This is a genomic window from Clostridium tetani (assembly GCF_900167265.1).
Lineage (GTDB): Bacteria > Bacillota > Clostridia > Clostridiales > Clostridiaceae > Clostridium_G > Clostridium_G tetani.
Map to the genome: position 1 here is coordinate 1 of NZ_FUWT01000002.1, position 115,343 is coordinate 115,343.

A 115,343-nucleotide genomic window follows, 5' to 3' on the forward strand; every position below is an offset into this window, starting at 1 on the left:
CGCCATCTTTTTCCACATGATTGAACACGCTTTAAACCTAAAATATCTATATTAAATCCACATTCTTCGAATATTTTTCGTGGAAATTTTCCATTTTTATTTTCCATAATAAATAATCTTTTAAATTCATCAGTATATGTAATTCCTTTACAACTAACCTTTTTTACAAATTTATTTTCAGATAGTATCGCTATTTCATTTTCAGTAAATATTTTTTTACTCATTACAGTTCTCCTAATATCAATTATTCTTTATTTAATTATACACAAAAGTACCCTACGGGATAGACTTTTTTTAGAGTGTCTATTCTATAGGGTACATTTTACATTTTAATTCATGTCTGGCTCTTTATATTATTTTCCCAATACTTCATACTTTTTAGATTTAAATATAAAATCCATAATTAGAAATCCGATGAATGCTATCAGTATGTTAGCAGTAACATTATTCCAATAAATAGTTGCTGCAATATCAGGTACATTTTCAGTTGCTGATACTAAAAGTGATAAAAGCCCTGCATATTGTTTAAAAGCCAATTGCGAAGTTGTACCTATAGAAAAAAATACTCTTCCTTGGTCAATTATATTTAGCTTCATTATTTGGTACAGCCCCATATGAACTATTATTAGTATAGCAATCATAATAATTTTACTTAATACTTTATTACTTATAAGCTTAGATAATGCTATAGCTAATCCTAATATAATAATTCCACTAATAGCAGATACTATTCTAGGTATTATGAAATAAATAGTACAAACTATTGGTTTACTGGATATTAAAATTCTATTATGATAAATTCCTTGAGGAGTAAATAGTTCGTATATTAATGAACATGACCATATTAATATTATTGAAATAGAAAATACTAATAACTTTAATAAAAATATATTAGATGTTTTAGTTGGTATCATATTATTTAAAATATTATTTCCTATATAGAATTCTTTGTATAGATCAATAAAAATATATATAGGAACTAAAGTCCATATAATAGTAGATATCTGAAAGCACATATGAATATATTTATCGTAATCAACTAATACAAAAAAACTTGTAATTAAGTTAATAATTATACAAATTCCAAGAAAAATATAATGTTTTCTAATTTCTATTTTAAATAAATTTAAATACATTTATATTATCTCCTTAAATAAATCTTGAATAGATTTTTTATATTTATTTTTTAAATTCAACACATCTCCATGTAATATGGTTTTACCATCATTTATAAAAACAACCTCATTAAATAAATATTCTATATCATTTATCAAATGTGTACTTATAAGTATTGAACTATTCTTATCAAAATTTTTGAGAATAATTTCTATTATTTTATCTCTTGTTACTACATCTACAGCAGCTAGTGGTTCATCTAATATAAAAAGTTTGGATTTTCTTGAAAAGGTTAAACTTATATTTAACTTTTCTTGCATACCTTTGGACAAAGATTTTATTTTCTGTTTAGAATCTAAGTTTAAAGTATTTATCATTGAATATGCTTTTACATCATCAAAATCTTCAAAAGATTTTTTAAAAAAATTAATAGCTTCAGCTATAGACATCCATTGATAAAGAAATTCCCTATCTGGTAAGTAGGCTACTATTTTTTTAGTATCAACACCGGGAGATTTTCCATCAATGGTAATTTGACCACTATTATAATTTAATAGTGAAGCTATAACCTTTATTAAGGTAGTTTTACCTACACCGTTTGGTCCAAGCAACCCAATAATTTTTCCTTTTGGGATTTTAAGATTTAAATTATTTAAGACAATTTTATTTCCATACTTTTTAACTAAATCATTACATTCTAATATATAATCCATATTGCCTCCTTATTAAATTACTTAGAATAATATTTAATACATTTGTCAGTAATAAAATATGAAGCTAAAAATCCAAGTGTTAAAGATACATACATAACTACTAAAGTATCTTCAGCATAGCTTTGACCAAATATAAGGGCCATTAAAAGACCTAAAAATATAGCTACAATAAATTTAAGAATATATTCAAAGGGTTTAAACATAATTAAGAATCCAGTTTTTTCAAGAGAATTTCGCTTAAAAAAGTATATGGAAAGAGCATAAGTTACAATACAAGTTAAAATTAAAATTATAATTTTAATTTGAAAATTTTTGTAATATGAAACCCGAGTTGTATATTCACCTAACTTTTGTATAGAATAATCTGGAAAACTCATAAAATAAATCATAACTTTTTCAAGTATATAGGGAATGTCTTTAGGGTAAATAGGATTTTTATAATGTGATAATATAAAGTCAATGCTCATAACAATACATGCACCAGGAATTCCTAGTACAAGAGCACCTATTATACTAGCAGTTATATTCTGTCCCATAATAGTCTGTATAAAAAATATAAAAGAAAATATAGCTGTGAAGGTTAGTATATTTATAATAAACCATTGAAAAACTATAATATATGGATCGTTAATCCAATTTGTATTTTTAAAGTAAAATATACTTATTAATATAAAAGTTATAAAAAAAGGTATGGATATGGAGAACATTCCTGCAATCCATTTTATTTTTACTATTTCTTCTCTTTTAAAAGGCATAGATGCAGTAAAAGAATAAGTAGAGTTATTTCTTTCGTTTTTAAAAAGTACAATCAATAATATTACAACAAAAATAGTTATTACAATCATATCTTGATCTGAGTATAATAAATTATTTTTAAACCAATATGCCATTTCAGCCTTAAAAGGGGTCATATTCCCTGGCGAAATATCAGTAAAATTAGTTATGTTAGACTTAATAGTGTTTAAAATTGGACTAAAAATTAGTAACTTAAATTTAATTAGGTATAGTAACAAAATAAGAGAAATCCACCTAGCACTTTTAAAGTCTTTATAAAATAGCGGATTATGCAAGAATTTTTTCATTGTGTTCATCCTCCTCTACAGAATAAATAAACATATCCTCAAGACTTAAATCTAGCTCTTCTATAAATAGGGCACTCATAGATTTAAGTTTTTCTTCCAATTCTTTAGAAAACTTCTTTGTAATCACATAGTTAACTCTTCCTATGGATTCAATGGTTAATACTTCATCCCATGATTGTATATCTTTAGGCACATTATCTTTAAATACAACTTGAAGTTTCTTTATATTATGTTTCATATCATCTATGTTGTTTACATAGGAAATAGTTCCTTTATTTATAAATGCTACATTGTCACATATACGCTCCAAATCTCCTAAGTGATGAGAAGATATAAATATTGTAGTGTTGTTTTTAGCAACATCGTCTAAAAGTATATTTATAACTTTTTTCTTTATAACAGGATCCAGACCAGAAGTAGGTTCATCTAAAACTAAAATTTCTGGCATAATACTTAAATTAAGCATTAAGGATAATCGCATTTTCATACCCTTTGAAAGTTCTTTTATTCTTTTATCTATAGGAATTTTAAATGTTTTATTTAATTCATTAAATCTATTCATAGAAAATTTCTTATAGGTTAGTTTAAAAAACTTGATCATTTCAGATACTTTAAAACTTGGAATATATTGATTTTCATCAGCTACATATCCTATTTTTTCTTTGATTTTTGTATTTTCAAATACTTCTTCGTTAAATATTTTTATATTTCCGCTATCAACTTTATAAATACCAGTTATACATTTAATTAAAGTAGTTTTACCAGCACCATTTTCGCCTATAAGTCCAAATATACTTCCTTTACTTACATTTAAGTTTACATTATTTAATATAAGTTTATTCCCCAATTTCTTATTAACATTGCTAATTTCAAGCATTTAATCACATCCTTTCAAAATCCTTATATAATTCATCTAAAATATTAATAAATTTTTCTTTATCAACGCCCATATAAAGAGCTTCTATAATGAGTTTTTTTAGTTCTTCCTTTATAAATTTTAATTTATCATCATCCATTTTAGGTTTATAATTACGGGATACATAAGTACCCCTCCCCCTTATAGTTTCTATAGTTTTTTGCCGTTCTAGTTCTTGGTATGCTTTGCTTACAGTGTTTGGATTTACTGTAAGTAAAGAAGACATTTCTCTTACTGAAGGAAGTTTATCTCCGGGTTTTAATATACCTTTTAATATATTTTCTTTAATTTGATCTACAATCTGTTGATATATGGATTTACTACTTCTACTATCTATGTTAATCAATATTTCACCTCTTTTCTAAAAGTGTATTGTGTGTGTTATTATTATTAGTACACTTGATACACTTATAATAATATTTTAATGAAGCATTGTCAAGGGAATTTCTATTTTTATATATACTGAAATATTTTTGTAGCATATAATTTTATAGATGGTGTATAATCTAAAGTATAGTTTATATATGGAGTGGTTAATTATGGAGAAAGAAGTAAAAGCTATACTAGATAATGTAAGTGTGTTTTCAAATATATACGATATGGTAAGAATAATTGATCCTATAGCTAAAAAAATAGTTTATTGTTATAAGAAAGAAGATAAGAAGTTAGAATCTAAATGTTACTCATTTTGGAAAAAAGGAGAGAGCTGTGATAACTGCATATCTATGAGAACTATAAATGAGAGCAAGACTTTTGTAAAAATAGAATATAGTAAAGATAATAAAATATATATGATAACTTCTTCTATGATTAAACATGGAAATAAAAAATTTGTTATAGAACTTGTTAAAGATATAATGGGAACAGGAATTATTGAGGACGTAGAAAATGCGACTGAATGTGAGATATATGATTACATAAAAGAAAAAAATAACCGTATAATAAAAGATCCTTTAACAGAAGTATATAATAAGCTTTTTATAAAAGAAAGATTACCAGTTGATTTATTTAATGCAAAGTTAAATAATATACCATTATCTATAATGTTAATTGATATTGACTATTTTAAAGAAATAAATGACACCTATGGTCATATTGCAGGAGATTTTGTTCTAAAACAATTTTCTAAACAATGTAGGGAGTTAATAAAAGAATATGATGGATGGATGAGTAGATATGGTGGAGATGAATTTTTAATAGCATTAAGAGATGTAGATAGAAAAAAGGTATTAAAAATATCAAAAGAAATTATAAGTAAAACTAGAGAGTGGACTTTATGTTATAAAAATTCTTGTATAAGAATGAGTATAAGCATTGGAATTTATATATATGAAGGAGAGAATATAGATTATGTTGAATTAATAGACAGAGCAGATAAAAATATGTATAATGCAAAAGAAATGGGAAGAGACAGGATAGTGAGTAACTAATAGGTAAAAAGCATATATTGTGTAATTATTTTTACACAATATATGCTTTCATTTATTTAAACACTTTATTTTTTAATTTAAGTCCAGCAGGTGTTGTTGCAAGACCGCCTAAAGCAGTTTCTCTAAGTTCCATAGGTAATTGTCTACCCACTTTATACATAGCTAAAACTGTATCATCAAAAGGTATAGCACTTTTAACACCAGCCATAACCATATCAGCAGAGGTAAGAGCACTTACAACACCAGCGGCATTTCTTTTAGCACAAGGTATTTCTACAAGACCTGCTACAGGGTCACAGACTAATCCTAATATGTTCTTTATAACTATAGCAGCTGCATCTAAAGATTGATCAACAGTTCCGCCCATAAGTTCTACAATGGAAGCTGCGGCCATAGCAGCAGCAGAGCCACATTCAGCTTGACATCCTCCTTCAGCACCTGCTAAGGTAGCATTCTTAGCTATTATAACTCCTACAACTGAAGCGGTAAATAATGCATTAACTAAATCTTCATCTGATTTATTTAATGCTTCACCAGCAGAGATTAATGCAGCAGGTAATATACCACAAGAACCAGCAGTGGGACAAGCCACAATTTTACCCATGGCAGCATTTACTTCAGAAGAAGACAATGCTCTAGCCATAGCTTTAACTATGAGAGAACCTGTTAATGTGTTTTTATCTTCTGAATATTTATTTAATTTATAGGCATCTCCACCAATGAGACCACTTACGGATTTAACTTCTTTTTCTAGACCTAAGTTGGCAGATTGTTTCATTACTTGAAGTGTTTTGTTCATTTTATCTATTAAGAAATCTTTGGTTTCCCCAGTTTCTTCAAGTTCTACATTTAATCCATATTCCCATATTTTTAGATTTTTTTCCTTACATATATCTATTAACTCTAAACCAGTATTAACAAACAATTAAAGCTCTCCTTCCCCCATTGGGTTTATTATTTTTATACTATGTATTTCTGGAATTTTTTTTAGTTTTTCAATAGTAGCTTGAGGAATTACATTATCTGTTTCCAAAGCCATGGTAGCCATAGAACCTTTGCTATTTCTATATAATTTCATGGTACCTATATTTAAATTATCCTTATACATAATTGTACTAATTTTAGAAATTACTCCAGGAGTATCTTTATGCTTTGTCATTAGAGTAGGATAATCTCCTTTAAATTCAACTTCTTGGCCATCTATATCAAAAATAATTATATTTCCGCCACCTATAGAAGAACCAATTACACTACAGGTAGAATCATCTTCTTTTGTAATAACAAATTTAACAGTATTGGGATGAACATTTTCTAATTCTATTTCAGAAAATGATATATCAAGTCCTTTTTCCTTAGCGATTTCAAAAGAGTTTTTTAGGCAATCATCCCAAGGATCCATTCCAAGTATTCCAGCAACTAATGCTTTGTCAGTTCCATGACCTTTGTATGTTTTGGCAAAGGAACCATGCAACTGAAATTCTACTTTTTTTATTTTTTCACCAGCAATAGATGCGGCTAGCTTTGCAAGTCTTGCTGCACCAGCGGTGTGAGAACTAGACGGACCTATCATTATAGGACCAACTATATCGAATACACTAAAATTTCTACTCATTAAAAAATCCCCCTTAATGATTTATAAATAGGCTTACAATATATTATATATTATAGACTATTTTATAAAATAAATAAATCCCATGATAATTTCTCACAGGATTTATTTGTTAAGTTATAGTTTATTTAGTTTCTTCTAATGGCATTAAAAGGTTATTAAGAAATTGAAAATAGTCTAATGAATTGTCTTTATTTGTATTTGGTAAAGATACTTTTATACTATCATCATTTATATTGGATATAGAATTTTTAAAGTCTATTTTCATTCCAACTTCTCCCTTAGCAGTAGGTATAAAGTTTTTGAAGTTAACATTTATATCTATACTTCCTTCAGAAGATATAGGAATATTTCTGTTATCTAGGTAGAACTTCATTTTTATACCATCATTACCTAACAGATTTAAAGATTTAAACCCATCTATTATTTGGTGCATAGTTAAAGAACTCTTAGGTCCATTATTTAATAAATTATCTATACTAGCTTCCATTTCTTTTTTTATTTCCAACATTTCATCTTTATTTAATCCTTCAAAGTTCATAGATTCCATATATATATTCATATAGGATTTAAGGAAAGTTACCACTTCTTTATCTTGAAGTAAATTTAATACGTTATTTCCACCATATCTTAAAAGAGTACTTAAACTTTCATTATTTAAAGCTATTGAGTAACAAGTTGCTTTTCTTCCATCTTTTAAAGTAACAGCACCTTCATTTTTAACTACATCCAAATTAGGATTAAATTCAGCAGCAAATCTAAGAGATATCTTTTCCATAAGCTTTTCATTATCTTTTAAGAAAGATACTAATTTACTTGAATCCATTTTAAATCCTGTTTTACCATCTTCACCAGGCAGAGACATATTGGATAGATCTAAAGTTATATAATCTTTATTTTTTAGTTGATCAAAGGATGCATCTTCTACATTTTTAAGTAAATCCTTTGGTATACCATAGGTTACTTTCATATCTGGTTTCACTTTATTTGAAGTATCGACTTCAGCCCACATAGGGAAAGATAAATCTTTATCCTTCATTGTTCCACCTAATTTTAGAGTAGCTGTAAATTCTTGTTTAGCTTTATCTTTTGAATCAGCTTCTAATTTACCAGTGGTTTTTAAAGTTATAGTATCTCCTATTTCTTTAGTGAAAGCATTAAAGCCTGTTTGAATATCACTAGGAAGATTTTTAGAAGTAAATTTTATAGTAACGTCAGACTGAGTTGCACAACTTTTTATTTCTTCAGCCTTTGATAATTTATCCATAAATTCACCAGCAGCTTTTGAAGGTTCTTTAACTGAATTTAATGTACTTTCTATAGATTTATTTACAGATCCTTCTAGTCCAAGTATGAAAAAGTTTTTATAGTCTGTAGATGCTAAATAGTCCTTTTCATTTTGGAAGTTCTTATTATTAGTAAGTACTATAGGAGCGTTATACTTACCTGCAAGGGCACTTCCAGATAGAGCGTCAGCAAAATCCATACCAGATGCTACAAATGCATTGTTAGATTTTACATTAAAGGCTTTATTTATAAGAATATTTGTTTCAAATCTATCCTTGCCATATATTCTAACAACATCATCCATTTTTAAATTTTTGTTTATTTTATATAATTCCTCTTGTACTTTTTGAGAAACTATATTCTCTGATCCTATGATGTATACTTTTGATGGTTGTAATTTAGTTAATTGAGCTTTTAGATTACTTGGTATAGTATCCTTAGTTGTCATTATAACAGGATAGTCTTTTATAGCAGATATACTAGAAACACTTAAAGAATCTGCAAAGCCATATCCATTAACTAAGAAAACAGGAGTGCCCTTTGAAACATTTATTTCATTTAAAACACTATTATTTGTTTCAAATCTGTCCTTGCCACTTAATCTTTTAAATTTAAAACCTGATTTTTTTACATGAGCTTCAACATCTTTGTTTACAGATGCCTCTCCGCCAAGAAAATAAACAGTACCAGATTTACTCAAATGCTTGTCCATATAATTGAAAGCATCTTTGTATTGGTCAGCACTACCTCCTACTAAAAGTATAGGTGCATTTAATTTTTTGGATAATAAACTTGACACCAAAGCATCAAAAGGACCTTTACCACTAGCTAAAATTACTTTATCCACGGAACCTTTTGAATATTTTTCAGCTATAAACCTAGCAGTTTCATAGCGGTTTTTTCCTCCCAATCTGTTATCTACTTTAGCTTGAACCATAGTTAAATTTGTAGTAGCAATTATAGTTGCTAAAGCAGTAGAAGAAAGGGCTTTATTAAGTTTTTTCATTGTAGAACCTCTCCTTTACCAAAAATTAATAAATAATACATTATAACTTAATTATTATATATTGACACCTATATGACAAGGGGTTTATGAAGAATTTAAGAAATTAAAAATAATTTGACAATAAGATTGATAAAAATTTAACTGTATGATAAAGTTTACTTAGGGGTGTTTTTATGATTGAAATAAGTATATGTGCTGAAAGTGAGTGTCATTTAAAGGGGTGCGCTTTATATAGGGGTGCACTTTATATAATAGAGAGTCTTAAAAAGTTGAAGATAAAAGTTATTCTATTAACAAGTAAAATTAGGAATCTTCAAGCTTGATAATTCCACAATTTCCTAGAGCAATTCTATATAAAATCTAAATCCGATATATTTAAAAATCTAATATGTCCTTTAAGTGTTTAACATTTCCTCTGCTAATTGGAATTTCTGTATTTTTATCATCCTTCATTACTAATTTGTAAGTGCCATTAAACCAAGAGAATAGTTCTTTTATGTTATTTAAATTTACTAAATAGCTTCTGTGGGCTCGGAAAAACTTAGTTTTTTTCTGTAATTTGTTTAAAGTATAATTACTTATATATTCTTTGTTATAGGTTTTAACATATACTTTATCTTTTTCTGTATAGCAAAAATAAATTTGGGAGAGAGGAACTAATATTATTTTTCCATAGTGCTCACATGGAATCTTTTCTATTAAATTTTCCTCTGAATGTAATTTGTCTAATAACTTATCTAAAATTTTTGGAATATCTTCATCAGACTTTTTTTGCTCTACTATTTCTAATAGTCTATTTACTGCCATATTTATTCTCTCTTCTTCAAAGGGTTTTAAAATATAATCTAGTGCATGTATCTCAAAGGCTTTTAAGGCATATTTATCATAGGCAGTAATAAATATTATTTCTATATTTTCATTCCAAGTTTTTATTTCTTTAGCTAATTCCATGCCATTTTTAGAAGGCATACTTATATCTAAAAATACTCCATGAGGATTTAAGTTTTTTATAAGTTCTAGTCCTTTTATTCCATCATGTGCTATGCCTACTATATTAATAAAGTTATAGTTTTTAAGCATATAATTTAATTCATCTGCAGAAGGAATTTCATCTTCTATTATTACACAATTTATTTTGTTCATAAATTCATCTCCTTAGGTATTGAAAAAGATATAGAAGTACCTTTATTAGGGTTGCTTTTTATATTTATTTTATAGTCTTCTCCGAAGAGAAGTTTTAGCCTTTCATTTACATTGTTTAGTCCTATACCAGTAGAAAAAGAATGTATCTTTTTAAGATCAGTTTCTTTCATACCAACTCCATTATCTTTTACAATAAAATTTAAATTTTCATTAGAGGAGTAAGCCTCTATAATAACTGTTCCACCAGAGGGTTTAGGTAAAATTCCATGATTTATAGAGTTCTCTACTAGAGGTTGTAATAAAAAAACAGGAATTTTATAGTTTAATAAATTTTTAGGGAAATTTATATTCACTTTTAATCTTTCTCCAAAACGTGCGTTTTCTATAGAAAGATAAGAATTTAAAAAATCATACTCTTCTTTAATTGTAATAAAATCTTCTTCTCTTTTCAAAGTCTGTCTAAAGTAGCTAGATAAATTTAGTATAAGTTCTCTTGCTTTATTAGGGTTTGTTCTGCAAAAAGAGGAAATAGTGTTTAGTGCATTAAATAAAAAATGAGGGTGTATTTGAGCTTTTAATGCTTTAAATTCAGCTACATAAACTTCATTGGCTATTTTATTTAATTTGTAAAGCTTTAATTGATTAGAGAGCAATGTGCTTAATTGCTTAACAAACAATGTAAAATATTTATCTACAAAACTTTCGGATACTATATTTAAGCCAATTACTAATTCTAAATTATTTTCATCATATATTGGAATACAAAAAAATATATTTTCAACTGTTTCAGATGAAGAGTCTCTATATTTAATTATTTTATAGTCAGCAGATTTATAGTAATTTTTTAAGGATTCATTTAAAAGATTAGAATTTATATCTTCTCCATAATATGAGATCATTTTTTTAGTATCTGCAATAAAAACACTTTCAAAGGAAGTATTTTGCCAAATGATTTTTGCTATTTTTTCAGAATTATCTTTGTGAAAACCCTTTTTAAAGTAATTTAGAGTTTTTTCAGCTATATTTAAAGCTTTTTGTGCCTCTGTGGCACCTATTCTGTTATATTGCTCTAAGGCATCTTTTGTAATATATACAAAAACGAAAACTCCTACAGAATTTATAATTATCATAGGTAGAGCAAAAATTTTTTCTAATTGTAGGGCATGATTAAAGGGTTTGGATAAAATAAGTATTATAATCATTTCCAATATTTCTGCAATTATTGTGGTTATAAAAGCAAGTTTTGGATTAAGGGTTTTAGATTTAGAGTGTTTTCTGGCTAAACCACCACAAATTCCTCCCATTATTGTGGCTACTGCACAGGCTAATGCTGTAAAGCCCCCTACATAATACCTTTGTAAACCTGCAATAAGTCCTACACATATACCAACCAGAGGGCCACCTAAATATCCAGCAGTTATAGCTCCTATGGGGCGAGTATTAGCTATGGCATGGGGATTTAAATTAATTAATGTAGATTTATTAAAACTAGCTGGGGCCATAGAATCTATATTAACTCCAGTGTAGGTACCCAATATGGATAGAAGACTGAAAAAAACTATTAAAGCAAGTTTATTAAATTCTTTATCTAAGCAAAAAAGTTTTTTAGATATGTAGTACTGATTGAAAATATAGGCGGATAAAGCTATTGTAGACATACTACCTAAAAGTTGTATATATATCATTAATATCATCCTTTCAAGAAAGTTACATAACTATTATACAATAAAGAATACAAAATTAAGTGTTATTGAACCTATATAAAATGCATTTGAACCTTAAGTTTTGTTATTTCAAGGATAATATATATTATTTTAGAGGTATAATTATTAAAATTAATATGAAAACTTTATTAAAAGGTTTTCATATTAATTTTAATCAAAGGGGGATAATGATTAATGGTAACATTTATTTTATCTATTATCGCATTAATAGTTGGTTATTTTATTTATGGTACTGTTGTTGAAAAGATTTTCGGAATCGATGAAAATCGAGAGACACCAGCAGTAAGACTTGAAGATGGTGTGGATTATGTTCCTATGCCAGAATGGAAGATATTTTTAATACAGTTTTTAAATATAGCAGGTTTGGGACCTATATTTGGAGCTATATTAGGAGCTATGTTTGGACCAGCTGCATTTTTGTGGATTGTATTTGGTTCTATATTTGCAGGAGGAGTTCATGACTACTTCTCAGGTATGCTTTCAGTAAGACATAATGGTGCAAGTGTACCAGAAATCGTGGGTAAGTATTTGGGACAAGGCTTTAGAAATTTTATGAGAGTATTTTCAGTAGTACTTTTAATATTAGTTGGAGTAGTATTTGTTATGGGACCTGCAGACCTTCTAGCAGGATTAACACCAGAAAAGTTTGGTAGAAACTTTTGGTTATATATTATTTTCTTTTACTATATATTAGCTACTTTATTACCTGTTGATAAAATAATAGGAAAGATTTACCCTATTTTCGGGATATGTTTACTTTTAATGGCTGTTGGTGTAGCGGCAATGCTTATTATAAAAGGTTATCCAATTCCAGAAGCGACTCCTGCAAATTTATATAATATGCATAGTAAAGCTAGTACAATGCCAATATTCCCGGTATTATTTGTAACTATTGCCTGTGGTGCTATTTCAGGATTCCACTCTACCCAATCACCACTAATGGCCAGATGTATAACAAATGAAAGGCAAGGAAGAAGAGTATTTTATGGATCGATGATTGCAGAAGGAATAGTTGCATTAATATGGGCAGCAGCAGCTATGAGCTTCTTTGCAGGTCCAGGTGGAACTAATGGTGTGGGAAAGTTTAACGAAATTATGGCATCTAATGGAAATAATGCAGCTTGGGTAGTAAACGAAGTGTGTAATTCGCTATTAGGTAAAGTAGGAGGAATTCTTGCAATATTAGGAGTAGTTGCATGTCCTATAACTTCAGGGGATACAGCTTTTAGAAGTGCTAGATTAACTATAGCAGATTCATTAAAATATAAACAAGAAGATATTAAAAATAGACTATCTATAAGTATTCCTTTATTTATAATAGGATTTGTATTAACAAGAATAGATTTTAATATAATTTGGAGATACTTTGCATGGTCAAACCAAGCATTGGCTACAGTATTACTTTGGGCATCTGCTGTATATCTTGTAACAATTAAAAAAATCCATTGGATCGCATCTTTACCAGCAACATTTATGACTGCTGTAAGTGTAACTTATATAATGGTTGCTCCAGAGGGTTTTAAATTATCAACATCAATAGGATATCCAATAGGTATAATATCAGCAATAGTAGTATTTGCAATATTTTTATCCAAAGCAAAAAAAGAAAAAATGAAAATCTCTAATTCAAAAACCGCTTAGAATATATAAGAATAGACTGCTAAAATAAATATTAGCAGTCTATTCTTATATATAAAATAACAAAAGTGTATTGATACATTTGAATATATTTTTAAATCCCTTTATAATTGGAAATATAGGTTAAATAAAGGGGGAAATGTTATGGAAAGAAGGACTAGTACAAAACTAAAGACATTGCAAATGGTATATGTAGCACTTATGATAGCGGCTACTTGTGCAGCTACAATGAGCATAAGAATACCTACATTAACAGGTGGTTATGTTCATCCAGGAGATAGTATGGTGTTTTTAGCAGCTATAATACTAGGCAAAAAAAGTGGAGTGATTGCAGCAGCATTTGGTATGGCATTAGCAGATGTTTTCTCAGGATATATGATATGGGCACCCTTTACATTAATAATAAAAGGCATAATGGCATATATAACTGTCTCAATAGCATACAGACATAATTATGAGGGAAATAATATTAAAAATAATATATTTGCATTTTTAATAGCAGGCACATGGATGGTTGTAGCTTATTATTTAACTAGTGTTATAATTACAAGATTTATCTATGTACAAACAGCGACCATAACTGAAAGCTTATTTATAGCGTTAAAAGGTGTGCCAGGTAATATAGCACAGTTTATAGTAGGAATTGTCATAGCATTACCTTTAATTAAAGGAATAAAGACCTATACAATGAATAACCTTTAGTCAATGAACAACTAATAATGAACAATGAATAATTAAGGATAACTTTTCTTCACTATATTACGAAAAATTTTTAATTTTATTTGGAAGGCTCGTTAAGCTAAAGCTTAACATCGCTTATTTAGTTTAAAATTAAAGATTTTCTGTAGCAAATCGGAAGAAAATCCTCCTAAATTGTTTATTATTCATTATTCTTTGTTAATTATAAAAATGGTGTTGCAATTTTAAAATTAAAGTGCTATAATGTGAAACATAAATTAAATAAAGGTTCGGATGAAGGTAATAGGAGAGAGGTCTTTTGACCCACCGAAGATGCAAAAATCTTTCAGGTACCATTGTTTATGGCGAGGACTGTTATTGGACGAAACTCTGGAGAGACTCTTTTTTATAAAAGAGCACCGAAGGAGCAAGTTGGGTAAAACCAATGAAACTCTCAGGTAAAAGGACAGAGCGTAGAAGTGAAGTTTAAATCCAGAGGTCTACTTTTTGAGGACCTCTTTATTTTTTTAGTTGACATTTCTATTACAACTCTGTCCCCATTAAAAAACAAATATTTAATAGGAGGATGGAAAATGGAAAAGGCATTACAAATTTTTAACAAAATCGATTCATTGGTGTGGGGACCACCGCTATTAATTCTTCTCGTTGGTACAGGAATATACCTAAGTATAAGATTAGGATTCTTGCAAATTGGTAAACTCCCATTAGCATTTAAGTATTTATTTAAAAAAGATGATGATAGTAATGGAGAAGGAGATGTAACAAGTTTCCAAGCTCTTTGTACAGCTCTTGCTGCAACTATAGGAACAGGAAATATAGTAGGGGTAGCAACAGCAATTAAAGCAGGGGGACCTGGTGCTATATTTTGGATGTGGGTAGCAGCTTTCTTTGGTATGGCAACAAAATATGCAGAAGGATTACTTGCGGTAAAATACAGAGTTACTGATAAAAATGGTCAAATGTCAGGTGGACCTATGTATTATATAGAAAGAGGTTTAGGTAAAAAATGGCTTGCGAAAATGTTCGCTGTATTTGGAATAGGAGTTGCTTTCTTTGGAATAGGAACTTTTGCTCAAATTAATGCTATATCTGAGTCTTTAAAAGATTCCTTTGGAGTACCAGTAATATTAACAGGTATTATTATAACTATATTAGTAGCAAGTGTAACTCTTGGTGGAATTAATAGTATTGCAAAAGTTGCAGAGAAAATAGTACCATTTATGGCCACATTATATGTTTTAGCTTCAATAACAATAATAATAACTAATATAAAATTAGTTCCAATAGCAGTAAGTTTAATAATAAAAAGTGCTTTTAATCCAACAGCTGCTATAGGAGGAGCTTTAGGAATTACAGTTAGACAAGCTATACAAAATGGTGTAGCTAGAGGAGTTTTTTCTAATGAATCTGGATTAGGAAGTGCACCAATTGCATCAGCAGCCGCCAAGACTAAATCTTGTGTACGTCAAGGGCTAATATCTATGACCGGTACTTTTATAGACACTATTGTAATATGCACAATGACAGGAATCACATTAGTTTTAACTGGAATGTGGGAATCAGATTTAGCGGGAGCCGCTATGACTAATGCGGCTTTTGTGGAAGGCATGCCATTACCGATATTAGGTAAGTTTATAATAAGTGTAGGTTTAGCTTTCTTTGCATTTACTACTATACTAGGATGGAATTATTATGGTGAAAGATGTACTGAATATTTATTTGGAATAAAGGGTATTAAACCCTATAGATATACTTTTATAGCAATAGTGGCTATAGGAGGAATGTCCATACTTAAATTAGATTTAATATGGGTTATAGCAGATATTGTAAATGGTCTTATGGCAATACCTAATTTAATAGGACTTATAGGATTAAGTGGTATTGTAGTTAGCGAAACTAAGAAATATTTTAATAATATGGATGAAAAAGAAGTTGAAGAAGAGCCAAGAAGGGCTATTGCAAGATAATTTAATAAGAAAAATTTATTACAACCTATTTCAGAGTAGTATATTCTCTGAAATAGGTTGTTTTATTAATATTAAATTCATAAATAACGAACAAATCAATATAAAAAACTGTAAAAGAGTTATTTTAAAAAGAAAATTACGAATGATATGATAGAATAATAAAAAAATGTTGACTTATATCTTTAGAAATGCTAATATTAATACGTAATAATACTACTAATGTTCGTATTTATAAAATAGAAGGGATGATAAACTCATGGAACAATTAAAAGAAGATAATTTCCAAGGGAATAAAGAACCAAAAGGAAATGGAAATAGTTTTTTAGAATCATTTTTTAATCTATCAAAAAACAATACAACAGTTAGAACAGAGGTTATAGCAGGAATAACTACCTTTATAACAATGGCATATGTAATTTTTGTTAATCCTTCAATATTAATGCAAGCAGGTATGAACATGCAAGGGCTTTTAGGGGAAGATGCTGTTAAAGCAGGTATTAATGCTTTAAATGATGGCATGGTAGCATCTGTATTTGCAGCTACATGTATATCTGCGGCATTGGGAACCTTTATAATGGGATTCTATGCAAACCTACCTTTTGCTCAAGCACCAGGTATGGGGTTGAATGCTTTCTTTGCATTTAGTGTGTGTTTAACATTGGGATATACTTGGCAACAAGGGTTAGCAGCAATACTTATATCTGGTATTTTATTTATAATAATTACTTTAACATCTATTAGAGAAAAGATAGTAGATTCAATTCCTAGGAACTTAAAATTTGCTATATCAGCAGGAATTGGATTATTCATAGCACTTTTGGGATTTAAAAGTGGTGGGATTATAGTTGCAAATTCAGCTACATTAGTAAGCTTTGGAGATTTTACAAAACCAAATGTTATATTAACTTTAATAGGAGTGACAATAACAGCTATTTTAATGGCAAGAGGAGTAAAGGCGGCGATATTAATAGGAATATTAGCCACTACAATTATAGGAATACCTATGGGAATAACTAATGTGATTCCATTATCAGCACTAGTAAGTATGCCACCATCACTTGCTCCAACATTCTTAAAATTAGATTTACCTGGACTTTTAAATGCAAGTGGTACAGGGATATTTAGTTCCATTCTAAATATATTTATGGTAATTATATCTTTTAGTTTGGTTGACATGTTTGATACCATAGGAACATTAGTTGGAACGGCTCAAAAAGCTAATATGGTAGATGAAAATGGAAGACCTCGTAATTTAAATAAAGCTCTTATGGCAGACGCAGTTGCTACAAGTGTAGGTGCTCTTTTAGGTACAAGTACCGTTACTACTTATGTAGAGTCTACAGCAGGAGTATCTCAAGGAGGAAGAACAGGACTTACTTCGGTAGTTACAGGAATTATGTTTTTACTAGCTATGTTCTTTAGTGGATTAGTTGGAATAGTTCCAGCAGAAGCTACAGCACCAGCTCTTATTATAGTAGGAGTTCTTATGATGGGAGCAGTAACTAATATTGATTTTTCAGATTTTACAGAAGCATTACCAGCATTCTTTACTATATCTATAATGCCATTTACTTCAAGTATTGCAAATGGCATAGCTGCAGGATTAATATTTTATCCAATAGTGAAATTAGCAACAGGAAGAAGAAAAGAAATTCATCCAATTGTTTATATTTTAGCAATTTTGTTCATAATAAGATTTACAATACTTCCTAAATAGAAAATAAGTACAAGGACAATTTTGTCCTTGTATTTATTTTTTATAGTATTCTACCATCTGTTGAAATTATTATTTCTCTATAAGGTACTATAGTTTCACTTTTCAACATAGCATTTTTTGTAGCACTTACAATGCCACCACAACAAGGCACTTCCATTCTAACTACAGTTATGCTTTTTATATCATTTAATTTAAGAATTTCAGAAAGTTTTTCCTCATAATATTTATTATCGTCTAATTTAGGACATCCTATTACTGTTACATGATCTTTTATAAAATCATTATGAAAATTTCCATAAGCATAAGCTGTACAGTCAGCAGCTATAAGTAAATTGCAATTGTTTAAATAAGGAGCTTTTGTATTTATTAAATTTAACTGAACAGGCCATTGCATTAATTGAGAATTTACTTCAGTTTCTATATTAACTTTATTTAAGTTTTCTTTTTTAGGTAGATTAATTCTATTTATTGATTTGGCTGCTGTACCAGGACAACCACAGGGTAACTTTTCATCTAAGTTTTCCTTTGATTTCTTTTCTTCTATAGTTTTTTGAACTAATTCTTCATTATATTCCTTAGCTTCTCTTTCTATCATAGTTATAGCACCTGTTGGACATTCAGGTAAACAGTCACCTAATCCATCACAGTATTCATCACTAATTAGTTTTGCTTTTCCGTTAACCATTTCTATAGCACCTTCATGACAAGCAGTAGCACATAGGCCACATCCATTACATTTATTTTCATCTATATGAATTATCTTTCTAATCATAAATCTATCCTCCTAATTATTCACTGCTATTTATTGATTTTATAAGTACATTATATTAAAATAGAAGGTATAGGTCTGTAACGAATGTTACGTACAAAATAAAAAACTGCTGAGAAAATTAATTCTCAACAGTTTTAATATTATTTACCAGGTTTTGGTGAAGCTGCTGGTTGATTTTGTTGTTGGTTTTGCTGTTGTTGGTTTTGTGCCATATTTTGTTGTTGAGCATTTGGACTCATATTAGTAACCATTTCTGGTATCTTATCAATTAATTGTCCCATATTTCCTTTGCCATTTACAGGTAACATTGATACAGAACCTTTGTCAATAACTACTACAGCGTTAGTTGTTACTCTAGCTCCTAAACCAACGTTAGGGTCATTATTTGATGAATTGGGGTTAGGTTGTGCATTTTTTGCATTACCTGTTGCACTACCATAACCTAGAGCTACTGAAACTACAGGAACTAAAGTTTTATCCTCAACAACAAGTGGAGTTCCCATAACACTTTCTGTTTTAACAAAGTCTTTTAACCCTGAAAATATTGTATCCATGTTTTGTGAAAAGTTTACATTTTGACTCATTTTTCAAAGTCCTCCTTTATTTACTTTCATAAGAAAATTTTTTGTTATAATTTTTTCTATTTATATTTAATAATTTAATGATAGCTGAAGTTTTAAACTTCATTATTGTAGTTATATTAAAGTAATCTTCTTCCATATTAAAGTCAGGATTATTATGGAATACATCAAAGTTTATATATTGGGATAGTAAATTTATAATGCCATAAGTAACTCCTGTATTAGATGGGTCAGTAAAACTATAGGAAGTTTTAAGTTCTGCATAATCAGGTTTTAATTGTCTTAGCATAGAAATTAGATTTTTAATGTTTCCATTATTTTTATTTTTGAGAGGTCTTTTATAAATTTTTTTGTTAAAAATATATATATCAAGGTATATATCACCATTATTTGATACAATAGTACCTTTAAGAAAGGGATATAACCATGAAAACAAAATATTAAAATTAGGGATTTCATAAGAATTAACATTTCCTATGATTTTAACGGGATAAATATTTAATAATAATAAAAGTATTAAAATAACTATTAATAAAAATAAAAGTAAATACATAAATACACATCTCCAATTTACTTAATAAAATAAGTTTTGCAGTAATATCTTATGTTTATTTACTATAAATATTTGTTGAAAAGATTATATAAAAAGTTAAAAATTATAGACTTTTGTATATGGAGGAATTATAAATGGATAAAAATAAAGAAATCAAAATAGAGGTGTTAAAAAATAGTATAATATTCAAAAATATAGAAGAAAAAGATATAATAAAAATATTAAACAGTATAAATTATACTATTAAATTTTTTCACAGAGAAGAGAATATAGCAATAGAAGAAGATCCCTGTCAAAGTTTAGGAATAATAATTAGTGGTAATGTAGAGATACAAAAAATATTTGCTTCAGGAAAAGTTATAACTATAGATAGATTAAAACAGGGAAATATTTTTGGAGAAGTTATAATATTTTCTAATATGAGAAAATATCCTGCCACAATTACAGCGGTACAAGAAGCATCTATAATGTTTATATCAAAAGAAGAAATACTTAAATTATGTAGTTTGAATAGTAAATTTTTAAATAATTTTATGGGGCTTTTATCTAATAAAATATTAATGCTTAATAAAAAAGTTAAAAATTTATCTTATAATAGTATAAGACAAAAGGTAAGTAGTTATCTTTTACAAGAGTATGAAAAAAGAGGTAATTTAATTTTAAAGCTTAATATTTCTAGAAAAGAAATGGCAGAACTTTTAGGTGTACCAAGACCTTCTCTATCCAGAGAAATGATTAAAATGAAAGAGGAAGGATTAATAGATTTTAATAAAAATATAATAAAAATATTAGATGAAGAATCTTTGGAAGATATTTTAATATAAAAACAAGGGAGAAGATATTATGAATAGGGTTAAAAAAGTTATAATATATTCAATATTATTTGGCATAATATTAACTTTGATATTGGGGATGAATATATACTTATTTGGTAGGAACTCCAAGGCAGAAAAATCTGATTGCATAATAATATTAGGTTGTAGTGTGTATGGAGAAACTCCAAGTCCATTTTTACAATGGAGAATAGAAGAAGGATATAGACTATATAAAGAGGGTTATGGAAGATATATATTAGCATCTGGAGGTAAGGGACCTGGTGAGAGTATTTCAGAGGCAGAAGCTATGAAGAGATATCTAATATCTAAAGGAATAAAGGAAGAGTATATTATAAAAGAAGATAAATCTACCAGTACAATGGAAAATTTAAAAAACTGTAATAAGATAATGGAAAAGAAAGGGCTAAAAAATGCAGTGATAGTTTCTAATAAATATCATTTAAAAAGGGCATCTCTTATGACTAAAAAAGTTGGGATAGATTCAAGTTTTTCAGGTGTTTATGTAACATCTTATAAAAAGCATGAAATATATGGATTTATAAGGGAAATTCCTGCATTATTAAAATTTTATATATTGAGAAATTAGGAAGGATCCAATTTGGATTTTTTCTAATTTAAATTTACTTATTATAGAAGGAAATAGTCAGAAAATATAGAATATAGAAACATGAAGTAAAACTTTATTGAACTGGGGGTTTATATTATGGAAAATTTATATTATTGTTCTGATTGTAAAAGGGTATTTTATAATGGAGAAAAATGTGAATATTGCGGTAGTCAAGGGAAAAAAGATCTAAAATACGGTACACCTGTAAATGTAATAGGAAGCAAATTAAAGGGGAAAATTATTAAAACAAAAGAAAACTATATTAGATTGCTTATTAGAGATGATGAGAATAATAAATATATAAGGGAATATCCAGCAGAGGAGCTAAGAAAAGTTTTATAAATAGTGGAGAGAGTACAAGTACAAAAAAGAAGATGTAGGTTAATTTCTACATCTTCTTTTTTAATTTAATCTACTTTTGCTTTAAAGGGTAATAAGTTTTCTAAAGTATCGAAGGAAGATAAATTAAAATTCATATTTTTAACTTCATTATTTTCATTATAAACCAATACTGCTCTAGCTATATCATTATCAGTATAAAATTCTACTATATTATCTAAAGGGATTGAATACTTACCTAAATAAACAAATAATTTATCTAAAAAATGTAACTTGTCATCTTCTATCCATGCCAAAAGATTTCTATATTCAGGCAATTTCTGTTTTTCTATACTCTTTTTATATTTGTTAGAGGACTTTTGGAAGTCTTTTAAATAGTTATCTACAAACATTTTTCCTTTAGACCTTAAAAAATCTAAAAGATCATTTAAATAATATAATTGTTTACTTTGTTTTATATTATTTAAAGCATAAAAAAAAGATTTTCTAACTTTAGGATGTTCATCCAAACAATTTTTTAGAGTAGTATTTTTATAATCATATAAAATTGACAAGTCGAAATTTTCTAATTCATTACCATACAAGTTATCTAAGAAGTTATTACCTTCTAAATACCATAAATTTAGAGCATTTAAAGGTACATAACATTTATTGAATTCATCTTCATATTTATTAACAATTTCTTCTATATCACTTATAGTTTTCTCATTAACTTTTTTGCTAAAGAAAAGCATTTAATCAACTCCTTGTAGAATATATCTATAATTTTAGCATAAATAAATATATAAAACTAGAGGATATACACGAACATTATCAATAAGTTATGCATAAATAATATAGATATATACGAATGTTTTACATAAAAAATCATTAAATGTTATTGAAAATAAAATAATACTATGATACTATAAAAATAAGATATATTATAAACTTATGGAGGGATAATAATGAAAGTTGCTATAATATTTGGAAGTAAATCTGATAAAGAAGTCATGAGCGGAGCTGCAAAAGCACTAAAAGAATTTGATATTGAATATAAGGCATATATACTTTCAGCCCATAGAGTACCAGAAAAGTTAGAAGAAACTTTAAAAAAATTAGAAGAGGATAATTATGAATGTATAATAGCAGGTGCAGGACTTGCTGCCCATCTTCCAGGAGTTATAGCTTCTAAAACTATAGTTCCAGTCATAGGAGTTCCTATTAATGCTTCATTAAGTGGTATGGATGCATTACTTTCTATAGTTCAGATGCCAAAATCTATACCAGTTGCTACTGTAGGTATAAATAATAGTTACAATGCAGGTATGTTAGCAGCTCAGATTTTATCACTAAAATATGAGGATTTAAAAATTAAAATGATTGATTATAGAATAAATATAAAAGAAAAATTTATTAATGAAAATGAACAAGGTGTAATATTATAGTGAATAGTAAAATACATCAGGATATAATTTTAATTAAGAAAAGAATCTAAAATTTTAATGGATAGATAGGTGAGATTATGGAATGGAACAATTTAAAAGAAGATAAATTTAAAGATGAATGTGGAGTTTTTGGAATATTTACTGGCGAAGAAAGAGAAATAGGAGTAATAAATTATTATGGACTCTTTGCATTACAACATAGGGGACAAGATAGTGCAGGAATGGTAGTATCAAATGGAGAAAAATTTATATTTCATAAAGATATAGGTCTTGTTGAAGATGTGTTTAGTTATGATAAATTAAATAAGTTTAAGGGGATATGTGGAATAGGTCATGTTAAATATTCCAGTTGTAAAAATGGAGATTTAGATAACGTACAGCCTGTACTTGGCAAGGCTAAGCTAGGATCAATTGCTATAGCTCATAATGGGAGTTTAGTAAATGCAAAAATAGTAAAAGAATTATTAGAAGAGGCAGGAATTGTTTTTCAAACTAATGTAGAATCAGAAGTAGTATTAAATTTAATAGCTAGGTCAAATAAAAAAGAATTAGAAGATGCTTTAATAGAAGCTTTACAAAGTATAAAAGGATCTTATGCAATGCTTTTAATGACACAGGATAAATTAATTGGATTAAGAGATCCTAAAGGTATAAGACCTCTTTGCATAGGAAAACTTGATGATAATTATGTTATTTCATCTGAAAGCTGTGCTATAAATGCTATAGGTGGAGAGTTTATAAGGGATGTAGAACCAGGAGAAATGGTAATTGTAGATAAAGGTGGATTAAAAAGCTTAAGATTTGCAGAGAAAACAAAGGGAAGCATATGTGCTTTTGAATATATATATTTTGCAAGACCAGATAGCTCTATTGATAATATAAGTGTTTATGAATATAGGGTTAAATCTGGAGAAGAACTTTACAAAGAATGCCCTGTTGATGCAGATATTGTAGTGGGAGTTCCAGACTCAGGAATACCTGCTGCCATAGGATATTCAAAAGCTTCAGGCATTCCCTATGGCATAGGGTTTGTAAAAAATAAATATATAGGAAGAAGTTTTATAGAACCTACTCAAGAAATGAGAGAAAGAGCGGTTTTAGTGAAATTAAACCCGTTAAAATATAATGTTGAGGGAAAAAGAGTTGTAATTATAGACGATTCTATAGTAAGGGGAACTACTAGTAAAAAACTTATAAGTTCTATAAGACGAGCTGGAGCAAAGGAAGTTCATTTTATGTCAGCATCACCAATGGTTAAGTTTCCTTGTTATTTAGGTATTGATACTCCTAATAAAGAAGATTTAATGGCATCTAATTATAACATAGATGAAATAAAGGAAATGATAGGAGCGGACAGTGTAGGCTATTTAAGTATTGAAGGACTCACAAGAGCTTTAGGATGTGAAAATTGTAAAAAAGAATTTTGCTTAGGATGTTTTAGTGGAGAATATCCAGTATCTATACCTAAAGAATGATTAAGGAGGAAGATATTTATGGCAACATATAAAGATGCAGGGGTAAATATAGAAGAAGGTTATAAGTCAGTAAATTTAATGAAAGAACATGTACAAAAAACCTTTAATAAGGGAGTTTTAAACGGCATAGGAAGTTTTGCAGCTATGTACGAACTTGGAAAATACAAAAATCCTGTATTGGTATCGGGAACTGATGGAGTGGGCACTAAATTAAAGATAGCTTTTGAATTAGAAAAGTACAATACCATAGGTATTGACTGTGTAGCAATGTGCGTAAATGATATATTATGCCATGGGGCAAAACCATTATTTTTTTTAGACTATATGGCTTGTGGAAAACTTAAAGGAGAAGTTGCAGCTGATATAGTAAAAGGTGTAAGTGATGGGTGTTTAAGGGCAGGATGTGCTTTAATAGGAGGAGAAACTGCGGAAATGCCTGGCTTTTATAAAGAGGGTGAATATGACATTGCGGGTTTTGCTGTGGGAATTGTAGAGAAGGAAAATATTGTAGATGGACAAGATATAAAAGAAGGAGATGTATTAATAGGTATTGCGTCTTCGGGAGTACATAGTAATGGGTATTCTTTAGTTAGAAGTGTTATAAAAGATTTTAGGGAAGAATTTCATGGAAAAATTATAGGAGAAGAACTTTTAACACCCACTAAAATATATGTAAAACCAGTATTACAATTATTAAAAAGCTATCCAATAAAAGGAATGGCACATATAACTGGCGGAGGATTTTATGAGAATATACCAAGAATGTTTAAAGATGATTTAAATGTAGTAATAAGTAAAAATTCCTTTCCAAGACCAGATATATTTGAGTATATAATCTCAAAGGGGATAGAAGAAAATCATATGTTTAATGTATTTAATATGGGTATAGGTTTTGTATTATGTGTAGATCCATGCTATGAAAAGAAAATTATAGAAAAATTAATTGAGCAGGGTGAAAAAGCTTATAAAATAGGACATATAGAAAAGGGAGAAAGAAAAGTTATTATAAAATAACTCAAGTAAAGAAGGGATGAAATACAGGTGGCAAAAGGATTTAAAATTGCGGTACTAGTATCAGGAGGCGGAACTAATTTACAAAGTATTATAGATAATATAAAAGAAGGCAATCTGAACTGCACTATAGATATGGTAATAAGTGATAGACAGGGAGCTTATGCTATAAAAAGAGCTAAAGAAAACAATATAAGAGCTTATGTGTTAGACAGAAAAGAATATGGTAAGGAATTATCCTATAAAATATTGAAACTTTTAGAAGGTAAGGTGGATTTAATAGTTCTTGCAGGATGGCTTTCTATACTAGAAGGAGATATTTTAAAAGTATTTAAAGATAGAATAATAAATATTCACCCTTCACTATTGCCATCCTTTGGAGGATGCGGAATGTTCGGCATAAAAGTTCATGAAGAAGTCATAAGATATGGTGTGAAATTTTCAGGGTGTACTGTACACATTGTGGATAGTGGTACAGATACTGGTCCCATAATATGCCAGAAGATAGTTTCAGTGTATGAAAAAGATAATGCTAAAACTCTTCAAGAAAGGGTGTTAAAAGAAGAACATAAAGCTTTATCAGAAGTTATAGAACTTTTTATAGATAGTAAAATATCAATAAAAGGAAGAGAAGTTAGAATTAATAAATAAGGGGGACTCAAACTTGATTAAGAGAGCCTTAATAAGCGTGTATAATAAAGAAGGTATATTAGAGTTTGCCAAGTTTTTAGAAAAAAATCATGTAGAAATAATATCCACAGGGGGCACTTATAAACATTTAAAAGATAATTGTGTAAGGGTAAAAGAAGTATCTCAAATAACTAATTTTGATGAAATATTAGATGGAAGGGTAAAAACACTTCATCCAGCTGTTCATGGCGGAATATTAGCTATAAGAGATAATAAAGAACATATGGATACAATTAAAGATAAAAATATAGAACCTATAGATATGGTTATAGTTAACTTATATCCTTTCTTTGAGAAAATAGGCAAAGGTTTATCCCTAGAAGAACAAATAGAGTTTATAGATATAGGTGGGCCTACTATGATAAGAGCAGCTGCAAAAAACTTTAAAGATGTAGTAGTAATTACAGATCCTAAAGATTATAAAAGGATAGAAGAAAAGCTTGAAAAAGAAGATGAAATAGATTTTAACAATAGAAAGACTCTAGCAGGAAAAGTATTTAATTTAATGTCAGCCTATGATGGAGCCATAAGTAAATTTTTATTAGAAGAGGAATATCCAGAATATCTTTCATTAAGTTATAAAAAAGGTAAGGATTTAAGATATGGAGAAAATCCTCATCAGACAGCAGCTTTCTATACATCTCTTACAGAAGATGGAGCTTTTAAGGATTTTGAAAAGTTAAATGGAAAAGAGCTTTCCTATAATAATATAAAAGATATGGACGTTGCTTGGAAGATTGTAGGGGAGTTTGAGGAAATAGCATGCTGTGCATTAAAGCATAATTCACCTTGTGGTGTGGCTATAGGAGATACCTTGTTAGAATCATATAAAAAAGCCTATGAATGTGATCCAATATCCATATTTGGAGGAATAGTTGCCTTTAATAGAAAAGTAAATAAAGAAACTGCAAAAGAACTTGTTAAAATATTTCTAGAGGTAATAATAGCTCCAGATTATGATGAAGATGCTTTAAGAATATTAAAAGGAAAGAAAAATTTAAGAGTTATAAAGTGTAATACTAAACCATTAGATAAAATGGAAATTTGTAAAGTAGATGTAGGTATATTAGTTCAAAGCACAGATAATGCTCTTATAAAAGATATGGATGTAGTAACGGCAAAAAAACCAACAGAAGAAGAAATGGAAAATATGATTTTTGCTATGAAAGTTGTTAAGTATGTAAAGTCCAATGCTATAGTAGTAGTTAAAGATAAAAAGGCAGTAGGAATTGCAGGAGGACAAGTAAATAGAATATGGGCAGCATGTCAGGCACTAGAAAGAGGTAATAACTCAGTAGTTTTAGCTTCAGATGCCTTTTTTCCCTTTGATGATGTAGTTAAAAAAGCTTCAGAGTATGGAATAAAAGCTATAATCCAACCAGGAGGATCTATTAGAGATAAAGATTCCATAGAGGAATGTGATGAAAAGGGAATATCTATGGTGTTTACAGGAATCAGGCACTTTAAGCATTAATTAAACAAAAGAGGTGTTAAGTTTGAAAGTATTAATAGTTGGAAGCGGCGGAAGAGAACATGCAATAGCTTGGAAAGTATCACAAAATCCTAAAGTAGAAAAAATATATTGTGCACCAGGAAACGGTGGTACAGCTTTAATGGATAAATGTGAAAATATAGATGTAGAAGAAATAGATAGTTTAGTGAATTTTGCAGAGGAAAATACAGTGGATTTAACCATTGTAGGACCAGAGGTACCTTTAGTAAATGGTATAGTAGATGTTTTTAAAGAAAGAGGTTTAAAAATTTTTGGACCAAGTAAAAAGGCAGCATCCTTAGAAGGAAGTAAGTCTTTTTCAAAAAATTTTATGAAAAAGTATAGAGTAAAAACTGCTGCGTATGAAGTGTTTTATGAAAAAGATAAGGCTTTGGATTATTTAAAATTATGTAGTTATCCAATAGTAATAAAAGCAGATGGTTTGGCAGCTGGGAAGGGGGTAGTTATATGTGAAGACTATTCCCAAGGAGAGGATACCATAACAAAATTTATGGTAGAAGATATGTTTGGTGATGCAGGTAAGAAGGTAGTAATAGAAGAGTTCTTAGTGGGAGTAGAGGCATCTATATTATCTATAACTGATGGAAAAGTTATAGTACCCTTTATATCATCAAAGGATCATAAGCAAATTTATGATGAAGATAAAGGAGCTAATACAGGAGGTATGGGTGCAATTGCTCCAAATCCATATGTTACCAAAGAAGTTATGAAAGACTTTAATGAAAATATATTGAAACCGACATTAAAAGGAATAAAAGAAGAAAATTTCGATTATAAAGGAATAATATTTTTTGGTATAATGATAACTAAAAAAGGAGCTTATCTTTTAGAATATAATGTTAGAATGGGAGATCCAGAAACTCAAGTGGTATTACCTCTAATGGATAGTGATTTAGTAGAACTTATAGAGGCTTCCTTAAACAATGAACTTTCTTCTTTTGATTTAAAATGGAAAAAAGCTAATTCTTGTTGTATAGTAGCAGCATCAGAAGGGTATCCTGGGAAGTATGAAAAAGGCTTTAAAATAAATATGCCAAAAGAGCTTAATTTTTTTGTAGCTGGGGGAATATTTAAGGAAGGAAACCTTATAACCAATGGGGGAAGAGTTTTATGTACTTATGCTGTAGAAAATAACTTAGAGAGTAGCATAAATAAAGCCTATGAAGAAATGAGAAAAATAGATTTTCATGGTATGTATTTTAGAAAAGACATTGGTAAACTTAGATATTAGGTATAAAACAAAATTTTCATAATAAAGCAATATTGTAGTGGTAGCTTGAAGATTTCAGCTACCATTTTTTAGTGCTAATTTTTAAGAGTTTAGCTAGATATTAAATCCATCTAGAAAGTAAATTAAACTAAGAGATGAAGAAAAATGAAAAAATTACGATAAGTTTATGGTAGAAATAGAAGTTAATTCAACATTAAAATTGTATGTTTAAGGAGGAAAGTAATGTTAAAGAAGTTTTTATCAAGTGTTTTAATATGTATGGCAATGTGTTTATTATTAACTTCTTGTGGCTCAGCAGGGAAATCAAAAGCTGTTAATTCAAAAGAAGATATAGAAAAATATAATAATTATATTGCATTAAGTAATTATATGACTGGATTGATGGATGATGCTTTAGGTATTTACGTTGAAAAGTTTGGAATTGGAGATGAAATTGTAATTAAAGAAGGTTTTAATGGATTTAATGGTGTTCCTATATTAGAAACGCATAAAGATCAATTAGATAAAGTACTAGAATATGCTTCAAAAAAGCCTTCATATGGAGAAACTGATGATGCTATGAAAGCATTGCATCCTAAAATGAAGGAGTTGATGAATACCTTAGGAGAAATAGAAAATTACTACAATGCAAAATCTTTTGTAGATGATAAATTTAATAAGGGTAAAGAATTACATAAAAAAGTATGTTCCCAGTATAAAGAATATAGTGATTTGGCAGTAAAGTTTTTTATTAGTTTTGACAATATAACTGAACAAAAGAAAAAAGAAGATTTAGATAAATTAAAGGAAAATGACATGATGATAAGATACTATGCAATGAGTATTTTAAACAGGGCACAGGATATAGAAATGTCTTTTTATAGAGCAAAAATTACCGATGATAATATTTTAGATTATGATGCAAATAAATATAAAGAAAAATATGATTTATTAACAGAAGATATAAATAAGTTTATTGAGTATTCTAAAGATAATAAAAGGGCTAAAAAAGAGCAAATTGCTATTTTGCCAACCTTTAGTAGTGATATAAAAAGAGCAAAAGTTGCTGCTACAGATATTATGGAAATTTTAAAAACAAAGAATACAAATATAAATGCTAATACAAAAGGAAGAATTACAAAGGCTGGAAAAACTGCTCCTTTATATGAATTTAGTAGGATAGTATCTAATATGGTTGATTCTTATAATAATATGATTAATACGAAAGTAGTAGATTAAGATATTAAGGTGATGTTGTGTTTAGAAAAATTGCTTTAGTTCTAATGATGTGTATAGGTATAGTTACTATTGCTATTTCCTATGAACATAAAGAAAAAGAAGACGAAAAGTATAATGAGAAGTATGAAGCATATGCAACCTTAGATACATTTATTACAGGAAAGCTACAAGAATCTTTGGATTATTATTTTGTAAAGTTTGGATACACAGAAGAATTTGAGGCAAACAAAAATGATTATCTTTATAATGGTATTCTTTTAGAATTTAACAAGAATGAATTAGAAAAGGTCTTTAGTTATTATTCAGCGAAGCCAAATTTTGATAAAGTTGATAATTCCTTAAAAAATCTTCATGCTGAATTTAAAGAGTTAATACAATCTTTAAGCGATGCAGATACATATTATAAACTGAAATCTTATGTAGATGATGATTTTGTTAAAGGAAAAGAACTACATAAAAAGATATGTTCTCAATATACTAAAGTTAAACCGTTAAAGAAAGATTTTAGTACTCATTTTGGAGATTTTTTCATAGAAGATAGCAAAGAGAAATTAGAAGAATTTAAGAAAAATGATTTTATGATAAAATACTATGCTTTAAGTTCTTTATTAAAAGCTAAGGACTTAGAAATTGAGCTTCAAAGGCAAAAGGTTGCTAAAGGTAACATGGAAAGTTTAGATATTAGAAAATTTAAGGAGAAGTATAATTTATTAGTTGCGGACATGAATAAATTTCTAGAGTATTCCAAGGACTCTAATAGAATAAAAAAAGAAAACATTGACCAAGCTTTTCCATATGCAATAATGGATGTTAAATCCTCAGCTACGGATATTTTAACAAAAGTTGAAGGTAAGGATTCATATAGAAATTTTGGCTATAGCAAAAATCAAGAAGGGACTACAGAATATTTTTCAAATAAGATTAAAGAGGCCATTTTACAGTATGTTAAAATGAAATAAAAACAAATATATAAGCAAGTTTAATTTATATATAAAAATTAAACTTGCTTTGCTATTCATAGAAAAAATTGTATGCTATAATATTAAGCTAAAGGGATATAAGATATTAGAAGATATTTGAAATTCTTATTAGATTAGGTTAAAATATTAATAATTTATCATACTAAAGTAACGGAGGGATATCGATGAAGAAAGATATAGTAAAACCATCTATATTACCTGGTTTTATGGAGTTATTACCGGCAGATCAAATAGTTTTTAACAAGATGAAGGATACAATAAGACATAATTATGAAAAGTTTGGATTCATTCCTTTAGATACACCTACTATAGAAAAATCAGAAATACTATTGGCTAAGGGTGGTGGAGAAACTGAAAAACAAATATATAGATTTAATAAAGGAAATACAGATTTATCCTTAAGATTTGATTTAACAGTTCCTCTAGCAAGATATGTATCACAACATTTTTCAGATTTAAACTTTCCTTTTAGAAGATATCATATATCAAAGGTATTTAGAGGAGAAAGAAATCAAAAGGGACGTTTTAGAGAATTTTATCAATGTGATATAGATATTATAGGTAATGGCAGTCTAAGCATAATAAATGATGCAGAAATACCTAGTATTATATATCAAACTTTCAAAGAGTTAGGATTTGAAGACTTTACTATAAGAATAAATAATAGAAAAGTATTAAATGGATTTTTTGAAGGTACAGATGTAGAAGATAGAAAAGGTGTACTAAGGGCAATAGATAAAATTGAAAAAATAGGCGAAGATGGAGTAAGAAAAGAGCTACAGGAATTAGGATTAGAAGATTCAAAAATAGATAAAATAATAAACTTTATAAATATAAAAGGAACCAAGAGTGAAGTAATAAAGAGTTTAAAAGAGTTAGATATAGAAAATGACGTGTTTAAAGAAGGAGTATATGAATTAGAAAAAGTAGTTCACTATATAAAAAGCTTTAATGTTCCAGATAAGAATTATAAAATAGACTTAACTATTGCTAGAGGATTAGATTATTATACAGGAACAGTTTACGAAACTGTATTGAATAATTATCCACAAATAGGAAGTGTTTGTTCGGGAGGAAGATACGATAATTTAGCTGAACATTATACTAATCAAAAATTACCAGGGGTTGGTATATCTATAGGTTTAACAAGACTATTCTATCAATTAAGAGAAGCAAAAATAATCGGAGAAAATGCATCTTCAACACTTTCACAGGCACTAGTTATTCCAGTGGGGGATACTATGGAATATTCAATAAAAGTTGCCAATAAATTAAGAGAAAATGAAATCATATCAGAATTATACTTAGAAGATGCAAAAATAGGTAAAAAATTTGCCTATGCAGATAAATTAAAAATACCTTATGTGATATTAATTGGAGAAGATGAATTAAAAGAAGAAAAAGTAAGTGTTAAAAATATGGAAACAGGTAATCAAGAAAGTATGTCTTTAGAGGAAGCAATTAAAATAATTAAAAATGCATAAAAAAAAGAGATAAAGTCTAATTAAACAGATTTTATCTCTTTTTAAATTAGTAATAGTTGTTTTCTAACATGTCTAATAAATCATTAAATCTTTTTACAATATCCTCCATAGGTTTTGAAGTAGTCATGTCTATACATGCTTTTTTTAATATATTAATAGGATAGTCATTATCACCACTTTTTAAAAAACCTATATATTTATCTAAAGCACCCTCTTCACCTTTTAAAATTTTAGTAGCAAAGGAGTTTGCAGCGGCATAACCTGTAGCATATTGATAAACATAAAAAGGAGAATAAAAGTGAGGAATACGTGACCATTCTATATCTATTTGGGTATCTATTATAATATCTTCTCCAAAATATTTTAAATTTAAATCATGCCATATGCTACATAAATCATAACTAGTTAAAGGAATTCCTTCTTCTAATTTTTTATGGGTTATTCTTTCAAACTCAGCGAACATAACCTGTCTAAATACAGTAGTTCTTATTTGTTCTAATTGTTGATTTATAAAATACAATTTCATATTTTTGTCGCTTTCATTTTCTATCATATAGTTTGATAAAAGACATTCATTTGTAGTTGAAGCCACTTCAGCACAAAATATGGTGTAGTTAGAGTATATATAAGGTTGATTTTCTTTTGAATAATAACTATGAATGGAATGACCCATTTCATGAGCTAAAGTTGATACATCATTTAATTTATAATTATAATTTAATAGAACATAGGGCATGGTATCATAAGAACCAGATGAATATGCTCCACCTCTTTTACCTTTATTTTCATATATATCAATCCATCCGTCATTAATACCTTTTTTAAATACATTTAAATATTCTTCACCTAAGGGTTTTAATCCCTTTTCCACCATATTAATTCCTTCTTCAAAGGGTATGTGTATATCAGGTGTTTTTATTAAAGGCACATAAAGATCATACATATGCATTTCTTCTAGTCCTAATAATTTCTTTTTTATTTTTACATATCTATGAAGAGAAGATAAGTTATCATTTATAGTTTTTATGGTTGTATCATAAACTTCTAAGGGAATATTATTAGGCTTTAGAGAACTTTCTAAAGAAGAATTAAACTTACGCATTTTAGAATTAAATATAAAATTTTTTATAGAAGAAGTTAGAGCTGTTGAAAATGTATTTTTGTACTTTTCATAGGTATCAAATAAAGCTTCAAAGGCATCCTTTCTAACCCTTCTATCTTTAGATGATATAAAAACAGAATAATTTTTATCTGTAAGTTCTACTTCCTCTCCTTGTTCATTTTTAATTTTAGGAAAACTTATATCAGCATTAGATAGCATATTGTAAATATCACTAGGAGCATTTAAACAATCACTTACAGAAGCTAATATCATTTCTTCTTCTTTACTTAATATATGAGGCTTTAAATTTAAAATATTTTCTAATAAAAATTTATAAGTTTTTAATTCTGGTATTTCATTAAGTCCATTTAGTAAATCTTTTTTATTTATAGATAATATCTCAGGTATAAAAAATGAACTCAATCCAAGAATTTCTGGGAAAAAGCTATCAATTTTTGATTTTAATCCTTGGAAAGTTGTATTAGTAGTATCTTCATCAGACCTACAGTGAGCATAAACAGATAATTTTTCTGCAAGTCTTAATATAGACTCTTCTGTTTTAAAATATTCCAACAAAAGTTTAGGATCTTTGAGTTTACCTTGAAAATTAGAAAGTTTAGGAGTAATTTCTTTTAAATGTTGAAAGTCAGACTCCCAAGCATCTATATCTTCATATAATTTATTAATATTCCACTTGCTTTTTTCATCTATTTCATCTCTAGATTTTAAAGTTTTAGTATTTTCCATATAAAAACCTCCATAAAAATAGTGAGCATTTAAATTATTTGTATATTTCCTATAAATTATAACAAAAAACGTTGACAATGCAAAAAATAAGGATTAGAATAACAATATAATGACATATGAACATATGAACATATATCGATAAAGAAGGGGGACGAACATGAATAGTGAAAAAAAATTAGAATTAGTCTTAGAAGGTTTAAACTGTGCAGGTTGCTCAGCTAAAATAGAAGATAGAGTAAATAAATTAAAATATGTAGAAAGTGCATCCATTAACTTTGTCAATAAAGTTTTAACTATTAATTTAGGGGACTTAAATAAAAGAGAATATGTTATGAAAGAGGCAAGAGGAATAGTTAATAAGCTAGAACCCCATGTAAAAGTATTTGAAAGAAATAAGGATTTAAAAGAAGTGAGACATTCACAAGACAATGCCTGTGAGTGTAGTGGTCATCACCATCATTCTCATGAACATGATAATAATCATGATCATTCTAATGGTCACTCCCATGGAGAGTCGAATTTCGGCAATGAAAAAATTAGTAAGATTTCAATGGTCGTAGGAATTGTTTTAGCAATAATAGCTTTTTTTATCAAGGATGAGGGTAGTTTAAAAACAACTTTATTTATAGTGTCCTATGGATTAATAGGGTATGAAATATTAATAATCGCTTTTAAAAATATATTAAGAGGAGAAGTTTTTGACGAGAATTTTTTAATGGCAGTTGCAACTATAGGAGCAATAGCTATAAAAGAATATCCAGAGGCTGTTGCGGTTATGCTATTTTATAAAATTGGTGAAGTATTTCAAGATCGTGCAATAAACCATTCAAGAAAATCAATTGCTAGCTTAGTAGATATTAGACCAGAATTTGCTAATGTGAAAAAAGATGAAAATGTAGAAAAAGTATCTCCAGAACAAGTGGAAATAGGAGACATTATAATAGTAAAACCTGGTGAGAAAATTCCATTAGATGGAGAAGTAATAGAGGGAGAGTCCTATTTAGATACATCTATATTGACAGGAGAATCTGTAAATAGAAAGGTAGAAAAAGGGGATATAGTTTTATCAGGATCAATAAATAATACTTCACTTTTAACTGTAAAGGTGACAAAGACCTTTGGACAATCTGCTGTATCTAAAATATTAGATTTAGTAGAAAATGCTAGTTCTAGAAAGGCTCCAACAGAGAATTTTATAACTAAGTTTGCAAGATACTACACTCCAGTAGTTGTATTTTCAGCAATAGCTCTTGCCGTATTACCACCTATTATACATGGAAGTTATAATTTTTCAGAATGGATATATAGAGCTTTAGTATTCTTAGTTATCTCTTGTCCATGTGCATTAGTAGTTTCCATTCCATTAGGATTCTTTGGAGGTATTGGAGCGGCTTCTAGAAATGGAATATTAGTAAAGGGTGGTAATTATTTAGAAGCATTGGAGAATACAGAAATTGTAGTATTTGATAAAACTGGAACTTTAACAGAAGGAGTATTTGAAGTATCAGAAATTAAAACCTATAAAGATATTGAAGACGATGAGTTAATTAGACTAGCAAGCTTAGGCGAAAGTTTTTCTAATCATCCAATTGCAAAATCTATAATTAAATATTATGGTAAGGATGTAGATAAACAAGAAATAAAAGAATATGAAGAAATTTCAGGACATGGTATAAGAGCTTTATTAGGTGAAGATGAACTATTAGTTGGAAATCATAAATTAATGGAGTTAAATGAAGTTAATTATGAAAAGGCTAATAACTTTGGAACAGTAGTGTATGTAGCGTTAAATAAAAATTATTGTGGATATATAATTATTTCAGATAGGATTAAAGAAGATTCAAAGAAAACTATAAAAGAACTTAAAAATAAGGGTATTAAAAAAACTATAATGTTAACTGGGGACAATAAATCAGCAGGAGAAAAAATAGGAAAAGAACTTTTATTAGATGAAGTTTATACAGATTTGCTACCAGAAAACAAAATAGAAGAATTAGAAAAGTTATTTTCACAAAAAAGTCCTAAAGGTAAATTAGTTTTCGTAGGAGATGGAGTAAATGATGCACCAGTTTTAGCAAGGGCAGACATTGGTATAGCTATGGGAGGGTTAGGCTCTGATGCAGCTATAGAAGCATCTGATATAGTTATTATGCAGGATAATCCTTTTAAAATTATAAAGGGAATAGAAATAGCTAAAAGAACTAAAAAGATTGTTTGGGAAAATATTATATTTTCTTTAGGAATTAAATTTGTGGTACTTTCCTTAGGGGCATTAGGATTTGCTAATATGTGGGCAGCAGTATTTGCTGATGTAGGTGTTACATTAATTGCAGTGCTAAATTCTATGAGAGCTCTTAAGTAGTGAATAACTAATAATGAATAATTTAGGTATTCATTAAAAAAAGTGGGATGGTTTTTGAAATATTTCAAGAACCATCCCACTTTTTTTAGCAATCTTTTTGTAACATATTTAAATTTGATTTGTATTAATATAGAATTAAGATATGGTGTAAATTTATAATTAATAAAAAGGAAGGGCTTTTTTATGAAGGGAAAAATATTATTAGTGGAAGATGAAAAAAGTATAAGAGGTTTTTTAAAAATTAATCTTAAAAGAAGTGGATTAGAAGTAGTAGAGGCAGAAACAGGTGAAGAAGGTATAAGAAAAGCAAAAATAGAAAAACCAAGCATAGCTTTATTAGATGTTATGTTACCTGGAATAGATGGATTTCAGGTTTGCAAAGAATTAAGACAAGAATTTCCTAGCATGGGTATAATAATGCTTACAGCAAGAACTCAAGATATGGACAAAATTATGGGTTTAGAATTTGGAGCAGATGATTATGTAGTAAAGCCCTTTAATCCATCAGAACTTATATTAAGGATTAAAGCATTGTTAAGAAGAATTAATTCTACTGACAGTACAAAGGAAAATATTTTAGTTAGCAGTATATTTAAAATAAACACATATTCACAAAAGATATATAAAAATGAAAAGGAAATAGATGTTACCCCAAAAGAATACATGATTTTAAAAATATTTTTAGAAAATGAAGAAAAAGCTTTTAGTAGAGATGAATTGTTAGATTTAGTTTGGGGATATGATTTTGTAGGAGATCCTAAAATTGTAGATGTAAATATAAGGAGATTAAGAGCTAAAATAGAAGATGAACCTTCTAATCCAAAATACATAGAAACCGTATGGGGTAAAGGATATAGATGGAGAAAATTATAACATTAGGAAGGTAGAAAATGAAAAGTATAAAGTTAAGGCTACTTAAGAATTTTATGTTGATAATAGTGATTAGTATTTTGGCTTTTGAAGTTTTTTTAATAAGCTTTACTAAAAGATATTATTATGGAAATTTAGAAGAAATGTTAACCAATCAAGTAAAGCTATCCTCAGACTTTTATAGTAGATATTTTTCAAATACCACTTTAGAAGAAAATATAATGGATAATGTGGATGTGTTTTGGAAACAAACTAATGCTCAAGTACAAATAATAAATACTCAGGGGATAGTATTATTAGATTCTATAGGAGCAACTACCAAAGAAGTTATTAAAACAGCGGATTTTAAAAATGCATTAGAAGGAGATAAGGGTATTTGGGTAGGAGATGTTAGTTATGATAAATATAGGGTAATGTCTGTATCTTATCCTATAAAGGTTGATAATAAAATCATAGGAATATTAAGATATGTAAGTTCATTAAAAGAAATAGATAAAGCCATAGTTAAAATGTCAGTTTTATTCTTTAGTATTGGACTTATTGTTATTTTTGTGGTTGGAATATTTAGTGTATTTTTAGCGGATACGGTGATAGGACCTATAAAAAAATTAACTAAAGTAGCAGAAGAAATGGCAGATGGAAATTTAGAAATTAGAAATGAGAAAGAATTTGATGATGAAATAGGAAGGTTATCAGATACATTAAATTACATGGCAGAAGAAATATTAAAAAAGGATAAATTAAAAAATGAATTTATATCCTCTATATCCCATGAAATAAGGACACCTTTAACTTCTATTAAAGGATGGGCAATAACTTTAAATACGGAAGATTTAGAAGATAAGAATCTTATAAGAGATGGTCTTAACATAATTGAAGAGGAAAGTGAGAGATTATCTAAAATGGTAGAGGAGCTTTTAGATTTTTCTAAATTAATTTCTGGAAAGGTTACCATAAAAAAAGAAAAGGTAGATTTAAATGAAGTTATTTCATATATAGAAAAATACTTAAGTCCAAGGGCAAAAAGGGAAAATGTACAATTTATTGTAGAAAAAAATTATGATTTACCTATAATGTATATTGATGTAGATAGAATGAAACAAGTATTTATAAATATATTAGATAACGCTTTTAAATTTTCTAAAGAAGAAGGAGAAAAAAGGGTATTACTTAGTATAAAAATAGAGAACGAAGAAGTTATAATTTTAATAGAGGATAATGGATATGGTATAAGTAAAAGTGATTTACCTAAGATAAAAGAAAAATTTTATAAGGGGAAGAATAGTAAATCTCAAAATGGTATAGGGTTGTCTATATGTGATGAAATTGTAGCAATGCATGGAGGAACCCTAGAATTTGATAGTGAAATAAATAGAGGGACTAAGGTCTATATAAAACTACCTTATAAAGATGAAAAGGAGGTAGAAAATGAATAAAAAAGTAACTATAGTATTTACAATAATATTACTTACAATAGCATTTCTTTTATTTCAAAAATATGTTCCATACAATATGGAAGTTAGAGATAAAATAATGCCTCCTAAAAATAATAAAATATCTATAGAGGGAATATGGGAAGTAAAAAAGTTTTCAATTTTTAATACTAGTTATAATAAAGAAAGTATAAATAATTTTGAAGCAGCTAATCTAATAGGAGAAAAAGCAGCATTTAATAGCAAGTATGGATTTTTTATAGATGAGATTTGTTCGAATCCTCAATATAAAACTAAAAGCGTAAATATAAAGGATTATTTTTCTTATATATATAAAATAAATACAGATGATATCGGAGTAAAAAATATCAAGGCAGAAGTAATATCAGTTATATCCGATGGAAAACTATTTTATGAATTTATAAAACTTGATGATAATAATATAATAGTTCAAAGGGAAGGTGTGTTTTTCTACTTAGAAAAAATAGGAGAGGATACTGAAAAATTTTTTAGTAAAAATAATATGGAAGAAATAAAAACTAAAGAGGATACTGAAAAATTAAAAGAAGATAAATTATTAAGATCTGGAGTGCTTATAGGATTAAGAGATGATAGCCCTGTCAAAGAATCAAATGATATGGAAAATAAAGGAAGTAGTTATAGAACTATTTGGATTCCAGTTAAAAACAGAAAAGTTTTAAATGTATTACAAGTAAAGGATTTATTTTTACCTAGAATAGATGGATTTTGGAGAGTTGGAGTAGATAGACATATAATAAAAGAAAATAATTTTAAAGATGAAGTTTTTGCACACATTAAGCAAGAAGAGGATAATAAAATTTCTTTTATGGATGATAAAAATGAAATAAATACACATAAGAAAATAGTGTTCGCAGGAAATGATTATCTATGCATGGAGTATAGAAAAATACAGGGTGATAACAGCAATGATTTTTATAAGGTTTTACCTATATATGCAACAAAAAATATAAGGGGAATAAAAATATCTGATATATTTGGTGAAGAGGGCAAAAAAGCTATTAAAAGTTCAGCAGAAGCATTCTTAGCTTCTCAAGATAAAGCTAATATAAAGAACATTGAAAAAGAACCTAGTGAGGAGAATTTTTCCTTAGCAAGAAATAATGGATATTGGATTGTAAAGGGAAGATTAAATGATAAAGATCCTACAGGTTATGATTATAAAGATTATAATATAAATATAGATCCATCCAGTAAAATGATTAATTTTAATACTTTTTATCTTTCTTGGAATGTAGTTAAAAGTAAAGTACCAGATGCAATAGATGCATATACTTCACCTAATAAAGATATTGCTTTAATAATAAGCAAAGATAGTATAAAAATTTATGAAATGAAGGGGAATGAATTAAGTAGTAAAGCAATATATAAAATACCTATAAAGAAAGATGAATCCATAATAATGGCTGAATGGGCTACAGGAGATTATTTAGAAAAATGGAATAAGGAGATAAGTGATGAGCCAAATACTACTGTGTTAAAATAAAAAAGAAAGTAAGGGGGGAACCTTACTTTTAACAGTTTTAAATTTAACAGGGTTATATTTGCTATGTATTTAATATATCATAATAAAATATACTAATATTAACAAAACGGTTACTAAAGATTAAAAGTTTATTACAAATTACTTTTTAATCTGTAGCAAGATTATCAAAATAACCTTGAATTAATATTATGGGAGTGCCTTTATCACCACTCCCACTAGTCAAATCACATAGACTTCCTAAAAGATCTGTAATTTGCCTTGGAGTTGTGCCTTGAGCCTCCATTGAACCAACTAAGGTATCATTTTTGTGTTTGATTTTATCTTTAAGTACCATTAAAGCATCTTCATTATTCATATTAGTTAACTCTGTATCCGCTATATATTTTAATTTTAATTCATTTGGGGTTCCATGTAATCCAGATGTGTATCCAGGGGATACCACAGGATCAGCTAGCTCCCAAATCTTACCTACAGGGTCTTTAAAAGCTCCGTCTCCATAAATCATAACTTCTACATTTTTGCCAGTTTTCTCATTTAGTTCTTTTTGAACCTGTTCTACAAAGACTTGACAATCTCTTGGGAAAAGTTTTATTTTTTCTTCTGTAGATTTATTAGATCCTAAAAGTCCATAATTAGAGTTAAAACCACTTCCATTAATTGATTCCGTACAAATTTCGTCTAAAGCATATACAGTTTCTGCTCCAGCCTTTTTAAGAATTCTTTTAGTTCTTTTTCTTGAGTGAATATCCGCTACTAAAACTTCCTTTGTATAATTTAAAATGACTCTTGGATCATTAGCAAGATATATACTTATATTATCACCTAAGCTTTTATAAAATTCTATATAATCTATACCTGTAAAATTATGAGATACTTTTTCACCAAAAAGCTCTCTGTATTTTTCTTCAGTTAATATGTCTGAATGTGGATTAATATTTAAATCATACATTTTTTCTATGTCCATAAGAGGGTTACCAACTTCATCTGAAGGATAACTTAGCAGTATGTGTATTTTCTTTCCTGTTTTTGCAATTGCCTTTAGTATTATAGAAAATCTATTTCTACTTAGAATAGGGAAAACAACACCGATGTCCCCTTTAAACTTTCTATTTATGTCAGCTGCAACCTCATCAATGGTTACATAGTTTCCTTGAGCCCTAGCTACAAGAGACTCAGTTACCCCTATTACGTCTTTATCTCTTAGAAGGTAACCTTCCTTTTCTGAAGAGGTTAATATAGAATCTACTACTATTTTAACTAAATTGTCTCCTTTTTTTACTATAGGGGCTCTTATACCCTTAACTTCCGTTCCTAATGTTCTTGTCATACTTTTAATCCTCCTAAATATAAAAAGTCTTTTAATCTAGTATTTTACAAACTTTAGATAAAATATTCATTGAAAAATTAATATAAGGCTATATACATTTATTTTTTTATATGCTATAATAGGGAAAATATTTTAAAGATATTAAGCTGTGAAGAAGAAGAGTAGTTATTTTTGTGTTTTATACAGAGAGCATGGGGAAGGTGAGACTATGTGTTGCAAAAATTTACGAATTATGACTTTGGAGCATTAATGCTAAAACATTAACGGTTGTCATCCGATATAGTGACTTAGAGGCATATTATTTTAGTGAATAACTAACAACTAATGAAAATATGCAAAGTAAGGTGGTAACACGAAATATAAACTCGTCCTTATACAATTATGTATAAAGGAGGAGATTTTTTATTTTAATCTATTTTTTAGGAGGATGGTAGTATGGAATCAAGAGAGAATTTTACCAGTAAACTAGGCTTTATCATGTCTTGCCTAGGATCAGCTATAGGACTTGGAAACATTTGGATGTTCCCATGGAAACTAGGACAATATGGAGGAGCAGCATTTTTAATTCCCTACTTTATATTTGTATATCTACTAGGAGTAACAGGGCTTATAGGAGAATTTGCCTTTGGTAGATGGATGAAGGGTGGTTCTTTTGAAGGAATACAAAAGGTATTTAAGGAAAAAAAATTACCAGGAGGAAAGGTATTTAGCTTAATTCCAGCTATGGCAGTTGGAGGAACACTTATTTTTTATGCAGTAGTGGTAGGATGGACTTTTAAGTATTTCTTTGAATCTGTTAAGGGGAGTTTTTTCAATCTTAATATGGAAGAATTCTTTAATGGATTTACAGGAAGTAATTTAAGTATATTTTGGGCATTTGTAGCTATTCTTGTAACTTTACTTATAGTAAATATGGGAGTAATAAAGGGAATAGAAAATTTAAATAAAATAATGATGCCTTCATTATTTGTTATTTTTCTTATACTTCTTGTAAGAAGTTTAACTTTGCCAGGTGCTATGGAGGGTGTTGCATACTTAGTTAAACCAAGATGGGGATACCTTTTAAAACCTATAACTTGGGTTATGGCATTAGGTCAGGCTTTCTTTACAGTATCTTTAAATGGAGCAGGAATGGTTGTATATGGTAGTTACTTAAAAGAGGAAGAAGATATACCAAAAGCCTCTATGCAAATAGCGATTTTTGATACATTGTCAGCTTTATTAGCAGCTTTTGTAATTATACCAGCGGTATTTGCCTTTGGATTAAATCCATCAGCAGGACCTTCACTTTTATTTATAACAATGCCATATGTGTTTAAATCCATGCCCTTTGGATATGCATTTGGAGTATTGTTCTTTATAAGTATAATATTTGCAGCAGTTTCATCTTTAATAAATATGATGGAAGCTACATCAGAAGCATTTTTAAGTCAATTTAAAATAGGAAGAATTAAAGGTGTAGCAATAATTTCTATAATAGCTTTTATAATAGGAATGCCTTTAAATTTAAGTATGAATGCATTTGGCAAGTGGGCAGATTTTGTAACAATATATCTAGCACCTTTAGGAACTATGGTAAGTGCAGTTACTTTTTTCTGGATATATGGAATGGATAATGCCCTTGTGGAAATTAACAAAGGTTGTAAAGATCCTTTAGGAGGTTGGTTTAGACCTTTAGGAAAATATGTATTTGTAATATCATCTATACTTGTACTTATACTTGGTGTAATATACAATGGCATAGGATAAAAATAGATAAATTTTTAGAGAGACTACTTATAGGAGTCTCTCTTTTTTAAGCTTTTTTAAAAAAATATAATTTTCCATCTTGAAGAGATGAGTCTATATAATCTTTGTCATAAAGATAAGTTATAAATGAACCTACAGTTGAAAGATCTACATGATATTGAGTAAAATTCATAGGTATATCATTTAATATAGCTAAGTTTTGAAGTATATCTTCCTTTGTTAAAGGTTGATCTAAAAGTTCTAAAATTTGATTTATATAATTTTTTATATTATCTAAATTTTTATCTACTAATGAATTTAAATCACTTTTTTCTATAATATTTTCACTATGTCCCAAAACAAAATAATCTGCATCAATATCTTTTATAATATTTAAGGTATTTATACTTTCTTCAATATCATACAAATATGGTATTGAATATTTTTTCATAGTTTCACAGCTAAATATTGAATCACCTAAAAAACAAACTTTTTCAGGAGTTATAATTCCTATTTGTTCTTTTGTATGACCCTTTAACGATATTATTTCAAATTTTTCATCATTTATTTTGTTTATACCATAATCCAATACAAAATCTATATTAATAGACTTATTTGTTCTAATTAGTTCTTTTAAAGGTTTAGATCCAGACAACATTTCAAAACAAAGTTCTATATTTTCCATATAAACTTTTTCTTTATTTGAACTATAAAATAGACATCCAGTATAATTATTTTTAAAATAATTATTTCCACCACAATGGTCTATGTGACTATGAGTATTTATTATATATTTAGGATGAAGGTTATTATTAATCAAAACTTCTTCTATTTTTCTAGCCTGTGTATTATTTATACCTGTATCTATTATTAAACAATTTTTATTTTTAAAGACATATACACCTATATTTGTTGGAGCATTTATATAGTAAGTGCTTCCCTTGATTTTAGTTAGTTCCATTTCTATCCCATCCTTTGAGTAGTATACTTAATAAAATAATATATCATTTGAAAGGTCAATACAAGCTTATATTAGTGAACAACTAATAATGAACAATAAATAAAAAATATCCGTAATTATTCACTATTCATTAATCAGGGTTGTTCATTAACTAAGTGTTTATTATTCATTAATATAAACTTATGGTATAATAATATTAAAATAAGAACATATTAATAAATTATACTCCAAAGGATTGGGGATTTTGAACCTAGAAAATTTTGCTGGAGGTATAAGGGAAATGGAGTTAAATAAAAAAATTAATGATCTTAAAACAGATTTAATAAAATCTACTCAGAAATTAATTAGAATAAAGAGTGTGGAATCTGAGCCTAAAGAGGGAATGCCCTTTGGGGAAGGAGTGGCTCAAGCTTTAAATTGTGCTCTAAGTATAGGCAAAAAATTAGGATTTAAAACTAAAAATTTGGATGGATATGTAGGATATGTTGAGTATGGAGAAGGAGAAGAATATATAGGAGTATTAGGTCACTTAGATGTAGTTCCTGAAGGAGAAGGATGGAGCCATCCTCCTTATGCTGCTGAGATACATGAAGGAAAAATATATGGTAGAGGTGCCTTAGATGATAAGGGACCAATTATAGCAGCACTATATGGGTTAAAAGCTATTAAAGATATAAATCTTCCACTAAAGAAGAAAGTTAGAATCATATTTGGAACTAATGAAGAAACCGGAAGTAAGGAAATGAAATATTACTTAGAAAGAGAAAAACCACCTGTAGCTGGATTTACTCCTGATGCGGAATATCCTTTAATATTTGCAGAAAAAGGTATTCTCAATTTTAATATAAAAAAAGAATTAAAAGAACAGAATTCTAGCAAATTTAAGATTCAATATATTAAAGGTGGACAAAGACTTAATATGGTTCCCGACTATTGTGAAGCTGGAATTGCTTCTAAGGAAAAAGATTATGTAATAAAGACCTTAGAGAAGTTTAAAAATAAGAGTAATTATGATTTAACAGCACATATAAAAAGTGATAAGGTAGTAATAAAATCTGTAGGAGTATCTGCTCATGGTAGCACTCCGGCAGCAGGGAAAAATGCAATAATGCAAATGCTTAAATTTATAGAGTTCTTATGTGACGAAAATGGAGATAGAAATTTTTATGAAATATCTTCTTTCTTAAACGAAAAGATAGGTTTTGAAGTCAATGGACAAAGTTGTGGTATAGGTTTTGAGGATGAAGATTCAGGGAAACTAACATTAAATGTAGGGACAATTGATGCAGAGGAAGATAATTTTTCTATGGGAATCAATATAAGGTATCCTGTAACCTATAAATTAGAAGAGTTGATAAATCCTCTAAAAGATGTATTAGAAAAAGGAAACATTAGTATACAAGATATAGATAATAAAAATCCTTTATACTATCCAAAAGATCATCCACTTATAAAAACTTTGTTAAAGGTATATAATGATCAAACTGGAGAGGATAGACAACCTATAGCTATTGGTGGAGGTACCTATGCCAAAAAGATGCCTAATATAGTTGCTTTTGGACCGATTTTTCCAGGAAAGCCTGATTTAGACCATCAAGTAAATGAATATATAGAAATAGAAGATTTAGTAATGAATGCTAAAATATATGCTAATGCCATATATGAGTTAGCTAAAAAATAAATTTATTAAGCTATGAAAATAAGGAGATATGTAATATTGTATTTTCATAGCTTATTTTTGAATTTAGCTAAAGATAATGGGAGAAATATATTAAAAGAAAGTAAAATATGGTATAATTGTAATGCAGAAAATAGATTTAATTTAAGAGAGTGAATACTCATTCTTTGAGGAGGGCTTGAGATGTTGGCAAACGCACCCATGATTTATAAAGTTTTATTCTTATGTACTGCTGGTTTTTTATCTGCATTTGTGGATGCCATAGCAGGTGGAGGAGGATTAATAAGTTTACCAGCTTATTTTATGGTAGGATTTCCACCTCATTATACTTTAGGGACTAATAAATTTTCAGCTACCTGTGGATCAATGGTGAGTACCTTTAAATTTGCTAAATCAGGCAAGGTGGACAAGGATATTATGAAAAGGCTATTACCCTTTACCTTATTAGGTGCTTCAGCAGGGGTGTTTACTGTTCTTTTAATAGATTCTAGTATATTAAAACCTATAGTATTGGTACTTTTATTGGGTGTAGGTGTATACAGTTTTTTTTCTAAAAATGTTGGAATGGAAGATAATTTTGATGGAATAAATAAAAGGAATATTATTTTAGGATGTATATTAGCTTTCAGTATGGGATTTTATGATGGTTTCTTTGGGCCTGGAGTTGGATCATTTTTAATTTTTGGACTTATAAAAATATATGGATTTGACTTTGTAAGAGCTAGTGGAAATGCTAAAGCTATGAATTTAACTAGTAATGCCACATCTTTAATACTATTTGCTATAAATGGTAAGATAAGATATTTATTAGGTATACCAATGACTTTATTTATGATATTAGGAGCTCATGTTGGAACAAAATTGGCATTAAAAGAGGGAGCAAAGTTTATAAAGCCAATATTTGTTACCATGTCTTTAGCTGTAGCTTGCAAAATGTTATTTGAAATGTTTAAGATGTAAAATTAGAAAAATCTAAAAGCTAATAAGAAAGAAAACCACCAGCTAAGCTGGTGGCTATTTATTTTTGAATTTTTTAAGCAAATTGTGCTTAAGTATTAAATCCGAATACTCTAATTCGTTAATAGTTTTTTCCTTTAAGTTTTTTAAATTATCATCTTCTTCTATTTTTTCGCCATTATATATATTAAAATAGCTATTTAATGGCGATATATAAAATGACTTACCATCTGAAAAAGATCCATTTCTAAAAATTACCTTACCATTTTTACTATTAAATAAATCTTTTCCTAACATATTTTGCATTGGAAGGTTAAACATATTTGCCAAAGTAGGATATAAATCTATTTGCCCTCCATATATGTTGTAATTGCCCTTATGAGCATCCTTAGGAAAATGTATAAACATAGGTACCTTTTGAAGCTCCATCCATTCCAAATCTGTAAAACCTTCTTTACCTAAAAGTTTTGCCAAATCTTTTTCATGTTCTTTAGGTATAGCATAATGATCTCCATACACTGCCAATATAGACTTGTCCAATATTTTTTCTTGTTGTAATTTATCTAAAAATAATCCAAGTTGTTCATCAGTGTAATGTATAGATTTCAAATAGTTTCCAACTAGGGTATTTTCCAATTCTCCTACAGGAAAGTCACCATATTTATCTACAGCTTCATAAGGAAAATGACTAGTTAAAGTAACTATAAAAGAAAAATAAGGTTCTTTTAATTCTTTCATTTTATCTAAGCTTTGATTTAAAAAGGATTTATCACTTAATCCTAAACCGATTTTTTCATCTACATTATAGCTTTTTTCACCAAAGAACTTATCAAATCCATATTTAGGATACATTATATTTCTATTCCAAAAGCTTTCTCTAAACCCATGGAAACCAGCTGTGCTGTATCCTTTTTCTTTTAATGCTTCAGGTAAAGCATTAAATTCATTTCCTGCATATAAATAGGTAACAGACCCTGAAGCTGTTGGATAAAGGGAGTTATTGCTTAAAAATTCTGCATCAGAAGTACCACCTGAAGCAGTTTGATAAAAGTAATTTGGGAAATTTGCACTTTTCTTTATCCATTTATTTAAATTAGGAGTTATTTCTTTTCCATTTATAGTTTTATTTATGGCAAAGGATTGTAAAGCTTCCACTTGTATAATTATTAAATTCTTATTTTCTCCAATACCTTTTAATTTTGGAGTTGCATTTTCCGTAATATTAGTTTGCAAATAAGCTTTAACCTTTTCCTCTTTTTGTTTAGGAATAGGAGTTTTTTTAGCAATTCCATTAGTTAAAGAATTAAAACAATCTAAATAATGATAATTCACATTACCTAATTTTTTTGCTATGTAAACCTTGTTATACATTGTACTTAATAATTTAGGTTGTTCTTTAGATAATTTATAAAAATGATATCCTTCCATACTAGATGCTAATATAAATATTGCTAAAAAGGTTGAAAACTTAAGTTGCTTACTTAGTATAACTCTATCAAATTTTGAATGCTTATAGTGATCAATTATAAATTTAAATAATATTAAATCAGCAAAATATAAAAAATCCGATAATTTAATTAAACTACCAACACTAGATTTAACAGCCCCTAATTGAAAACTATTTAAAATAACAGGAATAGATAGTACATCCTTAAAGTATCTAAAATAGTTTAGGTCTGCTATTATAAATAGAGTAATTACTAAATTTAGCATAAATAGAAATTTAACTCTTTTAATAGGTTTAAATAATATAGCAAATGCAATAATAACTAATAAAGACCAAAATACAGGGAAGAAAATTCCCTTATAAGTAAAATATCCAGTTTCTATAGTTTTTCCGTATATTAATAATTTAATTGTAAGAAAAACTATAAAAGCTATTATGTCTATAAAATTTTTGAAAATATAATTCAAAGTTTTTTTCATTTTGTTCCCCCCAAAAAAAAGCAGTTTTGAACTTTAACTCTACTATAAATTAAATTTATGTATTTTATTATAAATTTATGTTAATAAAGCAAAAACAACGTTAAATAATTAATAGAATAACCGCCATTAATTATAACTTATTTATACTTGTATAATCAATATTGTTTGAAAATAACTTATCAATCTATTTACTTTATAAAAATACTAGTGCATAATAATATTTATATTAAAAATACTAGGAAATGGAGGCAAAATTTTATGAAAGAAGATAAAATTAATGTCAAAAGAAATAATGTTGTATCCTTTAGAGATAGCTTTATAGCTAATCTAATAGATGTATCAATTATATTTATCTTATCATTTATATTGCTGTTAATTCTTGATAAGGTCATATTGAAGGTTTTAGGGTATCAAGTAGTTAGCGAGTATATAGTTATAATGCTATTTATAATACTTGCTATAGTAGCGGTTTTCTATCCAACATGTATGGAATATAGAAAAGGTGCTACTATAGGTAAAAGATTTTCAAAAATAAAAATAAAAATAGTAGATGCGGGTGAAATAGAAGAAGATAAGATAGAAGAAGTAGAAGAAATAAATGAAGAAGATAAAATAGATAAGGAATAGGAATGCGAGGATTTGGCTATGAGAAAAGGTAAAGAATATGAATTAAATATAGAAGAAATAGAATTTCCATCTATGGGCATAGCTTATCATGAAGGATTAAAAGTTTATGTTAAACATGGAATACCAGGACAAAAAGTATTAGCTAGAATAACCACTAAGAAAAAAGATCATGCAAAAGGAAAAATAATAGAAGTTTTAGAAGACTTACCTTATAAAATTGAAGCTAAATGTCCAGCATTTGGACAATGTGGAGGATGTGCTCATCAAGACATTCCCTATGAAAAACAATTAGAAATAAAACAACATGAGATATTAGAATTATTTAAAAAGGCTAACTTAGATGGGTTTGATTTCTTACCTATAGAGGGAAGTCCAAAACAATATGAATATAGAAATAAAATGGAGTTTACCTTTGGTGATTTAAAAAAAGGTGGAGAATTAAATTTAGGTATGCATGCAAAGGGAATGTCCTTTGGGATAATAAGCGCAGATGAATGTAAAATAGTAGATGAAGATTATAGAAATATACTAAATGCAACACTAAATTATTTTAGAGAAAAACAACTTCCACATTATAGAATAATGGCAAGGGAAGGATATTTAAGAAATTTAGTTATAAGAAAAGCTGAAAATACAGGAGAAGTTTTAGTAAATTTAGTAACTACATCTCAAATTGATTTTAATTTAGATGAATACACAGAAATTATTAAGAGTATAAATTATAAAGGAAACTTAGTTGGAATTTTACATACTATAAATGACTCATTATCTGATGTAGTACAATGTGATAAATTAAATATTCTCTACGGAAGAGATTATATAATTGAAGATTTATTAGGACTTAAATTTAAAATAACTCCACTATCCTTTTTTCAAACAAACTCAAAGGGAGCGGAAAAGCTTTATAGCATAGTTAGAGATTTTATAGGAGAATCCAAATCAAAAACTGTATTTGACCTATACTGTGGAACAGGCACCATAGGGCAAATTGTAGCACCAGAGGCTAAAAAGGTTATAGGCATAGAACTTATAGAAGAAGCAGTAGAATCTGCCAGAGAAAATGCAAAACTAAACAATTTAAACAACTGTGAATTCATAGCAGGTGATATTGCCCAGGTAATAAAAGAAGTAAAACAAAAGCCAGATGTGATAATATTAGATCCCCCAAGACCAGGAGTACATCCAAAGGCATTAGAATATGTTATAAAATTTGATTCACCAACTATAGTGTACGTTTCTTGTAATCCTAAGACACTAGTAGAAGATTTAAAGGTTTTAGTGGAGAATGGATATGTAATAGAAAAGGTAAAGGGCATGGATATGTTCCCGAGCACGCCTCACGTCGAGACTGTAGTAGGACTACGTCGCAAAGATACCTTATAATCCTTGAATTCATGCACTTTACCAGTTTTTTTAACTTTAATACAAAAGGTGATGATTTTAAGAATAAAGAACAAATTAATGGTGTTAAAGTAAGAATTGGTATTTGATATGGTTTGCGGGGATACGTTGTTAAAATTTTAATATAAAGTAAAGAAAGACTATGAAGAGCGCTATTTATAGCTTGAAAACTTCATGGTCTTTTGTGTTTTTAGATTGTATATTGTGAAGATGATGTTGAATTTTATATAGTTATTAACCAATGTATATGTTGTAAGGATAAAAGGAAGCTAAGTGATTGTAGGACTTGAATAATAATGATATAATAAAAAATATATTGCATTTTAACATATAATTTGATATAATGTGCAATTTTATGGGGGGATTTACGTTGGATAGGTATGATTATATTGAAAGTATACTTATTTTTATTAAAGGGATAACAGGAATTAATTATCAATTACAAATAAAAGAAATATTAAGAGAATATTATAAATATAGTGGAAAGACATTTGAAATGCCCGATTATTATGGAGGCGATCAAAAAAATGATGGATGGGTCGTTGAGGATGCAATATTTTATCAGGTATTTGCTCCTACAAGATTAAAGGACTCTTTAAAAAAAGAAATACAAGATAAATTTAAGGCTGATTTAGAGGGCTTATTAAATATTGTGTATAATCAAAAAAAATGGAAAGGAAAGATTGAAGAATTTATTTTTATTGTAAATACTTTTGATGGAAATTTACCACATGATAGTGAAGGATTTTTTGATTATACAGTTAAAGCTCTGAAAACTAAATTTGGAGTAGAATTTAAATATCGTGTAGTAAATAGTGACTATTTAAGGGATTTACTTTGTGAAATTGATGATATTGAAATTCTAAAGAAAATTTCTTCAATTCTACATATAAAAAATCTTATTGATTTTAATGCTATAACTGAAACTATAATGATAAACTTAATTGAAGAAATATCGGGAAACCTTAACATAAGACTAATGGGCGGAACTTGTTTTGAAACATATGAAAGAATATCAAGTTTAAATAAGATTAGTATTAATAATTTAGAGGATAAAAGGGGAGAAATAGAAAACATAATAAGTAAGTTGGATGTTGTGGAAAAAGCTGTAAATGATATTAATCAAGATATATTATGTGAGAATAAATTTGAGAGGGTTAAAAATTTTGTTATTGATAAATATAATGAACTAAGCAATAAATATCAAGGTGGAAAGTTATATGATATTCTGGTAAAAGAAACATTGACATATACAAATAGTAAAGCTCTTGTGCAAATGCCAATGAAATTTTTAATAGTTTATATTTTTGATAAATGTGATATTTTTAAGAAAGAGTAGGTGAGACACTATGATATTACCCAATAAATACGTAACATTAACTGAAAGTTTTTTTGGATTAAGTGCTCTCATTCTTGAAGTTTTAATGGACAACAAATTTACAGTTGATAAATTGTGGAATAGATTTAAAAAAGCACATATTGATTCAAATAAAATCAATACTCCGCCGACTTATCAAAAGTTTATTTATGTGTTAGAATTTATGTATTTATGTAATATGATTTCTTACAATGATAAGGGGGAAATCTTAAATGAAAATATTAAGACTAAAAATTAAAGACAAATTAGGGGAAATAATTAGAGATATAGAATTTGCTGAAGTAGGGATTTCTTTTATCTATGGAGATATTCAAGAGCCTAAAAATTTAGGAGCTGCAATAAATAGTTTGGGTAAAACGCTTTTAATAAAATGTATTGACTATATTTATGGAGCTAATGAGGATTCTAAAATTATAAAAGATGATATACAAGGATATATTTTAGAAGCAGTAATTAAATATAACAATGATGAGTATTTTATTAATCGTACACTGGGAAGCTCAGAGGAAATATTAATTAATAATAAGCCATATTCGTTATCTGACTATAAAGATTTTTTTAATATAAAAAGAAGTGTGTATGGAAAGCAAATTATTATAAATAAAAAAGCTAGTGAGATTAGTTATCGTACAAAGCCTAACAAAGATGATTATGTGAATTTTTTAAGTTTATTAGGATTGAACGATATAATAAAGAGCATTGAAGAAATTTATAACTCACAAGATACAATAAAATCATATAAGAAAAATAAACTAGAGTTAATAAGTTTTTATGGTGATTTTGATTTAAAACAGATTGATGAAGAAATTTATTTTGTTGATAAAGAAGTAAAGAGATTAACAGATGAATTAGATACTATTTCTAAGAAGATAAAGAATATAGAAGTATCTGAAATGCAAATTAATATTGTTGAAGAATATGCAAATAAAAGTTCTAAACTGAAGAAAACAAAGAGTGAATATGAAAAGGCTAAACTAGAATGTTCTAGATTAATAGAGTTTATAGAAAATTCAAACAAAGTTGACATATCTAGTGAGCATATACTTGCAATTTATGAAAAAGCTAAGCAGGAAGTTCCAGAGTTAGTAAAAAGAAAAATTCAAGAAGTAGAAGCTTTTCATAAAAAAGTATTTGATGAGAGAAAAGAATTTTTGAATAATAAAAAAGCAACAATAGAAAAAAATATCAGTAAGTTAGAAGTTGAAATAGCCAATTTATCTACTGAAGTAGACAAATTAGGTAAAATAATATCATTGAACCAAGTTTACCAAGAGTCAATTGAGTTATATGAAAAATACAATAGTGATTTACAAGAGTTAAAATACAAAGAAGGAAAGTTATCGCAAGTAAAAAATATAGATGAGAATATTAAGAATGAGGATTCAAATTTAACTACTAATTTTAATGATGCAAGTAAGGGAGTAAATAAATATAAAGAATTAATTGATAAGTATAGAGATTTTATCTACAGTATTACAAAATCTATCTACGATGAGGATGTAAATTCTTATTTTGATATTAAGATTAAGAAAAAACATCAGACAACTCGTCCAGTTTTACTTGAGATAAACTTAAAAGGTGATACAGGTGAGGGTGTAAATGAAGTTAAGAAAAATTTAATGGACTATTTATTGTTTAGATATAACACTTGCACGGAGTTACTAATTCAAGATTCATCTTGTTACAATGGAATTGATCCACGCCAAGTATCAAGTATGATTATTGAAGTAAGTAATATAGCAGAAATTATCAATAAGCAAGCGATAATTGCTATTAACAAATATCAACTTGGCGGATATGAAGATGTAATAAAACTAGTTAAATCCAATAGTTCTATAATACTTTCAGAAAAAGATAAGTTATTCAGATTTGATTTTTAGATTTAATAAATAAACATATTCAGAAAGGAAGATGTTTATTATATTTTATCCCCATCCTCAAAAACAAAATATCCTTCAAATTTACATCTAAGAGCTTCAGCAATTTGCTGGAGCTCTTTTTCTGAGAAATTATCACGTGAGAGTTTATTGGATAAATTTTGGTTAGTAGTTCCAACTAATCTTGCAAGCTCCGATATAGTAATATTTTTTCTTTTTATTAAAATACGAATCTTTTCACCCATAGTTAATTGCATGTGATTCACCATCCTTAGATTTAAATATACACTTTTTAATGTGAATTTTCAATAATAAGAAAAATAATTGATGAAATCAAAAGATTTTTCTTGATTGTATACATTTATAAGTGTATTATTAAATTAAATAGTGTGAATTGGAAAAACGGGAAAAATTAAATTATAAAGGTGGATGGTAACTATGTGTAAAAATAAAGTTATTTCTATTGTTAATCAGAAAGGAGGAGTAGCTAAAACTGTAACAACTTTAAATTTAGGATATGCATTAGCAGAAATGGGAAAGAAGGTACTACTTATAGATTTTGATCCTCAGAGTAGTTTAACAGTATGCTTTGGCTATGATAATACGGATAGTATAAAAACAACAATATATAATCTTATGGCACTGGCTATTGAAGAGAAAAGTTTACCTAAAAAAGAAGAATATATTCTTTCAGCAGGAAATATTGATATTATTCCTTGTAGCTTAGAATTATCAGCAGTAGAAATAGCACTTGTTAATGTTATGAGCAGGGAACTGGTTTTAAAATCTATAGTTGATAAAGTAAAAACTGATTATGACTACGTTATTATTGATTGTTCACCATCACTTGGAATGCTTACTATAAATGCACTAGCTGCTTGTGATAGTGTAATTATTCCTGTTACTCCTCAATATCTTTCAGCTAAAGGCTTGGAGCTACTTCTTAGGAATATTATAAGAGTTAAAAAGAGAATAAATCCTAGTATTGAAGTTGATGGCATACTGCTTACAATGTACGCAGAAAGAATGAAACTTTCAAAGGAAGTGCTATCAATTATTCAAGAAGCTTATGGAAGTCATATTCACATCTTTGAAAGCAAGATACCAACATCGGTAAAGGTTGGAGAAGCAAATATGAGAGGTAAAAGCACCATAGAATATGATCCTAAGAATAAAGTATCCATAGCTTATATGGAATTTGCAAAGGAGGTAGCAGCACTATGAGTGAAAAAAGATTAATGAGTTTAGATGATATGTTTGGATATACTCAAGCTAAAAAAGAAACAAAATCAGGAATAACAGAAATTGAAATAGAAAAACTGGTGTCTTTTAGTAATCATCCTTTTAAGCTATATGAAGGAGAAAGACTAAATGACATGGTAGAAAGTATTAAGGAGTTTGGAGTTATAGTACCTATAGTTGTAAGGACTATAGGTACAAGCTATCAGATTCTATCTGGTCATAATAGAGTTAATGCTGCAAAACTTGTAGGAATACTTAAAGTGCCAGCAATTATTAAGGAAGGACTTACAGAAGATGAAGCTACTTTAATTGTTACTGAAACAAATACAATGCAAAGGTCATTTTCAGATTTACTTCATTCAGAAAGAGCTGCTGTTATTTATACAAGACATAAAGCTATGGCTAATCAAGGAATTAGAAATGACCTATTAAATGAGATAGAAAGACTTTCTAAATCCAATGAAATCAAGGAGGATGAAACTTTTTCCCCATTGGGGAAAAAGTTAAGAACCCATGAAGAAATAGGAGAAACATATAAACTTTCTAAAAATTCTATAGCAAGATATTTAACATGCAAAGACCCCCGGGGGTTGTTAACAAATTATGAACAAAAGAAAGCTAAAAATATAAAATAGGTATAAACATAGATATAAAAAACAATTAGGCAGGTAAATCATATGTTAATTCCAGTAAAAATAAAAGATTCTATAGAAATTGAAGATATTGAAATAAAAAATACAAACTTTAAATCCTTAAACCTAAGAGAAGAACATATAGAAGAATTTTTAAAAAAGAACATAGAAGTTATATTTGAAGATGAAACTTTACTTGTGGTTGGCAAGCAAGTTGTAAATAAAGAAAATGGAAGAAGTGATTTAACAGCAGTAGATGAAAATGGTAATCTTGTACTTATTGAAATTAAAAGAGATGTTGAAGGTATTATACAAAGGAAAGAGGCTTTTGAATTTCAAGCTATAAGGTATGCTACAAGTTACGCTAAAATCAAAACTACTGATGATTTAGTTGATAAAATATTTGAATCATACATTGAAAAATATAAAAATGAGTTTGAGCTTGGAGAGTTAACTGCTTATGAAAAAGCATCAAGAATTTTAAATGATTTTCTTAAAAAGAATAATGCAATAAAAACTTTTAATTCTAAACAAAGAATAATATTTATAGCATCATCTTTTGATAAGCAAACATTATCAGCAACAGCTTGACTTGGATTGTCAACGCTTTTTAATATAAATATTATTCGGTCACTTTTGCTAGACGATATTCTATTGGTGCCATATAATTAAGAGCACTAAGAATACGTCTATAGTTATACCACAATACGTAATTTTTCAACTCTCTTTTTAGTTCTTCTAAATTTTTAAAAATTCTATTAAATACGAATTCTGTTTTTATAATTTTGTATCCAGCTTCAGCAACTGCAGTATCGTATGGATAACCTTTTTTACTTAAGGAACGTTTTATTTCAAAAACTTTTAGAACTTCATCTATAACCTTATTTTTAAATTCATTACCCCTGTCAGTGTGGAATATTTCAACTTTTGTTAAATTTATATTAGTGCTCATAAATGCTTCATAAACTAATTCAGCATCCTTTTTAGGATCTGCTGAATAACCTACGATTTCTCTATTAAAGAGGTTAATTAATAAACATATATAATGCCATTTACCTGCAACATTAACATAAGTAAGATCACTTAACTTACTACTATTTCTAAAAAATAATCCTCTATGTGTTGAGTGTAAAAAACAAGGAAGGATAACAAATGCTACAGTAGTTGATCATATTATTCCTCATAGAGGAGATTATAAATTGTTTTGGGATGAGAGCAATTGGCAACCTCTTTGTAAGAGCTGTCATGATAAGAAGACAATGACAGAAGATAGGTATCAAGAATTTAAATATAATAAAAAATAATTTTAGGTTTAATTTATCCTAAAATTGTGTATAATATAACTATAGAGGAGGTGCTTTTTATGCAAGTAAATATTAATAATTTAGTATCCATATCAGAGGCTAATCAAAATTTTTCTAGAGTTGCAAGAATGGTAGATGAAAATGGTGCAGCTATTATATTAAAGAATAATGCACCAAGATATGTCTTAATAGACTATAGTAAATTTCAGCAAGATACTATTGCAGATGATGCTACAGTAGAAGAAGCTGCAAATAATATTTTAAATAAACATCTAAAAGCATTTGAGGAGTTGGCTAAATGAAACACCTAAGTAAGGAACAAATGATGTATCTACATTCTATGGCAGTTAAAAAGACCGGCGGATTAGATGGGATAAGAGATGAAGGATTGTTAGATTCAGCTTTAAATTCTCCATTTCAGTCATTTGCAGGTGAAGAACTATATCCATCTATACAAGCTAAAGCAGCAAGATTAGGATTTAGTATTATTAAGAACCATCCCTTCTTAGATGGAAACAAAAGAATAGGAATGCTAGCAATGATGGTGTTTTTAGAAATTAACGGAATTCAATTGGAATGTAGTGATGAAGATATTGTAGATATTGGATTGGGCATAGCATCAGGTAAGTATGAAGATGACTATATTATAGATTGGATTATTAGTTGTAGTAATAATAGTTAATAGAAATTGTTTAATAAAATTTTCATGGGGAGGGGGGGCAAACCTCTAAAGAGGACATGCCAAGGACCGCCGCCCCCTCTCCTGTGAATTTTCGCAGAATTAAACAAGGGGGATAGGCAAAAATCGCATAATATAAAGTTTAAATTAAGTAGCTACAAGCGTTGTGGGTGCTTTTTTTATTGCGTAAAAGTTTAATGAAAGGAGCAACTCATATGACAAGTGATGAAAAGGAAAAAATAAGAGAACTAAGATTAAAAGGTATGGGATATAAAAAAATTGCTAACTTTTTAAATCTAACTAGAGATAGTGTTAGAGGGTTTTGTAAGTGTAATGGGTTAGAAGGAAATTCATGTGTTGTTGCTCTAAATTTTGAAGAAAAAATGAAAAGAAATTTACTTTGCGCTTATTGTAATAAACCCTTAAAGCAAAATGGTAAAGGCAGAACTAGAAGATTTTGCTCTGATGAGTGTAGAAGAAAATGGTGGAATGAAAATCAAGATAAAAGAAATAGAAAAGAGACAGCATTTTATAAATATACCTGTGCTTACTGTGGAAAAGAATTTAGTGCTTATGGAAATAAAAATAGAAAATATTGTAGCCACAACTGCTACATTAGAGATAGATTTTGGAGGGATGAGGAAAATGGAATTTAAGAAATTAAAAATTTCAGATTTAGTTCCTGCTGCATATAATCCTAGAAAAAAGTTAAAACCAGGAGATAAAGAATTTGAGAAAATTAAAGGCAGCATAAATGAATTTGGATATGTTGAGCCTATTATTGTAAATTCTGATATGACAATTATAGGAGGGTATCAAAGGGTTTCAGTTTTAAAAACATTAGGTTATGAAGATATAGATTGCATTGTAATAGATATTGATAAAACCAAAGAAAAGGCATTAAATATTGCTCTTAATAAAATTACTGGTGAATGGAACAAAGAATTACTTGCTGATTTAATAAAGGATCTACAGGAAATTGATTACGATGTAGAGTTTACAGGTTTTGAGCCGCCAGAAATTGATGAACTTTTTAATGAACTTCATCCTAAAGGTGTGAAAGAGGATGGTTTTGATGAAGCACCACCAGAAGTTCCAATCATAAAGAATGGTGATGTTTGGTTACTTGGAAGACATCGCTTGATATGCGGTGATAGCACAAAATTTGAAACATATGAAAAACTTATGGAAGGAAAGAAAGCAAATTTAGTTGTAACAGACCCTCCGTACAATGTCTCCTATGAAGGAACAGCAGGAAAAATTCAAAATGATAACATGGGAGATAAAAAGTTTTATGAGTTTCTTTTAAATTCCTATAAAGGAATGTATGAAAGTCTTGCAGATGGTGGTTCTATTTATGTGTTTCATGCCGATAAAGAAACAGTTAATTTTAGAGTAGCTTTTAAAGATGCAGGATTCTTTTGTCACCAAACTTGTATATGGATAAAGAATTCTCCAGTACTAGGGCGTTGTGATTATCAATATAATCATGAGCCTATACTTGTAGGATGGAAACCTACTGCAGGACATAAATTTTACGGAGACAGAAAGCAAAGGACCACTTGGAATTTTGATAGACCTACAAAATCAAAATATCATCCAACAATGAAGCCAATAGCTTTAGTTGCTTACCCAATTACAAATTCAAGTTTAACAAATTCTATTGTTCTAGATCCTTTTGGAGGAAGTGGTTCAACTCTTATAGCTTGTGAGCAGACAGATAGAATTTGCTATACGATAGAACTTGATGAAAAGTATGCTGATGTTATTGTTAAGAGATATATAGGACAAGTAGATAGTGATGAGGCGGTATTTCTTATAAGAAATGGTGAAAAAATTTCTTATAAAGATATTAAAAAAAGCGAATAAAACCCTTGATATATGTGTGCTTTAGAGTGATATATGTATGTAACGAAAACACACATGGAGGTTAAAAAAATGAAAGCATTATTTGGAAGAAAGGTTTTAAATTTAAAGGAACTTAAATACCTTACAAAAGAAGCTAAAAAGGATGGCATGAAAGGAGAACTTTACGAAGTTACAAAAGAAGTTAAACTAAGTGATGAGGAATTTAAAAAATTTGCAAAGGACTTTTGCAGAGATCAACCTTGGATAACAAAAGAAGATGGGGGATGCAATTCAAAAGGAGAATTACGATGCATAAGAGTTAAAAATACAAAAACTAAGAAAAGCATTTTAGTAGATTCAGAAAGTTATGATTATCCAAGATACACAGCAATAGAAAAGTAGAATTTAAGCCATCTAAAGGGTGGTTTTTCTTATGCTGTAATTAATGATAAGGAAGATGACCAAATGGAATTATTGCTATTTAAGGGTGGTGGCAAGAATGTATGATGAAGGAATGCTATTTTCAGTAATATATTTACATTATGTGAAGTATATATAACATTTTTATTGATAAATAAATACAAATGTTATATAATTCTAACATAAGTTATAAATACATAACAAATATTAGAATTATATACTAGGGAGTGGTTACATGAAAAAGGTACTGACTTTAAGAGAAAAATCAATGTTGAATAATGGATTCTTTGGAGTGGTTTGGATTGGCATGGGGTTTATACAGGTTTTTAAAGCCAATAAAATTTTATTAATAATAGCAGCTATTATTTTATTAGTTGGTTCAGTTTCAATGTTTATCCCATATTTTATAAAATCAGAGCCGGAAGATGAAATGGCAGAGTATAATAAGAATAGAGCTAAATCAACAGTATATGGGTTTCTATCATTAGGAATTTCTATTTGTACATTAATAGCTATTTTTAAAGGTGAATGGGTAATTAATTTAAAAATAATATTACCGTTTGTATTAGGTGGAGTTAATTTTCTTGAATTCATTTTCTTTGTTGTTTATGAAAAGGTTGGTGCTTAGGGTGCAAAAGTTAAAGACTAAAATTCGTGAATTACGCAGAGAGTTTAATATGAAACAAGAAGAATTGGCAAAATTAGTAGGTGTAAGAAGGGAAACTATAGTACACTTAGAGAATGAACGATATAATCCCTCTTTAAAACTGGGTATGGATATTGCCAAAGTTTTTGGAAAATCAGTAGAAGAAGTGTTTGAATTTATAGAGGTTGATGAATAAAATTAAATACCAAATGTTTTACTAAAAAGGTACCTTTTAATAAAGGTGCTTTTTTAGCATTACTTAAGAAATAAAGCCGATGAGAAAAATTATAAAGTTGATTATAGTTAATGTTAGTTATTAAAATGGGGGTTATAACAATGTACAATGAAGCAAAGGCACAACATGCTGTTGATGCAATATTTGATTTTTGCTGCTGGGTATGATACATTTGCATATCGTCAGCCTGAATGGGCAAAAAACATTCAAATATTTGAACTGGATCATCCTTTTACTGGAGTCGACAAGCAAAAGCGCATTGAAACAGTAATGACAGAAAAAACTTCTAATATACACTATATATCTATTGATTTTACAGAAGAAACTTGGGAAAGAAATCTAATTGAATGTTCCCAATTTGAGAAAAACAAAATAAGTTTTTGTAGTTTACTTGGGGTGAATTACTATTTGACTAAGCAAAATTTTGCACATGCAATCAATACTATTTCAAATATTGTGCCAAAAGGCAGTAGTATTGTTTTTGATTATAATGATGATAAGGCTTATACAGAAAAAGCGGGAGAACGGGCTAAAAAACAAGCAACGATGGCTGGTGCCGCAAATGAAAAAATGCTTGGAAGTTATTCTTATATGGAATTGGAGAAACTGCTAGATGAAAGCAATTTTATGATTTATGAACATTTGACCCCCAATGAAATAACAGACCAGTATTTCAAAAAATATAATAAGGCAAATCCAAACCATCAGATGACAGCCTTTGATAATGTAAATTATTGTTTGGCAGTTAAAAAATAAGATAACTCAGAAACTACTGTTATTGATAGTAAGTATGTTAATTTTAAAGGTGAAAAACTTACATTTAATAAATGGGGACAAAAGGTTACCGTATGGTCTAGTATTAGAATTTATGATTGGGTTTTAATAAAAGGTAACGATAAAACTTTGCATGAAATGAGGCAATAGAGAATTCTATCACTTTTTATTGAAGGCTTGTCTACACACGTGGAAGCGATAGTGAAACTTGAAAGATATTAAAAGTGAGTAATATCAATGAATTTAAGCCCTTGAGTGAAATTGAAGCCTCAAGGGCTTTTATAAAATTGTGCATTGAGATACAATCGTTTTTAATACAAATAAGCTACACTATATCTAAGAGTTCGGAAATATCATGTATGGTATATTTAGCATAGGCACATTCAACACTTTTGTTATGTTGATAGAAACAGGAATCAATTCCGGCATTAACTGCTCCCTGCACATCAGAAGTAGGACTATCTCCTACCATGATTATGGAACTATCAGGAACTCCACATATGTTTTTGATACAGAAGTCAAAGAAATAAGGGGAAGGCTTTTCATATTTTATTTTGTCAGAGATAAAATGCCCATCAAATAAGTGAATTATTCCAGCATTTGACAGGCGCTTGATTTGCGTTGAATATACACCGTTAGATGCTGAATAAATTTTTTTCCCCATTATCTTCAGTTCTGTTAAGGTGTATTCTGCATTGTGAATGAGCGAAGAAGAATTATCAAGGTAAAATCTGTACCTTTTTTCTATATTCCTACCATCAACTTGAATATCATAAAGCTTAAAAAACTCACTGAAACGCGTATTCAATACAACTTCTTTTGAAAGTTTTCCTTGTTCGAGGCGATTCCATAAAGATCTGTTTATTTTTTTGTATTGCTGCAATAACTCATCTGTATAGTTTAGCCCTGTTGATTCAATGATTTTTCTGAAACTGTCTTTTTCAGCAACATCAAAATCCAAAATAGTATTATCTAAGTCCATCAAAATAATATCATACATAATCTATAACCCCTTCTATAAATGTTTTTTATGAAAATAGTATGAGAAACCCATTAACCTAGAGAGTACGAAAAAGCTAATGATAGTTCCTTCTCTTATATATAGGCTATGGCTGGTTATTAAAGTAAGTATCAATGTGCTAATCGCAAAGAAAATATCAAACCTCATTCGAATTGTCGTCAGCTTACATTCAAGCTTTTGAAATAGCACAATGCATAAACTTTCAAGTGGTAATTGAATTATTTCCATAGCTAGAATTGAACCTAAACTAAGGGAAGCTAAACTAAGCCCAAGCACAAATATCAATACTCTTAAAAAATAGGACTGAATTATTAAATGGCTCAAAATAAAGTAAATAAATAGGTTGACAATATAACCATTTGCTGTGGTTGCTACTATTTGAATAATATCTCGACGGTTAATGTGAGATCGTCTAATAATAAGATAAATTATAAAGAATAACATGTTTAAAGAGCTAATCACAGTTCCAATCTCTAAATTAAATAGTTCTGCCAAAATCAAAGAGAATGCATTAAACATACTTTGGCCAATCCCAGCCTTGATTTGCAGAGAAATACCTAAGCTAAGCAACAGAAACGCCGATATTGAATATAATACTTTTTTCGTATATTGTGGAATCATTTTTCACCTCTGATTGTTTGATATTCTTATTGTTGTAATAATGTTATAATAAAGAAAGAAAATTAAATATGAGAAATATCATATATAGGAGAAAAATAAATGTTTTTTGATAATGAGATACCCTTGATAATATTTGAAAGTGGAACGAAAAGGACTTTCTTAAAAAATGATAATATTTATAAAATAAACGGTAGCGCAACACATTGCTATTTTATTCTATCGGGGACTGCTAAAATTTATATTGATCATAAAAATGGGCGACGTTCAATCCTCGACTTTGTAGGGAGGAATGACTGGGTAGGTGAGATCTCTTTATTCTGCTACGAGTCTGACATAAAAGAAAATAGAGTTCTTCAAGATGTGGAATGTTTGGAATTTGATATGAATGAGTTACGAAAATTATGCAAAGAAAATGGAAAAGTTTCTTTTTATTTTGCATCGTATATCTCCAATAAATTATTAACGAGAAGTTATCGAATGAGCGAGAGCTTGAATTATTCTTTGGATAGAAGACTTGCTGCGTTTATTCTTCAATATCAACAGAATGGTATATATAGTATTCCTCATACAGATGTTTCTGAATATATGAATGTTAGTTATCGTCATGTGCTATACGTCATTAAGCAATTCTGTGAGTTGGGAATATTAAAAAAAGAAAAGGGAAAAGAATATATTATTTCTGACATAGAAAAATTGAAGGAATTGCAGGAAAAATAAAGGGGTTAATCCGTAAAGAAATAAATGTTCAAGATATAGGTTTACCAATGTATTTATATTTATAAAGTTAACAAATTTGTTTTCGGCAATATGTGTTTCCTTATAATGCATGTGGAAACTGTAGTGAGGCTTAAAAGGAAACATAGCTAGAAGCCTTGATATAACTGGGATTATGGAATAGTAAAAATAGTATATGTTTTTTGATGCTAGGTTAGAAAACAGGGAGAAAATATTTAATATAGTTATTAGAGCTCTTGAGGTATTTATTTACACTCAGGAGCTTTTGTCTTAAAATTATGATAGTAAAATTAATAAAAGGGATGATAGTTGGATGAATAAGAATTTTATAATTGAACAATGTAGAAGATTTGATATTATACATAGAGAAGAAAGTGAAGAAATAAAACAAGAGAATGATTCAAACTGCAAATGGATACTTGTTCATAATGAAGGACATAAAGAATTGATTGATAAATTTGAAAAACTCCTTAAAGATACAGATGTCAATGATAAAAAAGTTGCTAGAAAGTGGTTAAAGAAGAATATTACAAAGTCTAATAAGATTATTAAAAATTTAGATGAAAAATATAATAAATTTGCTAATGATGAAATTATGAATGATGAGGATGAAAGAATTTATAATTTCAATGATGGCATTTGTTGTATTGCGTATACATTACTTAACATTATTGATAGGAGAAGATATATAAGCAAAATAAAATAATTATTAAAAGGACTTTGTGAAAATTATAATATAAGAAAACAATATATTCGGAGGAATTTGCTATGAAAAATATAAATGAACAAAACGATTTGTATAAACAATTTTTAAAATATTCATATTATGACTTGAAAGAATTATTTAAAAAGGTAAAGACTAAAGAAGAACAAGACTTTTATATTACTTTATCAGATTTAGTATTACAAAAAGAACAAGAGAACGTAATAGGAAAAGAATAAATACTGATGGAATGGTGTCAAGAATAGGTTCATGGAAAAATGCTAATTTATAAATTAAATGTGCAAGAGAAGCCATAAAACTTATTAGTTATTATATTAAAAATGATATATCCTTTAATCAAGAGACTACTCTTTCAGGCAAAAGTATTATTAGAAATAGTTAAAAAAGCAATAAAAATGGATTAGATATATTTGAACTGAATTCAATAGAAGAGCTAGAATAATATTTCTAGAATAAAATAACTTAATTAATGCAAAGATGGCTTATTATATTTATAGTAGGCTATTTTTTTACACAAAATTAGTTAGACAGGGAAGTGATAGAGTGATATACATATACGATAAGAAAACCACAAAAGGCAACTTTGAAACTAATGGACTTGGAGTTTTAGATGAAGTCATAAGCTGTTTTATTTCAAAGAAGATGAGGATGAAGTAACCTTAAGAGCTATGGCAAAAGAAAGTATAAAAACCATAGGGCTTAGTAAAGTAAATATTGAAGTGGATTTTATAGAACTTAGTAAAACTGAAGAATATGAAAAATACAAGTACTTACAAAAAGTTAATGTAGGAGATAGAGTTATTGTAAGATACAAAGATTTTGATATAGATATTAAAGTTCCAGTTATAAAAATAAAAAAAGATGTACTTAGAGGATTAAATGCAAAAGTAGAATTAGGTCAACCTAAAGATAATATTTTAGATCAAATGGATACTTTTGAATTAAAACAACTGTAGATGAGCTTGGAAACAAGGTAGCAGAAACACTAACATTTGTGCTTTATTATGCAAATCCAGTAGAGTTTATAGTTTGTACAAGCAAAATACAACCTGTATATTTGGGAATATCCGCAATAGCATCAACAAATCTTTCATTATATAGAAGAAAAGAAATATATGGAGAGAAGAAAAAAGAAATAGGAAAAATACTTAGGATGTTATGTGAATGGAAGGGCGTAGAAATAATAGAAGCAAATGCATGTAAAGATCATATATATATGCTTGTAAGTATACTACAAGAAGATATAGAATATGAACAAATAATCTTAAAAGAATATGTAGACCCGTTTACGAGGGCCATGACTTGTTTTATACCTCAGCTTGTATATTTCTGTCAAAAGAAATATAATAAAATTATGGAGGTGTTATGCGTGGATTATATAACGACAAAAGAAGCAGGGAAAAATTGGGGAATCACAGATAGAATGGTAGTGTACCATTGCTCTGCCGGACGGATTAAGGGAGCTAAAAAAATGGGAAATACATGGCTTGTTCCAGTTGACGCCGAAAGACCGGCTGACAGACGATACAGGAGCAGTAAAGTAAAGGATGGTGAAAATAGATGAAACGGATATTTTTGGTTGAGGACGATAAGGCAATTGCCAGAAACCTTATGCTTCTGCTCCGCTCGGAGGGATTTACAGTCACTCATGCCCCTACGCGGAGTGAAGCCTTTGCTGCGCTTGCTGGGAATAAATTTGACTTGGCGTTGATTGATATTTCTTTGCCTGACGGAAATGGCTTTACGGTTTGCACGGAAATCAAAGAAACGCAAGATGTTCCCGTTATCTTTCTGACGGCTTCTGGGGATGAGGCGAGTGTTGTTACCGGGCTGAACATGGGCGCGGACGACTATATCACCAAGCCTTTTCGTTCGCGTGAATTGATTGCACGAATTGGAACCGCCTTGCGAAAAAGCGGGCGTTCTAGGTCGGATTTTGAAATTCGCGGGCTTCATGTCGATACGGCAAGCGGCATTGTGAAAAAAAACGGCAACGAGGTTTTTCTTTCAGCATTAGAATACCGCTTGTTGCTGGTGTTTATTAGTAACCCAAAAAGTATTATCACAAGGGGTAGGCTACTTGACGAGTTGTGGGACGCAGCGGGCGAGTTTGTCAATGACAATACACTGACCGTGTACATCAAACGCTTGCGGGAGAAGATAGAGAACGACCCAGCAAGCCCGCAAATAATTCTGACCGTTCGTGGGACGGGGTATAGATTGGGGGGAGAGTATGCTTCGGAATAGAGAGTTTCGACAGTTTGTAATTTTGTTCTCATTAATGGCCGCCGCCGCTGTAATGTTGGGATTTGCAATCAATGCGGTGGCGGGAATCCTTTCCATTGCTTCTGTCGCCGCCTTTGGCACAGCGTTTTTCGTGTTTACCAAAGCCCGATACAAAAGCATTGCGCGGATTTCAGAGCAAATCGATCTTGTGCTTCATAATGCTGACCATCTGTATATTGATGAATCGGACGAGGGTGAACTTTCCATTCTGCACAGCGAGATAACAAAAATGATGCTGCGTATTCGGGAGCAAAACGATGCGCTGAAAAAAGAAAAAGAACATCTTGCCGATTCGCTGGCGGACATAGCCCACCAACTCCGAACTCCCCTCACATCCGCGAACCTCATTCTGTCATTGTTAGCGAATAACCCTGATGAAAACGAGCGAAAAGCATTTGTGCGGGAAACAGAGGAATTGCTTGTGCGGATGGATTGGCTGATTACTTCCCTATTGAAATTATCACGCTTGGACGCGGGCATTGTGGTGTTCCAAAGTGAGCAGATAAATGTAAACAACTTGATATGTGCCGCACTTCGCCCGTTCCTAATCCCAATGGAACTGCACGATATTGATTTGCAAATAGATGCACCCAAAGGGATGATTATTCAGGGAGATTCAGGTTGGCTTTCGGAAGCAATTCAAAACATTCTCAAAAATTGCGTGGAGAGCGCAGGCGAGAACGGGAAGATTGAGATTGTCTGCACGGACAATCCACTGTTTACCGAGATTGCTATCCACGACAGCGGCACGGGCTTTGAAAAAGAAGATTTACCCTGCCTGTTTGACAGGTTTTATCGTGGGAAAAACCCAAACGCTACAGGATACGGGATTGGATTGGCTCTCTGCAAGATGATTATAACACGGCAGGGAGGAATGGTTACCACAAAAAATCACCCGCAGGGCGGTGCGATATTTGCCATTCGTTTCCCAAAGTGACGAATCTCTCACCTGAAAGTCACAGAGATGTAAGTTCAAGGTTCTATTATATAGGTAAAACATGAGAAAGGAGACTCACATAATGGAGTTTTTAAGAATTGAAAATTTATGCAAGGTCTACGGCAAGGGCGAAAACCAAGTTACCGCGCTTGACCATGTTTCGCTTACAATCGAAAAGGGGGAGTTTACCGCAATCATCGGCTCCTCTGGCTCCGGCAAATCCACATTGCTTCACATCATCGCCGGCGTGGACGTGCCGACAAGCGGAAAGGTGTATTTGGACGGGCAGGATGTATATGCCCAAAGCAATGAAAAACTGGCTATTTTCCGCAGGCGACAGGTTGGGCTGATTTACCAGTTCCACAACCTCATTCCCACTCTGAATGTAGTGGAAAACATCACCTTGCCTATATTGATGGACAAGCGGAAGGTCAACGAGGAACGGCTGAATGACTTGTTAGACCTGCTTGGGTTAAAAGATCGAAAAATGCATTTACCCAATCAGCTTTCAGGCGGTCAGCAACAGCGCGTTTCCATAGGACGTGCTTTGATGAATGCCCCAGCGGTCATGCTTGCTGACGAACCCACGGGTAGTTTGGACAGCCGAAATGGACATGAAATTATCAATCTGCTGAAATTAAGCAATCAAAAATATCAGCAGACCCTTATCGTCGTCACGCATGACGAAAATATCGCCCTGCAAGCAGACCGCATTATCGGCATATCAGACGGTAAAGTAGTGCGAGACGAGAGGGTGAGACCATGAACATTTTTAACAAAATTACCCTGCAAGGCATGAAAAAAAGTCGCACACGAACAATTGTAACGGTTATCGGAGTTATCCTGTCCGCCGCCATGATTACGGCAGTCGCTACTTTTGGCACTTCCCTGTTAAATTTTCTGGTAAACGGTTCTATTGTGAAATACGGCGATTGGCATGTTGAGTTTTTGGATGTTGATTCCTCTTTTGTGCAGGAGCGAACCCATGACAATGGAGTTGCAAACACCGTAGTATTTGAAAATATCGGCTATGCAACGCTTGACGGCGGGAAAAGCCCCGAAAAGCCCTATCTTTTCCTCGCTGGATTCAGCGAGGAAGCCTTTGATACCTTGCCCATAAGCCTGATTTCCGGCAGGCTGCCTGAAAATAGCGAGGAGATTCTTGTCCCGGCCCACGTCGCGGCAAAGGGCGGCGTTAGATTCACGGTGGGCGACACGCTTTCACTTGCTGTTGGAAGGCGCATTGATGGAAACAAGAATCTCGGTCAACACGACCCTTATCTGTCCGGGGGAGAATCGGGAGATGACAAAGAAGTTCTTGTGCCAAAAGCAGAGAGAACCTACACGGTTGTGGGTATCTGCGAAAGACCCGGTTTTGAGGAACATTCCGCACCGGGATACACTTTGATAACGAAAGCAGATACAGCAGACCAAGCGGAAAGCTTCAGCATATTTGTCACGCTTAAAAATCCGCGCGGAGTCCAGGCTTACGCAAGCAGCACAGCCGGAGCAAGGGCTTATATCTTTAATGATTATGTGCTTCGCTTCATGGGCGCTTCAGACAATAAACTGTTCAACGCGCTTCTGTACGCAGTTGGTGGTATTTTGGTTGCCATAATAATGGTAGGCTCGATTTTTCTGATTTATAACTCTTTCAACATCTCGCTAAACGAACGCACACGCCAGTTCGGTATTCTCTCGTCGGTAGGGGCTACGGCAGGGCAACTAAGAAATTCGGTGCTGTTTGAGGGACTTTGCATTGGCGCAATTGGCATACCGATTGGCGTTATGGTCGGCATAGGTAGTATCGGGTTTGTAATTCCTATTGTTGCTAGGAATTTCGGGAACATTCTCTATAGCACCGTGCCTCTAACCTTGTCGGTATCTGTCCACGCCATTGTCGCGGCGGTGGCAGTCAGTTTGGTTACCATTTTGATTTCAGCCTATATCCCGGCTAGGAAAGCCGCAAACACTCCCGTTATGGAGAGTATTCGCCAGACCAACGAGGTTAAAACCGAATCGAAAGTCGTGAAAACGTCAAAACTCGTGCAGCGTATTTATGGTTTGGAGGGAGCTCTTGCGCTAAAGAATTTTAAGAGAAACAAAAAACGCTATCGCAGCATTGTACTATCCCTTGTTTTAAGCGTAGTGCTGTTTGTATCGGGAAGTGCTTTTGGAACAACTCTGAAACGGCTTTCAGAACGGTTGATAATGGACTTTGACTATGACATCTTTCTTACCACTCAGGACATAGACGATAGCGAAATGTTCCCGCTTTACGACAAACTAAAAACCGCAGATGGGGTTTACGAAAGCTCGTACCAAGCGGTTTTCGCGTATTCATGCGCGGTTAAGGCAAGCGATTTTTCAGATCGTTACCGGGAATACGTGGGTTATTCTGCGCCGGATCAAACGGTTTATCTGCCAATGGACATCCAGTTTATTGAGGACAGCGAGTATCTGCGTTTTATCAAAGAATTGAGTTTGCCCGCAGAAGAATATACTGGGCAGGGTGCGAAAATGATTGCCGTTGCCAAAAAGCGGGTTGACAAGAAAGACGGGCCAAGCGAGTTGTTTGATATGTTCGCGAGTCGTTCCACGACTTTCAGTGTTGCTCCCGAAACAAATGACAAGCCAATGATGGAACAGGGGCAAAGCATAAACATTACGTTTGTTGATACGTACCCGGTGGATCCGCCCCCAAGGCAATCTTCCAAGCAGAGGTCATACGTTTTTATGGTGGTGGCCCCCTATTCGCTCAAAGAGAAGTTTGAAACCCCGGATACCCATGCGGATATGGGGCTGGCCTTTCTTTCAAAGAATCCTTCGCAATCGGTGGCTGACATGGAAGCGATGATTCAAGACGCGGGAATTATGTCTGCGTATACCCTGTACAATGTGTACGCGATAGTTGAACAATACCGCAGTCTAACATTTGTTATTGATGTGTTCACCTATGTTTTTGTCATCATGATTTCGCTGATTGCGGTTGCCAATGTGTTCAACACGATTTCCACGAATATCAGGTTGCGCAGGCGGGAGCTTGCTATGCTCCGATCGGTGGGGATGTCCGATCGCGATTTCAATAAGATGATGAATTTCGAATGTGTCTTTTATGGCATGAGGACGTTGCTATTCGGGCTTCCAATAGCGGCAATCATCTCGTGGCTGATTTACAAAGGATTGGTGGCCGTAGAAAGGATGGACAACTTCGATTTTGTGTTCCCGTGGGGCAGTATGATAATCAGCGTGTTCAGCGTGCTCTTTATCGTGTTCATTACAATGCTGTATGCCATTAGCAAGATAAAAAAAGAAAATATCATTGACGCACTTCGGGATGATATGACTTGATTCAAAACCTATATTGACTTGATAGAAAATCAAAAAAACATCTAGTTCAAGTGATTGCCAATTGTTCCGAAAGACGCTTTAGACCTTGAAAATACAGAATCCATCCTATACAAGTAATGTAAATTACAAAGGAGTGCGACCCTGCGGTAATAAAAAAACCGCAGTTGTGGCAGATGATGTTTTGCGGGCCAAATGTGGCCATGCGGCGGTTTTGAAATAACAATCAAAGCCGCCGTTTTCCTTTTTCAAAATTGGAAATTTGGATGGGTATTAAAGTTACCCTTTTTAAGTATACCGCGGTATGAAAGGAGGTATCGCGTGTCTTTTTTTAGTTTTATGCTCCGCATAATTTTTACTCGTTAAAAAAGTTTTTATCCTCCAACGAGATAATTCGACCACCAATATGAGCACACACATCATTATGTAATTCTTAATAAATCATTTGTGCACGATTGTGTTATGCAATTGAGCATCTCTGTATTTTTTCTAAATTTTTTTGTCCGAAATGCAACTGGCAGCCCTTTCGTGTCGGGACTTAGTGCGAAAGGGGCTATCAAGCTCCATAATGCTTGTCTCGCAAAGACCCCCGGGGGTCTTTGTCAACAAAAAAAGAACATCTGGATATTTTGATGCTAAGTCTCTACTTTTTCCTTTATATCCTTTTCAATAGTAGGGTAATGGTATATAATGTTAATAGTTTAAATTAAAAATTAAGGTGGTTTAATGTTATGTCAAAGTTTAAAGAAAACAATTTTTTTAAGACAGTGCTTTCTTTCTTAAAACCGGAAGAAGATACAGTTGAACAAGTAGAAATGAATAAAAATTTTAAAGCACCAAGTAAGATATGGAAAAAGGAGTGTAATCCACTAAGAAGTGTAATTTTATGGGGATATGACAAGAATAATAATCCAAGTTTTCTTATTCTTTATGGAAAACATGAATTTGAAAGTACTCAAAGTGATGGAGAATCTATTGTTAATGTTCTTAAAGATAATGTTAAATACGATAGTTACGCCGTGTTTAGTGGCAGAGAAGGGCATTTACCATCTTTCCAAGCTGTAAAAATAATAGAGGAAGGTGGATATCACGATAAAAAAGAAGAGTTTCCTAAAATGTACTACAAAACAGGATTAAAGTATGACTGGTATTGGAGACGTGATGAAAATTATTTAGTTAAAGAGTTTAAAAAGTTAGATGAAGATAAAAAAATTACATTACCTTATTTTACAGAAATGTTATATAAAGAGTGTGTAGAAAAAATAGAAGCTAAAAACATTGATTTTGATGGTTTCAGATTAGTTAAACATCCTAATGATATTTTAAAAATAAATGAAGAGAATTCTAATTATTATTCAATTATTTGTAACATTACAAGTAACAAAAATCTTTATATGAGGAAAAAGTTATTAAATGAATTGTTAGAAAGCAATCCCCCTAAAGAGATATTCGATTTAATTTTAAAAGTTGGAAGTACTGAATTAATATCAGGTTTATTTTTAGAATTTGCTAAGAAAAAAAATTCATTATTAATTGAGGAGGCAAAAACTATTATTAAAGCTGATATTAATTGGGGTGCTGAAAGCTATACAAAGGGTGTAAAAAGATGTGCAGATATTTATGTAAATGCACTAACAAAAGAGTTAAAAGATAAAAGAGAAGTGTGGATACGTGAACATCTCGAAGATATGGATTTACATCTAATTAGCCTTAATGGTAAGAAGTTTCCAAAAGATAAAATTATTGAAGGAGCACAGTATAGAAAATATGCTGCTCAAGAATTATTAAGAGAGCATTGTGGAAGCTATGAAAATAAAAATGGAAATTGGAAGTGGGTAACTAGTAGAGTTAAAGAGCGTTATAAAATAAGTACATATAGTGATGGGGTAGTATTAAATATTAATGAGCTTAAAAACACACTAGAAGAAGCTGAAGCTTATGGGCTAGCGGATGTTATTGGAAAAATAGCATACTATTTAGATGCACCAAGATTAACTTATTATTTTAAGGGTAATGGTAAAAGTAAGGTATTAAAATATTTTAAAAGATACATAAAAAGAATTATTGCTTCTTATGCAAAGAATGATGAAGACAAGTTTATGGCAGCTATGAAATCACTTTTAACAAGTTATACAAAGTATGATTATGTATGCAAGTTTAAAGGTAATTTCCAATTTAATGACTTTATAAAGTACTATTTATATTATGATTTTACTGAAAAACCTCCTGTAGGTTGGGAGAATAGGTATTCTAGACATCAGTGGATGGAAAGTGACCAATTAATGAAGCTTGAAGGTAGATATGAGTTTATGAAGGAAATTTGGGACAATCATCTGGAGGATGTATTAGATATTGCTAGCAATGCAAATATAGATACAGTATTTAAGGCATGCTACTATATTTTAAAGGACTCAGAAAAAACTAATGAACTTATTGATAAAATGAATTATAAAAAGTTAAGTCAGTTAACACAAGTTTCTTATAAACCACTTGCAGATATGTTTATGACTATTCTTAAAGATAAGTTAGATAAGATTAATGCTTTTGATTCAAAATTAATGTTTGATTTAATTAATAATGAAAGTGAAGAAATTCATAAGCTTGCTCTAGGTTTCTTTGAAAAAACAAATGGTTCATTTAAAGCTGAGGATTTAGTAGGGTTTATGTTTTTAGATAACTTAGATAAATGGACAAGCTTATTTGAAAAAAATGTTTGTTCATTAGAGAAAAATGAGTATTTAAAATTTGTAAAGTGTATTATAGGGAATTCAGAGAAATTTGAAGGTGATAATATTGATTTATCTAAAGAAATTAAAGACATACTTTCAAGCTCTACAAATAAAGTTCAAAGTTTTTCAGAGAGTGAAAAAATAGATTTAATAGATTATGTTGTTTCAACTATTTTTGATAAAGCTAGGATGTCAGATTGGATGGAAACATACTTAGAAGAATTGATATTCTCACTTTCATATGAAGATTTAAATAATTTAATTGAAAAGACTAATATAGAATTTGTTCAGAAAGCAGTTTCAGTAAGAAACAGACAAGTTATATGTATTTTAGAAACAATAAAATATAAAAAGATACCAATAGATTCAGAATTTATAAGCATATTAGAAACTGGTACATCTCAAATGATTAAAATATTATTTGAGATTATGATAGAAAACAGTGAAGAATTGAAGAAGAGATTTTCTACTTTACTAATTATGCTTGAATCTGATGTAACTATGCTAAATAAAAATGCAGAAGAGATTTTTGATAAAATGGACAAAGAAGATCAAAAGAAACTACATAGAATTATAATTGATTCTCCGATAAGTAAAGTTTATTTGTTTGGACTTAGAAAGCTTGATGAAATTTACAAAGATTTAATTCCTAAGGAATTTATAATTCAAATGCTAGAGCATACAGCCCATGAGGTAAAAGCGTATATATCTTATAAAACACAAGAAATACTTGATAACTTAGGTAATGGCGATGAAGAATTATTTACTTACTATGTAAAAACTCTTTTATATCTTCCCAATAAAGTTTCTAAGAATAAGGATAAGGTATATGAATCTATTCCTAAATTTGTATTTAAATATAGAAATAAATTAGAAGAATTTGAAGATATGCTTTTGGATATTGGACGTTCAAATATAATTATAGACTCAGAACGTGCACTTATTACACTAGCTAAAATCAGAAGGGAGGCTGTGTCTTTTGAAAGTTAATTATAAGTATGCAAGTCCGTCAATGTGCATAAATGAAAATGAAAAAACTACTTTAGGATTTAGTCCAGATCTTTCTAGAGATGAGAGGGTATCTTTTTTAGGAAAATTAAAAAATCCACTTATCTTTAGAGATGCCATGCTTATGCTTCGTGAAATTGTTGTTTCAGATATGAGTCAAAAAAAGAAAGAAAGAGTTGAATTCTTTCAATGGCTTGATGGAGAAATAGAAAGAAGAATTTTAAAACACAAACAGTATTTGCCTGAAGCTAGAGAAAATATAAGTAAAGAGATAAATGAATTATTAGCTAATTTAGATGATAAAAATTCAGATATATTTAAGCTAATTGATGTAAAAAACAATATAAAAAAAGAAATTGATAAAAGTGATGTTTGGAAAGATTACTATAAACTTGAACGAGACTTTTGGAAATTTATAAAAGAAAGAGATGTGAATCTTTGGTTTGTCTTGGACCCTGTAATAACAGTACATCCAGATCAGGTTTCTTTTGAAGCTTTTTCTGTGGATGAATCTACATATGGATGTTTATCAATTTCTATGGAAGAGTTTGAAATGCTTCAAGAACCTAAGCTTGGAACAACTAATATAGACTTTTCTTTAAAATTAGCTAAAGAAATAGAAAGATTTAGAACCTATAGTGATGTTGAACTTTCTGTTAACCCAGAAGGTTTTGCAGTTGATAGTGGGGTAATGCCTGAGCATATGGAAAAGAAAATAGACCTTCCAGAAACTTGGATAAAGGGATTTAATCAAGTTTCTTCAGCAGCAAGCTTGGGTGGTATAGATATAGAACTATGCCCTATAGATATGTATGATATATGTTCATTTTTAAGAAGACACAAAGCTAATAAAAGTCCAAGATATATGAAATGGATTTTAGAGCCAAATAAGCCTGTAAAAATTGTCTTTGAACCTTTTGGTAAAACTCTTACCCTTAAAGCAATATATACTGGTGAAAAAAAGAGAGAAGAAAAAATATGGGGAAGAAGACGTTGGTTGGTTTTAGAAAAGATAATTCCACTAGTTAATTCTTTTAAAGTAAGGCTGCTTGGCTTTGGAATGCCTCAATTTATTATAGCTGACATGGGAAATATGAAAATGACTATTGGTTTCTCATCATGGTCTGCTAATGATTGGGTTAAAGGGACAACATTTAACATTTTAAGTGGATTTATTGGTGAAGGAAGCTATGATAAAGTTTATGGCTTATTAAAAGAAAAACGATTAGCTTCAATGGAAGATATTTATAATAATTTAAATGATAATTCCAAGTCTTTAAATAAAGCAGGAGTAGGTATGCTTTTAAGAAAGGGAGAAGGTTATTATGATGCAGTAAATGATACTGTAAGATTTAGAAGACTGTGTAATGACCCTATTCCAAAAGAATTATATGAAACAACAGAAACGGAGCTAAAAGTTCAAGAACATATGAAAGAAAGTATGGATGGTTTTAATGTAAAAATCACAGAAGACAATGAATATATCTTTACACATTCATTGAAAATGCCAAATCCAAAATATAAGAAGTGGAAATACCATCGTACACCTGATTATGATAGGGAATTTGATTTAACACAAACAGTTTTAACAATAGATGAAGATGGTCAAATTTCAAGAGTTAAATGTAACTGTAGAGAGTTTAATAAAGGACCTAGAAATATTTCAGCTCCTTGTTCACATATTCTTGCTTTATATATGATTTCTACAAAGTTTTTAAGAGTAAAACTAGAACCAAATAAAGAATACAAAATCAATGATATTATGGAGAAGTTATTATGATTGAGAATAAACAAAACTATAGAGAAGCTATAAATCAAATGGGTAAAAAAGAATTTACACTTATAAAGATGCAAGAATATGGATTTTGGCCAAAAGATTTGCCTACACCTTATGAAAGACAAGAAAATGAGACTAAAGAACAGTATGCACAAAGAAAAGATTTATTAAATAAATACCAAAAGGTAGCGGATGAAATTACTAAGTTATATGAAGAAAAAGATAAAATAAATGCAAAGTTAAGAGAACTTCAAAAAAAGTACAATGAAACTTGGGATTATGAAAAAATTAGACTAGATGTATCCAAAACTATAATGGAGGAGTCTATTAAAAGACGTGCTAAAAGAAAAAAACAAAGAGAATTTGAAAAACAGCAAAGGTCTGAAGCATGGAAAAGAACAAAGGAAGATAAGATTGTATTTATCGGAAAAGGATATTCTGGCTCACTTCAAGATGTAGAAACAAATATTGAAAAATTAAAAGCACAAAAACTACCTATTATAAAGGATGATAAAGAGTTAGCTAAGTTTCTTGGTATAGAATATAAAAAGTTAAGATTTTTGGTTTATCATAGGGATGTAGTTTCTGTTGATAACTATCATAGATATACTATTCCTAAGAAAAAAGGTGGAGTACGTAATATTGCAGCACCTAAATCATTACTTAAAAATGCTCAAAGGAAGATATTAGAAGAAATTTTATCAAAGCTTCCAGTAAGTGAATATGCACATGGATTCTTAAAAGAAAAATCAGTTGTTTCAGGAGCAAAAGCTCACAAGAATAAACCGGAATTATTAATTAATATTGATTTGGAGGATTTCTTTCCAACCATTACTTTTGAAAGAGTAAGAGGAATGTTTAAAGGTTTTGGATATTCAGGTTATGTTGCATCATTATTGAGTATGATTTGTACATATTGTGAAAGAATGGAAGTAGAGGTTAGAGGAGAAATTAAGTATGTTAAAACATCACATAGAATTTTACCTCAAGGTTCACCAGCAAGTCCTATGATTACAAATATTATTTGTAGAAAGCTGGATAAAAGATTAAGTGGACTAGCGTCTAAATATAGTTTTACATATACTAGATATGCAGATGATATGAGTTTTAGTTTTATTAATGAGAACACAGATTTAACTTATGGAAGATTAATTGGATTAATTTCAAAGATAGTAAAAGAAGAAGGTTTTAATATAAACAAAAATAAAACAAAATTCTTACGTCAAAATAATCGTCAATGTATAACTGGTATTGTAATAAACAATGAAGAAATTGGAGTTCCTAAAAAATGGATCAAAAATTTAAGAGCTGCAATTTATAATGCTAATAAACTTAAAAACAATGAACAAATACCATCATCTAAAACAATAAACGAAATATCAGGAATGACCTCCTGGATAAAAAGTGTAAACTCAGAAAAATACAAAAATATAATAGATGATGCCATGAATTTAATAAATAGCTTAGAATAAATCATTGAATTTTCAGTTGGAATATGGTATAATTTAATAAATTGAATAAAATTTGTAGATTTCTTGGCCTTTATGCTATGGTGTTGCGCCATGGTGGAGATTTACCATACATACATCATTAGGTTGCGCGCAATTCGCTACACGACCTATAATGTGCACATTTAAAACCGATCCTTCGGTTATGTGACATTATAGGTGTTCCGCTGAAGTGTCACAACCGAATATAAGAATTGTTAGCAAGAAATCTATAATGTAAATTGCCACAAAACTAAATTAGTTTTGTGGCAATTCGTTTTTAGTAAATGCAAAGACCACTGGGGTCAATAGCGCTATAAGTAGTGATCGCTAGAAATGAAGATGTTTTCTAGTAAATGTTAGACTATATTATGTGAGGGGGATTAATATGGTTTCGAAAGTATATGATAAAAGTGACACAATTAGAGATAATATTGAGCATAAATCCATTGAAACTACTAATGATAATTTAATAAGAAATGAAATATTAAAGGCTAGTGAAACAGGACTTATTAATAAATTAATAGATTCCAATTTAGCTTTGACTCCAAGGTTAATTGTTAATGATTATTCTAAAGGGAGTAAAGTGTTAAGTGAAATAATATCTGAGCTTGATAAGTGTGAAGAATTTTTTATATCTGTTGCTTTTATTACTAATAGTGGAATACTTCCTTTATTAGAAACTCTAAAAGTTTTAAATAAAAGAGGAATCAAAGGGAAAATTTTAACTACTGATTATTTGAATTTTAGCGAGCCAAAGGCATTAAAAAGGCTTTTAGAATTTTCTAATATAGAAATTAAGTTATACAGCAAAGAGAATTTTCATACAAAAGGATATATTTTTAGATATAAAGATCATTATAAATTAATAGTAGGTAGCTCAAATTTAACACAAACAGCTTTAACTAAAAATAAAGAATGGAATTTAAAGGTTTCATCTTTAGAAGAGGGTTCATTAACAAAAGGAGTTATTTCAGAGTTTAATCATCTTTGGAATGAGGCTGATGAACTAACTTTTGAATGGATAAAAACTTATGAGGATATATATAGAAAGCAAGTTGAGTTTGCTAGAAAAAGTAAGGTTCCAAGACTCTCACAATATAAGCTAAAGCCTAATAAGATGCAGGTGGAAGCAATACAAGGGTTAGAAAGGCTTAGAGAAAATGGACAAGATAGAGGTCTTTTAATTTCTGCAACTGGAACAGGTAAGACTTATTTATCTGCCTTTGAACTTAGAAATTATAATCCTAAAAGAGCATTATTTATTGTACACAGAGAGCAAATAGCAAAACAGGCCTTAAATAGTTTTATGAATGTTTTTGGGGACACAAGGAGTATGGGAATATTATCAGGTACTAGTAAAGATGTGGACAAAGATTTTATTTTTTGTACAATTCAAACATTGTCAAAGGAAGAAGTATTACAATATTTTGATAAAAATGAATTTGATTATATTATAATAGATGAGGTTCATAAAGCAGGTGCAAATAGCTATCAAAAAATAGTTAATTATTTTAATCCTAAATTTCTTTTAGGAATGACAGCAACACCTGAAAGAAGTGATGATTTTGATATATTTAAAATGTTTAATTATAATATTGCATATGAAATACGATTGCAGCAAGCGTTAGAAGAGGATTTACTTTGTCCATTTCATTACTTTGGAGTTTCTGATGTTATAATTGATGGAATTGAATTAGATGATAACACCGATTTTAAATATTTAGTAGCAGAAGAAAGGGTAAAACATATTATTGATAAAATAAATTTTTATGGATATTGCGGTGAAAGAGTAAGGGGATTAATATTCTGTAGTGATAAAAAAGAAGCTAAAGAACTTTCAGATATATTTAATACAAAGGGATATAAAACTATTGCTTTAACAGGAGAAAATTCACAACAAGAAAGAGAAAAAGCCATAGAAAGATTAGAACAAGATGAAATTTTAAATTCATTAGATTATATTTTTACAGTAGATATATTTAATGAGGGAGTAGATATTCCTTCTGTAAATCAAGTTGTAATGTTAAGACCAACTAAATCCTCAATAATATTTGTGCAACAATTAGGCAGAGGGCTTAGAAAAAATAAATTTAAAGATTATGTTGTAATAATAGATTTTGTAGGTAACTATAACAGTAACTTTTTAATTCCAATAGCCCTATCAGGGGATAGAACTTTTAATAAAGATACTATTAGAAAATATGTTATGGAGGGCACAAGGGTTATACCAGGGTGTTCCACTATTAATTTTGATGAAATATCAAAAAAGAAAATATTTGAATCAATAGATCTAGCAAATTTTAATAATATAAAATTAATTAAAGAAAGTTATTTTAATCTTAAACAAAAGATTGGTAGAATACCTAGTTTAAATGATTTTGATAAGTTTGATTCTATAGATCCATTAAGAATTTTTGCCACTAAATTAGGATCATACTATAACTTTTTAAAAAAGTATGATAAAGAATATACTATAGAGCTTAATGATTTAGAGGCTTTATTTATTGAGTTTATTTCTAAAAAGTTAGCTTCAGGTAAAAGACCTCACGAACTTATAATGATTAAAAACATAATACATAACAAAGTAGACTTAATAGGTAAGTTAAAACATGAGCTTAAGGAAGCGTATAATATAGATTTTAAAGAAATTACTGAAACAAATGTAATTAATGTATTAACAAATGAATTTCCAACGGGATCAGCTAAAAAGACTTATTCAAAATGTATATTTTTAGAAAGAAAAGATAACTATTATATAATTTCATCTGATTTTAAAAAATGTATTGAAAATAGTTATTTTAAAGAAATGGTTATGGAACTGATAAACTTTGGATTAAGTAGATATAATAAAAATTATAGCAATAGGTATATGAATACTAATTTTCAATTATATCAAAAGTACACATATGAAGATGTATGTAGGCTTTTAGAATGGGAAAAAGGAGAAGTAGCTTTAAATATTGGTGGCTATAAATATGATAAAATTACTAAAACTTATCCTGTATTTATTAATTATGACAAGTCAGATGGTATAGAAGACAGTATAAATTATGAGGATAGGTTTTATTCAGAATCACAGTTAATAGCAATTTCAAAATCAGGTAGAACTATAACATCGGAAGATATTGTTAAGGCTTATAATGCGGAGGAAGATGGGGTAGAAATGACTTTGTTTGTAAGAAAAAATAAAGATGATAAAATTTCAAAGGAGTTTTACTTTCTAGGAAAAATAAAAGCAGTAGGAAAACCAAAGCAATTTACAATGAAAAATACTACAAAAACAGCTGTAGAAATAAGATATAGATTAATTACACCAGTAAGAGAAGATATTTATGATTATATAATTTCATAGGGAAGATGACTAAATAAAAATAGGAAAAAAAGTAGGATGGTTATTATCATATAATAGCATAGGCATATAAAGAAAAGGATGTAGCACTATTATTAGTGGCGCTACACTTTTTCTTTAATCAATTGATCTACAGCAGGAATATCCGCAGGAGCCCAATTTAAAGAACTTAAATTTTCTTTAGGAAGCCAAATAAGTTTATCATGCTCATTAGCAGTAGGCTGTCCTTCTGTTAATTTACACCTAGCAGTTGTTAAATTAACTATAAATTTATCATATTCATGAGTATTTTCATTAAAAACATCTATAAAACTTATAGTACAATTTAGCTCTTCTTTAATTTCCCGAGTTATAGCCTCAGCTAAAGATTCACCTTTTTCGATTTTACCACCAGGAAATTCCCATAGATTAGGAAGAGACATTTTAGTTGATCTTAAGGCACATAAGATTTCATTGTTTTCATTTTCAATAATAGCGGCAATAACTTTAATTAATTTTTTCATGCAGTTCACCTCCAATAACATTTTAACTAAATAACATTGTTTAAGTCAACAATATAAGTTTAATGTACATTTGGTTAATATACATTTGTTATAGAAGAAGAGCTTTTGAATAAAGAAGACTTAAATGAATCGCAGAGAAATGTGTTAGAGGAATCTATTAAGATTTTAAATAAAATAGATTTGCTTAAAAATGATTATCTTCCATTAGATAATATAAGGATATCAAAAATTCCTATAGGAAATATGATGCATGAGGATTATGGAATTATAATACCTTTAAACTCATTAATGAATATAGAAACATGTGCAGTTAAGATTATAAATGTAGCATCAAGTCTAGGAAACAATTCAGCAGAGTTTAAAGAGAGAATAGTTGGTAACTTAATCAAGATTATCTATGAACAAAATATTAATGGAAATAATAATTAATATAATAGAAATAAAATGATTTTTAATTAGCTTTTGTAATGATTTATCTTATTAAATTCAATGAAGTATTAGTCTAAATAAAATTTGCTTTAAGATTTGAAAATTTGTAAATATGTAGTAAGATAATATAGAAGATAAAGTTTTTATAAGGGGGAATACTCAAAAATCAATAGATAAAGAAGTATTTAAAGAGCAGAAAATTATAAAAGGAAGGTTTATTTTTACATGAAAAACATATTAACAGAAGAAAATATGAATAAATTAAAAGAAGAATTAGAATATAGAATGACTACAAAAAGAGCTGAAATAGCAAAGGAAAAATTAGAGGCAGCTGCTCATGGTGATAGATCAGAAAATGCAGAATATAAAGAAGCCTGTGCAAACTATAGAGAAAATGATAATAGAATTCAATATTTATTAACTATGATTTCAACTGCAAGTGTAATAGATGAGAAAAATCAGGATAAATCAGTATTAGGAGTTAATAGTAAATGTAAAATTAAATTTGTGGAAGATGATTTTGAAACAAATGTATCACTAGTAACTACTATGGATGCAGAACCGGAAAAGATGCATATAAGTGTAGAATCAGATTTAGGAAAAGCATTAATGGGAAAAAAAGTTGGGGATGTGGTTGAAGTTTATGCTCCAGGTGAAAAATATACAGTAGAAGTATTAGAAATGATATAAATTGACTTAAGAAGATTATGAATAGAAAGACTTATATGTGGGTTTAATTAAAGGTGGACTTAATGGAGAGTATTCATTATATAAGTATAATAAAAAGCGCTCAACCTAATAGGAGGTGGGCGCTTTTTAATACTGATAAATAAAAATACATATTAGATTTTAAATAAAGTTAATCATATATTCAATATTGACTTTAATAAAATTAATGGTATAATAAATAATATTAAATAAATTATTTATTATACCTTCAATTTTGTTGATGAAAGGTGATGTTATATTACGATGGAAAAGCTACCCAACTGGTTATCTAGCTTAGATTATGAAGATATTGAGTTTATAAAGAAGTTTATATTAACTTCTGGTTCTTTAAAGGAGATAGCTAAACTCTATGAAGTGTCTTATCCAACAGTAAGACTTCGATTAGATAAACTTATTCAAAAAATAGAAATTAACGATAAAAATTTAAATGAACCTTTTATATCATTTATTAAAGAATTATCCTTGGATGAGAAAATAGATTTGGATACAGCCAAGCTTATTATTAATGAGTATAAAAAGGAAAAAGAGGAGGAAAAGTAGATGCAAATATTAATTACAATTTTAATTACTATTTTGGGTTTAGCACTTCAACAATTCTTAAGTACAAGAAAGCATTTTGTCTTTGGACTTATATTACCTCTGTTTATTGTTATTGGAGCTGTTTTATTTATTATGTTTAAAGCTGAAGCTGGAACTTTAGGAAAGTGGATTTTTAGATTTTCAATGTTATTAGTTGTTAGCTTATCCGTTTATTTTGAGGGGAGAGATAAAGTTAAAAAGGACAGTAAAAAAGAATTAGAAAAAATGACTATACAGGATTTGTAATAAAGGTATAAATCTCTAAATATTAGATCTTAGTAAATTTTATGTAACGAACACGGAATTCCAGAAGACGCTATAGAAAGAAGATATTATGAATCACTAGAAAATCTAAAAGAATTATTAACTTTATGTAATGAAATAAATATATGTAACTTATATGGTTTGATGGAACAATGACCTTTGAAGATAATCAACTTAAAGATTATGAAGAAATAAACCATGTCTTTGTGGTAGTGAAAAAAAATATAAAAAGTGCTGTGCAAGGCCTTAATAATACACAGTTGTATTATTAAGGCCTTATTTTTTTGTAAAGAACTTAGAGAAAAAATTGATTTAAGAGCTCACAGGCTATGCCAGTGGGCTTTTTGCATACCCAAAATGTAAGAGAAAAAGGTTGAGAAAATGAAGGAGAAAAAGCTTGAAACAATAGTTGAAATCATGTATTATCAAATAGTCAGAGGGATAAAAATAGGTAGAAATCGTAAGAAAAAAGAGAAGATATATAGAAGAAAATCTTAAGCAAAAAGCTTGAGGAAAAGCACAATAAGAAGATTTAGATTGAATCTTTAGTAAGATTAATTAAAGGAGGATACATTATGAAAATTTCAAAGGAAGATGCGTTAAAATGGTTTGAATTTTTTTCCATATTGCCAGAGGATGAGGAAGTTATGATAAAACAACAAGAAATCATTTACGCTACATTTGCACAAATTGAGGAAGCAATTGATCATAGAAATGATACATTAATGTCGGAAATTAAAGGTTTGAAAACCTTAGATAATAGAACTTTTTTTGTAGGAAATGAAAGCAAATTTGCCAAAGGATGTCGTTCTTGTTTGTTGGGAACTGGTTTGAGTGCAATTAGAAAAACAAATAAATGTAACATAGAGTGCAAGTTCTGTTATAACTATGGAGAACTAGAATATATTCCTCCAATTGGCGAAGGTATGTGGGAAATCGGAGGTACAAAATTTTATGAGAAGGATATAGATCTACTTCTTTCCATCCACAAGAAGCCCACTGGCATTTCCTATGTTTATTTAGAGCCATTTATGGAAATTGAAAAATACTATTCGGTTATAAAGAAATTTAGAGATGCCAAAATTCATCAACATTTATATACAAATGGTATTTTAGCTACAGAAGATACATTGAAAGCATTAGGTGAAGCTGGTCTTGATGAGATACGTTTTAACTTAGGTGCCTCTAATTGTTCCGACAAAGTTATTGAAAGTATTGGAATAGCAAAAAAATATATTAAAAATGTAGGTATTGAAACTCCAATGACTCCTGAGTTTTTTGAAGCATTTTTTAAGAAAAAGCAAGCAATATTAGATACAAAACTTGATTTCATAAATTGTGCAGAATTACATTTAAATGAGAATAACATAGACAATTATTATGGGGAAAACATGTATATTTCCAGACATGGCTATATTTCTCCAATTTGGAGTAGGGAATTAACTCTGAAATTCATGAAAATAGCCGATGAAGAAAACTGGGATTTAGCAGTTCATGATTGCTCAAATCATACAAAATTTGCTAGAGACTTAAATTTGAGTAGCAAAGAAGGTAAATGGTTTGGAGCAAGTAATTATGCCTGTGAGTTTCCTAGAACACCATATGAAGCATTTTTACCAATACTGCGTGATGACAATTTCAAATTTTTAAGCGAGGAAGAATTGCCCAATGGTTATAAACCAGGAGAACTGATTTTTTAGAGAGTCTTTAATTAAGCACTTTTGTACAAAAGAAAATATATATACATATATATTTGAGAGCTTTCGTATGTGAGAACATATAAATGGTGAAAAGTATTCTGGGTAATCTGGCTTTTCATTCAATGCTTGTATTTATAGTATGAATTGCAGAAGCAAAGAAATCTGTGGCAGTATGTGTACACAAAAATAATAATAAAATATACAATGCATAAGGGTATAATCTTAAGTAGAAATGCACGGGAATGGATATGGAAGATGAAACAATAAAATAACTAACAGATTTAGATACTAATGAAATAAATTTAATAAGAAAACAATTGCAGTTAAGCAAATTTGTATAATATTGCGAAGTCAAAATAAACAAGTAATCAGCTTATTTATTTAGTTTTATTAAGCTAGCAGGCATAATATATGAGGTGAACAATATGAAAAAAAATGCAATTATTCTAATTGTAGATGACGATGAAGAAATACGTGAAATCATCAATATATTACTAAGTCGTGAAGGATTTGTTGTATGGGAAGCATCTAATGCCAATACTGCGATGGCAATGCTTGAAAAACCAGTAGATTTGATTATTCTTGATATCATGATGCCAGGCAGAAACGGATTTGAGTTATGTACTGAAATCCGAAAAATCACAACAGTTCCAATCCTGTTTCTGAGTGCGAAAACACAGGACATTGATAAAGAAGAAGGATTTTGTTGTGGTGGAGATGATTATTTAATAAAACCATTTTCTCAATCCGAATTGCTATTAAGAATTAAGGCGTTACTTCGCAGATTTTTTGTTTACCAAGGGGTAAATAATGTTTCGACAGATAATACCATCAAGCTGGGTGACCTAAATGTGGATTTTGAAACTGGTAAAGTTTGCATTAATGGAGATAAAGTTAGTCTTACTGGAATTGAATATCAGATTCTTTCTTTTTTGCTGCACAACCGTAAAAAAGTTCTATCTGCCCGTGAGATATATGAACACGTCTGGCAAGAACCATTCCTTCCACTTTCTAATAACACCATTATGGTGCATATTAAAAATTTAAGAAGAAAGCTAGAAAAAGATTTGCAAAAACCACAATACATTCGTACAATTTGGGGAAAGGGGTATTACATTGATTAGAATTGAACGAAATTATAAACTTGGACATAAATTGATTATTTCTGCAATTGTAACTTTCTTGTTTTCAACAATGCTTTTTTCAATTTTACAAACCATATCTTATAAGATTATACGCAACTATTGTTCTCAATCAGATGTGGTTTCTAGAAATTTAAAGAAGAAAGCGGAATCTCTTCAGAATTATATTTGCAATAATAATCTTTCCATGTCTGAGATTTCCCAAATTGATCAATGGATAAAGAAAGAAGATTTAACACAGGTCTCCATTTATCGGGGTAATATTCTTCTCTATAATTCAAAGGCTGCCTATCGTGGTATATCATTGAAAGAAAGTATGGAGTATATTCAACCATGGCAAAATAGGCATATGATAGTGTTCAACGATGGAACACTTATAGCAGTTATTGAATATTGGTTTGAGCACCGCTATAGAGATTATGTTACTTATGCTAATCTGCTAATTTTTTTCATTTTCTTCATAACGATTATGATTCTACTTATTCAAAGAAAAGTTAGATATATAAATGTTCTAGAGCAGGAAATCAAAATTCTTAAGGGGGGAGATTTAAACTATGTCATTACTGTCCGTGGGAATGATGAATTAGCTTTTCTGGCACAAGAAATAGATGAAATGCGTAAAGCGTTTATATCTCGTGAGCAATATGCTGATCGTGTAAGAACTGCTAGTAATGAGTTGATGATTGGAATATCACATGATTTAAGAACACCACTTACAGCTTTAATTGGATACTTAGACGTTTTGGAGGGAGGGGATATTCCAGCTAGTGAAGGTACATTTTTAAAAAAATGTAAGAATCGTGCATATCAAATTAAATTCTTGATTAACAATTTATTTGAATACTTTTTTTTATCAACAACTACTGATGAACAAATACAATTAAGTATTTGTTCAGTAAATGAGGAATTAGATGAAATTATAAGAGAACATATATTTTTACTTAATCAAAGTGGATTTTTAGTCAAAAATAAATCTAAGTTATGTACTAATAAAATTGAGATAAATCGAAATATGATGCAGCGTGTATTTGATAATTTGTTATCTAATACATGCAAATATGCAGATCCATCCTTTCCTATTACATTAATAAGTGTTTTGAATGAGCATGAATTAATCATTGAAATTCATAATTATATCCTTGATACGTTAGAAAGTTTACAGAGAACAGGGATTGGGTTGAAAATCTGTGAAAAAATTCTTTTAGAGCACAATGGTCGATTTATCCATCTAAAAAATGAAAATGTATTTAAAGTGCAATTAATATTTCCTATTTTATAAGAAAAAAGAACGCTTATTTCTATGCAGAAATAAGCGTTCTTAAATATTGTATCTACATGACTGATTTTATTTCTAGATTAGTTTAATTTTGCCCAACGTTGTATACTCGATTACATATTCTATTGATTAAGCTTTTTTCATGACTTACTACAATGAGTCCGATTCTTCTACTTTCACATATTGAAAGAAGACTGTGCCATATTTTTGCCTGTGTAATTGCATCCAACATAGTGGTCATTTCATCAGCAATTATATATTTAGTAGCGGGATTCAATGCACGAACAATACAAAATCGCTGTAATTCTCCGCCAGAAAGTTCAATAGGCCAACGATCCATCCATTCATCCTTTATTCCAAAAGCATCAAGAATATCCTGCGATGGTTTGTAGGATTCTGCTAAAACTTCTCGCATTCGCCATTTAGGATTAATAGCTTTTTCTGGATGCTGATAAATTAATTGTACCGGACGAAAAACTCGTTGTTCTATGGGTTTTTGATCCAACATCACCATTCCTTTACGAGGTTGGATATATCCAGCTAAGATTTTGGCTAGAGTAGTTTTTCCACATCCACTATAACCGGATAAACCTAATACTTCTCCAGGTGACACAGAAAGATTAACATCTTTAAAGAGCCATTGCTCTTCTTGATAATAGTAACCAAGGTTTTTACCAATTAAATGCATTATATACCTCCTCCATTTATTTGAAATTCCAAATGAAAATCATTTTGTGGCAAAGCTCTCCATAATCTTTTGGCATATTCAGTTTTCAGACGATCGCCTTTGCCTTCAAAAGCTGATGCTTCAGAAATTTCTATTGTTTGACCATCTTTGATTACTGCCACCCGATCTGCAATCTCCAAAGCTGACATAATATCGTGAGTAATTAGCATGACACCAGCACCTTCTTTTGCAAATCGCTTGATTTGCCTTAAAATTTCAGAAAGGGCTTGGGGATGGATCCCAGGTGTTGGTTCATCAGCAATTACCAATTGAACCCCTTTACGGACACTGGTGGCAAATAAAACTCGACGGAGCATACCTCCAGAAAGCTCGTAGGGAAATAAGCTACCGTCACTTTCCTTTAGGTCATATTGTTGGAACAGCTCTTGTTGCGATTTCCTTGCTATACTTTTTTCTAGACCAATCTGAACCTGTTTTCCAACCCTCATTAACGGATCTAAATAATTTACTGATTGAGGGATAAAAGAGATTTCTCGCCCTCGCAACTGTGCTTTTCGTTCTTCTGTCAGGGATTCTCCACGGTAAAGTATTTGCCCTTGACAAATAGCATTGCTAGGTAGTATTCCTAATACAGCATGTGCCAAGAGGCTTTTCCCTGAACCACTAGCTCCTACTACGGCCACAATTTCTCCTTGATTAATATCTACATGTAAATCCGATATAGGTTGAATTATACGTTTCTGTGTTCCTTTAAAGTATTGAGAAAAACTAATTTTTAGGTTTTTTACCTGGAGTAATAATTCTTTTTGTGTGGTATTCATTATAGTTCCTCCTTATTCATTGGAACTAACAGGTTCCATTAAAATACGTAGTTGCTCCCCAATATTGTCAAAGCTCTTAATTACTATAACTAAAAGTAACCCTGGAAAAATTACCAGCCACCACTTTCCGGTGGAAATATGACTCATAGCTTCGGAAAGGATAATGCCTACAGCGGGAGTTTGAGGGGAGAGGCCAAATCCCATAAAAGTAAGCCCAGCTTCATGTAAAATTACATGGGGAAACATAAGTAGAAATCCGATCATTATTTGAGGAAAAACGGAAGGTAATATATGTTTTTTTGCAATATACCATGAAGATTTTCCGTAACTTTTGGATATCTGGATGTATTCTGCATTTCTAATTTGAAGTACTTCAGAACGCACTATTCTTGCCAAAGATGTCCAATGAGTAAGTGAAACAGCAAGTACAATTCCACGTATTCCACCACCTACAATAAATGATATCAGTATCATGAACACTAAATGAGGCATGCCAATAAATAAATCAATGAACCAAGAGATAACAGCATCAAGCGTTTTACCAAAAGTAGCTGCACAAATTCCCATAATAGTTGCCATAAAAACGCTTATAATAGAGGCAAAGGCTCCCACTGCTAGTGATAAACGCAACCCTTTGATTGTCCTGGTAAACATATCTCTTCCCAGCCAATCTGTTCCAAACAAATGCTTAAAACTTGGAGGAAGGTTTTTATCAGTAGAGCTAAGGCGAAAATTATCATTACTCAACAAAAAACTAAAAATAAGAATACATAGCAAAAGCATAGCAGAAAATCCAAGCAGTACTATCATTTTTTTTCGTACATTTATCTCTTTTTGTCTTCTAAACATCTAATGTATCCCCCTTTATACGTGGATCTACAACTGTATTTAAAATATCTGCAATAAAATTGCCTACAAATACAAACAAGGAGCTAATCAGAATAATTCCCATCAGTAAAGGAAGATCACCCTTTAATCCAGCGGTGGTTAAAATGCTACCTAATCCAGGATAAGCAAATACCTGTTCAGCTAATACAGAACCACCGAAAAGTTCTCCGAAATAGGCAAATTGTAATGAAATTGCTGGAATAACTGAATTTCGGAAACCATGGTTTTTAAAAATCTGCCACTTACTTTCACCTCTTGCTTTAGCAAAGATGATATATTCAGTGTTTAGAATATCAATCATCTTTTCGCGGGTATGCATTGCGATGTTAGCAACTCCTAAAATGCTCAGAGTCAAGGCAGGTAATACAAAATGTCGCACCCGATCAATAAACCGTATATTGCTTTCTAGCACACCTGCTGGCACTGCCAAGCCAACAGGGAACCATTTTAATTCCACCGCGAAAACAATCAATAAAAGGAGTCCTAACCAGAAGATAGGAGTAGAAACTAGTGTGTAGCTATACCACTTAATGATTTTATCAATAATTTTCCCTCGGTTCATTGCAGAAATAACTCCTAGAAGATAACCAAAGATTGCCGACAAAATCCAAGCTGTGCCCATTAATGCAAAGGAAGTAATAAAACGACTCCTAATAATATCAATGACTGGTCTGCGATAAAGTTTTGAAATTCCGAAGTTGCCTTTTAGTATTGCTCCTATCCAGGTAAAATATTGTTCCATAGGACTTTTAGCTACACCCCAATATTCTTTGATCCTTTCAATTTGTTCTATAGATACTGAACTATCTCCTCCAACATAGGCATTTATGGGATCCATAGGAGATAAGTGGATTAAGGAAAAGGTTAGAATTGATAATCCTATAAGTAAAGTCACAGCTCGGATTAGGCGAACAATGAATTTTTTTGCCATGATAAACACTCCTTTCCATGGATAGAAGGGATTTCACGAAAATAGATGATTCCCGTAAAAGTCCCTTTCCAAATTTACATTTAATTTAATTATTTATTCCATGTCCATTCTGTTATATTGCTGAATAATGCCCATTCATGACCATGAGAATGAATAGGTTGTTTACCTAAATCAAGATTTTTATTGGCCAAATATAGATGATCTACACGTGCCAACCAGATAATTGGGACATCTCCAAGACAACTAAATCCTGTTTTCCCATCCCATTGAGCCAATTTCCAATACTTATTAGCTTTTTCTTGTGTAGATGCATGCATAGCTTTATCCAAATACTCTTCTACCTTAGGATTCTTATAAACAGTCAAATTATTATATCCTTGGTTAATTACTTTAGGAGAGTACATAGTGTATAGTTGGTGAGCATGATGTCGTCCGCCACCCCACATAACTGCATTTGCTTTACCTTTGATATAGATTTCATCCCAAGTTGCTCCTATTGCATTGATTTTAATACCTATATTTCGTGCCATATCTGCTACAGCTAAGGAAAGGTCACTACGAAGTTGATCACTAGAACTGAAATATAGATTAAATTCAGCTTTGAGTCCATTCTTTTCTAGAATTCCATCGTTGTCAGTGTCTATCCACCCAGCACTTGCTAGAATTTTTTTTGCTTCCTCAATATTTCCACCTTTTACAATGGTTTCTTGATTAAACCAAGGCATATAATCGCATAAGGAGTATGCTACTTTACCATATCCATTTAATGCAATATCCACTATATCTTTACGATTAAGCCCTATACTTAGTGCTTTTCGAATAGCTAAATCAGAAGTAACATCATTTCCTACCTCAACTTCATTACTGTTTATTAAACCTTTTCCTCCACTTTTTTGTGTTGGCATAGTAATACCACGTGAATCAATACTTTCAAAGGCTCGAAGTGTCATTCCATCTACTGTTTGTTTTGCAAACGTTGGCGGAACATAGACAATATCGGCTTGTCCAGCCTTTGCAGCTGCAAGGGCTGCATCTTCTTCAAGAAGGAGGAATGTCAGCTTTTTAAACTGAGGTTTCTTACCATACCAATAAGGATTATATTCCATGATGATTTGTTGTCCATCATTGTACTGAACTACTTTATATGGGCCTGAGCCAATAGGATTACTTGAGTAATTATTATCATACAAATCTTTAGGTACAATACCAATTTCAGTGAGTTGACTTACAAAAGTGGAATGTGGTTCATTAAGTGTAATAGCCACATTATAATCGTCAATAGCTTCTATTGATTTAATAAATGATAAATCAAATTTAATACCGTCTTTTTTAAGCATTTCATATGTAAATTTAACATCCGTCGCAGTTACTGGCTTACCGTTGGAAAATTTCACGTCATCTCTTAGTGGAAAAGTCCATGTAAGGGCGTCCTCACTAACTTTGTAGGATTTTGCAAGATCACCAACAAAGTTCAGGTTAGAGTCAATGGTAAGCAGTGAACTGTGAGTTAGACGAATTTGTGCGTGAGTTCCCCAACCTTTTTTTGGATCAAACTGACCAGTATCAGTTTTACCAACAGCAAGTATCAGTTCATCCTTATTCTTTGATTGTATATTCGACTTCTTTAGTGACTGAGAATTTGCATCTGAGGGTTGTGACCTTGAAGTACATCCTGATAACAAGAAAAGAAGCAATAGCATCATTGTCATAAATGGTAACATAATGTGCTTCGATAATAGACGATTTATAAACGTGTGCATTTTGATTACCTCCTCATAATAAAATTATTGTTCTTATTTGTGTGGTGTGTTTATGCAGAATCATTTGATTCTCATGCACAAACAGAGTTAATCACAAATAAGTTAGCACTATCTAAATATAATAGACACATTGGAGCTTTTCAATCACTTGATGGAAATCTTCAGAAATCTTCAGAAATGGAGAAAATATTTTTACCTATATAGTACTTTAAGGTACTAAACAGGAAAGTAACGCAAATTTCACAGTTTAATTTGTCACTAGTCTGAATTTAATTAAAAATAATGTTTACAAAAGAGGACACCAAAAGAGAGGATATAAAAATTTTATTATGCTAAACTTGAAATCAAGGAGGCGATTAGATGAAGTGGTTACAACAATTGAGTCATGCCATTGACTATATTCAAGATAATTTAGAAAATGAGATTTCATATGATGAATCAGCAAATGTTTTATGTTAAATCTTCTATGGAGAAATATGAGATTACTTTGGTGTATTCTAAGATTTAAAATTTGCTTTAATCATAAAAAACAGCCTTTTATGATTATTTGATATTACCATAAGAGGCTGTTTCTACATATTCTTACATTATATTTTGATATTAATGATCTTCGTTATTTTCAGCAGCTTCTGCAATTGCTTTAGTTTCATGAACCGTTCCATGTGGATGTTCAGGTGGTGCATAAATAGAATACAATTTAATTGGTTTATTGCCTGTATTGATTAGATTGTGCCATTTTCCAGCAGGAATAATAAATGCAAAATCATCATGTACTTTTCTTTGAAAGTCCAAATTATTTTCACTATCACCCATTTTAACAAGTCCCTGTCCTTCTTCAATACGTATGAATTGATCAAGATTAGGATGAACTTCTAAACCTATGTCCTCTCCAACTTTGATACTCATCAAAGTAAGTTGCAAATGAGTTCCTGTCCATAAAGCGGTACGATAAGTATTATTTTGTTTAGTAGCTTCTTCAATATTAACTACAAAGGGTTCTGTCCCATAATCCTTTAATTCAATTTCTGAATTATATCTTGATGTGCTCATGTAGTAAGGACATGGATATGTTCTACAAGTATTATACGTGATGTGTGGATTATATCTTGGGGAGTTCATAAAATAAAAACAGGGATATGTTTTATAAGCGTTATACATAGCTCTCATTCCTTTCATAGACATCTAACATTATTATATGTTAGATATTTGTAGAGTGTGCTTCTTTATTTAGGGAGAAAAAATATTAACATAAAAAATGCAATTCCAGTAAAAATAAAACTTTTATTGGAATTTAGGAAGTTAAACACAATCTACTTCTTATCTATATCCAAGATGGTTTGTAGTAATACATTAGCACCTTTTAAGCAGTTATCAAGAGGGGTTTCTTCTATTTCGCAATGGCTGTGTCCACCAATACTTGGAACAAATATCATGGTTGTAGGTAGCATATCAGCCACAAATTGAGCATCATGTCCAGGACCACTATATATTCTCATATTAGAGTAGCCATAAATATTAGCATTTTTTTCAACTAAGTTAACAAATTCATCATTAAAGCTTACAGTTTTACGAGACCAGAGCTCTTTATAACTAACTTTACATTTTGCAAGTTCTTTAGGAATGTTTTCTATAACTTCAACAACCTGTTGTATTACATTAGGGTCTTGATGTCTTGCATCTAAGGTAAATTTAACGTTATCTGGTATAATTGTATGTACATTAGGTGAACAAATTATTCTACCTGTAGTGTACACTAATTTACTATCAAGCTTGTCAAGTTCTCTATGCAGATATTGAATAGCCTCAGAAGCTGCTAAAAGAGCATCTTTTCTCATTTTCTGTGGAACGGTTCCAGCATGACCGGCTTGACCTACAAATTCAAATTCATAGTTAACCATTCCAACAACACCTTCCACAACACCAATATCCATTTTTGTGGATTCTAGCACTGGGCCTTGCTCAATGTGAAGTTCTACAAAAGCCGTATAGTCCTTAGGATTAAGTCTGTTCTTCTCGTCACCCTTGTATCCACTTGCATTCAAAGCTTCACCAAAGGTTAGTCCTTCTGTATCTTTTGAAGCTAACATCTTAGATTTATCAAATTTACCAGTAATAACACCTGATGACATCATAGCAGGATCGAAACGAGCTCCTTCTTCATTGGTCCAAATCATAACTGTAATTGGATGTCGATGTGGAATCTTCTCTGTAACTATGGTTTCAGCTACTTCCATTGCAGTAAGTACACCTAAAATACCATCATAGTTTCCACCTTGTACTACTGAATCGCAATGTGATCCCATTGCAATATGTGGGAGATTCTCTGTACCTCTAAAGGTTGCATATACATTTCCCATATCATCCGTTACGATATTTGCACCTAGGGTGTCCATTCTTTTACAGAATTCTGCTCTTGCCTGGAGGGCAGGTTTTGATAAGGATAACCTTGTTATCCCACCTTTTTTAGTAGCACCAAATTTACTAAAGGTAAGAATCTTATTTTCCAATCTTTTCTTATTACAAATTAACATATTATCTACACTCCTTTTTATAAATAGTTTTTAAAATTAATACCATGCCTAGAATAATTGTCCAAGGCATAATATTAATTTTATGTTTTCCTATCCTTATTCTTATTTTATGAATAAGTTCCATATTTTAGTACAAACCTAAATAATGTTTTATATATTTAAAATACAAAAATTAACTTGACACAATTTTTAATTATGTGTACAATAAATATTGTGTCCATGGAAACAATATTTGAAAGGAAGTTTTTATGATAACAGAAGAAAATTTGCTTACTGAGTTTACTAAGCTTTATGAAAAGCAAGATGTACTTAGTAAAATAATGAATGATAGTTTATTTGAGAAATATGGAAATTCTGAGGTGCATTGTATTGATGCTATTGGTAATTTAGAGAAAGCAAATGGAACCCAAATAGCTAATTACTTAAATATTACTCGAAGTGCTGTTAGTAAAATTATACGAAGACTACAAAAAGAAAATCTAATTATTAGTAGTCAAAAGCCTGATAATAAAAAAGAAATATTTTACACTCTTACAAATGAGGGGAATAACATATTTAAACAGCACAAACAAGCTCATGAAAAATGGGAAATTCGAGATACAAAATTCCTAAAAACAATATCAACAAATGAAAAAGAAACTGTTTTTAAATTTTTAAAAAAGTTTAATTCTTATTTAGAAAATATAATTAAGGGGGCAGAAAATGATAATTGATTTAACAACTAAAGTTTGCCAAGAAGAAATAGAGGAATGGTTAAATACAAAAGAAAACAAATATATAGCATCTGGACATATAGGAACACATTTAGATACATATTTAAAATCTAGTATTCCACTAGAGTATTTTAAATGTAAAGGTGTTTTAATTGATGTATCTGAATTTGCAAATAAAAGAGAGATAGAAATTAAGGATGTAAAACATGTAGATATTTCCCAAAATAGTTTTATTCTTTTTAGAACATCTCAAATTGAAAAATATAGATATGGTTCTAAGGAATATTTTCATAATCATCCACAACTATCTCAGGAACTTATAAACTATTTAATCAATAAAAAGGTTAATTTTATTGGTATTGATTGCGCTGGAATTCGTAGAGGAGAAGAACATGGTCCTGCAGATATTTTATGTGAAGAAAATGGGATTTATGTTATTGAAAATTTATGTGAACTAAATAAAATTGCTTCATCAAATTTTACAGTATATACTATGTGGTTAGATGATAGCATTGCTACTGGGCTAAAGTGTAGAGTAATTGTAGAACAATAGAGGAGATGAATAAATGGATTATATTATAAAATTCATCATATATTTAGGCTCTGTGCAAAGATTACACAGAATAAGTATTTGTTCAGGGCCTAATTTATTAGATTAATTTACTCAATTTTGTTTTGTGTGATCTTTGCTTCGTTATTTACTAATGATAAAGTAGATAGGAGCAATAATATGAAATATAAAAACGCACAAAATATATTACCTGATTATATTATTAAATTAATTCAAGAATATATAGAGGGTGAATATTTATATATACCAATAAAGTACCAGAATAAAAAGGCTTGGGGAGAAAATACTGGTGCAAGAGATATTTTAAAGATAAGAAACATAGAAATTTTTAATAACTATAATAATGGAACATCTATTAAAAAACTTGCACAACATTATTATCTCACTGAGCATAGTATTAGAAGAATAATTAGACAAGAAAAACATGTATAAATAAAATCGGTATTAATTATCTAAAATCAGAATTAATACCGATTTTTTATTAGTACTTTATGAATATGGACAACTTTAATACATAATTATTTGTGAACTTGAGAAATGATATAGAATAAGTTTAATATATTTATGAAAATATTATGATATGCAAATAATTTTTGGAGGAATAATTAATGAATAAATTAACGATTTTAGAAATAAAATTTGATTTTAATGGTGGTATGAATACTATCTTTCCAGTTATATTAAGTGATGAGAATGAACTTGTCTTAATTGATTGTGGATATCCTAACTTTTTACCATTAATAAAAACTGCTGCAAAGGAAAATGGAATTGATATTAGCAAATTGACAAAAATAATTATAACTCATCATGATTTTGATCATATGGGATCTTTAGCGGAATTTAAAAGACAATATCCAAATATTAAAATTCTTTCTTCAATTGAAGATGAAAAATATATCAGTGGTAAGGAAAAATCTTTAAGATTACAACAAGCGCAGTCTATATATGATAAACTTCCTGAAGATGAAAAAAAAGGTGCAATGGAATTTCAACAGTTCCTTGAAAATATAGAAAATGCTAAAGTTGATGAATGCCTAAAAGATAAAGATTCATTCCCTTGGTGTGGAGGGATGGAAGTAGTTGCTACTCCAGGGCATATGCCAGGACATATTTCAATTTATATAAAAGATAGTAAAACATTGGTCTCTGGTGATGCATTAGTAGTAGAAGATGATAAGCTAACAATAGCAAATCCACAGTATACTTTAGATATTGATACTGCAAAAAAATCCATAAAGAAATTATTAAATTATGATATAGATAAAATTATATGTTATCATGGCGGTGTGTATACTAAGGATATTAAAAAATCACTAGAAAATATTATACTAGAATACTAAAAGATTAGCATTTTGAAGTATTAATTTGATATAATTATTAAATATAAAATAGTTAGAACTTTATATTATAAAGGGAATTACTATGGAGATTAAATATACAGCTCCCTCTGCTAAAGAATATGTTGAACCAAAGTCATTTGCTATGAAACGAAAATGAATTGAATAAAGTTGAAGATATTATTTATAACAACAAATATGAAAAACACCTAGATTGTGTACTAGGTGTTTTTAAGTTAATTATGTGAACTAAACTCTATTAATTATTAGTATATAAATAAAAAGTTACTTTCCTTGAAATATAAATTAATATAGTCAAATTAGATCAGGAATTTTTGAACGTAAATCCAATATTTGTTCTCTAATTATTTCAGCTTAATTATTTCAAGCAATGTAGTATCATTTACTTCTTTTGGAAGCCATTTTACAACAGTATAATTACCATTAGAATATTTATTTACTTCGTTTATCCACTTTATTTCACTTTGAGCTTTTGATTGTAATAAAGTGGATTTTGTTCCCGTTAATAACAAGCTGGAGTTTATTACCCACCATTTAGAGTGTATTCCTGCTCTTTTTAAATCAGTATTTAATCGCTCTGCTTCGTAAACAGGTGTGGCTTCGGGTAATGTAACTATAACAACATCTGTTTCATTTTCATCTCTAAGTCTTGGCAATAATTTTTTAACTGATTTGGGAATATCACCTTGTGTTCTTTCAACTTCTTTGTGATAGCTTTGAGTTGAATCTAAAAGTAAAAGTGTATGACCAGTAGGAGCTGTATCTATTACAACAACTTCATCATCAGCTTTTTCTACTATTTCGGCAAAAGCTCTGAAAACAGCTATTTCCTGTGTACAAGGTGAACGTAAATCTTCTTTTATATATTCTAGATCTTCACCACTCATTGTCTCTGATGCTTTAGAAATAACTTCATTTTGATATTTCTTTAATTCTTCTTGTTCATTTATTTCACTTATTGTGATATTCTTATGTTTGCCCATAATATATTTAATGTGATTAGAGGGGTCTGTGGTTGTAAGATGTACTTTTACACCTTTTTGAGAAAGGGCTAGTGCAATAGTAGAGGCAACTGTAGTTTTACCAACTCCACCTTTTCCCATGGTGAAAATAACTTTTTTCTTAGATTTATATAAATCATTTATTAAATCATTTATCGATGGAAAGTCAATATTATCAAGCGTTTCTGTTGTTATTACTTCACTATCACCTTTTAACATCATTCTAATACTATCTATCCCAGATACATTGTAAGAACGTAAAGGAACAGCATAAGTTTTAATATCTTTTATAGCATTTGGAATATTTTTTAAAGTACTTTGTTGTTTATTATAAAATTCTAAAGAAACTTCATCATCTTTATTTACTGTTTGCATCACTCCATTTATTATTAACATTCGATTATTGATTCCTAATTGACTTAACTCATCAGATGCTCTCTCAGCTTCTAAAAGAGTTGAACTCTCAGGTCTAGCAACTAGTATAAGTGTTGTAAGTTTACCATTTGCCAATGTTTGAACTGCTTCTTTATACATTTCTTTTCTGTCTTCAAGTCCTGAAAGTTGTCCTAGACAAGAAGCCCCGTGTGTACTTTCACTGATAAAATTAGTCCATGCAGATGGTAATTGTAGCATTCTAAGTGTATGCCCTGTGGGAGCAGTATCAAATATAATGAATTCATATTCATTTTCAATGTTTTTATCTGTAAGATAATTTGAAAATTCGTTAAATGCTGCAATTTCTACTGTACAAGAACCAGATAATTGCTCTTCCATATTTTTAAGAACGGCTTCTGGAAGCTTTCCTTTATATGGATTAATCATAGAATCTCTGTACTCCCTTGCAGCTTCTTCTGGATTTAAATTAACTACAGATAAATTGGGTGTTTCTTTTATTTTAGTTTCTTTGTTGCTCAATTCTGTATGAAAAACATCTTGCAAATTTGAAGCAGGATCTGTACTAATTAATAAAACCTTTTTACCAGAATCAGCAAGACTAACAGCGGTAGCACAAGCTATAGATGTTTTACCAACTCCACCTTTTCCAGTATAAAATAAATATTTTGTTAAATCTAATTTATCAGCATTAAATTGTTCAAACATAAATTTCATCACCTTTCATTTTATTTAGCAACAATCGTTATTTCCTCCACAATAGCAACCTTTATTTGTACTTTTATTTGATTCAATTTTTAGACCTGTATATTTAAAAAACTCATTATTTGTTAGGTGAGATTTTGTCTTAACTATTTCTCCATCAACAATTGTTATTGGTAAGATATCGTTGTCCTTCATAAGTAATTCATTTACTTTTTTATTTGAAACAAAAGGCTGAGGATTACTTGATAAATTGTATCTAATTATATGGGCACCTTGTTTATTTAAACTATCTATAACTGTTGCAACTCTTAATAATTCGGTATTTACACTTGGTCCACATACTCCTGTAGAACAGCACATAGCAGGATCATAAATTTCAATTTTTTTCATAATAAAACCTCCTAAATAATTTAATATCTAACACTTTCCATCATTACAAAATGAGTTTTCTCTATGTTTATTAATTTCTAATAAAAAATCTTTTAATTCTAAAACTCTATTATTTTTAAGAGTGTATTTCATCCAGGATCCATCTTTTCTACCCTCTACAAGTCCACATTCCATTAAAGTTCTCATGTGATAGGAAAGAGTAGGTTGTGTGATATTGACCTCATCTAGAATATTACAAGCACATAATTCATTTCCTGATAGCATATTTAGTATTTTAAGTCTTGTTTCATCTGATAGAGCCTTAAATACCAATGCGTATTCCGAATAAGAATATTTCATTTTTCCACTTCCTTTAATTTATACTATTTAACATATAGATAATTATCTATATGTTTATAATATGCATCATATAGATAGATGTCAATATGTTTTTAAAGATATGTACCAGTTTGGAATCACTACAAACGCAGTGTGCCCAGGATTGTTTGAATCTGAAATGACAGCAGACACTCTATTTAAAGCAGAAGAATTTATGAAAATGTATAATGCATTATGTCCAGCATCTAGACCAGGGGCTAGAGGAGAATTAAATGCACCAATTTTATTAAAATTTCAATCAAAAGTGTTGAAGTGAAAAAACAACGTGTCATTTGTTTGGCAGGTTGTTTTTTTATATTGACAAATTAATTTAAGTGTACTATAGTGTACTTGTACGATAAGTACACTATAGTACACTTTTGGAGGATGACTATGGAGATAATTATAAGTAATAATAAAAGTAGCCCTATATATGAGCAAATTACATCTCAAATAAAAGCCTTTATTATGAATGGAGAATTACAAACAGGTGATCCCTTACCATCAATGCGGGCGCTAGCAAAGTCTTTACACATTAGTGTTATAACAGTACAAAGGGCATATGAGGATTTACAACGAGATGGATTTATTGAAACAGTTACTGGAAGGGGAAGCTTTGTAGCTGCTCAAAATAAAGATTTTATAAAAGAAGAGCAATTAAGAAATATAGAAAAAAAATTAGAAGAGGCTGCTAATCTTGGTAGAACACATGGAATTAAATTAGAAAAGTTAATAGAATTATTAAGGATATTTTATGTTGAGGAGGAATAATTATGGATTATATCTTAGAAATAAAAAATCTTAAAAAAATATATTCAGATTTCACATTAAATAATGTAAGTTTTTCTGTTCCTTATGGAAGCATTATGGGATTAATAGGAGAAAATGGAGCAGGAAAAAGTACAACCATTAATGCTATTTTAAATTTAATTTCTAAAGATGGTGGGGAAATTAAACTTTTTGGAAAAGTTATGTCTGATAATAATAAAGACATTAAAGAAGATATAGGTATTGTATATGATTATATGAATTTTTATGAAACATTAACTCTTAAACAAATATCTAAAATTATGGAAAAGGCATATAAACGATGGAATAATGAATTGTATTTAAATTATCTTAAAAAATTTAAGCTTCCTATAGATAAAGAAATTAAAGCTTTTTCTAAGGGAATGAAAATGAAAGCATCTATAGCCATAGCATTATCACATCATCCCAAATTGCTTATTTTAGACGAGGCAACTAGCGGACTAGATCCTATTGTTAGGGATGAAATATTAGACATATTTTTAGATTTTGTACAAGATGAAAAACATTCAATTTTAATTTCTTCTCATATTACAAGTGATTTAGAAAAAATAGCTGATTATATAACATTTATACGTAATGGAGAAGTTATATTTAGCAAAGATAAAGATGATTTAATTTATAACTATGCAATTATAAAATGTAATACGGAACAATTTAAGGAAATAAATAAATCAGATATTATAGTGTACCGTAAGCAAGACTATCAGTGGCAAGTACTAGTTAATAATAAAGAAAAAATGATGAAAAAATATAGAGGATTTGTAATAGATAATTCGTCTATAGAAGATATTATGTTGCTATATGTGAAAGGAGAAAGAATATGAAAAGTTTAATTCTAAAGGATTTGTATAATATTGGACATAATATAAAGAGATTACCATTAATTTTAGCTATTTTAGCAGTAATAAATAATCCTAAAAGTGGAGTAGTAGGATATATTAGTACCTGTGTAATTATATGTAGTATGATGGTTATTACAACATTTAGTTTTGATAATATATCAACATGGAATAAATATGCAGTTATTATGCCTATATCTAGAAAGGATGTTGTGATAAGTAAATATATAATGTTATTTATTTTTTCTATATTTGGAATGATAGCTGGATTTTTTATAAGTACAGTCATAGGTGTTTTCTTTAGAAATTTTATAATTAAAGAAGTTATGTTAGAATCCATTGTATCTTTATTTATATCAATGTTTTTAGGAAGTATTATTATTCCACTATTATATAAATATGGTGTGGAAAACGCACGGTTTTTAATAATTATATGTTTTGTAATTCCATCCTTTTTACTTTCATGGATACTTAAAGGTATGAATAGATTTAATATACAAGTTCCAACAGAATTAAATTTAAAGATCTTATTTGCTTGTTTACCAATACTAGTTATAGCTTTTATAATATTATCTATAAATATTAGTTATAAAATTTTTAAAAATCAAGAGTTGAATTAGCAAATTTGTATTGAGAAGGTGATAATATTAATATAGAAAAGATTGAAAATAATAGAGAAAAATTTATTGATATATTACTTTTAGCTGATCCTGACATAACAATGATAGAAAAATATTTATATATAGGAGATATATTTGCACTATATTATAATGACTTAAAAAGTGTATGTATTGTAACAAAAGAAAATGATGATGTTTGTGAGATAAAAAATATTTCCACATATGAAAAATATCAGAATAAGGGTTATGGTAAAATTTTAATTAAATATATAATCAGATATTATAAAGATAGATTTAAGAAGATAATTGTTGGTACAGGAAATTCAAGTGTTTCAAATATACATTTTTATAAAAACCGTGGTTTTAGTTATTCACATACAATTAAAGATTTTTTTATTCATAATTATAAAAATGAAATATTTGAAAATGGTATACAATGTGTGGATATGATATATTTAGAGAAAGCATTAGATATAGATTAAGTAATGTTTCAAAAAATCAGTTAAGATTAAAATGGGAATCTTAACTGATTTTTATTTAGTTTTTAAAAATACAAAGGATTATTTATATAAATAGTCTCTTGTTATAGGAATTTCATTATTTAATCCTTTTGTCAATAAAAATTGATGTAAATCTACTACGCCATAATGGAAGGAAGCTGCACAGGCATTTAGATATAATCTCCACATTCTAATGAATTTATCATCAAAGTCTAATTTTTTTACTTCATCTAAAGAATTTTCAAAGTTCTTAGCCCAACATTCTAATGTTTTACAGTAATGTAGTCGTAAGCTTTCTAAATCGATTAAATGCAAGTCATTCTCTGCCATATTATAAACTAGTTCTCTTATAGATGGTATATATCCGCCAGGAAATATGTATTTTTTAATCCATTGATTACCTTCAGATTCTTTTTGAGCTGTTATACAGTGAAGTAAGGATACTCCACTTTCTTCTAATAAGTCACTTATAGTATTCATGTAAACAGGTATGTTTTTTCTACCCACATGTTCTATCATACCTACACTAACAATTCTATGAAACTTTTTACCTGTTTTTAATAGTTCTCTGTAATCTAATAATCTAACTTCTGCTTGACCCTCAAGGTTATTTTCTTTTATTCGTTCATTTACCTTGTTAAATTGTTCATTACTTAAAGTTATACCAAGTGCGTTAACATTATATTGTTTTGCTGCAGTTATTATAAGGTCCCCCCAACCACAGCCTATATCTAATAGCTTTTGACCAGAATGTAAATTTAATTTCTTTAAGATATAATCAATTTTATTTAGCTGAGCTTGATATAAGGAATCATCTTCTGATTTAAAATAGGAACAAGAATAGGTCATAGTTTCATCTAACCATAATTTATAAAAATCATTACCTAGATCATAATGATGTTTTATGTCATTTTTACTGTTTTTTATAGAGTGAGGAGCAACTTTATATAACTTTTCGAATAGGGAAGCCTTATGTAAAAAGCTATCTTTATTTCTGTATATAGATTCTATAATTTTTTGGATATAACCTTGAAAATCTATAATATTATCCATATATGCTTCACCAAAAGTTAGGAAGGGATCTCTTAAAATATCACTTTTAGATATATGTTCATTTATTATTATTTTGAAATTTGCATCTCCTTGGCCGAATTTTTCAGTTGTTCCATCCCAGAATTTTACTTCAAAGGTATCTGAGAATATATTTTTCAAGAATTTTTTCAAAAATAATTTTTCCATTGTTATACCTCCTTAAGTACTTTCTTAGATTATCCCCCTAATGTTTAAATATATACTTATAATAAATATTTAGAATTAAATGATTAATTTTTTATAAAGATAATAGGGATGAAGTTAAAAGTATAATGAGGAAAGTGGATGAAATTAAAAATAATGTCGAAATAACTATTTAAGTGGAATAAATTAGAAAAAATATTGAAGAATTTGATATTATATGGTATAATTTGCATAAATATATTATTTCATTATTATAAAAATTAAAGGGGGCGATATAAAATGAACAAAAATGTATTAAAATTTGTATCACGTTCATTGCTAATATTTTCAATGACTGGCTTAATATCTAATTATAATTCCAGTAATGTATTAGCTAAAGGAAATGTAGAGGAACATTCATTAATCAATAATGGACAAGTAGTAACGTCAAATACAAAATGTAATTTGGCAAAAGACAACAGTAGTGACATAGACAAAAATATTTATGGATTATCCTATGATCCACGTAAGATATTATCATATAATGGTGAACAGGTAGAAAATTTTGTACCTGCTGAAGGATTTGAAAATCCAGATAAGTTCATTGTGGTAAAACGTGAGAAGAAGAGTATTTCAGATTCCACAGCAGACATTTCAATTATAGACTCAATAAATGATAGAACTTATCCTGGAGCTATACAACTTGCTAACAGAAATCTTATGGAAAACAAACCTGATATAATTTCATGTGAGAGAAAACCTATTACTATAAGTGTTGACTTACCGGGTATGGCTGAAGATGGTAAGAAAGTTGTTAATTCACCTACCTACTCCTCAGTTAATTCTGCAATAAATTCTATATTAGATACATGGAATTCAAAGTATTCATCTAAATATACTATACCTACAAGAATGAGTTATTCTGATACTATGGTGTATAGCCAATCACAGTTATCTGCAGCAGTTGGATGCAATTTTAAAGCTTTAAACAAAGCATTAAATATAGATTTTGATTCCATATTTAAAGGTGAAAAAAAGGTTATGCTTCTTGCATACAAACAAATTTTTTATACAGTAAGTGTAGACCCACCAAATCGTCCATCAGATTTATTTGGTGATAGTGTAACTTTTGATGAATTGGCTTTAAAGGGGATAAATAATAATAATCCTCCTGCATATGTTTCAAATGTTGCATATGGTAGAACAATTTATGTAAAACTTGAAACTACCTCTAAGAGTTCACATGTTAAAGCAGCTTTTAAAGCACTAATCAATAACCAGGATATAAGTAGTAATGCAGAATATAAGGATATATTAAATCAAAGTTCATTTACAGCTACTGTTTTAGGGGGAGGAGCACAAGAACATAATAAGATAATCACTAAGGATTTTGATGAAATAAGAAATATTATTAAAAATAATTCAGTGTATAGTCCACAAAATCCAGGATATCCAATTTCATATACTACTACATTTTTAAAAGACAATAGTATAGCATCCGTAAATAATAAAACAGAATATATAGAAACAACTGCAACAGAATATACTAATGGTAAAATAGTACTTGATCATAGTGGAGCGTATGTTGCTCAATTCCAAGTAACATGGGATGAGGTTAGCTATGACGAAAAGGGAAATGAAATAGTTGAACATAAAGCTTGGGAAGGAAATAATAGAGATAGAACGGCTCATTTTAATACAGAAATATATTTAAAAGGAAATGCACGAAATATATCTGTAAAAATAAGAGAATGTACAGGTCTTGCATGGGAATGGTGGAGAACCATTGTAGATGTTAAAAATATACCACTAGCAAAAGAAAGAACTTTCTATATATGGGGTACAACATTATATCCAAAGACATCAATTGAAACTAAAATGTAAACTAAATGTTTTAATACAAAAATCAAGGCTTCAGACTTATGTCTGGGCCTTTTATTTTTATTAAGGGTTGTACTTTAAAAAAATTTAAGGTACAATTTTTTTTATACATAAATGTTATAAAATTAAAGTTGTAACAGAGAGAAGATTATAAAAGATAGAAAGAGAGGTTAAACATATGGATAAAACAGATAATATAAAGATAAATTTAAAATTACTCTTAGGGAATTTAGTTATGCTAATTGGCATAATTGTATTTGTACTACTATTTTCTAAGTTTTTTGGATCAGAGAATACTTTGGTTGGAGTTGCTGTTATTACAGCTATGCTTATGTTTAAATCTATAAATATAAGTTTAAGATATAGAGAAGCTATTTGGGCTATTATATTTTCTTTTATATATATGGGATTTGCTTCATATATAAGTAGATTAAATGCTTTTATAGGTATACCTATAAACTTTATTTTGGTTTTCATTGTTATATATCTATTTACTAATGAAATGGAAACAAAAGCATATCTTCCATTTATCCTCTGTTATGTATTTTTAGACGGTGATCCTATTTCTTCAGAGCAATTAATGAGTAGAATTATAGGACTATTAACTGGAGGCATTTTAATTGCTTTCATTTACTATATTAGTCATAAAAACTTAGATGATAAAAATCATTTAACAATATGGGAGATGATTTCAAATATTAAGACCAATTCTTTACAGTTTAATTTTTCTCTAAGGATGGCAATAGGAATAAGTATTGCCATGTTTATTGGAAGGACATTTGGTTTTTCAAAATCAATGTGGATTAGCATAACTGTAATGTCATTGACTCAACCACATTATTATCAAACTAAAGAAAGAATTAAACAAAGAGTTATAGGTACTATGGTAGGATCTATAATATTCATTATTTTATTTGAGTGTTTAGTACCATCTAAGTTTAGTAGTTTAGTGTTGTTGATACTAAGTTATATTTATACATTTATTAAGAAATATGATAAGCAAATAATATTTGTTACGCTAAACTCATTAGGAGCAGCTATGGTTTTGTTTGATACTTTTATATCCGTTCCTATGAGAATAGCATTTGTTTTACTTGGGTCAGTAATTGCTTTTATGGTCAATAAAACAATTTATGCTAGAATGGAAACATATAGTTAGGTTAAAGTAAAAGGAAAACCTAATGCTAAAATTAAATAATAGGAAATAAGAAGGAGTAATTTTATGACATTTTGCTGTAAAGATTTATTTCAACTTAAACATTTTTCAAAGGCAACACTAGTGGCTGGGGAAGATGGATTAAATCGGGAAATTTCTTGGCCTTATGCAAGAATGACAGAATCTATTTCAGAATGGCTTTATGGAGGGGAATTATTATTTGTTACATATACAGGAATTAAAAAAGACGATAATAGTCTTTTGTCATTACTAGAAGAGAGTATTGATAAAAAACTTTCTGGTATTGTGATTTTGATTGATGATAAATATATAAATAATATACCTCAAAAGATGATAGATAGGGCAAATGAAGAAAAATTACCTGTATTTACAATGCCTTGGGATGTTAAGTTGATTGATATTATACAAGAAATTTTCTTTAAAATAGAACAAAGGCGAGAAGAATTTAATAATGAAAAACATTTTCTTGAATCCATTATTTTCTCACATGATAAACTAAATGAAGATATTGAAGTCTTGGCAGAGTTTTATAATGTAAAATTAAGACCTTTTTACTATATTTGTATATTTAAAATACAAAAGACATCTAATATTTCACAGGAGATAGAAAATGTTAGTAAAAACATAAGTAATTCTTTAGAAGAGATTTTAAACAGAGAAAATTGCACTTTAATTCGTACGGTATATGCAAACCATTTGACAGTGCTATTATTTTCTAATAGCTACGAAGAGGCAAAGAAATCATCAAAGTCTGTTGAAGCAGTATGTAATCTTGTAAATTCAAGATATTCAGACATTGAAATTAGTTTAGCTTTTAGCCGTATTAGGAAAATAGATTCTGATATGAAAATAAGCTATAAAGAAGCAGTTAAAGCTTTATCTATGATTGACATATACAATAAAGATTCAAAGGTTATTCGGTATAATGAATTGGGTATTTTTAGATTACTGGTTGAATTGGGTGATATTAAAGAGATTGAGCAGTATTGTTATGAAAATTTAGGAACTATTTTAGAATATGATAAAAAGCATGGAACGGATTTAATAGGTACTTTAAAATGTTATTTTCAGAATAACAGACATTTATTAAAAACTTCTCAAGAACTTTTTATTCATAGAAACACATTACTTTACAGATTATCAACAATAAAAGACCTATTGCAAAGAGATTTAGACGATGCTATGACAGACTTAGAGCTTTTTAATAGTATATTAATTTATGAATTTCTTAATCTACAAAATAAAATATAAGAACCTGTGATAATTTATTATCACAGGTTCTCTGATTTTTAATCCGTTGATTTTTCAGCTTTTGCAAAAGACAATGTTAAAACTCCTGCAAAAATCAATATACATGCAACGATTTTTATTAATGTTATTTGCTCACCTAATAGTAATGCTCCAAAAATTACACTTGTTATAGGTTCAAATGTACTTATAACAGCGGCTTCACTTGCCCCAATATGCTTTATACCAACCTGTAGTAAAGATAGAGCTACAACTGTACATAAAAATGCAAATATTGTAGATATATACCATGCTTTAGTTGTTAAAGAACCTAATACAAGTTGATTTGTAACCTCACCATATAAAAACATGCCTATAGTTGAAGCTATTGCTACATAGAATGTTATTTTAAAAGGTGGTTCACTTTTTAGTCCACTTTTATCCATAAATATAATGTAGAATGCATAGAATACTCCTGAAGCTATTGATAAAAATAGTCCAAGTAATGTGCTAGATCCAAATGATGCAGAGGTTAATGCTGCAAAGAAGAAGCATCCTATACCAGACATAGCTATAATTAATGCTAAGACTTTTTGTTTACTTAACTTCTCGTGGAAGAATATTACACACCCAAGTGTTACAAATATTGGATAGGTAAAATGTATTGGAGTTACAATACCTACATCTATGTATGCAAAAGCCATATTTAACATTAATGTTGTTATTGCATTTCCAACAAATCCCAATATTATTAAGTCCTTAAGTTGTTTCTTTGTTATTTTGAAGTCAATTTTTAAAAATAACATAATAACTAATAAAAATGGTAAACTTAAAAAATTTCTTAAAAAAGTTAATGTTACAGGATTGCTTCCCTGGGCACCATAAGTCATAGGCCCAAGGGTAAAAGCAAATCCAAATGTAATAGAGGATAACATTGTAAGTAAAATACCTTTTGTTTTCATAAATATCCCTACTTCTTATTATTTAGATTTATTTAAAAGCTTTGTCAATTATCTTAAGAATGTTTGGAATAACATCATCTACAATGATTTTTCCTTTTTCTGCGGAAGATGATTTAGCTGATGCTAATATTCCTGTTTCCGGAACGATATCTTTTTCGATTGGATATCTGTAATAAGTTGCTGGACTAGCATTTTCTGTATCTAATATTTGATCTTCTCTAACAAGTTCTGGTGCAAAATACATCATTAATGAAGTTTCTGTAACAGCTGCATGTTCTAAAGCCCAACCTGGGAATGGTACTTCAGTAAAGATTTTGTCAATTACATCAGGTGACATTGGATCCCACCAGTTAGTTAAAAGAATTTGTACTTTATCTCCATATTTTTGAGAGCATAGATCCATAGCTTCTACTATAAATGCTTCATTTTCAAAGTGAGCACTTAAAAGGAATATTTTTGTGAATCCATCACGAACAAATTCATCAACTATATCCATTATTAAAGCTTGTAATGTAGCTCCATTTAAATCAATAGTTCCTGGAAATAATGGGCCACCACCGCTTAATGGTTTTGATTTATATCCATATGAAAGAGCTGGAGCAACTACACCATCTATTTTCTCAGCTATACGATAAGCGAAACCATTGGCTAATACAGTATCTACACAAGTTGGTAGATGAGGACCATGTTGTTCTGTAGAACCTATTGGTAAGATGATTACATTATCTTTTTTCTTTTCGAATTCTTTCCAAGTCATATTTTCCATTTTTACATTTTCGTACATAATAACAACTCCTTTTTATACCTTTAATGATATTTTGATCAAGTAACTTTGATACGCATTTCATTATAATGTCGGTATATATTATATACAATGTGCGAAAAATACAAATATATGCATAAAAATATGTTCTTTATGTGCACAGTAATATCAAAATATTATTGTATATTTAGCACGATGACTAGAGTATATTTTAATGTTAAACTTCATACCGTCAGTAATTTATTTCTAAATAGAATGTTAAGAATTGAAAGGAGATTATTTAAATGAAAGCTACTTTATTTAAAAATGCTAGACTAAAAGGAAATGAAAAATTAGTTGATTTACTTGTTGAAAATGGAACTTATAAAGAAATAGGTTCAAACATTTCTGAAAAATATAAAGATGTAGAAATATATAACCTAGAAGGAAATCTTGTTATACCACCATATGTTGATCCACATATTCATTTAGATTATGTATATACAGCTCGTAAGCCTGGTGCAAACAATGGAACAGGAACTTTATTTGAAGGAATCCAAAGATGGTCTGAAACAAAAGCAAACATGACAATAGATGAAATAAAAGAACGTGCTAGAATGGGATTGAAAAAAGAGATTTTACACGGAACTCAATATCTTAGAACTCATGTTGATGTAACAGATCCAAAACTTACTTGTTTAAAAGCAATTATGGAATTAAAAGAAGAGGTAAAAGACCTTGTTGATATACAAATTATAGCATTCCCACAAGAAGGTATGTATTCCTATAAAGGTGGAGATAAATTAGTAGAAGAAGCATTAAAAATGGGTGCTGATGTAGTAGGAGCTATACCTCACTTTGAATTTACAAGAGAAATGGGAGAAAAATCAGTTAAGAAAACTGTAGAACTTGCTATGAAATACAACAAATTAATAGATGTTCACTGTGATGAAACAGACGATGAACAATCAAGATTTGTTGAAGTATTAGCTGCAGAATCTTACATGAATGGAATTGGCGAACTTACAACAGCAAGTCACACTTGTGCAATGGGTTCATATAATAATGCTTATGCATTTAAACTATTTAAGCTTTTAAAATTGTCAAATATGAATTTTATATCATGCCCAACTGAAAATATTCATTTACAAGGAAGATATGACACATATCCAAAAAGAAGAGGACTTACAAGGGTTAAAGAATTAAATGATGCAGGAATTAATGTTTGTTTTGCACAAGACTCAATTTCAGACCCTTGGTATCCATTAGGAAATGGAAATTTAATGACTATTTTAGACTTTGGAATTCATATTTGTCATATGATGTCTTTTGATGAAATTAACAATGCATTAGATTTAATTACAGTAAATGGTGCTAAGACTCTTCATATAGAAGATAAATACGGTATAGAGGTAGGAAAAGATGCTAACTTTATAGTATTAAATGCAAAAAATGAATTTGATGCAATCCTAGAAAGGGTAGGAATTAATTGTTCTGTTAGAAAAGGTGAATTCCTATTTAAAAGAGCACCAGAAGTGATTGAGACAAATGTTTCATTATTAAAATAATTAGTATATTAAGGATTAAGTCAACATTGGCTTAATCCTTAATATTTATTATATAATATGAAAATTAATGAGGATTCAAGTACCAATATAATAATTATCTTTATGTTCTAAAGCCATGAAAATAATTATTGTAGGGCTTGGGTCTTTTTATATAGGTAAATATGTAAAATTTAATGATTTTTTGTGGAAAAAGTGGTATGATTTTCATGACAATAATTTAATGCAATTTTAAATAATATTTAACATCGAAAGGGGAAGCACATGTGTATAAAAAAACTTCTAAAAACGGTTCTATAAAATTTAAAATTTTAGTAATACCTATAATAATAATGTTTGCAATTATATCAGCTATAACTTTTGGAGCTGTAATTATTACAAAATCAAAATTAATATATCATATGAAGATTGATGCTTTAAATTTATCAACTGAAATTTCTAAACAAATAGAAAGAAATAATTCTACTATGAATGCTTTAAATGAATTTTTAGAAAGTAAAATCCAGACATTGGGTGAATTCATTGTAAACACCGAAGATTCATCTAATAATGATTATTTAACATCTCTTGCTAAGACCTTTCAAGTAGATGAAATATGTATAGCAGATAAAAGAAGAAACCTCTGCATCTTCTGAGGAAATGTTTGCAAGTTCCGAGTCTGTAGCTAAATTTGCATTAGATTTAAATAAAGCTGCAAATAAACTTAATGATGAAACAAATAAATTTAAAATTTAAAAATATTAGATACAGAATAAGGAGTGACTATAATTGTTAAAAACTATAAAAAGTAAATTGATTTTTCTTGTAACTATACTAGTGAGTACTAATATACTTATGGGCATCTATTCTATAAAAAGTTTGGAAGCTGTAAATGAGAAATCAACAGATATTGCACAATGTGGTATTCCTGGAATTATATATTCAGAAGAATTAAATATAATGACTTCAGATTTTAGATTGTTTGAGTATGGTCATATTATTAGTAAAGATCCAGGAAGAATGAAAAGAAGAGAAAAGTCTATGGAAGAGAAAAATAAAGAGATACAAAAATATTTACAATTCTACAAAAAAAGCATAAACACAAAAGAGGATGAAGAATTATTTAATATTGTCCAAGAGCAGTGGGGAGAATATCTAAAATTAAGTGAGAAAATAATTACTTTAAGCAAACAATTAAAAACAGAAGAGGCAATGAATATAATGAGAGAAGGCTCAAATGAAGCTTTTGAAAAAGTATCATCTTCTTTATTAAAATTAGCTCAGCTTAACAAAAGAATGAGTGAAAATGATAGTTTGGAAGGAGATAAACGATATGACATTGCTATGAAAATAAACTTAACAATAATTGTAGTATTGGGAATTATAGGTATAGTTTTGGGAATATTTATTATTAATGCTGTAAGAAGACCGCTAAATATTTTAAAAGAAGAACTGGACAATCTATCAGAAAGGGGAGGAGATTTAACTCAAGAAATAAAAGTTAACTCTAAAGATGAAATAAACGATTTAGCTAAAAGCTTAAATAAATTTATACAAAATATAAAAGATATTATTAAAAAAGTTAATGAAAGTGCAGATAATATGGAAAACATTGTAGATATTATAAAA

At 29.4% G+C, this 115,343-nt stretch carries 110 protein-coding genes, 6 pseudogenes, 1 riboswitch and 1 other annotated feature (1 of these 118 running past the window's edge); of the genes and pseudogenes, 79 read left to right on the forward strand and 37 right to left on the reverse strand.

The window, feature by feature from the left end:
* The 6 genes from B5D21_RS00010 to B5D21_RS00035 all read right to left on the reverse strand — a co-directional run.
* Positions 1-224: HTH domain-containing protein (locus B5D21_RS00010; RefSeq protein ID WP_341405284.1), on the reverse strand; the 224-nt coding region annotated here is incomplete at its 3' end.
* Positions 225-353: 129 nt separating this feature from the next.
* Entirely contained in the window at positions 354-1,136 is a 783-nt protein-coding gene (locus B5D21_RS00015; RefSeq protein WP_011100154.1) for a hypothetical protein, read from the reverse strand.
* Positions 1,137-1,829: an ABC transporter ATP-binding protein gene (locus tag B5D21_RS00020; protein WP_011100153.1), complete on the reverse strand. Its 693-nt coding sequence runs from the start codon at positions 1,827-1,829 to the stop codon at positions 1,137-1,139.
* 17 nt (positions 1,830-1,846) lie between these two features.
* On the reverse strand, positions 1,847-2,911 hold the full coding sequence (locus B5D21_RS00025) for an ABC-2 transporter permease (protein WP_035125006.1): 1,065 nt from the start codon (positions 2,909-2,911) through the stop codon (positions 1,847-1,849).
* Positions 2,892-3,788, reverse strand: coding sequence for an ABC transporter ATP-binding protein (locus B5D21_RS00030; protein ID WP_011100151.1), 897 nt, complete (start codon positions 3,786-3,788; stop codon positions 2,892-2,894). Before B5D21_RS00030 ends, B5D21_RS00025 begins: the two co-directional genes overlap by 20 nt.
* A 4-nt stretch (positions 3,789-3,792) precedes the next feature.
* Positions 3,793-4,173: a GntR family transcriptional regulator gene (locus B5D21_RS00035; RefSeq protein ID WP_011100150.1), complete on the reverse strand. Its 381-nt coding sequence runs from the start codon at positions 4,171-4,173 to the stop codon at positions 3,793-3,795.
* Between the two features lie 193 nt (positions 4,174-4,366).
* Between B5D21_RS00035 and B5D21_RS00040 the strand changes: the two genes are divergently transcribed.
* Complete coding sequence (locus B5D21_RS00040) at positions 4,367-5,257, forward strand: GGDEF domain-containing protein (RefSeq protein ID WP_035125009.1); 891 nt, start codon at positions 4,367-4,369, stop codon at positions 5,255-5,257.
* 52 nt (positions 5,258-5,309) lie between these two features.
* On the opposite strand, the gene sdaAA is transcribed toward B5D21_RS00040, so the two are convergent.
* The 5 genes from sdaAA to B5D21_RS00065 all read right to left on the reverse strand — a co-directional run bounded on the left by sdaAA (position 5,310) and on the right by B5D21_RS00065 (position 11,987).
* On the reverse strand, positions 5,310-6,182 hold the full coding sequence (sdaAA, locus tag B5D21_RS00045) for an L-serine ammonia-lyase, iron-sulfur-dependent, subunit alpha (protein WP_011100148.1): 873 nt from the start codon (positions 6,180-6,182) through the stop codon (positions 5,310-5,312).
* A complete protein-coding gene (gene sdaAB, locus B5D21_RS00050; protein WP_011100147.1) occupies positions 6,183-6,869 on the reverse strand; it encodes an L-serine ammonia-lyase, iron-sulfur-dependent subunit beta in 687 nt (228 codons plus the stop codon). It abuts the gene before it with no gap.
* A gap of 121 nt (positions 6,870-6,990) precedes the next feature.
* Positions 6,991-9,159, reverse strand: coding sequence for a cell wall-binding repeat-containing protein (locus B5D21_RS00055; protein ID WP_011100146.1), 2,169 nt, complete (start codon positions 9,157-9,159; stop codon positions 6,991-6,993).
* Positions 9,160-9,534: 375 nt separating this feature from the next.
* Complete coding sequence (locus tag B5D21_RS00060) at positions 9,535-10,302, reverse strand: LytR/AlgR family response regulator transcription factor (RefSeq protein ID WP_011100145.1); 768 nt, start codon at positions 10,300-10,302, stop codon at positions 9,535-9,537.
* Positions 10,299-11,987 carry a LytS/YhcK type 5TM receptor domain-containing protein gene (locus tag B5D21_RS00065; protein WP_035125011.1) on the reverse strand — a complete coding sequence of 563 codons (1,689 nt, stop codon included), beginning with the start codon at positions 11,985-11,987 and terminating at the stop codon, positions 10,299-10,301. Before B5D21_RS00065 ends, B5D21_RS00060 begins: the two co-directional genes overlap by 4 nt.
* 213 nt (positions 11,988-12,200) lie before the next feature.
* Here B5D21_RS00065 and B5D21_RS00070 point away from each other — a divergent pair, with 213 nt between their 5' ends.
* The 4 genes from B5D21_RS00070 (at position 12,201) to B5D21_RS00085 (ending at position 18,047) form a co-directional block, all read left to right on the forward strand.
* Positions 12,201-13,667, forward strand: a complete 1,467-nt coding sequence (locus B5D21_RS00070; RefSeq protein WP_011100143.1) for a carbon starvation CstA family protein — start codon at positions 12,201-12,203, stop codon at positions 13,665-13,667.
* Between the two features lie 141 nt (positions 13,668-13,808).
* Positions 13,809-14,366 (forward strand): ECF transporter S component, encoded by a 558-nt coding sequence (locus tag B5D21_RS00075; protein WP_011100142.1) that lies wholly within the window; start codon positions 13,809-13,811, stop codon positions 14,364-14,366.
* A gap of 356 nt (positions 14,367-14,722) precedes the next feature.
* Positions 14,723-14,822, forward strand: a riboswitch (glycine riboswitch).
* A 113-nt stretch (positions 14,823-14,935) separates the two neighbouring features.
* A complete protein-coding gene (locus B5D21_RS00080; protein WP_035109173.1) occupies positions 14,936-16,330 on the forward strand; it encodes an alanine/glycine:cation symporter family protein in 1,395 nt (464 codons plus the stop codon).
* Positions 16,331-16,586: 256 nt separating this feature from the next.
* Positions 16,587-18,047: an NCS2 family permease gene (locus B5D21_RS00085; protein ID WP_035109175.1), complete on the forward strand. Its 1,461-nt coding sequence runs from the start codon at positions 16,587-16,589 to the stop codon at positions 18,045-18,047.
* A 40-nt stretch (positions 18,048-18,087) separates the two neighbouring features.
* On the opposite strand, the gene B5D21_RS00090 is transcribed toward B5D21_RS00085, so the two are convergent.
* The 3 genes from B5D21_RS00090 to B5D21_RS13995 all read right to left on the reverse strand — a co-directional run bounded on the left by B5D21_RS00090 (position 18,088) and on the right by B5D21_RS13995 (position 19,689).
* Positions 18,088-18,819, reverse strand: a complete 732-nt coding sequence (locus B5D21_RS00090; RefSeq protein WP_011100139.1) for an ATP-binding protein — start codon at positions 18,817-18,819, stop codon at positions 18,088-18,090.
* 140 nt (positions 18,820-18,959) lie between these two features.
* On the reverse strand, positions 18,960-19,403 hold the full coding sequence (locus B5D21_RS00095) for a GerW family sporulation protein (RefSeq protein ID WP_011100138.1): 444 nt from the start codon (positions 19,401-19,403) through the stop codon (positions 18,960-18,962).
* Between the two features lie 16 nt (positions 19,404-19,419).
* A complete protein-coding gene (locus tag B5D21_RS13995) occupies positions 19,420-19,689 on the reverse strand; it encodes a hypothetical protein (protein WP_128993756.1) in 270 nt (89 codons plus the stop codon).
* A 398-nt stretch (positions 19,690-20,087) separates the two neighbouring features.
* Here B5D21_RS13995 and B5D21_RS00105 point away from each other — a divergent pair, with 398 nt between their 5' ends.
* The 3 genes from B5D21_RS00105 (at position 20,088) to B5D21_RS00115 (ending at position 21,738) form a co-directional block, all read left to right on the forward strand.
* Positions 20,088-20,777 carry a Crp/Fnr family transcriptional regulator gene (locus B5D21_RS00105; RefSeq protein WP_011100136.1) on the forward strand — a complete coding sequence of 230 codons (690 nt, stop codon included), beginning with the start codon at positions 20,088-20,090 and terminating at the stop codon, positions 20,775-20,777.
* Between the two features lie 19 nt (positions 20,778-20,796).
* Positions 20,797-21,375, forward strand: a complete 579-nt coding sequence (locus B5D21_RS00110) for a YdcF family protein (protein WP_011100135.1) — start codon at positions 20,797-20,799, stop codon at positions 21,373-21,375.
* Positions 21,376-21,492: 117 nt separating this feature from the next.
* Positions 21,493-21,738, forward strand: coding sequence for a hypothetical protein (locus tag B5D21_RS00115; RefSeq protein ID WP_035109180.1), 246 nt, complete (start codon positions 21,493-21,495; stop codon positions 21,736-21,738).
* A 65-nt stretch (positions 21,739-21,803) separates the two neighbouring features.
* On the opposite strand, the gene B5D21_RS00120 is transcribed toward B5D21_RS00115, so the two are convergent.
* Positions 21,804-22,469: a hypothetical protein gene (locus tag B5D21_RS00120; protein WP_011100134.1), complete on the reverse strand. Its 666-nt coding sequence runs from the start codon at positions 22,467-22,469 to the stop codon at positions 21,804-21,806.
* A 213-nt stretch (positions 22,470-22,682) separates the two neighbouring features.
* Here B5D21_RS00120 and purE point away from each other — a divergent pair, with 213 nt between their 5' ends.
* The 9 genes from purE to hisS all read left to right on the forward strand — a co-directional run bounded on the left by purE (position 22,683) and on the right by hisS (position 32,764).
* Entirely contained in the window at positions 22,683-23,162 is a 480-nt protein-coding gene (gene purE / locus B5D21_RS00125) for a 5-(carboxyamino)imidazole ribonucleotide mutase (protein ID WP_011100133.1), read from the forward strand.
* A 77-nt stretch (positions 23,163-23,239) separates the two neighbouring features.
* Entirely contained in the window at positions 23,240-24,637 is a 1,398-nt protein-coding gene (gene purF / locus B5D21_RS00130; RefSeq protein WP_011100132.1) for an amidophosphoribosyltransferase, read from the forward strand.
* Between the two features lie 18 nt (positions 24,638-24,655).
* On the forward strand, positions 24,656-25,651 hold the full coding sequence (purM, locus tag B5D21_RS00135) for a phosphoribosylformylglycinamidine cyclo-ligase (RefSeq protein WP_011100131.1): 996 nt from the start codon (positions 24,656-24,658) through the stop codon (positions 25,649-25,651).
* A gap of 27 nt (positions 25,652-25,678) precedes the next feature.
* The gene (gene purN / locus B5D21_RS00140) at positions 25,679-26,299 is read left to right on the forward strand and encodes a phosphoribosylglycinamide formyltransferase (protein ID WP_011100130.1); all 621 of its coding nucleotides are present in this window, start codon (positions 25,679-25,681) and stop codon (positions 26,297-26,299) included.
* Between the two features lie 13 nt (positions 26,300-26,312).
* On the forward strand, positions 26,313-27,812 hold the full coding sequence (gene purH / locus B5D21_RS00145) for a bifunctional phosphoribosylaminoimidazolecarboxamide formyltransferase/IMP cyclohydrolase (protein ID WP_011100129.1): 1,500 nt from the start codon (positions 26,313-26,315) through the stop codon (positions 27,810-27,812).
* Between the two features lie 22 nt (positions 27,813-27,834).
* Positions 27,835-29,082: a phosphoribosylamine--glycine ligase gene (gene purD / locus B5D21_RS00150; protein ID WP_035125013.1), complete on the forward strand. Its 1,248-nt coding sequence runs from the start codon at positions 27,835-27,837 to the stop codon at positions 29,080-29,082.
* A 222-nt stretch (positions 29,083-29,304) separates the two neighbouring features.
* On the forward strand, positions 29,305-30,300 hold the full coding sequence (locus tag B5D21_RS00155; RefSeq protein ID WP_011100127.1) for a YiiG family protein: 996 nt from the start codon (positions 29,305-29,307) through the stop codon (positions 30,298-30,300).
* A 17-nt stretch (positions 30,301-30,317) separates the two neighbouring features.
* Positions 30,318-31,259 carry a YiiG family protein gene (locus B5D21_RS00160; protein WP_011100126.1) on the forward strand — a complete coding sequence of 314 codons (942 nt, stop codon included), beginning with the start codon at positions 30,318-30,320 and terminating at the stop codon, positions 31,257-31,259.
* 185 nt (positions 31,260-31,444) lie between these two features.
* A complete protein-coding gene (gene hisS, locus B5D21_RS00165; protein ID WP_011100125.1) occupies positions 31,445-32,764 on the forward strand; it encodes a histidine--tRNA ligase in 1,320 nt (439 codons plus the stop codon).
* Positions 32,765-32,810: 46 nt separating this feature from the next.
* On the opposite strand, the gene pepF is transcribed toward hisS, so the two are convergent.
* A complete protein-coding gene (gene pepF, locus B5D21_RS00170) occupies positions 32,811-34,613 on the reverse strand; it encodes an oligoendopeptidase F (RefSeq protein WP_035125016.1) in 1,803 nt (600 codons plus the stop codon).
* A 157-nt stretch (positions 34,614-34,770) separates the two neighbouring features.
* Between pepF and B5D21_RS00175 the strand changes: the two genes are divergently transcribed.
* From B5D21_RS00175 to B5D21_RS00190, 4 genes are all read left to right on the forward strand, one after another.
* Positions 34,771-36,975: a heavy metal translocating P-type ATPase gene (locus tag B5D21_RS00175; protein ID WP_035125018.1), complete on the forward strand. Its 2,205-nt coding sequence runs from the start codon at positions 34,771-34,773 to the stop codon at positions 36,973-36,975.
* Between the two features lie 183 nt (positions 36,976-37,158).
* Positions 37,159-37,848, forward strand: coding sequence for a response regulator transcription factor (locus B5D21_RS00180; RefSeq protein ID WP_035109204.1), 690 nt, complete (start codon positions 37,159-37,161; stop codon positions 37,846-37,848).
* Between the two features lie 17 nt (positions 37,849-37,865).
* Positions 37,866-39,281 (forward strand): sensor histidine kinase, encoded by a 1,416-nt coding sequence (locus B5D21_RS00185; RefSeq protein WP_011100120.1) that lies wholly within the window; start codon positions 37,866-37,868, stop codon positions 39,279-39,281.
* Positions 39,274-40,803, forward strand: coding sequence for a hypothetical protein (locus B5D21_RS00190; RefSeq protein WP_011100119.1), 1,530 nt, complete (start codon positions 39,274-39,276; stop codon positions 40,801-40,803). Before B5D21_RS00185 ends, B5D21_RS00190 begins: the two co-directional genes overlap by 8 nt.
* Before the next feature lie 145 nt (positions 40,804-40,948).
* Here B5D21_RS00190 and B5D21_RS00195 read toward each other — a convergent pair whose 3' ends face one another.
* Positions 40,949-42,130 (reverse strand): coenzyme F420-0:L-glutamate ligase, encoded by a 1,182-nt coding sequence (locus B5D21_RS00195; protein ID WP_011100118.1) that lies wholly within the window; start codon positions 42,128-42,130, stop codon positions 40,949-40,951.
* Positions 42,131-42,269: 139 nt separating this feature from the next.
* Positions 42,270-42,506: a binding site (T-box leader), on the forward strand.
* 59 nt (positions 42,507-42,565) lie between these two features.
* On the opposite strand from B5D21_RS00195, the gene B5D21_RS00200 reads away from it, so the two are divergent.
* Positions 42,566-43,879 (forward strand): sodium-dependent transporter, encoded by a 1,314-nt coding sequence (locus B5D21_RS00200; RefSeq protein WP_035125021.1) that lies wholly within the window; start codon positions 42,566-42,568, stop codon positions 43,877-43,879.
* A gap of 46 nt (positions 43,880-43,925) precedes the next feature.
* On the opposite strand, the gene B5D21_RS00205 is transcribed toward B5D21_RS00200, so the two are convergent.
* Complete coding sequence (locus tag B5D21_RS00205; protein ID WP_011100115.1) at positions 43,926-44,819, reverse strand: MBL fold metallo-hydrolase; 894 nt, start codon at positions 44,817-44,819, stop codon at positions 43,926-43,928.
* 280 nt (positions 44,820-45,099) lie between these two features.
* Between B5D21_RS00205 and pepV the strand changes: the two genes are divergently transcribed.
* The gene (gene pepV / locus B5D21_RS00210) at positions 45,100-46,500 is read left to right on the forward strand and encodes a dipeptidase PepV (RefSeq protein WP_011100114.1); all 1,401 of its coding nucleotides are present in this window, start codon (positions 45,100-45,102) and stop codon (positions 46,498-46,500) included.
* A 180-nt stretch (positions 46,501-46,680) separates the two neighbouring features.
* On the forward strand, positions 46,681-47,457 hold the full coding sequence (locus B5D21_RS00215; protein WP_011100113.1) for a sulfite exporter TauE/SafE family protein: 777 nt from the start codon (positions 46,681-46,683) through the stop codon (positions 47,455-47,457).
* 54 nt (positions 47,458-47,511) lie between these two features.
* Here B5D21_RS00215 and B5D21_RS00220 read toward each other — a convergent pair whose 3' ends face one another.
* A complete protein-coding gene (locus B5D21_RS00220) occupies positions 47,512-49,380 on the reverse strand; it encodes an LTA synthase family protein (RefSeq protein ID WP_011100112.1) in 1,869 nt (622 codons plus the stop codon).
* A 258-nt stretch (positions 49,381-49,638) separates the two neighbouring features.
* Between B5D21_RS00220 and B5D21_RS00225 the strand changes: the two genes are divergently transcribed.
* The 5 genes from B5D21_RS00225 (at position 49,639) to B5D21_RS00245 (ending at position 54,666) form a co-directional block, all read left to right on the forward strand.
* The gene (locus B5D21_RS00225) at positions 49,639-50,007 is read left to right on the forward strand and encodes an RDD family protein (RefSeq protein ID WP_035125024.1); all 369 of its coding nucleotides are present in this window, start codon (positions 49,639-49,641) and stop codon (positions 50,005-50,007) included.
* Between the two features lie 18 nt (positions 50,008-50,025).
* The gene (rlmD, locus tag B5D21_RS00230; RefSeq protein WP_035125202.1) at positions 50,026-51,390 is read left to right on the forward strand and encodes a 23S rRNA (uracil(1939)-C(5))-methyltransferase RlmD; all 1,365 of its coding nucleotides are present in this window, start codon (positions 50,026-50,028) and stop codon (positions 51,388-51,390) included.
* A gap of 388 nt (positions 51,391-51,778) precedes the next feature.
* Positions 51,779-52,747 carry a hypothetical protein gene (locus B5D21_RS00235; protein ID WP_128993822.1) on the forward strand — a complete coding sequence of 323 codons (969 nt, stop codon included), beginning with the start codon at positions 51,779-51,781 and terminating at the stop codon, positions 52,745-52,747.
* 10 nt (positions 52,748-52,757) lie between these two features.
* Positions 52,758-53,024, forward strand: a complete 267-nt coding sequence (locus tag B5D21_RS00240; protein WP_035109245.1) for an ABC-three component system middle component 6 — start codon at positions 52,758-52,760, stop codon at positions 53,022-53,024.
* On the forward strand, positions 52,999-54,666 hold the full coding sequence (locus B5D21_RS00245) for a DUF2326 domain-containing protein (RefSeq protein ID WP_011100108.1): 1,668 nt from the start codon (positions 52,999-53,001) through the stop codon (positions 54,664-54,666). The genes B5D21_RS00240 and B5D21_RS00245 overlap by 26 nt, the downstream gene beginning before the upstream one ends.
* 38 nt (positions 54,667-54,704) lie before the next feature.
* Here the strand turns inward: B5D21_RS00245 and B5D21_RS00250 are convergent, their stop codons facing one another.
* Entirely contained in the window at positions 54,705-54,920 is a 216-nt protein-coding gene (locus B5D21_RS00250; protein WP_035109248.1) for a helix-turn-helix transcriptional regulator, read from the reverse strand.
* A 181-nt stretch (positions 54,921-55,101) separates the two neighbouring features.
* On the opposite strand from B5D21_RS00250, the gene B5D21_RS00255 reads away from it, so the two are divergent.
* The 3 genes from B5D21_RS00255 to B5D21_RS00265 are packed head-to-tail and all read left to right on the forward strand — an operon-like array spanning position 55,102 to position 57,128.
* Entirely contained in the window at positions 55,102-55,887 is a 786-nt protein-coding gene (locus B5D21_RS00255; RefSeq protein WP_035109250.1) for a ParA family protein, read from the forward strand.
* Complete coding sequence (locus B5D21_RS00260) at positions 55,884-56,540, forward strand: ParB N-terminal domain-containing protein (protein WP_011100106.1); 657 nt, start codon at positions 55,884-55,886, stop codon at positions 56,538-56,540. The genes B5D21_RS00255 and B5D21_RS00260 overlap by 4 nt, the downstream gene beginning before the upstream one ends.
* A 42-nt stretch (positions 56,541-56,582) precedes the next feature.
* Positions 56,583-57,128 carry a PDDEXK family nuclease gene (locus B5D21_RS00265; RefSeq protein WP_011100105.1) on the forward strand — a complete coding sequence of 182 codons (546 nt, stop codon included), beginning with the start codon at positions 56,583-56,585 and terminating at the stop codon, positions 57,126-57,128.
* 31 nt (positions 57,129-57,159) lie between these two features.
* Here B5D21_RS00265 and B5D21_RS00270 read toward each other — a convergent pair.
* Positions 57,160-57,624, reverse strand: a pseudogene (locus B5D21_RS00270) (transposase); the annotation flags it as partial.
* Between the two features lie 7 nt (positions 57,625-57,631).
* Here B5D21_RS00270 and B5D21_RS00275 point away from each other — a divergent pair.
* The 9 genes and pseudogenes from B5D21_RS00275 to B5D21_RS00315 all read left to right on the forward strand — a co-directional run.
* A pseudogene (locus B5D21_RS00275) lies at positions 57,632-57,841 on the forward strand (HNH endonuclease); the annotation flags it as partial.
* A gap of 59 nt (positions 57,842-57,900) precedes the next feature.
* Entirely contained in the window at positions 57,901-58,143 is a 243-nt protein-coding gene (locus tag B5D21_RS00280; RefSeq protein ID WP_035109252.1) for a type II toxin-antitoxin system Phd/YefM family antitoxin, read from the forward strand.
* Entirely contained in the window at positions 58,140-58,523 is a 384-nt protein-coding gene (locus B5D21_RS00285) for a type II toxin-antitoxin system death-on-curing family toxin (RefSeq protein ID WP_011100103.1), read from the forward strand. Before B5D21_RS00280 ends, B5D21_RS00285 begins: the two co-directional genes overlap by 4 nt.
* 212 nt (positions 58,524-58,735) lie before the next feature.
* Entirely contained in the window at positions 58,736-59,176 is a 441-nt protein-coding gene (locus tag B5D21_RS00290; RefSeq protein ID WP_035109255.1) for a hypothetical protein, read from the forward strand.
* Complete coding sequence (locus tag B5D21_RS00295; RefSeq protein WP_035109258.1) at positions 59,166-60,389, forward strand: site-specific DNA-methyltransferase; 1,224 nt, start codon at positions 59,166-59,168, stop codon at positions 60,387-60,389. The genes B5D21_RS00290 and B5D21_RS00295 overlap by 11 nt, the downstream gene beginning before the upstream one ends.
* A 69-nt stretch (positions 60,390-60,458) precedes the next feature.
* Positions 60,459-60,770, forward strand: a complete 312-nt coding sequence (locus tag B5D21_RS00300) for a DUF6329 domain-containing protein (RefSeq protein ID WP_035109259.1) — start codon at positions 60,459-60,461, stop codon at positions 60,768-60,770.
* A 253-nt stretch (positions 60,771-61,023) separates the two neighbouring features.
* A complete protein-coding gene (locus B5D21_RS00305; protein WP_011100099.1) occupies positions 61,024-61,416 on the forward strand; it encodes a hypothetical protein in 393 nt (130 codons plus the stop codon).
* 1 nt (position 61,417) lies between these two features.
* Entirely contained in the window at positions 61,418-61,630 is a 213-nt protein-coding gene (locus tag B5D21_RS00310; protein ID WP_035109261.1) for a helix-turn-helix transcriptional regulator, read from the forward strand.
* A gap of 147 nt (positions 61,631-61,777) precedes the next feature.
* The gene (locus B5D21_RS00315; protein WP_011100098.1) at positions 61,778-62,425 is read left to right on the forward strand and encodes a class I SAM-dependent methyltransferase; all 648 of its coding nucleotides are present in this window, start codon (positions 61,778-61,780) and stop codon (positions 62,423-62,425) included.
* Between the two features lie 343 nt (positions 62,426-62,768).
* Here the strand turns inward: B5D21_RS00315 and B5D21_RS00320 are convergent, their stop codons facing one another.
* Both B5D21_RS00320 and B5D21_RS14515 read right to left on the reverse strand, forming a co-directional pair.
* Positions 62,769-63,443, reverse strand: a complete 675-nt coding sequence (locus B5D21_RS00320; protein WP_011100097.1) for a YjjG family noncanonical pyrimidine nucleotidase — start codon at positions 63,441-63,443, stop codon at positions 62,769-62,771.
* 15 nt (positions 63,444-63,458) lie between these two features.
* Positions 63,459-64,085: a DUF6198 family protein gene (locus B5D21_RS14515; RefSeq protein ID WP_011100096.1), complete on the reverse strand. Its 627-nt coding sequence runs from the start codon at positions 64,083-64,085 to the stop codon at positions 63,459-63,461.
* A gap of 99 nt (positions 64,086-64,184) precedes the next feature.
* On the opposite strand from B5D21_RS14515, the gene B5D21_RS00330 reads away from it, so the two are divergent.
* The 14 genes and pseudogenes from B5D21_RS00330 to B5D21_RS00390 all read left to right on the forward strand — a co-directional run bounded on the left by B5D21_RS00330 (position 64,185) and on the right by B5D21_RS00390 (position 82,471).
* Entirely contained in the window at positions 64,185-64,802 is a 618-nt protein-coding gene (locus tag B5D21_RS00330; RefSeq protein WP_011100095.1) for a cyclic nucleotide-binding domain-containing protein, read from the forward strand.
* Between the two features lie 331 nt (positions 64,803-65,133).
* Positions 65,134-65,526, forward strand: coding sequence for a hypothetical protein (locus tag B5D21_RS00335; RefSeq protein ID WP_011100094.1), 393 nt, complete (start codon positions 65,134-65,136; stop codon positions 65,524-65,526).
* A 62-nt stretch (positions 65,527-65,588) separates the two neighbouring features.
* Positions 65,589-65,762, forward strand: coding sequence for a hypothetical protein (locus B5D21_RS13860; RefSeq protein WP_128993693.1), 174 nt, complete (start codon positions 65,589-65,591; stop codon positions 65,760-65,762).
* A pseudogene (locus B5D21_RS14215) lies at positions 65,711-65,920 on the forward strand (ATPase); the annotation flags it as partial. The gene B5D21_RS13860 and the pseudogene B5D21_RS14215, both read left to right, overlap by 52 nt.
* Before the next feature lie 292 nt (positions 65,921-66,212).
* Complete coding sequence (locus B5D21_RS14220; protein WP_035109264.1) at positions 66,213-66,500, forward strand: phage tail spike protein; 288 nt, start codon at positions 66,213-66,215, stop codon at positions 66,498-66,500.
* 140 nt (positions 66,501-66,640) lie between these two features.
* Positions 66,641-66,775 (forward strand): annotated as a pseudogene (locus tag B5D21_RS14120) (transposase); the annotation flags it as partial.
* A gap of 329 nt (positions 66,776-67,104) precedes the next feature.
* Positions 67,105-67,791, forward strand: a complete 687-nt coding sequence (locus B5D21_RS00355) for a response regulator transcription factor (protein ID WP_011100092.1) — start codon at positions 67,105-67,107, stop codon at positions 67,789-67,791.
* Positions 67,778-68,767, forward strand: coding sequence for a sensor histidine kinase (locus B5D21_RS00360; RefSeq protein WP_035109267.1), 990 nt, complete (start codon positions 67,778-67,780; stop codon positions 68,765-68,767). The genes B5D21_RS00355 and B5D21_RS00360 overlap by 14 nt, the downstream gene beginning before the upstream one ends.
* Before the next feature lie 82 nt (positions 68,768-68,849).
* Positions 68,850-69,533, forward strand: a complete 684-nt coding sequence (locus B5D21_RS00365; RefSeq protein ID WP_035109270.1) for an ABC transporter ATP-binding protein — start codon at positions 68,850-68,852, stop codon at positions 69,531-69,533.
* Positions 69,530-72,118 carry an ABC transporter permease gene (locus tag B5D21_RS00370; RefSeq protein WP_011100089.1) on the forward strand — a complete coding sequence of 863 codons (2,589 nt, stop codon included), beginning with the start codon at positions 69,530-69,532 and terminating at the stop codon, positions 72,116-72,118. The genes B5D21_RS00365 and B5D21_RS00370 overlap by 4 nt, the downstream gene beginning before the upstream one ends.
* A 728-nt stretch (positions 72,119-72,846) precedes the next feature.
* Entirely contained in the window at positions 72,847-75,834 is a 2,988-nt protein-coding gene (locus B5D21_RS00375; RefSeq protein ID WP_011100088.1) for a hypothetical protein, read from the forward strand.
* The gene (locus B5D21_RS00380) at positions 75,824-77,632 is read left to right on the forward strand and encodes a hypothetical protein (RefSeq protein ID WP_011100087.1); all 1,809 of its coding nucleotides are present in this window, start codon (positions 75,824-75,826) and stop codon (positions 77,630-77,632) included. The genes B5D21_RS00375 and B5D21_RS00380 overlap by 11 nt, the downstream gene beginning before the upstream one ends.
* Positions 77,629-79,101: a reverse transcriptase family protein gene (locus B5D21_RS00385; protein WP_035109271.1), complete on the forward strand. Its 1,473-nt coding sequence runs from the start codon at positions 77,629-77,631 to the stop codon at positions 79,099-79,101. The genes B5D21_RS00380 and B5D21_RS00385 overlap by 4 nt, the downstream gene beginning before the upstream one ends.
* Before the next feature lie 403 nt (positions 79,102-79,504).
* Positions 79,505-82,471, forward strand: a complete 2,967-nt coding sequence (locus B5D21_RS00390) for a DEAD/DEAH box helicase (protein ID WP_052040326.1) — start codon at positions 79,505-79,507, stop codon at positions 82,469-82,471.
* A 101-nt stretch (positions 82,472-82,572) separates the two neighbouring features.
* Here B5D21_RS00390 and B5D21_RS00395 read toward each other — a convergent pair whose 3' ends face one another.
* The gene (locus B5D21_RS00395; RefSeq protein WP_023438857.1) at positions 82,573-82,971 is read right to left on the reverse strand and encodes a (deoxy)nucleoside triphosphate pyrophosphohydrolase; all 399 of its coding nucleotides are present in this window, start codon (positions 82,969-82,971) and stop codon (positions 82,573-82,575) included.
* Positions 82,972-83,076: 105 nt separating this feature from the next.
* On the opposite strand from B5D21_RS00395, the gene B5D21_RS00400 reads away from it, so the two are divergent.
* From B5D21_RS00400 to B5D21_RS00435, 8 genes and pseudogenes are all read left to right on the forward strand, one after another.
* Positions 83,077-83,400, forward strand: coding sequence for a hypothetical protein (locus B5D21_RS00400; RefSeq protein ID WP_035109273.1), 324 nt, complete (start codon positions 83,077-83,079; stop codon positions 83,398-83,400).
* A gap of 225 nt (positions 83,401-83,625) precedes the next feature.
* Positions 83,626-84,090, forward strand: coding sequence for a GreA/GreB family elongation factor (locus B5D21_RS00405; protein WP_011100083.1), 465 nt, complete (start codon positions 83,626-83,628; stop codon positions 84,088-84,090).
* 276 nt (positions 84,091-84,366) lie between these two features.
* The gene (locus tag B5D21_RS00410; protein WP_035109276.1) at positions 84,367-84,669 is read left to right on the forward strand and encodes a DUF2089 family protein; all 303 of its coding nucleotides are present in this window, start codon (positions 84,367-84,369) and stop codon (positions 84,667-84,669) included.
* Entirely contained in the window at positions 84,670-84,954 is a 285-nt protein-coding gene (locus B5D21_RS00415) for a hypothetical protein (protein ID WP_035109278.1), read from the forward strand. It begins immediately after the preceding gene.
* 205 nt (positions 84,955-85,159) lie between these two features.
* Positions 85,160-85,222, forward strand: a pseudogene (locus B5D21_RS14480) (SEC-C metal-binding domain-containing protein); the annotation flags it as partial.
* Positions 85,223-85,547: 325 nt separating this feature from the next.
* Entirely contained in the window at positions 85,548-86,672 is a 1,125-nt protein-coding gene (locus tag B5D21_RS00425) for a radical SAM protein (RefSeq protein WP_011100082.1), read from the forward strand.
* A gap of 425 nt (positions 86,673-87,097) precedes the next feature.
* Positions 87,098-87,796, forward strand: coding sequence for a response regulator transcription factor (locus tag B5D21_RS00430; RefSeq protein ID WP_035109281.1), 699 nt, complete (start codon positions 87,098-87,100; stop codon positions 87,794-87,796).
* Positions 87,789-89,093, forward strand: a complete 1,305-nt coding sequence (locus B5D21_RS00435; protein ID WP_011100080.1) for a HAMP domain-containing sensor histidine kinase — start codon at positions 87,789-87,791, stop codon at positions 89,091-89,093. Before B5D21_RS00430 ends, B5D21_RS00435 begins: the two co-directional genes overlap by 8 nt.
* Before the next feature lie 82 nt (positions 89,094-89,175).
* On the opposite strand, the gene B5D21_RS00440 is transcribed toward B5D21_RS00435, so the two are convergent.
* From B5D21_RS00440 to B5D21_RS00460, 5 genes are all read right to left on the reverse strand, one after another.
* A complete protein-coding gene (locus B5D21_RS00440; protein ID WP_011100079.1) occupies positions 89,176-89,778 on the reverse strand; it encodes an ABC transporter ATP-binding protein in 603 nt (200 codons plus the stop codon).
* Positions 89,778-90,599: an ATP-binding cassette domain-containing protein gene (locus B5D21_RS00445; protein ID WP_011100078.1), complete on the reverse strand. Its 822-nt coding sequence runs from the start codon at positions 90,597-90,599 to the stop codon at positions 89,778-89,780. The genes B5D21_RS00440 and B5D21_RS00445 overlap by 1 nt, the downstream gene beginning before the upstream one ends.
* Before the next feature lie 12 nt (positions 90,600-90,611).
* A complete protein-coding gene (locus tag B5D21_RS00450) occupies positions 90,612-91,448 on the reverse strand; it encodes an ABC transporter permease (protein ID WP_011100077.1) in 837 nt (278 codons plus the stop codon).
* Positions 91,441-92,418: an ABC transporter permease gene (locus B5D21_RS00455; RefSeq protein WP_035109282.1), complete on the reverse strand. Its 978-nt coding sequence runs from the start codon at positions 92,416-92,418 to the stop codon at positions 91,441-91,443. Before B5D21_RS00455 ends, B5D21_RS00450 begins: the two co-directional genes overlap by 8 nt.
* A gap of 89 nt (positions 92,419-92,507) precedes the next feature.
* Positions 92,508-94,178: an ABC transporter substrate-binding protein gene (locus B5D21_RS00460; RefSeq protein ID WP_011100075.1), complete on the reverse strand. Its 1,671-nt coding sequence runs from the start codon at positions 94,176-94,178 to the stop codon at positions 92,508-92,510.
* Positions 94,179-94,217: 39 nt separating this feature from the next.
* Here B5D21_RS00460 and B5D21_RS14000 point away from each other — a divergent pair, with 39 nt between their 5' ends.
* Positions 94,218-94,382 carry a hypothetical protein gene (locus B5D21_RS14000; RefSeq protein WP_155400626.1) on the forward strand — a complete coding sequence of 55 codons (165 nt, stop codon included), beginning with the start codon at positions 94,218-94,220 and terminating at the stop codon, positions 94,380-94,382.
* A gap of 396 nt (positions 94,383-94,778) precedes the next feature.
* On the opposite strand, the gene B5D21_RS00465 is transcribed toward B5D21_RS14000, so the two are convergent.
* The gene (locus B5D21_RS00465; protein WP_035109283.1) at positions 94,779-95,336 is read right to left on the reverse strand and encodes a cupin domain-containing protein; all 558 of its coding nucleotides are present in this window, start codon (positions 95,334-95,336) and stop codon (positions 94,779-94,781) included.
* A 152-nt stretch (positions 95,337-95,488) separates the two neighbouring features.
* Positions 95,489-96,709, reverse strand: a complete 1,221-nt coding sequence (locus B5D21_RS00470; RefSeq protein ID WP_011100073.1) for a Zn-dependent hydrolase — start codon at positions 96,707-96,709, stop codon at positions 95,489-95,491.
* Between the two features lie 248 nt (positions 96,710-96,957).
* Here B5D21_RS00470 and B5D21_RS00475 point away from each other — a divergent pair, with 248 nt between their 5' ends.
* From B5D21_RS00475 to B5D21_RS00490, 4 genes are all read left to right on the forward strand, one after another.
* Positions 96,958-97,422, forward strand: coding sequence for a MarR family transcriptional regulator (locus tag B5D21_RS00475; RefSeq protein ID WP_011100072.1), 465 nt, complete (start codon positions 96,958-96,960; stop codon positions 97,420-97,422).
* Positions 97,412-97,975: a cyclase family protein gene (locus B5D21_RS00480; protein WP_011100071.1), complete on the forward strand. Its 564-nt coding sequence runs from the start codon at positions 97,412-97,414 to the stop codon at positions 97,973-97,975. The genes B5D21_RS00475 and B5D21_RS00480 overlap by 11 nt, the downstream gene beginning before the upstream one ends.
* Before the next feature lie 177 nt (positions 97,976-98,152).
* A complete protein-coding gene (locus B5D21_RS00485) occupies positions 98,153-98,425 on the forward strand; it encodes a CD3324 family protein (RefSeq protein ID WP_035109284.1) in 273 nt (90 codons plus the stop codon).
* 176 nt (positions 98,426-98,601) lie between these two features.
* Entirely contained in the window at positions 98,602-99,333 is a 732-nt protein-coding gene (locus tag B5D21_RS00490; RefSeq protein ID WP_011100070.1) for an MBL fold metallo-hydrolase, read from the forward strand.
* A 362-nt stretch (positions 99,334-99,695) separates the two neighbouring features.
* Here B5D21_RS00490 and arsA read toward each other — a convergent pair whose 3' ends face one another.
* Genes arsA through B5D21_RS00505 form a run of 3 tightly spaced genes read right to left on the reverse strand, consistent with a single transcriptional unit; the run spans position 99,696 to position 102,179 of the window.
* A complete protein-coding gene (gene arsA / locus B5D21_RS00495) occupies positions 99,696-101,453 on the reverse strand; it encodes an arsenical pump-driving ATPase (RefSeq protein WP_035125029.1) in 1,758 nt (585 codons plus the stop codon).
* 24 nt (positions 101,454-101,477) lie between these two features.
* Positions 101,478-101,840, reverse strand: coding sequence for an arsenite efflux transporter metallochaperone ArsD (arsD, locus tag B5D21_RS00500; RefSeq protein ID WP_035109289.1), 363 nt, complete (start codon positions 101,838-101,840; stop codon positions 101,478-101,480).
* A 27-nt stretch (positions 101,841-101,867) separates the two neighbouring features.
* A complete protein-coding gene (locus B5D21_RS00505) occupies positions 101,868-102,179 on the reverse strand; it encodes an ArsR/SmtB family transcription factor (protein ID WP_035109291.1) in 312 nt (103 codons plus the stop codon).
* Positions 102,180-102,285: 106 nt separating this feature from the next.
* On the opposite strand from B5D21_RS00505, the pseudogene B5D21_RS00510 reads away from it, so the two are divergent.
* From B5D21_RS00510 to B5D21_RS00530, 5 genes and pseudogenes are all read left to right on the forward strand, one after another.
* A pseudogene (locus tag B5D21_RS00510) lies at positions 102,286-102,444 on the forward strand (short-chain dehydrogenase); the annotation flags it as partial.
* A gap of 146 nt (positions 102,445-102,590) precedes the next feature.
* Entirely contained in the window at positions 102,591-102,968 is a 378-nt protein-coding gene (locus B5D21_RS00515) for a GntR family transcriptional regulator (RefSeq protein WP_035109292.1), read from the forward strand.
* 2 nt (positions 102,969-102,970) lie between these two features.
* Positions 102,971-103,831: an ABC transporter ATP-binding protein gene (locus B5D21_RS00520; RefSeq protein ID WP_011100067.1), complete on the forward strand. Its 861-nt coding sequence runs from the start codon at positions 102,971-102,973 to the stop codon at positions 103,829-103,831.
* On the forward strand, positions 103,828-104,466 hold the full coding sequence (locus B5D21_RS00525) for an ABC-2 transporter permease (protein ID WP_011100066.1): 639 nt from the start codon (positions 103,828-103,830) through the stop codon (positions 104,464-104,466). The genes B5D21_RS00520 and B5D21_RS00525 overlap by 4 nt, the downstream gene beginning before the upstream one ends.
* A gap of 26 nt (positions 104,467-104,492) precedes the next feature.
* Complete coding sequence (locus B5D21_RS00530) at positions 104,493-104,948, forward strand: GNAT family N-acetyltransferase (RefSeq protein WP_035109295.1); 456 nt, start codon at positions 104,493-104,495, stop codon at positions 104,946-104,948.
* Between the two features lie 78 nt (positions 104,949-105,026).
* Here the strand turns inward: B5D21_RS00530 and B5D21_RS00535 are convergent, their stop codons facing one another.
* Positions 105,027-106,205, reverse strand: a complete 1,179-nt coding sequence (locus tag B5D21_RS00535) for an SAM-dependent methyltransferase (protein WP_011100064.1) — start codon at positions 106,203-106,205, stop codon at positions 105,027-105,029.
* Between the two features lie 276 nt (positions 106,206-106,481).
* Here B5D21_RS00535 and tly point away from each other — a divergent pair, with 276 nt between their 5' ends.
* The 3 genes from tly to B5D21_RS00550 all read left to right on the forward strand — a co-directional run bounded on the left by tly (position 106,482) and on the right by B5D21_RS00550 (position 110,490).
* Positions 106,482-108,065, forward strand: coding sequence for a cholesterol-dependent cytolysin tetanolysin O (gene tly, locus B5D21_RS00540; protein WP_011100063.1), 1,584 nt, complete (start codon positions 106,482-106,484; stop codon positions 108,063-108,065).
* Between the two features lie 175 nt (positions 108,066-108,240).
* Positions 108,241-109,221 (forward strand): FUSC family protein, encoded by a 981-nt coding sequence (locus B5D21_RS00545; RefSeq protein WP_011100062.1) that lies wholly within the window; start codon positions 108,241-108,243, stop codon positions 109,219-109,221.
* Between the two features lie 63 nt (positions 109,222-109,284).
* The gene (locus tag B5D21_RS00550; protein ID WP_011100061.1) at positions 109,285-110,490 is read left to right on the forward strand and encodes a PucR family transcriptional regulator; all 1,206 of its coding nucleotides are present in this window, start codon (positions 109,285-109,287) and stop codon (positions 110,488-110,490) included.
* Between the two features lie 38 nt (positions 110,491-110,528).
* Here the strand turns inward: B5D21_RS00550 and B5D21_RS00555 are convergent, their stop codons facing one another.
* Together B5D21_RS00555 and B5D21_RS00560 are read right to left on the reverse strand one after the other, a co-directional pair.
* Positions 110,529-111,428 carry a DMT family transporter gene (locus B5D21_RS00555; RefSeq protein WP_011100060.1) on the reverse strand — a complete coding sequence of 300 codons (900 nt, stop codon included), beginning with the start codon at positions 111,426-111,428 and terminating at the stop codon, positions 110,529-110,531.
* A gap of 28 nt (positions 111,429-111,456) precedes the next feature.
* Entirely contained in the window at positions 111,457-112,212 is a 756-nt protein-coding gene (locus tag B5D21_RS00560) for a creatininase (protein WP_011100059.1), read from the reverse strand.
* Between the two features lie 263 nt (positions 112,213-112,475).
* Between B5D21_RS00560 and codA the strand changes: the two genes are divergently transcribed.
* The 3 genes from codA to B5D21_RS00575 all read left to right on the forward strand — a co-directional run.
* The gene (codA, locus tag B5D21_RS00565; protein ID WP_011100058.1) at positions 112,476-113,738 is read left to right on the forward strand and encodes a cytosine deaminase; all 1,263 of its coding nucleotides are present in this window, start codon (positions 112,476-112,478) and stop codon (positions 113,736-113,738) included.
* A gap of 263 nt (positions 113,739-114,001) precedes the next feature.
* Positions 114,002-114,370, forward strand: coding sequence for a hypothetical protein (locus tag B5D21_RS00570; protein ID WP_011100057.1), 369 nt, complete (start codon positions 114,002-114,004; stop codon positions 114,368-114,370).
* Between the two features lie 133 nt (positions 114,371-114,503).
* Positions 114,504-115,343, forward strand: the start of a protein-coding gene (locus B5D21_RS00575; protein WP_011100056.1) for a methyl-accepting chemotaxis protein. It continues 870 nt past the right edge of the window; 840 of the gene's 1,710 nt are visible here — the first part of the coding sequence; the start codon lies at positions 114,504-114,506; its stop codon lies off the right edge, out of view.

Coding starts and splice junctions, on each gene's coding strand:
- B5D21_RS00065 (WP_035125011.1), bottom strand. CDS start 11,987: ATGATATATATACAACTTTTAGGTAGTATGTCTACAATAGCTTTATCC.
- B5D21_RS00200 (WP_035125021.1), top strand. CDS start 42,566: ATGGAATCAAGAGAGAATTTTACCAGTAAACTAGGCTTTATCATGTCT.
- arsA (WP_035125029.1), bottom strand. CDS start 101,453: ATGTTTGAACAATTTAATGCTGATAAATTAGATTTAACAAAATATTTA.
- B5D21_RS00285 (WP_011100103.1), top strand. CDS start 58,140: ATGAAACACCTAAGTAAGGAACAAATGATGTATCTACATTCTATGGCA.
- B5D21_RS14515 (WP_011100096.1), bottom strand. CDS start 64,085: ATGATTCCACAATATACGAAAAAAGTATTATATTCAATATCGGCGTTT.
- B5D21_RS00445 (WP_011100078.1), bottom strand. CDS start 90,599: ATGAATACCACACAAAAAGAATTATTACTCCAGGTAAAAAACCTAAAA.
- B5D21_RS00265 (WP_011100105.1), top strand. CDS start 56,583: ATGTTAATTCCAGTAAAAATAAAAGATTCTATAGAAATTGAAGATATT.
- B5D21_RS00205 (WP_011100115.1), bottom strand. CDS start 44,819: ATGGAACTAACTAAAATCAAGGGAAGCACTTACTATATAAATGCTCCA.
- B5D21_RS00355 (WP_011100092.1), top strand. CDS start 67,105: ATGAAACGGATATTTTTGGTTGAGGACGATAAGGCAATTGCCAGAAAC.
- codA (WP_011100058.1), top strand. CDS start 112,476: ATGAAAGCTACTTTATTTAAAAATGCTAGACTAAAAGGAAATGAAAAA.
- B5D21_RS00440 (WP_011100079.1), bottom strand. CDS start 89,778: ATGCATTTAATTGGTAAAAACCTTGGTTACTATTATCAAGAAGAGCAA.
- B5D21_RS00520 (WP_011100067.1), top strand. CDS start 102,971: ATGGATTATATCTTAGAAATAAAAAATCTTAAAAAAATATATTCAGAT.
- B5D21_RS00190 (WP_011100119.1), top strand. CDS start 39,274: ATGAATAAAAAAGTAACTATAGTATTTACAATAATATTACTTACAATA.
- B5D21_RS00075 (WP_011100142.1), top strand. CDS start 13,809: ATGGAAAGAAGGACTAGTACAAAACTAAAGACATTGCAAATGGTATAT.
- B5D21_RS00405 (WP_011100083.1), top strand. CDS start 83,626: ATGAAAAACATATTAACAGAAGAAAATATGAATAAATTAAAAGAAGAA.
- B5D21_RS00465 (WP_035109283.1), bottom strand. CDS start 95,336: ATGTATAACGCTTATAAAACATATCCCTGTTTTTATTTTATGAACTCC.
- sdaAB (WP_011100147.1), bottom strand. CDS start 6,869: ATGAGTAGAAATTTTAGTGTATTCGATATAGTTGGTCCTATAATGATA.
- B5D21_RS00070 (WP_011100143.1), top strand. CDS start 12,201: ATGGTAACATTTATTTTATCTATTATCGCATTAATAGTTGGTTATTTT.
- pepF (WP_035125016.1), bottom strand. CDS start 34,613: ATGGAAAATACTAAAACTTTAAAATCTAGAGATGAAATAGATGAAAAA.
- B5D21_RS00335 (WP_011100094.1), top strand. CDS start 65,134: ATGAATAAGAATTTTATAATTGAACAATGTAGAAGATTTGATATTATA.
- B5D21_RS00105 (WP_011100136.1), top strand. CDS start 20,088: ATGGATAAAAATAAAGAAATCAAAATAGAGGTGTTAAAAAATAGTATA.
- B5D21_RS00365 (WP_035109270.1), top strand. CDS start 68,850: ATGGAGTTTTTAAGAATTGAAAATTTATGCAAGGTCTACGGCAAGGGC.
- B5D21_RS00360 (WP_035109267.1), top strand. CDS start 67,778: ATGCTTCGGAATAGAGAGTTTCGACAGTTTGTAATTTTGTTCTCATTA.
- B5D21_RS00295 (WP_035109258.1), top strand. CDS start 59,166: ATGGAATTTAAGAAATTAAAAATTTCAGATTTAGTTCCTGCTGCATAT.
- B5D21_RS00525 (WP_011100066.1), top strand. CDS start 103,828: ATGAAAAGTTTAATTCTAAAGGATTTGTATAATATTGGACATAATATA.
- B5D21_RS00215 (WP_011100113.1), top strand. CDS start 46,681: ATGTTGGCAAACGCACCCATGATTTATAAAGTTTTATTCTTATGTACT.
- B5D21_RS00055 (WP_011100146.1), bottom strand. CDS start 9,159: ATGAAAAAACTTAATAAAGCCCTTTCTTCTACTGCTTTAGCAACTATA.
- B5D21_RS00090 (WP_011100139.1), bottom strand. CDS start 18,819: ATGATTAGAAAGATAATTCATATAGATGAAAATAAATGTAATGGATGT.
- B5D21_RS00315 (WP_011100098.1), top strand. CDS start 61,778: ATGAAGCAAAGGCACAACATGCTGTTGATGCAATATTTGATTTTTGCT.
- B5D21_RS00385 (WP_035109271.1), top strand. CDS start 77,629: ATGATTGAGAATAAACAAAACTATAGAGAAGCTATAAATCAAATGGGT.
- B5D21_RS00020 (WP_011100153.1), bottom strand. CDS start 1,829: ATGGATTATATATTAGAATGTAATGATTTAGTTAAAAAGTATGGAAAT.
- arsD (WP_035109289.1), bottom strand. CDS start 101,840: ATGAAAAAAATTGAAATTTATGATCCTGCTATGTGCTGTTCTACAGGA.
- B5D21_RS00255 (WP_035109250.1), top strand. CDS start 55,102: ATGTGTAAAAATAAAGTTATTTCTATTGTTAATCAGAAAGGAGGAGTA.
- B5D21_RS00250 (WP_035109248.1), bottom strand. CDS start 54,920: ATGCAATTAACTATGGGTGAAAAGATTCGTATTTTAATAAAAAGAAAA.
- B5D21_RS00025 (WP_035125006.1), bottom strand. CDS start 2,911: ATGAAAAAATTCTTGCATAATCCGCTATTTTATAAAGACTTTAAAAGT.
- B5D21_RS00040 (WP_035125009.1), top strand. CDS start 4,367: ATGGAGAAAGAAGTAAAAGCTATACTAGATAATGTAAGTGTGTTTTCA.
- B5D21_RS00430 (WP_035109281.1), top strand. CDS start 87,098: ATGAAAAAAAATGCAATTATTCTAATTGTAGATGACGATGAAGAAATA.
- purE (WP_011100133.1), top strand. CDS start 22,683: ATGAAAGTTGCTATAATATTTGGAAGTAAATCTGATAAAGAAGTCATG.
- B5D21_RS00375 (WP_011100088.1), top strand. CDS start 72,847: ATGTCAAAGTTTAAAGAAAACAATTTTTTTAAGACAGTGCTTTCTTTC.
- B5D21_RS00260 (WP_011100106.1), top strand. CDS start 55,884: ATGAGTGAAAAAAGATTAATGAGTTTAGATGATATGTTTGGATATACT.
- B5D21_RS14220 (WP_035109264.1), top strand. CDS start 66,213: ATGGCAAAAGAAAGTATAAAAACCATAGGGCTTAGTAAAGTAAATATT.
- B5D21_RS00370 (WP_011100089.1), top strand. CDS start 69,530: ATGAACATTTTTAACAAAATTACCCTGCAAGGCATGAAAAAAAGTCGC.
- tly (WP_011100063.1), top strand. CDS start 106,482: ATGAACAAAAATGTATTAAAATTTGTATCACGTTCATTGCTAATATTT.
- B5D21_RS00030 (WP_011100151.1), bottom strand. CDS start 3,788: ATGCTTGAAATTAGCAATGTTAATAAGAAATTGGGGAATAAACTTATA.
- B5D21_RS00460 (WP_011100075.1), bottom strand. CDS start 94,178: ATGCACACGTTTATAAATCGTCTATTATCGAAGCACATTATGTTACCA.
- purM (WP_011100131.1), top strand. CDS start 24,656: ATGGCAACATATAAAGATGCAGGGGTAAATATAGAAGAAGGTTATAAG.
- B5D21_RS00560 (WP_011100059.1), bottom strand. CDS start 112,212: ATGTACGAAAATGTAAAAATGGAAAATATGACTTGGAAAGAATTCGAA.
- B5D21_RS00155 (WP_011100127.1), top strand. CDS start 29,305: ATGTTAAAGAAGTTTTTATCAAGTGTTTTAATATGTATGGCAATGTGT.
- B5D21_RS00300 (WP_035109259.1), top strand. CDS start 60,459: ATGAAAGCATTATTTGGAAGAAAGGTTTTAAATTTAAAGGAACTTAAA.
- B5D21_RS00425 (WP_011100082.1), top strand. CDS start 85,548: ATGAAAATTTCAAAGGAAGATGCGTTAAAATGGTTTGAATTTTTTTCC.
- B5D21_RS00395 (WP_023438857.1), bottom strand. CDS start 82,971: ATGAAAAAATTAATTAAAGTTATTGCCGCTATTATTGAAAATGAAAAC.
- B5D21_RS00330 (WP_011100095.1), top strand. CDS start 64,185: ATGTTTTTTGATAATGAGATACCCTTGATAATATTTGAAAGTGGAACG.
- B5D21_RS00390 (WP_052040326.1), top strand. CDS start 79,505: ATGGTTTCGAAAGTATATGATAAAAGTGACACAATTAGAGATAATATT.
- B5D21_RS00110 (WP_011100135.1), top strand. CDS start 20,797: ATGAATAGGGTTAAAAAAGTTATAATATATTCAATATTATTTGGCATA.
- B5D21_RS00415 (WP_035109278.1), top strand. CDS start 84,670: ATGCAAATATTAATTACAATTTTAATTACTATTTTGGGTTTAGCACTT.
- B5D21_RS00455 (WP_035109282.1), bottom strand. CDS start 92,418: ATGGCAAAAAAATTCATTGTTCGCCTAATCCGAGCTGTGACTTTACTT.
- B5D21_RS00220 (WP_011100112.1), bottom strand. CDS start 49,380: ATGAAAAAAACTTTGAATTATATTTTCAAAAATTTTATAGACATAATA.
- B5D21_RS00225 (WP_035125024.1), top strand. CDS start 49,639: ATGAAAGAAGATAAAATTAATGTCAAAAGAAATAATGTTGTATCCTTT.
- B5D21_RS00550 (WP_011100061.1), top strand. CDS start 109,285: ATGACATTTTGCTGTAAAGATTTATTTCAACTTAAACATTTTTCAAAG.
- rlmD (WP_035125202.1), top strand. CDS start 50,026: ATGAGAAAAGGTAAAGAATATGAATTAAATATAGAAGAAATAGAATTT.
- B5D21_RS00450 (WP_011100077.1), bottom strand. CDS start 91,448: ATGTTTAGAAGACAAAAAGAGATAAATGTACGAAAAAAAATGATAGTA.
- pepV (WP_011100114.1), top strand. CDS start 45,100: ATGGAGTTAAATAAAAAAATTAATGATCTTAAAACAGATTTAATAAAA.
- B5D21_RS00475 (WP_011100072.1), top strand. CDS start 96,958: ATGATAACAGAAGAAAATTTGCTTACTGAGTTTACTAAGCTTTATGAA.
- B5D21_RS00515 (WP_035109292.1), top strand. CDS start 102,591: ATGGAGATAATTATAAGTAATAATAAAAGTAGCCCTATATATGAGCAA.
- B5D21_RS00175 (WP_035125018.1), top strand. CDS start 34,771: ATGAATAGTGAAAAAAAATTAGAATTAGTCTTAGAAGGTTTAAACTGT.
- B5D21_RS00280 (WP_035109252.1), top strand. CDS start 57,901: ATGCAAGTAAATATTAATAATTTAGTATCCATATCAGAGGCTAATCAA.
- B5D21_RS00180 (WP_035109204.1), top strand. CDS start 37,159: ATGAAGGGAAAAATATTATTAGTGGAAGATGAAAAAAGTATAAGAGGT.
- B5D21_RS00120 (WP_011100134.1), bottom strand. CDS start 22,469: ATGCTTTTCTTTAGCAAAAAAGTTAATGAGAAAACTATAAGTGATATA.
- B5D21_RS00080 (WP_035109173.1), top strand. CDS start 14,936: ATGGAAAAGGCATTACAAATTTTTAACAAAATCGATTCATTGGTGTGG.
- B5D21_RS00535 (WP_011100064.1), bottom strand. CDS start 106,205: ATGGAAAAATTATTTTTGAAAAAATTCTTGAAAAATATATTCTCAGAT.
- B5D21_RS00485 (WP_035109284.1), top strand. CDS start 98,153: ATGAAATATAAAAACGCACAAAATATATTACCTGATTATATTATTAAA.
- B5D21_RS00480 (WP_011100071.1), top strand. CDS start 97,412: ATGATAATTGATTTAACAACTAAAGTTTGCCAAGAAGAAATAGAGGAA.
- B5D21_RS00015 (WP_011100154.1), bottom strand. CDS start 1,136: ATGTATTTAAATTTATTTAAAATAGAAATTAGAAAACATTATATTTTT.
- B5D21_RS00470 (WP_011100073.1), bottom strand. CDS start 96,709: ATGTTAATTTGTAATAAGAAAAGATTGGAAAATAAGATTCTTACCTTT.
- B5D21_RS00115 (WP_035109180.1), top strand. CDS start 21,493: ATGGAAAATTTATATTATTGTTCTGATTGTAAAAGGGTATTTTATAAT.
- B5D21_RS00085 (WP_035109175.1), top strand. CDS start 16,587: ATGGAACAATTAAAAGAAGATAATTTCCAAGGGAATAAAGAACCAAAA.
- B5D21_RS00245 (WP_011100108.1), top strand. CDS start 52,999: ATGAAAATATTAAGACTAAAAATTAAAGACAAATTAGGGGAAATAATT.
- B5D21_RS00555 (WP_011100060.1), bottom strand. CDS start 111,428: ATGAAAACAAAAGGTATTTTACTTACAATGTTATCCTCTATTACATTT.
- B5D21_RS00490 (WP_011100070.1), top strand. CDS start 98,602: ATGAATAAATTAACGATTTTAGAAATAAAATTTGATTTTAATGGTGGT.
- B5D21_RS00185 (WP_011100120.1), top strand. CDS start 37,866: ATGAAAAGTATAAAGTTAAGGCTACTTAAGAATTTTATGTTGATAATA.
- B5D21_RS00320 (WP_011100097.1), bottom strand. CDS start 63,443: ATGTATGATATTATTTTGATGGACTTAGATAATACTATTTTGGATTTT.
- B5D21_RS00240 (WP_035109245.1), top strand. CDS start 52,758: ATGATATTACCCAATAAATACGTAACATTAACTGAAAGTTTTTTTGGA.
- B5D21_RS00095 (WP_011100138.1), bottom strand. CDS start 19,403: ATGAGTCAAAATGTAAACTTTTCACAAAACATGGATACAATATTTTCA.
- B5D21_RS00060 (WP_011100145.1), bottom strand. CDS start 10,302: ATGAACAAAATAAATTGTGTAATAATAGAAGATGAAATTCCTTCTGCA.
- B5D21_RS00505 (WP_035109291.1), bottom strand. CDS start 102,179: ATGAAATATTCTTATTCGGAATACGCATTGGTATTTAAGGCTCTATCA.
- hisS (WP_011100125.1), top strand. CDS start 31,445: ATGAAGAAAGATATAGTAAAACCATCTATATTACCTGGTTTTATGGAG.
- B5D21_RS00290 (WP_035109255.1), top strand. CDS start 58,736: ATGACAAGTGATGAAAAGGAAAAAATAAGAGAACTAAGATTAAAAGGT.
- B5D21_RS13860 (WP_128993693.1), top strand. CDS start 65,589: ATGAAAAATATAAATGAACAAAACGATTTGTATAAACAATTTTTAAAA.
- purF (WP_011100132.1), top strand. CDS start 23,240: ATGGAATGGAACAATTTAAAAGAAGATAAATTTAAAGATGAATGTGGA.
- B5D21_RS00545 (WP_011100062.1), top strand. CDS start 108,241: ATGGATAAAACAGATAATATAAAGATAAATTTAAAATTACTCTTAGGG.
- B5D21_RS00305 (WP_011100099.1), top strand. CDS start 61,024: ATGAAAAAGGTACTGACTTTAAGAGAAAAATCAATGTTGAATAATGGA.
- B5D21_RS13995 (WP_128993756.1), bottom strand. CDS start 19,689: ATGCTAAGACAATTAAAACCTGATTATGCAGAACTTAAAACTTCCTAT.
- B5D21_RS00195 (WP_011100118.1), bottom strand. CDS start 42,130: ATGACAAGAACATTAGGAACGGAAGTTAAGGGTATAAGAGCCCCTATA.